Origin of the sequence: Leclercia adecarboxylata, assembly GCF_023639785.1 — a bacterium.
Taxonomy (GTDB): domain Bacteria; phylum Pseudomonadota; class Gammaproteobacteria; order Enterobacterales; family Enterobacteriaceae; genus Enterobacter; species Enterobacter adecarboxylatus_D.
On the sequence record NZ_CP098325.1, the window covers coordinates 3,947,714 to 4,063,056 of the forward strand.

Below are 115,343 nucleotides of genomic sequence, written 5' to 3' on the forward strand. Positions count from 1 at the left end.
GTTATCGACAAAACCGCCCTGCTGGGTTTGCGTCTGGGTTGCCGTGGCGGATGGGCCGTTAAACCCGCCCTGTGCCGCAAAAACCGGCGCGGTGGTGAGCATCATCATGGCAGCAATAGCAGCGAATTTTTTCATCTTATCTCTCCCTTTAATGTCGTTTCGCAGTCCATTAAACAGCGTAAACCTTAACGACTTCTTAAGCGGAAAATTTAAATTTTTTTACTGTACAGCCGGACGTGACAGAGGGTTTACTGGCGGCATCAGGGAGGGAAATATGCGCATTTTACTGGTAGAAGACGACAAGCTGATCGGCGACGGCATCAAGGCCGGGCTGACGAAAATGGGGTTTAGCCTGGACTGGTTCACCGACGGTGACACCGGCCGCGCGGCGCTCTACAGCGCCCCCTATGATGCGGTGGTGCTCGACCTGACGCTGCCAGGCCTTGACGGGCTGCAAATCCTGCGCGAGTGGCGGGACAAGGGGCGCAGCGAGCCGGTGCTGATCCTGACGGCGCGGGATGCTCTCGACCAGCGCGTTGAGGGGTTGCGCCTGGGCGCCGACGATTATCTCTGTAAACCCTTCGCCCTGATCGAGGTGGCCGCCCGCCTCGAAGCGCTGGTGCGCCGCAGCCACGGACAGGCGCACAGCGAACTGCGCCACGGCAGCGTGACGCTCGATCCTTCTCGTCTGGTGGCCGCGCTTAATGGCGATACCCTGGTGCTCAAACCCAAAGAGTTCGCCCTGCTGGAGCTATTAATGCGCAACGCCGGCCGCGTGCTGCCGCGCAAGCTGATTGAAGAGAAGCTCTATACCTGGGACGACGACGTCTCCAGCAACGCCGTGGAAGTCCACGTTCACCATCTGCGCCGCAAGCTCGGCAGCGACTTTATCCGCACCGTGCACGGCATCGGTTATACCCTGGGTGATGCATGAAACTGACCCAACGCCTGAGCCTGAAGCTGCGCCTGACGCTGCTGTTTCTGGTGCTGTCCCTGGCGGCGTGGTTCGCCGCCAGTATTGTCGCCTGGCACCAGACCACCGATAAGCTCGATAAGCTGTTCGACACCCAGCAAATGCTGTTTGCGAAACGGCTGCTGACGATGGATCTCGACGAGATCCACGCCCCGGCGCGCATGCGCGACGTGCCCAAAAAAGCGAAACACGGGCATCTGGATGACGACGCCTTGGCCTTCGCCATCTACACCCCCGACGGCAAAATGGTGCTGAACGACGGCGAGAACGGACGCGACATTCCGTACCACTATCGCCGGGAGGGCTTCGACAACGGGCGGCTGGACGACGATAACGACGAATGGCGATTCTTATGGCTCACCTCACCGGACGGCAAGTACCGGGTGGTGGTCGGTCAGGAGCGGGAGTACCGTCAGGAGATGGCGCTGGACGTGGTGCGCTCGCAGCTCACGCCGTGGCTGGTAGCGCTGCCGGTGATGCTGCTGTTGCTTATCGTGCTGCTGAGCCGTGAACTCTGGCCGCTGAAAAAACTGGCGCAAACCCTGCGCACCCGCTCGCCGGACGCCACCGACCGGCTGGTGACGCGCGGCGTACCGGTTGAAGTTCGCCCGCTGCTTGACGCGTTGAATCATCTCTTCGCCCGCACCCAGGAGATGATGGCTCGCGAGCGCCGTTTTACCTCGGACGCCGCCCACGAGCTGCGCAGCCCCCTCACCGCCCTGAAAGTGCAGACCGAGGTGGCGCAGCTGTCGCTGGACGATCCCGAAGCGCAGGCGAAAGCCCTGACTCAGCTGCATGCCGGTATCGACCGGGCCTCGCGACTGGTTGAGCAGCTCCTGACGCTGTCGCGCCTGGATTCGCTGGAGAACCTCGATGACGTGGAGTCCCTGAATCTGGCCGATCTGCTTCAGTCCGCGATGATGGATAGCTATTATTCCGCCCGGCAGGCCGGGATCGAGCTGCGCCTGAATCTCAACGCCCCACAGGTCACCCGCCCCGGCCAGCAGCTGTTGCTGAGCCTGCTGGTGCGAAACCTGCTGGATAACGCCGTGCGCTACAGCCCGCGCGGCAGCGTGGTGGAGGTGATCCTTGATAGCCGCAGTTTTACCGTGCGTGACAACGGGCCGGGTATTGCCCCCGACGTGCTGACGCGGCTCGGCGAACGCTTCTATCGCCCGCCAGGGCAGGAGCAAACCGGCAGCGGGCTGGGGTTATCCATCGTGAAGCGTATTGCCGCCCTGCACCGGATGACCGTCACGCTCAGGAATGCGCCGGAAGGCGGGTTTGCCGTCACCCTCGGCTGGTAGGGATTATTGCATTTTTAGCAAAAGACTTTGCACATTCTGCTCATTTTACCGCACCGCTGTCGCGCGTAGAATGGCCCTCAGACTCGCTACTCTGAGGACAACTTAATGAGCAATATTCTGATTATCAACGGCGCGAAAAAATTCGCCCACTCCAATGGTCAACTGAATGACACCCTGACCGAGGTCGCGGACGGTTTCCTGCGCGACGCCGGGCATGATGTTAAAGTCGTGCGCACCGACGGCGAGTACGATATCCAGGCTGAAGTGCAGAACTTCCTCTGGGCGGACGTCGTTATCTGGCAGATGCCTGGCTGGTGGATGGGCGCGCCCTGGACCGTGAAAAAGTACATGGACGACGTCTTTACCGAAGGGCACGGCTCACTGTACGCCAGCGATGGCCGCACCCGTTCAGACGCCTCGAAGAAGTACGGTTCCGGCGGCCTGATCCAGGGCAAAAAATATATGCTCTCCCTGACCTGGAACGCCCCGATAGAGGCTTTCACCGAAGAAGACCAGTTCTTTGAAGGCGTGGGCGTAGACGGTGCCTATCTTCCGTTCCATAAAGCGAATCAGTTTCTGGGCATGACCGCGCTGCCAACCTTTATCGTCAATGACGTAATTAAAATGCCTGATGTCCCGCGCTATATCGCAGAATATCGCAAGCATCTGGCTGAGATTTTTGCTTAACTGGTAGCCTGGAATTAGAAGGAGTTAACCATGCTTACCGTTATTGCTGAAATCCGTACCCGTCCTGGACAACATCACCGCCAGGCGGTGCTGGATCAGTTCGCGAAAATTATCCCGACCGTTCTTAAAGAAGCCGGTTGCCACGGCTACGCGCCGATGGTGGACGCCGCCGCAGGCGTCAGCTTCCAGGCGACCGCCCCGGACTCAATCATCATGGTTGAGCAGTGGGAAACCGTGGCGCACCTCGAAGCGCATCTGCAAACCCCGCACATGAAGGCGTGGAGCGAGGCGGTGAAAGGTGACGTTCTGGAAACCCATATTCGTATCCTCGAACCAGCACTTTAAGAATATGCCTACCTGATCCTCTCTTTTTCGGAGAGGATCTGCCTTATGACCCTCCACCTTCCCTGCTATGCTTACTTCGGTACTTATTTTTCACTGGAGAAAAGGAATGGGAATTTTTAACTTTGTTAAAGAGGCAGGTGAAAAGCTGTGGGACAATCTGACCGATCACAAAGGTCAAAGCGATAAAGTCTCAGAGCATCTGAAAAAGCTCAATTTACCGGGCGCCGATAAGGTGCAGGTTAATGTTACCGACGGTAAGGCCGTGGTGACGGGTGACGGACTCACCCAGGAGCAGAAAGAAAAAATCCAGGTCGCGGTGGGGAATATCGCCGGGGTCAGCGAGGTGGAAAACAGCATTACCGCCACTGACACCCAGCATGAAGCCACCTACTACACGGTTAAATCGGGCGATACACTGAGCGCCATCTCCAAAACCGTGTACGGCGATGCGTCAAAGTACAACAAAATCTTTGAAGCCAACCGCCCTATGCTCTCCAGCCCCGATAAAATTTATCCGGGGCAGACGCTGCGTATCCCTGAAGCCTGATAGCGTCGTGATGACGTGATGAAAATAGCCTGTCTGGGCTGGGGCTCGTTGATATGGAAAAGCGGCCCGCTTACCGTCGCCGGGGAGTGGAAAACCGACGGTCCGTCGCTGCCCGTGGAATTTTGTCGGGTCAGCGACGGCGGCGAACTGGCTACCGCCATCTGCATGAACGCTCCTGCCGTTCCGGTGCTGTGGGCGTGGCTGAACGCCGAAACGCTGAACCAGGCCTGCCAGGCGCTGCGCGAACGGGAGGGTATTCCTGATGATCGCTGCGACGGGATCGGCTCATTGACGATCGCCGGGCGTCATACCGGAGTGCTATCCAGATGGGCGGTGGAGAAAGGTATCGACGCCGTGATCTGGACCGGCCTGCCGCCGAGGAGCGCCTCGCTGGAGGGTCGGGTCCCCACGGCGAACGAGGCCATCGCTTATCTGGATAACCTCCGCGGCGATGTGCGGAGCCACGCGCGGGACTATTTTAACCGGGTGCCCGCGCAAATCGACACCCCTTATCGACGGGTCATTACAGAAGTGCTGGGGTGGTGACAAGCCACCCCACTATTTTTACCAGTACAGTTTCCAGCTCTGGGTAAAGCGCACCAGCGCTTCGACGTAGAAGTAATCCCCCCAGCTTGCACACTCATCCACGCCTTTATTGCTGGCGAGGTGATAGACCGAGTGCTTCAGCACGCCGTTGCCCTTCTCCTCTTTCCCCATCAGATAGTGCTTCGTCAGCGACGACATAATGCCTTTCGCCCACGCCAGATAGCGCGTCCGGTCGGGGTCGGTTACCGGCAGGTGCTTCACCAGCTCCAGCAGGCCGCAGACCGCGATTGCCGCCGAAGAGGAATCCCGCAGCGCATCGGTGCCCACCAGCGCCAGATCCCAGTGGCAGACGTAATCTTCCGGCAGACGATTCAGGAAGTAGTTCGCCAGCCGCTTCGACAGGGCAATCATCGTCTCGTCGCCGGTGTAGATGTAGCTCAGCAGAAAGCCGTAAATCCCCCACGCCTGGCCGCGGGACCAGCAGGAGTCATCCGCATAGCCCTGCTGGGTATTGCCGTAGCGCGGCGCGCCGGTGACCACATCCATATAGTAGGTGTGGAAGGTGGAGGCATCGTCACGAATCAGACAGGTCGCGGCCTGCATTACGTGAGCTTTAGCAGCCTCGGCAAAGCGCGGATCCCCGGTCTGCTCCGTCGCCCAGTAGAGCAGCGGCAGGTTCATGTTGCAGTCGATGATCATCCGTCCGGCCTGTTCCGGATCGGACAGATCGCCCCAGGCCTGGATGATCTTTGCCTTCTCGTGGAAGCGCTCCAGCAGGGCTTCTGCCGCCAGCAGTGAGAAGCCGCGCGCTTCGCGGTTACCGGTCAGGCGCCAGTCTGCCATGCAGGAGAGCGTATACAGAAAGCCAAGATCGTGGGTATTGGTGTCGCTGCGCCCGGCGATGCGCAGGCCAAATGAGCGGGTGTGCTTCCGGGCCATCGCGCGGAACCTTTCGTCGCCGCTCATCTCCCACGCCAGCCACAGCTGCCCGGTCCAGAAGCTGGTGGTCCACTCGACGTTATCGGTCAGCGGATAGGATCCCTGCTGGCAGGTTTCTGCCGGGAACTTGTCGCCGAATTCCGTTAAATGACGGCTAATCAGGTCGAGGATGTGGCGGCGCGCCGAGCTTAATTCATCGCTAAAGGCATGTTCATCCACGGGCACAGGAATATCGCCCAGACGCTCCTCAGTGATACGACTTAACATAATTCGGTTCCTTCTTTGACGGCGTAAATTAATGGTGTTCTGCAACGTTCAGCGTTTTTGCCCCGCGCCATTTGCTCTGGCAGGCGGATAACGTGAAGGCGGAAATCAGGGTAAAGGTCAGCGCCGTGGCGCCCATGATGATATAGGTTTGCTCAAAGCCGATGCGGTCATACATATATCCCGCAGGGGAAGAGACCACGACGTTGCCGACGTAAAGCATCGCCTGATAGCCCAACAGATACATGGTGGCATTGACGCGTTTATCGAAATGCTCGGCGATATATTTAAAGACCGACACCAGCAGAAGACAGATTTCCAGGCCGTAGAGCGGCTTGAGGACGGAAATAAGCAGGTGCGAATCGCACATCCCGGAAATAATCAGCCGCGCCCCGACAATCAGGCCGACGATCAATAACCCGCGTTTGGCCCCAATAAAGTTCACGAACAGCGGGATCACCATATACATGACGAATTCCATCCCCGACTGCACGGTACCCAGATAACCAAACACCGCGTTACCCTGATGCACATCATCGAAGAAGGTGACGAAATAGCGCGAGAACTGCTGCTCGGCGATAAACATCATCCACGCCACGCCCGCCACATACAGGCAGAAGGCCCAGAACTTGCGGCTGCGCAGTAAGGCATAGACATCCGCTGGGGCAATTTTCTCTTTGGTCAGTACCTCACCGGCGTGGGCCGAGTTGGTATTCACCTTCAGGCTCAGCAGGACAATCAGCATGATCACCGACGCCACGCTGCCCATAATAAAGTTGTACGCCGGAGAGAGGTTAAACAGCAGGCCGGAAAACGAGGAGGCCACCGCCCAGCCGAGCGAGCCCCACATGCGGATCTGGCCAAATTCCATGCCGTTCAGACGGCTGAAACGGTCGGAATAGGATTCACAGGCCGCGACGCCCGCATACCACGCGAAACTTAAATAGAGCGCGCCGATAATAATCCCCAGCATGGTGTTGGACATTAACAGCGGCTGATAAACGTAAATAAAGAACGGCGCCATCAGGGCGGACATCGCCACCACGAAATAGAGCAGGTATTTGCTCATGCCGATCTTATCCAGAATATAGCCGTAGATCGGTTTCAGAATAACGGAGAAGATGCCGTTCACCGCAAATACCGTACCGATGACCGAGCCGCTGAGATTCGCTTTTTGCCCAAGCCAGATTGCCAGCAGGCCAATACTGGCTGACCAGGTAAAGAAATAGAGAAAAATAAAACTGCTGATTTTGTAATATTCAGTTTTGTTACTCATACCATCCTCGCCGATATTCAGGGTAAGGCGCTTATAAAATGAACGACAGCTTACGTTCGCTTCCGGACGCGCAAATCACGGCCCGGTTATCTTTGATGTCCAGTTGCGGAATGTTTACTTCTGCCCTCTCTTCTCCGGTTGCCAGCACCGCGCTGCACAGCCAGCGCTCTCCGGGCAAAAGTGTGGTGGCGAGCACCGGAATGGCGGCGCATTCGGCAAACATGATGCTGCTGTTCGGCGGCGTCACTACGCTGTCAGGCTGACGGGCGATCACCGGCGAGAGATCGACAATCGCGCTGCTGCCGTTCGCGGCTTTCAGGAAACTGCCGCGGCCGATAAGCCGGGGGGCGGTCTTCATGACCGCAAATCCGCCCTCCACCGTTTGCAGGGTGCGCGCGCTGTTGATGCGGTGCAGGCGCAGGTGCCACTCGCCGAACGGCACCAGCCAGGTCTCGATATGAACGTCGTGCCAGGGCGACCAGCGCGAAAAAATGAAGTTCTCGTCGACGCGAACCTCCTCGCATTCGCGGCGTCCGCGGAAGTAGTTATCGCCATCCGCCAGCAGCAGCATAGAGTCGCAGGCGGCATGCTTGATGCCGAAGCGTCCGCGCTCGATGGTGAAACCAAAGCGGCTGGAGTAGGCAAATTTGGTGTATTTCGCCTCGGTATTGACGTAGTTGTTCAGCTCCAGCTGCCCGGCGGTGAGCATCGTGACGTGATCCGCCTGCATCAGGATCTGCCGGGCATGGGGGATGACGCGTTTTTCGGCAAGCACGGGCAGCGGCTGCTCTTGCGCCTGCCAGAACGGATGGCTCTCCGGCAGCGCCAGAATCAGATAGGTTTTCAGCGCCCAGTAGGGCGAGCCCGGCGCGTTATAGTCCTCGCACATCGCCAGATTCGGGTAGGCAAAGCCGAGCGTCAGGATGCCGTCGCGATCGGTGACAGGCTGCTGCTGCCACCAGCGCAGATGGCGCAGGATGATCCCTTTCACAATGCCCGGTGTGAAGACCTCCAGCCCGGAAAAGGCCACTGCGCTCCAGAAGGCGACCATCGCGAAGCGGTAGGTCAGGCTGCGGCCAAAGGGCACCGACGCGCCGTCGGCAGCGGACATATAGATAAAATCTTCGGCAAACAGGCGCGAGCGCTGGCGCAGCACCTCTGCCCGGGCTTCATCCCCGCTCAGGGTGGCGTAGATCAGGCCGTAAAAGTGAAAGGCCATCGAGATGTAGTAATCTTTTGGCCGGCCGGGACCGTCGGAATACCAGCCATCGCCCAGATAGTAGGCCTCCATCATCGCGAAGCGGCGATCAATGGCCTGCTGGTCGTACGGCAGTCCGGCGCGCTTAAAGCCAAGCTGGACCATAATGGCGAAGTAGTTCCAGTTGCTGTCCGGCATCTGCGCGTCGGTGATCTGGTTCAGCCAGGCGTGCAGGTTCATCACCTCGCGCTCGCTGAACAGATCGGTGAGCTTCTCCTGCAGCAGCGCCAGCCCCAGGCCATAGGCCGCCATCTCCACCAGACGCTGATCGTAGGGCGCGGTTTCGCCCCAGTAGCCTGCGCTTTGTGGGTCGGTGCCCTGCTTAATGGCGGTGATGTACTTGTCGCTGAACGGCGTGCTGTCCCCTGCGGCCATCAGCGGAAACAGCCCCCACAACACCCGGGATAACCCCTCCATACGGGCAACATCCGTAGCGTAGTGGGCACAGGTATCGCCCAGCGAAAAACGTGAACTGCCCGCCGGGAACTGCTTGTCCACAGCCGTTAACAACCTGTTCAGCGACGCCACCAGATCCTGGCGGGATGACAACGGATTTGATTTTTCTTTGTTTACCGCGCACATAGGCTCGTCCTCGTAATCAACTGCGGCAAAGCATAGTTAATCAGCAAGGTGCAGAAATGTTAGCCGGGTCACAGGAGTGAGAGATGAATAAACCCGCAGTTGAGAAAATTTAAAAAGGTGGTTTATAAAGGGGCAGGGTAAGGGAAAAGTTGAGTTTTATTGCACTATGCGCGAGACACCTACGGCGGAACACCTTGAGCTGATTGCCCTGAACGATACCATCGTGTCGTTCAGTCGCCTGTTCGCCAACACCGTGCGCTATCACCACTGGCACCAGTGTCTGGAGATTCTCTATGTTGAAGAGGGCTTTGGCGTGGCGATTGTCGATAACCGCCACTACACCATGCGCCCCGGCAGGCTCTTTTTCTTCCCGCCGTTCACCCTGCATAAGGTGATGGTCGATGCCCAGGCGGAGGCCAGCTACCGCCGGACCATTATTCATCTCGACCAGCACGCAGTGATGAAAGCCCTGCGCGATTTCCCCCACACCCGGCAGCGGCTCGAGACGCTGTCCCGGCGCGGGGGAGAGGCCTGGGTGGCAGACGTGGCGCACTGCCACAGCCATATCGATCATCTGTTCAGCTGCTACCCGCCGCCGTTAAACAGCGAGCGCGTCGCCAGCCTGCTGATTAGCCTGTTCGCCATGCTGCCGCACGACGACGAAGGCCAGCCCGGGAACAGCAACGGCATCGCCAGCCAGGTGATGTTCTGGCTGGATGAGCATTACCAGCAAAAATTCAGCCTGGATGCGCTGGCGAGTGAGCTGGGGAAATCACGCAGCTACGTATCGCGAAAATTCCATGCCGAAACGGGAGAGAAAATTCACGATTACCTGAATACCTTGAGGTTACGCAAAGCCTGCGAGTCTCTGCTGCACTCAGAGGCGAGCGTGCGGGAGATCGCCGCAAAGGTGGGGTTTTCGGACGTGACGTACTTTATCAGCGCATTTAAAAAGGGCATCGGAGAGACGCCCTTACAGTACCGGAAGAATCATGGTGCGGCCTGAGGAATTGCCGGGTGGCGGCGATGCCTTACCCGGCCTACAAACCCCGTAGGCCCGTGCAAGCGAAGCGCCGCCGGGCAAATAGCCCACCGGCATTTTATCAGCCTTCGATATCCGCCAGGTCGCCCTTCTCCTGCAGCCAGTTGCGACGATCTTCCGAACGCTTCTTGGCCAGCAGCATATCCATCATCGCATTGGTCTGCTGCTCATCTTCATCGCTGATGGTGAGCTGGACCAGGCGGCGGGTGTTAGGGTCGAGCGTGGTTTCACGCAGCTGGAGCGGGTTCATCTCGCCCAGCCCTTTAAAGCGCTGCACGTTAGGTTTGCCCTTCTTGCGCTTGAGCTGCTCCAGCACGCCCGCTTTCTCTTCTTCCGTCAGGGCGTAATAGACCTCTTTACCGAGATCGATACGGTACAGCGGCGGCAGCGCCACATACACATGGCCGTTTTTCACCAGGCTGCGGAAGTGCTTTACGAACAGCGCGCACAGCAGAGTGGCAATGTGCAGCCCATCGGAGTCCGCATCCGCAAGGATACAGATCTTGCCGTAACGCAGCTGGCTGAGATCCTCGCTGTCCGGATCGATACCGATCGCCACCGAGATGTCATGCACCTCCTGCGACGCCAGCACCTCATCGGAAGAGACCTCCCAGGTGTTGAGGATCTTACCCTTCAGCGGCATGATCGCCTGATATTCACGATCGCGCGCCTGCTTGGCCGACCCGCCCGCAGAGTCCCCTTCCACCAGGAACAGCTCGGTGCGGTTCAGATCCTGCGCGGTACAGTCCGCCAGCTTGCCCGGCAGCGCAGGGCCGCTGGTGAGCTTTTTACGCACCACTTTCTTCGCGGCACGCAGACGGCGCTGGGCGCTGGAAATCGCCATTTCGGCCAGCATCTCTGCCGCCTGCACGTTCTGGTTTAGCCACAGGCTGAAGGCATCTTTCACCACGCCGGAGACAAACGCCGCGCACTGGCGTGAGGAGAGGCGCTCTTTGGTCTGCCCGGCAAACTGCGGATCCTGCATTTTGACCGACAGTACGTAGGCGCAGCGCTCCCAGATATCTTCCGCCGACAGCTTCACGCCGCGCGGCAGAATGTTGCGGTATTCGCAGAACTCACGCATCGCGTCCAGCAGGCCCTGGCGCAGGCCGTTAACGTGCGTCCCGCCCTGCATGGTGGGGATCAGGTTAACGTAGCTTTCGGTCAGCAGCTCGCCGCCTTCCGGTAGCCACAGCAGCGCCCAGTCCACCGCTTCCGTATCACCGGCAAAATTACCGATAAACGGTTTTTCCGGCAGGGTCGGCAGGCCGTTAACCGCTTCGCCCAGATAATCGTTCAGGCCATCCTGGTAGCACCAGCGCTGCTCGCTGTTGTTGACCTCATCTTTGAAGGTGATTTCAACCCCAGGGCAGAGCACCGCTTTCGCTTTCAGAATGTGCGTTAAGCGTGAGACGGAGAAGCGCGGGCTGTCGAAGAAGCTCTCGTCCGGCCAGAAGTGGACGCTGGTGCCGGTATTGCGTTTGCCGCAGGTTCCGATCACCTTCAAATCCTGCACTTTATCCCCGTTCTCGAAGGCGATGTTGTAGACCTGGCCGTCGCGCTTAACGGTCACTTCAACCCGTTTTGACAGGGCGTTAACCACGGAGATACCTACCCCGTGCAGGCCACCCGAGAACTGGTAATTTTTGTTGGAGAACTTACCGCCCGCATGCAGGCGGCAGAGGATCAGCTCAACGGCCGGAACACCCTCTTCCGGGTGGATATCCACAGGCATGCCGCGACCGTCGTCGATCACTTCCAGCGACTGGTCGGCATGCAGGATAACGTCAACGCGTCTGGCATGGCCCGCCAGCGCTTCGTCAACACTGTTATCAATAACTTCCTGGCCCAGATGGTTTGGGCGCGTGGTATCGGTGTACATCCCCGGACGGCGGCGAACCGGCTCAAGCCCGGTGAGTACCTCAATGGCATCAGCGTTATAGGTTTGCGTCATGATTTAAACTAGCAATTCGCAGCGATTGTCAGAGGCTGTGCAGACCAAGGAAATCGACAATCTGGGTGAAATGATCCTCAAAGCCCGTGAAGGCATGATTACCGCCCTCTTCTACAGTCTGGCGGCAGGAGGCGTAATACGCCACTGCCTGGCGGTAATCCAGCACTTCATCACCCGTCTGTTGCAGCAGCCAGATGAGATCTGGCGCTTCCAGCGGATCAATCTGCATGACTTTGAGGTCGTAAATATGGCGAGACTCTAGCACATATTGCTGCCCGGTGTAGGGGTTCTCGTTGTGGCCAAGATAGCCAACCAGCAGCTCAAATGGCCGCACCGCCGGGTTCACCACCACAGCAGGCACCATAAAGCACTGGGACAGCCAGGTGGCGTAGTAGCCGCCGAGGGAGGAACCCACCACGCCAAAGGGCTCACCACCGTGCGCCATGACGATGGCCTCCAGCATTTCGGCGGCGTCAGCCGGGTACGGCGGCAGTTGCGGAACGATCATCTCGACGTGGGGATGATGCACCTCCAGCCATTGGCGAAACAGCGTCGCTTTTGCCGAGCGCGGGGAGCTGTTAAACCCGTGCAGATACAGGAGCGCAGACATCAGTATCCTTCTGAAGCGGTATCCGGGCGGAACGCTGAGCCTTGCAGGCGGCAGACGTCGGTCGTCAGCGAGCCGTCGGCATGCAGTTCCAGCCAGCGCCAGCCTGGCGCAATGGTATCTAACGTGAAGTTCGCGCAGTGCGGTTTGAACTGCACACAGGTAGAAGGCGTAGCCAGCAGGCGACGACCGTTCCAGTCGAGATCCTGCTCCTGGTGAATATGGCCGCAGAGTAAATGCTTCACCCGTGGGAATTTCTCCAGCACCTGATCCAGCGCGGCAGAGTTGCGCAGGCTGTGCTGATCGAGCCAGCTGCATCCCGCTGGCAGCGGATGATGATGCAGTAAAAGAAGAGTGTGACGCTCCGGCTCGGCTTCAAGTTTCGCTTCAAGCCACTCCAGCTGAAAATCGCTCAGCTCGCCGTGCGGCACGCCGAAGACCTGGCTGTCGAGCAGCAGAATTTGCCAGTGATCACCGGTGTAAACCCGTTTGGCTGGCGAAATACCGGAATCCTGGAGCGCGCTGTACATCGCAGGTTGAAAATCGTGATTTCCGGGTAGCCAGACGCAGGGCGCGTTAAAGCTCGCGATACCTTCAGCAAAATGCTGATAAGCCGCGGCGGTTTGGTCCTGCGCCAAATCGCCCGTTGCGACTATCAGATCGCATTCGCGCTTCTGGGCATGAATGGCTTCCAGAACAGCCTGATAACTCTCCCAGGTATTCACACCCAGCAGGGTTTCATGCTTATTGGCAAACAGGTGAGTATCGGTAATTTGTAATACCCTGACTGGCGCCCCACCAGCAACAGTCAGGTTCAACAGGCTTTCCAAATGGTGTCCTTAGGTAGGTTTCACGACGCTAACAAACCGGAATCGCCATCGCTCCATGTGCTAAACAGTATCTTAGCCAGTCGGCCAGAAACTGATTAATTTGATGCTTTTCGTCACGTTGATGCAACTTTTTATTTGGGTAATCATATCGCGCTTTGAAGCGGAAGATCTGCTGACTTGAACACACTTCAGCGACCATCGCGTCATGGTACAGCCGCACCGTCATCGACGGCAGGCTCCAGTAGCTGATGGAAGGCGCCGTTTGTTCAATTTCCACCAGCGTAGTGTAACGGGTTGATTCCGTAATCGTTAACCGATACTGCGCGTTGCTCACCTGATAGCTCACTGTTTCGCCGGGCGCGTCATTACGCGGCAGCAATCGGCGCAGCTGGGCGAAATTGGTTTCGCACAGGCGCATCATTTCAGGGAAGTCAGGTGTATAACGCTTCATTTTTTCCACTCGTTTCGTAAGTCCTGATAGTGCAGCTGTAGCCATTGCAAAGCGATGACAGAAGCCGCGTTGTCGATTTTCCCCTCTTCTACCCATTGATAAGCCTGCTCCCGGCTTACCACATGAACACGAATATCTTCGTTTTCATCAACCAGACCGTGAATACCTTGCGCGGTCGTGGCGTCCACTTCGCCTACCAGAACCGATAAACGCTCGCTGGTGCCCCCAGGGCTTGCCAGATAATTCGAAATCGGTTTTGTGCGCCCGACAACCAGCCCGGCCTCTTCCATCGCCTCGCGACGCGCTACGTCATCCGGCGTTTCGCCCGCTTCAACCATCCCGGCGACCATTTCCAGCAGCCACGGGCTTTCGCTGGTATCCAGCGCGGCAATGCGAATCTGCTCTATCAGTACCACTTCGTCCCGCACTGGGTCAAAGGGTAGCAAGACTGCAGCATGCCCGCGCTCAAAAATTTCGCGCTTCACCTCACCACTCATTTCGCCGTTAAACAGACGGTGGCGAAAACGGTATAATTCCAGCGAAAAAAATCCGCTGTAGAGCGTTTCTCGTGCAATAATTTCTACATCGTTTTTGGTGAAAGTCACTGGCATCTTTTCTGGTTTACGCATGTTTGCATCCTGTTATAAATGGTGACGTTAACGTGAAATTCAATTTTGCTAAACTGCGGTTTCTACCTCAGTATGGTAAATTGCTGCAAGTTATTGCCGCATGGCACGGAACGCCAACATTTTGCAGTGGCGAAGTCTGCTAGAATCGGTGGATATTTTTTAATGAGATCAGCGCTAACTAAGCTTCACAACAAGGAAAGCAAATGAAGAAATTGCTCCCCATCCTCATCGGCCTGAGCCTGACGGGCTTCAGCGCGTTGAGTCAGGCAGAGGACCTGATGCAGGTTTATAAGCAGGCACGTCTGAGCAACCCGGAACTGCGTAAGTCCGCCGCCGATCGTGATGCTGCCTTTGAAAAGATTAATGAAGCACGCAGCCCATTATTACCACAGTTGGGTTTAGGTGCAGACTATACCTATAACAACGGTTACCGTGATGCTAACGGCATCGATTCCAACGTAACCAGCGGTTCACTCCAGTTAACCCAGACGCTGTTTGATATGTCTAAATGGCGCACCCTGAGCCTGCAGGAAAAATCGGCCGGTATTCAGGATGTCACCTATCAGACTGACCAGCAGACGCTGATCCTTAACACCGCAACCGCCTACTTCAGAGTGCTGAGCGCCATCGACACGCTCTCCTACATTGAAGCGCAGAAACAAGCCATCTACCGTCAGCTCGATCAGACTACCCAGCGTTTCAACGTGGGTCTGGTCGCCATCACCGACGTGCAGAACGCCCGTTCACAGTACGACAGCGTCCTGGCGAACGAAGTGACGGCGCGTAACGATCTGGATAACGCGGTAGAACAACTGCGTCAGGTCACCGGTAACTACTATCCACAGCTGGCCTCGCTGAACGTTGAACGCTTCAAAGCTGAAAAGCCGCAGGCGGTGAATGCCCTGCTGAAAGAAGCTGAAAACCGCAATCTCAGCCTGCTGCAGGCGCGTCTGAGCCAGGATCTGGCCCGCGAGCAGATCCGCCTCGCGCAGGATGGCCATCTGCCAACCCTGAGCCTGAGCGCGTCTACCGGCGTGTCTAATACCAGCTACAGCGGTTCCAGAACCAGCGGCGCCCAGTACAACGACAGCGATGTCGGCCAGAATAAAATCGGCCTGAACTTCTCCCTGCCAATCTATCAGGGCGGCCAGGTCAATTCTCAGGTTAAACAGGCGCAGTACAACTTTGTCGGTGCCAGCGAGCAGCTTGAAAGCGCGCACCGCAGCGTTGTGCAGACCGTGCGTTCCTCCTTCAACAACGTGAACGCCTCTGTCAGCAGCATCAACGCCTACAAACAGGCCGTGGTGTCTGCCCAGAGTTCACTGGATGCGTCAGAAGCCGGTTACGCGGTAGGTACCCGTACCATCGTTGACGTGCTGGATGCGACCACCACGCTGTATAACGCTAAACAACAGCTCTCCAACGCTCGTTACAACTACCTGATTAACCAGCTGAACATTAAGCAAGCGCTGGGTACGTTGAACGAGCAGGATCTGCAGGCGCTGAACGGCGCTCTGGGTAAACCTATCTCCACCACCCCAGAAGTTGTGGCCCCGGAAAACCCACAGCAGGTAGCCTCTGCTGATGGCTTAACCGCAGCCGCTGCAAGCACTAACGCGAACTGATGTTTATACCCGGCCAGGGCTCTCCAGGCCGGGTATCATCGCGCTGTCCGACAAAAAAACGTAAGCCAACGTAAAGATCCCCCAGATTCGCCCCCATCGCTTCATTTTCCACCACTCATCCTCTATTCTGAGCGTTATTTTCTGTGTTTTACCACTGGGTCCTGGAAGACAATCATGAAACGGACAAAATCCATTAATCACGCTACGTTCCGCAAAAGCTGGAACGCGCGTCACCTCACTCCTGTCGCTTTGGCGCTGGGCGCCGTATTTATGCTGGCAGGCTGTGAGAAAACTGACGAAACGGTATCGCTCTATCAGAATGCCGATGACTGTGCTGCAGCCACCGGTAAAAGCGCAGAGTGTACCGCTTCATACAACAATGCCCTGAAAGAAGCGGAGCGCACCGCGCCAAAATACGCCAGCCGTGAAGACTGCGTGGCGGAATTTGGCGAAGGCCAGTGCCAGCAGGCGCCAGCACAGGCGGGCATGGCCCCCGAAAACCAGGCTCAGGCGCAATCCAGCGGTAGCTTCTGGATGCCATTAATGGCCGGTTACATGATGGGCCGTCTGATGAGCGGCGGCGCAGGCTACCAGCAGCAGCCGTTGTTCAGTTCGAAAAACCCGGCCAGCCCGGCTTACGGCCAGTACACCGATGCCAGCGGCAAAGGTTATGGCGCCGCTCAGCCAGGCCGCACCATGACCGTTCCGAAAACCGCCATGGCGCCAAAACCGGCCACCACCAGCACCGTCACCCGCGGCGGCTTTGGTGAGTCTGTTGCTAAACAGAACACTATGCAGCGTAGCGCGACCGGCACCTCAACACGCTCAATGGGCGGCTGACAATGGAACGAGTCAGCATTGTTGAGCGCCCGGACTGGCGCGAAAAAGCCACCGAATACGGTTTCAACTTCCATACCATGTACGGCGAGCCGTACTGGTGTGAAGATGCCTATTACAAGCTGACCCTCGCCCAGGTTGAAAAACTGGAGGAGGTCACGGCAGAACTGCACCAGATGTGCCTGAAGGTGGTGGAGAAGGTGATTGCCAGCGATGAGCTGCTGACCAGATTCCGCATTCCGAAACACACCTGGGGCTTTGTGCGTCAGTCCTGGAAAACAAATCAGCCATCGCTCTATTCCCGCCTCGATCTGGCCTGGGATGGCACCGGCGAGCCGAAGCTGCTTGAGAACAACGCCGATACGCCAACCTCCCTGTATGAGGCGGCCTTCTTCCAGTGGATCTGGCTGGAAGATCAGCAGAACGCGGGCCATCTGCCGGAAGGCAGCGACCAGTTCAACAGCCTGCAGGAAAAGCTGATTGAGCGTTTCGCTGAACTGCGCGAGCAGCACGGCTTCAACCTGCTGCACTTTGCCTGCTGTCGTGACACGGTCGAAGATCGGGGTACGGTACAGTACCTGCAGGATTGCGCCGCCGAGGCGGACGTGGCCAGCGAATTTCTCTACATCGAAGATATCGGGCTGGGTGAAAAAGGCCAGTTCACCGACCTGCAGGATCAGGTGATCAGCAACCTCTTTAAGCTCTATCCGTGGGAATACATGCTGCGCGAAGTGTTCTCGACCAAGCTTGAAGATGCTGGCGTGCGCTGGCTGGAGCCAGCCTGGAAGAGCATCATCTCCAACAAGGCCCTGCTGCCGCTGCTGTGGGAGATGTTCCCGGACCATCCGAACCTGCTGCCAGCCTACTTCGCGGAAGATGATTATCCGCAGATGGCCAAGTACGTTAAAAAGCCGATTTTCTCCCGCGAAGGGGCCAACGTATCGATTATCGAAAACGGTAACACCTTGGAAGCGGTAGAAGGTCCGTATGGCGAAGAAGGGATGATCGTCCAGCAGTTCTGTCAGCTACCTAAGTATGGCGACAGCTACATGCTGATCGGCAGTTGGCTTATCAACGATCAGCCAGCCGGGATTGGCATTCGCGAAGATCGCGCGCTGATCACCCAGGATCTGTCGCGCTTCTATCCGCATATCTTCGTGGAGTAGGCTGTGGTGCCGGGTGGCGGCTTCGCCTTACCCGGCCTACATAACTCCGTAGGCCCGGTAAGCGCAGCGCCACCGGGCGCTTTACCCCACCTGCACCGACAACATACTTAAACTGCCCATCTCGATGCCGTCCACCGGCGTCGTAATCGGTTCCTGACCATCCCACGCGCCTAAGATATAGAGCAGCGGCAGGAAGTGTTCAGCCGTCGGGTTGGAGAGCGAACCGCCGTCGTGCGCCAGGTAGTTCACCAGCGGATGTTTTTCTGCTGGCCCCTGCCAGGTCAGGTTTTCTTTTACGTAATTGTTAAATGCTGTCGCCCATGGATACGGCGTGTTTTCGCCATGCCAGCGGGCAGTGCGCAGGTTATGCACCACGTTACCGCTTGCCACCAGCATGATGCCCTCGTCCCGCAGGGCGGCGAGCTTCTTGCCCATCTCCAGGTGCCAGACCGCCGGTTTAGTGCTGTCGATACTCAGCTGCACCATCGGGATGTCGGCCTCGGGGTACATTTTGATCAGCACGCCCCAGGAGCCATGGTCAAATCCCCACGCCTCTTTATCGAGGGCAACCGGGACAGGTGCCAGCAGTTCTACCAGCCGCTGCGCCAGCGCCGGTGAACCTGGAGCCGGATAGTGCGTGTCGTACAGCGCCTGCGGGAAGCCGCCAAAATCATGAATCGTTTTCGGCGCTTCCATCGCGGTGACGCCAGTGCCACGGGTAAACCAGTGCGCAGAAATCACCACGATAGCTTTCGGCCGCGGCAACCTCTCTCCCAGATGACGCCAGGCGCGGGTGTAGACGTTATCCTCCAGCACGTTCATGGGGCTACCGTGGCCCAAAAACAGCGCTGGCATACGGGAAGAGGTCATGATGATATCCTTACACAAGATGTCGATTTGATAGCTTTACCTTACCTGTTACCAGGATAAGATGAACTCAGATAACCATGATGAAGATCATCAGGAAATTTGAATGTAAGGGATCTGTAAAGGCGACTATACCCGCTCGCTTTACGCGCGTTTAGCCTTTAGTATGAATGAGAATCATTATCATAAGGAGAGGTGAATGTCAGTTCCCCTGATTCTGACTATTCTTGCAGGCGCCGCCACCTTTATCGGTGCCGTGCTCGGCGTGTTGGGCCAGAAGCCTTCAAACCGCGTGCTGGCCTTTTCCCTGGGCTTTGCCGCCGGGATTATGCTGCTCATCTCCCTGATGGAGATGTTACCCGCCGCCCTTGGCACCGAAGGTATGTCGCCTGTGCTCGGTTACGGCATGTTTGTCTTTGGCCTGCTGGGCTATTTTGCGCTGGACAGAATGCTGCCCCATGCGCATCCGCAGGATCTGATGCAACAAGGGAGTCAGCCGCTGCCCCGCAACCTGCGCCGTACCGCGCTGCTGCTGACCCTGGGTATCAGTCTGCATAACTTCCCCGAAGGCGTTGCCACTTACGTGACGGCCAGCAACAATCTGGAGTTAGGTTTTGGCATTGCGCTGGCGGTGGCTTTGCACAATATCCCTGAAGGGCTGGCCGTTGCCGGGCCGGTCTATGCGGCCACGGGATCGAAGCGTAAAGCGGTGTTCTGGGCAGGCATTTCCGGTTTGGCGGAGATCGCGGGCGGCGTGCTGGCGTGGCTTATTCTCGGCAGCCTGATCTCACCGATCGTAATGGCAGCCATTATGGCGGCGGTGGCGGGCATTATGGTGGCGCTGTCAGTGGACGAACTGATGCCGCTCGCCAAAGAGATCGACCCGAATAACAACCCCAGCTACGGCGTGCTGTGCGGGATGTCGGTGATGGGGCTCAGTCTGGTGCTGCTCCAGACGGCAGGAATAGGATAAAAAAAACGCCGGGTTAACCCGGCGTTTTTTATGCTGCGTTCTCAGCTGGCTTTGCGCTCGTGCGCCTGGCGATAGGCCACCAGATCTTCGATAGTCACAACAGCCATGTTGTGTTTAACCGCAAAGTCGATGCACTCCGGCGCGCGGGCCATAGAGCCATCATCATTGGTCAGTTCACACAGGACACCGGCGGGTTTGAAACCTGCCAGCGTCACCAGATCGATAGTCGCTTCGGTGTGACCGCCGCGGGTCAGGACGCCGCCCGGCTGCGCACGCAGCGGGAAGACGTGGCCAGGACGGTTCAGGTCAGAAGGTTTTGCCCCATCGGCAATGGCTGCACGCACGGTGGTAACGCGGTCAGCGGCAGAAACGCCGGTGGTCACGCCACTGGCGGCTTCGATGGTGACGGTAAAACCGGTACCAAAGGCACTGGTGTTGTTCTCTACCATCATAGGCAGTTCCAGCTGTTTACGGCGATCTTCGGTGATGCAGAGGCAAACAATACCGCTGCCGTGACGGATGGTCAGCGCCATCTGTTCAACGGTCATGGTTTCGGCGGCGAAAATCATATCGCCTTCGTTTTCACGATCTTCATCGTCAAGTACCATCACGCCGCGGCCTTCGCGAAGCGCAGCAAGCGCTTGCTCAACACGGTCAGTAGAGGTACCGAAAGAGGAAAGGAGCGTCTGATTCATGGTAAAAAAACCTCATTAAAATTATGGTTACCAGAATCAGGGCAGTCTTAGGAGCGCCGTAGCACGGCAAAAAAATAACGTGAGCGGGCCTCGCCCGGCTGGTTCGTTACTCTCTCCCATCCGGACTTTAACCGTCGGCCCCGGAATTACACCGGATCTGCTGACCTTTGAGTTTGCACCCAAAGCGCTCGCGGGCTTTCAACATGGTGTTGATTTACCGCCGGTGGGGAATTTCGCCCCGCCCTGAGAATAAGCGGGATAACTATAACGCTAATGATTATGTTCGGCAACGCATAAGCTTCACACAATTCTGGTTTAAGGATCCCTGTAACGCGCTACAATGGTTCTAAACACCTTTTCTTCAAGGGAACTATGATGATCGACCCAAAAAAAATTGAACAACTTGCCCGCCAGGTCCATGAATCCATGCCAAAAGGCGTGCGTGAGTTTGGTGATGATGTTGAGAAGAAGATCCGCCAGGTGCTGCAGGCGCAGCTGATGCGTCTGGATCTGGTCAGCCGTGAAGAATTTGACGTGCAGACGCAGGTGCTGCTGCGCACTCGCGAGAAAATTGCCCTGCTGGAGCAGCGCCTGACCGAGCTGGAAAACCGCAGTGTTGTTGATGAAGTGAAACCGGCTCCGGCGATCCCACCGGTAGACGATCAGGCATAATTGCGGCCTGTGATGCCCGGTGGCGCTTCGCTTACCGGGCCTACAAACCGCCACCCGGTAAAAAAAACGGGCCTTTCGGCCCGTTTTTTATTTCTCGCTGTCTTTCTGGATCTTCTTAATGATGTTGGTGGTTGAACACCCGTCCTCAAAGTTGAGCACCATCACTTCTCCGCCGTTAGCCCACACCTCTTCGCTGCCCGCGATCTGTTCAGGCTTGTAGTCACCGCCCTTAACCAGCAGATCCGGCAGGATCCCGGCAATCAGACGCTGCGGGGTGTCCTCTTCGAACGAGACGACCCAGTCCACCGCTTCCAGCGCACCCAGCACGATCATCCGCTGCTCGAGCGGGTTCACCGGACGGGTTTCGCCCTTCAGGCGTTTGGTGGAGGCATCGCTGTTGACCGCCACAATCAGGCGATCGCCCAGCTTGCGCGCGTTAGCCAGATAAGAAACATGGCCCGCGTGCAGGATGTCGAACACGCCGTTAGTCATCACCACTTTTTCACCACGTTTACGCGCGGCGGTAACGGCCACTTTCAGCTCGTCTTCGCTCATCACGCCAAAACCGGTATCGGCACGGCCACGCACGGCGTTTTCCAGCTCGATAGGGGAAACGGTAGAGGTACCCAGTTTGCCCACCACGACGCCTGCGGCAGCGTTAGCAAAGTAGCAGGCCTCTTCCAGGGTGTTACCCGCCGCCAGTGTGGCCGCCAGCACGCCAATCACCGTATCGCCCGCACCGGTAACGTCATACACTTCCTGCGCCTGAGTCGGCATGTGCAGCGGTGCTTTACCCGGCTGCAGCAGGGTCATGCCCTGTTCGGAACGGGTCACCAGCAGGGCGGAGAGGTCAAAATCGGCGATGATCTTCATGCCGCGTTCGACAATTTCATCCTCGGTTTTGCACTTACCCGCCACCGCTTCAAATTCAGAGAGGTTAGGCGTCAGCAGCGTCGCACCGCGATAACGCTCAAAATCGGTCCCTTTCGGGTCGATCAGCACCGGCACACCGGAAGCGCGCGCCAGTTTAATCATCTGCTGAACGCTTGCCAGGGCCCCTTTCGCATAGTCAGAGAGCACCAGCGCGCCGATATTGCCCAGCGCCTGGTTGATGCGCTCGTGCAACGGCTCAGGATCCACGCCTTCAAAGCCCTCTTCAAAGTCGAGGCGGATCAGCTGCTGGTTACGCGACAGCACGCGCAGCTTGGTGATGGTCGGGTGCGTCGGAACAGAAACGAAATCACATTTGACGTTCACATCCGCCAGCGTCTTGCTCAGCGCCCGCGCGGCATCATCGATGCCGGTCAGCCCGACCAGACGGGAATGCGCGCCGAGAGAAGCAATGTTCATCGCCACGTTTGCCGCGCCGCCAGGACGCTCTTCAATGGTATCCACCTTCACCACCGGGACCGGGGCTTCCGGGGAAATGCGGCTGGTTGGCCCATACCAGTAGCGATCCAGCATCACATCGCCAACAACCATTACTCCAGCACGTTCAAACTCTGGCAGTGTTACTTTCATTCCTGACTCCAGAAAGATTCACAATTTGCGCGCGATAATATCACACTTGTTTTGTTACGCACGGTTCCACCAGCCACTTCTGCCAGCAGGCGCGCACCAGCTCTCGCTCGGCGTTGAAGCAGTCGAGCGGCAGATGACCGGGCTGCTCCTGCAGCGCCAGATGGTGCAGCTCATCGCGCAGCGTGGTGTAAGCCCGGGTCAGCGCCAGCGCTTCGTGCTCGTCCATAATGTCGTTTTGCGCCAGCAGTTCCAGAATGCGCACGTTATCCGACCAGCGGGTCAGCTTCGGTTTGGCGTGGGCGTCGCGCAGCACCAAATACTGGGTAATAAACTCAATATCGGTGATGCCACCCTCATCGGCTTTAATGTCAAAGCGATCCCGGTGTTTATTGCCCAGGTGGGCGCGCATTTTCTCGCGCATCTCACGCACCTCGGTCTGCAGCGTCTGGCCCTCGCGCGTGGCGGTAAGCACGTCGCGGCGAATGGCATCAAACTGGGCGTTAAGCTGTGGATCGCCGTACACCACCCGGGCACGCACCAGGGCCTGATGTTCCCAGGTCCAGGCCTCGTTCTTCTGATACTCGGCAAACGATTCGGTAGAGGTGACCAGCATGCCCGCCGCCCCGGAAGGACGCAGGCGGGCATCCACTTCGTACAGAATGCCCGACGAGGTGCGGGTGCTGAACAGGTGCATGATGCGCTGCGCAAGGCGCAGGTAGAACTGACGCCCGTCGATCTCACGCTCGCCGTCGGTCATCACATCCACCGGGCAGTCGTGCAGGAAGATCAGATCCAGATCGGAGCTGTAGCCCAGTTCCCAGCCGCCCAGCTTGCCGTATCCCACCACCGCAAAACCGCGCCCTTCCCGTTCGGCCAGGTGTGTCGGCTGGCCGTAACGCGCCACCATCTGCACCCACGCCTGATGGACCACAGCGTCAATAATGGCCTCTGCCAGCCAGGTTAAGTGATCGCTTACTTTCATTACCGGCAGCGTTCCGGCGATGTCGGCGGCGGCTACGCGCAGCAGCTGAGCCTGCTTAAACTGGCGCAGCGCCTCCAGCTGTTGCTCCTCGTCCTCTTCCGGCACGCGCAGCAGATACTGGCGCAGCTCGTCCCGGTAGGCATCGGTCGCCGTCGGCTGATAGAGGGTGTTGGGATCGAGCAGCTCATCCAGCAGCAGCGGATAACGGGCCAGCTTAGTCGCCACCATCGGCGAGGCGGCGCAGAGCGAAATCAGGTGCTTCAGCGCGCCAGGGAACTCGCTCAGCAGCTCCAGATAGGTTGTACGGGTGATAATCCCGCTAAGCAGCGGAGTCAGGCGCGACAGCGGCACCGGGGCGTCGGCCCGGGAGCAGACGTCGCTAAGCAGGTGCGGCATCAGGTGATCGAGCACCTGCCGCCCGCGCGGGCCAATGGCGCGTTTGTTCAGCTCGAGGCGGAAATCAGCGATCAGCGCCACCACCCGATGGCGATCGTCGTCACTCAGATGCGCCAGCACCGGGGTGGTGTCATCTTCCTGGAGCGCATCCTGCCACAGCTCGCGCCAGTGCTCAGACAGCTCATCCTCCTGCGTTTCGCTTTCATCATCGCCGATCAGGTCGTTAAAAATACGCCGTACCGCGGCCATATGCGCATCCAGCGCGGCGGTGAGCCCCTGCCAGTCATCCATGCGCATCCCCCAGGCGAGGCGGGCGCGATTGAGTTCATCCCCCGGCAAGGTCTGGGTTTGTTCGTCGTTAATGCTCTGCAGCAGGTTCTCCAGCCGACGCAAAAAGAGGTAGGCGTCACGCAGGATTTGCGCGTCGCCTTCCGGCAGCAGGTTAAGCCGGGCGATAGCCTCGAGCGTGGGCAGCAGGGAGCGGGACTGTAGCGACGGCTCGCGCCCGCCGCGGATCAGCTGGAACACCTGGACGATAAACTCGATCTCGCGAATGCCGCCCGCCCCCAGCTTGATGTTGTCTTTCAGGCCGCGGCGCCGCACTTCCCGGGCAATCATCCCTTTCATGTTGCGCAGGGACTGAATAACGCTGAAATCAATGTAGCGACGGAACACGAACGGGCGCAGCATGGCGCGCAGCTCGCTGGCGTAAGCGCCGTCGTTATCCCCCATGATCCGCGCCTTAACCATCGCGTAGCGCTCCCAGTCGCGCCCCTGCTCCTGGTAATAATCTTCCAGCGCGGCAAAGCTCAGCACCAGCGGGCCGCTGTCGCCGAACGGGCGCAGGCGCATATCCACGCGGTAGACAAAGCCATCCTGGGTGGGTTGGTCCAGGGCCTTAATCAGCCGCTGGCCCAGACGGGTAAAGAACTGGGCGTTATCCAGCTCACGGCGTCCGCCGCGGGTGGTGCCCTTCTCCGGCCAGGCGAAGATCAGGTCGATGTCCGACGAAAAGTTGAGTTCGCCGCCGCCGAGCTTGCCCATCCCTAAAATCAGCAGCGGCTGCGGGATGCCTTCGTCGCTGCACGGCGTGCCCCATTCGCGGCAGCAGGCGTCGTACAGCCAGTCGCGCGCGGCGACAATCAGCGTTTCCGCCAGACAGCTTAGCTGCTGCAGGGTACTCTCTTCACTCACCAGCATCAGCGCCTGCGCCCAGGCGATGCGCACCATCACCCGACGGCGGAAATGGCGCAGCACGCGCATCAGCGCGACTTCATCGCTGACCTCCGCCAGCGCGTCGCCCAGCCACCGGGCGTAATGCTGCCACTCATCCGCCCGGGGCGGCGTGGCCTCAAGTTCGGTCAGCCAGTCAGGATGGGCCGTGACGCTCTCCTGCACAAAGTCGCTGAACGCCAGCATCTGCCGGGCCTGCTCGCTTAATGACGAGGCGGGTAATGCTTCCGGCAGACGCTCACATACCGTCTGCCACTGCTGCTGTAAAAGTGAAGAAAGCGGCATCATTGGGGTTCCTTGCCTGCGTTAACGTTTTCCGCTGTGCAGCCAGAATGGCTCCTGCGAAATGGCTTCGTTACGGAAATGCTCAATTTCAATGTGCTGGCGGGTCTTAATGGCATACAGCAGCCCCTGCCAGTTCTCCAGCCAGGCGCGGGCCACCGGGCCGTCATACGCCCCGGACAGAAGCAGCATGCTGTCGACGTTACGCGCCAGACGAATCAGCTGATCGCCATACTGGTCGCCCAACGGATGCGCGAAAATGGTTTTCAGTTCAGCCGCGTGGCGGGAGAGATGAATATCGGCGAAGCGCTTGAAGTTATCGGCAATTTTGGCCTGCGCTTTGGCATCCAGGAAGGTACGCCAGCCGCGGGTCACCAGAAACTCGGTCAGCGCCAGTTTCGCGGTGGCGGTTTGCGGGCTGTATACCGCCGTCTCGGCAGAGACATCCGACGCCATCAGGGTCTCTGTCTGGGTCAGCAGATCGCGTAAGTGAGCACTCGCTTTACGCGGCACAATGCCGCCGAACAGCGTCAGGCTGTGACGCACCAGCGCAATCGCGGCCTGCACCTCCGCTTTGGCCCCCTTCACGCCGCGGATCCACAGCTCTTCGTGGTACTGCCACTGGCTCAGCGCCAGCTCCAGCGAGGCTTCAAACCCCTGCTCGATGGACGATTTTGGCGCGACGCGCATAATCTCAAGCGGTTTCAGGGTGCGCGGCGCATTGCCCTGGGCCAGATGATAGCCACGGGCCGCCTTGCTCAGGCTCCCCTGACGCAGGCCGCTCTGGGTGACCAGTTTGCGCGCCAGCTTCAGCACGTCGTCGGCGTGGCCTTCCAGCAGCTCAAGCTCCAGTTCGCAGATCGGTTCCTGGAACTCGCCCGCTTTCACTTCGCCCCGGTCGAGGGCGATTTCGATACGGCTTTTACCTTCGTTTACCAGCCACTTTTCACGCCAGAAATCGGTGCTGAACAGCGGGCTGGCGCTCTCCTGCAGCCCTTCAGGCAGCTGGCCGTCCGGCCACACTTCCGCCGGGAAGCGCGCCAGATCCAGCGCAGGCTGGTCAATTTCAATGTTGTATTCCGGGCGCTGGTGCAGCCCTCCGACCACGCGACCGGCGATTTTCATGGTCATCTCGTAGCGACCATCTACACCGCGGATACGCAGCCCCATATCATGGCGACGCAGCCACAGGTCCTGGGTTTCGTAATAGATGTTGAGCAGTTGCACCGGCGCGTGATGTTCACCTGTCAGCTGATGCAGATGGTTTTTCAGCGCGTCAACGCTGTCATTTTCAACGATAAACTTTAATTCGATTTCCTGAGCCATGGCCTTGTTCTTTTGATTGCAGCACTGCGGGGTAAATTTAGGCGAACTTAGTCGCCAGTTTTTTGTCAGTAGATAGTATTTTGCGCCAGATTGCCACGCAATGAGCAATTTGACGGGCGTAAAGTTTGTTAATGTGGCAAACAATACACGGAGGATTCCGAATGCTGACGAATCCTTTGCGTGGAGAAGCCGTTACCACTACTATCGTTCCACTTTTTATGAAAATAACGACTGCCTGATGCTTAAATTACGCCTAATCGGACTGACATTACTTGCCTTTAGCGCCGCGACAGCGGTCCACGCTGAAGAGAAACGCTACGTTTCTGACGAACTGAATACCTGGGTACGCAGTGGACCGGGTGACAATTATCGCCTCGTGGGTACGATTAATGCCGGCGAGGAAGTGGTGCTGTTACAGAGCAACGCCGACTCCAGCTATGGCCAGGTGCGCGACAGCAGCGGCCGTACCGCCTGGATCCCGCTGAAAGAGCTTAGCACCAGCCCAAGCCTGCGCACCCGCGTGCCGGATCTGGAAAACCAGGTCAAAACCCTGACTGACAAACTCACCAACATCGACGCCACCTGGAATCAGCGCACGGCTGAGATGCAGCAGAAAGTGGCCCAGAGCGACGGGGTGATCAACGGTCTCAAAGACGAAAACCAGAAGCTGAAAAACGAGCTGATCGTCGCCCAGAAAAAGGTGAGCGCTGCCAATCTGCAGCTGGATGACAAACAGCGCACCATCATCATGCAGTGGTTTATGTATGGCGGCGGCGTGCTCGGTATCGGCCTGCTGCTGGGTCTGGTGTTGCCGCATCTGGTGCCGAGCCGTAAGCGTAAAGACCGCTGGATGAACTAAATCGCTATCTCTGCCACACTTACGTATTATTGCCATTTTGATACGGGAGAGTGTGGCGTGAAGATTTATCTGGTCGGTGGTGCGGTTCGTGATGCGTTGTTAGGTCTGCCGGTCAAAGATAAAGACTGGGTGGTGGTGGGAGCCACGCCTCAGGAGATGCTTGATGCGGGCTACCAGCAGGTAGGCCGCGATTTTCCTGTGTTTCTGCATCCCGAAAGCCGCCAGGAGTATGCTCTGGCGCGTACCGAGCGCAAATCCGGTGTTGGCTATACCGGGTTTATCTGCCATGCCGACCCGGACGTTACCCTCGAAGAAGACCTGCAGCGCCGCGACCTGACCATCAACGCTCTGGCGCAGGATGAACACGGCCATATTGTTGATGCGTATGGCGGTCAGACGGATCTGAAAAACCGCATTCTGCGCCATGTATCCCCCGCTTTTTCTGAAGATCCGCTCCGCGTGCTGCGCGTGGCGCGCTTTGCTGCCCGCTATGCCCATCTGAGCTTTCGCATCGCCGATGAAACTATGGCGCTGATGGCCGCGATGACCGAAGCGGGCGAGCTGGAACACCTTACCCCCGAACGCGTGTGGAAAGAGACCGAAAACGCGCTGACCACGCGCAATCCGCAGGTTTATTTCCAGGTGCTGCGCGACTGCGGCGCGCTGAAGGTGCTGTTCCCGGAGCTGGACGCCCTGTTCGGCGTACCGGCCCCGGCGAAGTGGCACCCGGAGATCGATACCGGTATCCATACCCTGATGACCCTCAGCATGGCGGCGATGCTCAGCCCGGAGGTGGATATCCGCTTTGCCACCCTCTGTCACGACCTCGGCAAGGGATTAACCCCGCCTGAGTTATGGCCACGTCACCACGGCCACGGCCCGGCGGGCGTGCGTCTGGTGGAAAAGGTCTGCCAGCGGATGCGGGTGCCCAACGAGATCCGCGATCTGGCGAAGCTGGTCGCCGAGTTCCATGACCTGATCCACACCTTCCCGATCCTCAAACCGGCCACCATCGTTAAGCTGTTCGACAGCATTGATGCCTGGCGTAAGCCGCAGCGCGTGGAGCAGATCGCCTTAACCAGCGAGGCCGACGTGCGCGGGCGCACCGGGTTTGAAGCCAGCGATTACCCGCAGGGGCGGTTGCTGCGCGAAGCCTGGGAGGTGGCGAAAGCCGTGCCGACAAAAGCGGTGGTCGAGGCCGGATTTAAAGGCCCGGAGATTCGGGAAGAGTTAACAAAACGGCGGATTAAGGCCGTCGCAGACTGGAAGGAAAAGCGCTGCCCCCAGCCCGAAGGCTGAGGGCGGGCAATCAGAAGAAGACCACGTACACCGCGGCCGCCACGATAAAGCGATAGATGGCGAACGGGATAAACGAGATGCGTTTGATTAGCTGCAGGAAGGTTTTAATGGCGATCAGCGCCACGATAAAGGCAGTGATAAAGCCCACCGCAAACATCGGGATGTCGCTGGCGGTCAGGAAGTGGTAGCTCTTGTAGAGATCGAGCGCGGTGGCGCCCATCATCATCGGCACCGCCAGCAGGAAGGAGAACTCAGAGGCCGCATAGCGGCTCACGCCCATCAGCATCCCACCTGAAATCGTCGCCCCGGAACGGGAGAAGCCCGGCCACAGCGCCAGACACTGGAAGCAGCCAATCATAAACGCCTGACGGTAGGTCATGTCATCCAGACCCGGTGCGCGCGGCTCTTTCGGCTTAAACAGCTCGGCGGCAATCAGCAGGAAACCGCCAACCACCAGGGCATACATTACGTTTATCGGGTTAAACAGTGACTTGATGGTATCGTGCAACACCAGCCCCAGCACCACCGCCGGGATCATCCCGAGCAGAATGTGCAGCAGCGTCAGACGCCCTTTACCAGAACCTTCATGCGGCGGATGGCCAAAATGAATGCCAATCAGGCCGAACAGGCGACGCCAGAACATCACCACCACCGCAAGAATGGATCCTAACTGGATCACCACTTCAAAGGTTTTCGCCGTTTCGCCCTCGAACCCCAGCAGGTGGCCGACAATGATCATGTGGCCTGTACTGGAAACCGGCAAAAACTCTGTCAATCCTTCGACCACACCCAGTATTGCTGCCACCAGCAGGGAGTGTATATCGCTCATCAATTAACCCCTAAAAAGACAAAAAAACAGGCTACCCGAAGGGTAACCGTAGAAAGAATCTCTGAAAGACTGATTTAACAGGAATTAGCTGAACTATTATACCGTTAAATATTCCCTTTCAGATTTTGGCTACGCTCAATAATGACGCCGACGTTGGCGGCCCGCGCCACCGCGCCAGGCTTGCTGACTTTGATGCGTACCCAGGGGGAATTAAAGCGACTCAGCAGCAGCTCCGCCACCTCTTCCGCGACGCGCTCCACCAGCGCAAAACGCTGGCCTTCCACGTGGCTGATGATCGCTTCACTCACGTCGGCATAGCTCAGACAGTCGTTCACATCATCGCTTTTTGCGGCGGCGACGTTATCCCAGCCCATTTTGATATCGAACACGAGTTTCTGTTCGATGGTCTGCTCCCAGTCATACACCCCGATAGTGGTGATTACCGAAAGTTGCTCTATAAATACTATATCCATCACGACCTGCCTGGTTTTTGGCTAAACCGGATACCACTCCCGGCGAATTATGCGTATTATCCACAGATGCTAAGTACAAAACGACATTTTCAAAACGGAACAGCGTTATGAGTGCAATCGCGCCTGGAATGATCCTCCTTGCCTACCTTTGCGGCTCAATTTCCAGCGCCATTCTGGTCTGCCGCATCGCCGGGTTACCTGACCCACGCGAGAGCGGCTCCGGGAATCCGGGGGCGACCAATGTACTACGAATTGGCGGCAAAGGAGCAGCCGTAGCGGTTTTGATTTTTGACGTACTGAAAGGAATGCTTCCCGTCTGGGGCGCGTATGCACTGGGCGTCACGCCGTTCTGGCTGGGGCTGATTGCTATTGCCGCCTGCCTGGGCCACATCTGGCCGGTCTTCTTTGGTTTTAAAGGCGGAAAAGGCGTTGCCACTGCATTCGGTGCCATTGCACCTATTGGCTGGGATCTGACCGGCGTGATGGCCGGTACCTGGCTGCTCAGCGTGTTGCTTAGCGGTTACTCTTCTCTTGGCGCCATCGTCAGCGCGCTGATTGCGCCGTTTTATGTCTGGTGGTTTAAGCCGCAGTTTACCTTTCCGGTGTCGATGCTCTCTTGTCTGATCCTGTTGCGTCATCATGACAATATTCAGAGGTTGTGGCGGCGTCAGGAGACGAAGATCTGGAGCAAGTTGAAGCGGAAGAAGAAAGAGCCGCGGTAGGGTTTTTATTTAGTTTTAGTGGAATTATTCCGTTCACTTTATGACCAACAGAATATGACGTTCACCTCAGCGGAATGGATATAAAGCAGAGAAGCCATAGTGAACGGAACCCTTCCATCGTTGCCCCAAAATTCTTCATCCCCGCTGGCAATAGCCCCCCATCCATAAGCGACTCATATGACAGCCTTCATTTCCGCCAGGGCATACTAAAAAAACCCTAACGGCGAGCAGATGGACGAAGCATGTCAGCAACTCAGGCGCATGAAAAAACGGCAAAAGGCTGGCAGGCATCCCTTGCCCTGCACTTTTGCCACACGCCTGAAAAAACCCTTCTCCACTCTGCCCGCCACGTCGGGCCGCTCACCGTGCAACGCCCGTTCTATCCCGAAGGGGAAACCTGCCACCTCTATCTGCTGCATCCCCCCGGCGGGATTGTCGGCGGAGATGAACTGGCGATCAGGATCCATCTTGAGCCCGGAAGCCATGCGCTGATCACCATGCCCGGCGCCAGTAAGTTCTATCGCAGCACGGGCGCTCTGGCGCGGCTGGATCAACACTTCACTCTGGACGAACAGGCGACCCTCGAGTGGCTGCCGCAGGACACCATTTTCTTTCCCGGCAGCAACGCCGCCCTGCGTTCGGTGTTTCATCTGCAGCGCAGCAGCACGCTGCTGGCTTGGGAGCTGTTTTGCCTGGGCCGCCCGGTCATCAACGAAACCTTCAGCCACGGTCGTATTGAAAGCCGCCTTGAAGTCTGGCTTGAGGGCGAGCCGCTGTTAATTGAACGCCAGCATCTGGCCGATGGCGATCTCACCCCGGTGGCGGAACACCCGTGGATCGGCACGCTGCTGTTTTATCCGGCCAGTGACGCGCAGCTGGAAGACGTCCGCGCGCTGCTGGCTCCACTGCAGCGCTTTGCCGGAGCCACACTCACCGACGGCCTGCTGTCGGTGCGCTTTCTTGCCCATGACAACCTGATTTGCCAGCAGGCGATGCGCGAGATCTGGCAGCACCTGCGTCCGCAGCTCACCGCCAGAGCGCCCTGCTCACCCCGCATCTGGCACACCTGAGAGAAGCACGATGGAACTGACCCCCAGAGAAAAAGACAAGCTATTGCTGTTTACCGCCGCACTGGTGGCCGAGCGTCGCCTCGCCCGTGGCGTAAAGCTCAATTACCCGGAATCGGTGGCCCTGATCAGCGCCTTCATTATGGAAGGCGCGCGCGACGGTCAGACGGTTGCGGAACTCATGGAGGCGGGCCGCCATGTCCTGACCCGCGCGCAGGTGATGGAGGGCGTGCCGGAGATGATCCCGGACATTCAGGTGGAGGCCACCTTCCCGGACGGCTCCAAGCTCGTCACCGTCCACAACCCGATCCTCTGAGGGGGCAGCATGATCCCAGGTGAATACCAGATAAAACCCGGCCAGATCGTTATTAATGCGGATCGCAACACCCTGACGGTGATCGTCGAGAACCATGGCGACCGCCCGATCCAGGTGGGATCCCATTACCACTTTTATGAGGTGAACCCGGCGCTGAAGTTCGATCGTGAGGCGACCAGGGGCTACCGGCTGAATATTGCCGCGGGTACTGCCGTGCGCTTTGAACCAGGGCAGAAGCGTGCCGTCACGCTGGTGCAGGTGTCTGGCGCACAGCGTATTGTCGGCTTTCGCGGCGAAGTGATGGGCGAGGTCAACCATGGCTGAAATTTCGCGTCAGGCGTATGCCGACATGTTTGGCCCTACCACCGGGGACAAGGTCCGGCTGGCCGACACCGAACTGTGGATCGAGGTAGAAAACGATCTGACGATCTACGGCGAAGAGGTGAAATTCGGCGGCGGAAAAGTGATCCGCGACGGCATGGGCCAGGGGCAGATGCTGGCGCAGGAGTGCGTGGATCTGGTGCTGACCAACGCGCTGATCGTCGATCACTGGGGGATCGTCAAAGCTGATATCGGCGTGAAAGACGGCAGGATCTTCGCCATTGGCAAAGCGGGCAACCCGGACATTCAGCCCGGCGTGACGATCCCGATTGGCGCGGCCACGGAAGTGATCGCCGCCGAAGGGAAGATCGTCACCGCCGGCGGCGTCGATACCCACATCCACTGGATCTGCCCGCAGCAGGCGGAAGAGGCGCTGGTCTCCGGCGTCACCACCATGATTGGCGGCGGCACCGGTCCTGCGGCAGGCACAAATGCCACCACCTGCACGCCGGGGCCGTGGTATATCGCCCGCATGCTGCAGGCCATCGACACCTTGCCGGTGAATGTCGGCCTGCTGGGTAAAGGCAACGCCTCGAACCCGGATGCCCTGCGCGAACAGGTTGCAGCCGGTGCCATTGGCCTCAAAATCCACGAGGACTGGGGCTCCACGCCTGCCGCCATCGACTGCTCCCTGACGGTGGCGGATGAGATGGATATCCAGGTGGCGCTGCACAGCGACACCCTCAATGAGGGCGGATTTGTGGAAGATACTCTGGCGGCCATCGCCGGGCGCACCATCCACACCTTCCATACCGAAGGGGCAGGCGGTGGCCACGCGCCGGATATTATTACCGCCTGCGCGCATCCCAACATTCTGCCCTCCTCCACCAACCCGACGCTGCCCTACACGGTTAATACCATAGACGAGCATCTGGACATGCTGATGGTCTGCCACCATCTCGACCCGGACATCGCCGAGGATGTGGCCTTTGCCGAATCGCGCATTCGCCGGGAGACCATTGCGGCAGAAGACGTGCTGCACGATATCGGCGCATTCTCGCTCACCTCGTCAGATTCGCAGGCGATGGGCCGCGTGGGGGAAGTGATTATCCGTACCTGGCAGGTGGCGCACCGCATGAAGGTCCAGCGCGGCCCGCTGGCGGAGGAGACGGGTGATAACGATAACCTGCGCGTGAAGCGCTATATCGCCAAGTACACCATCAACCCGGCGCTGACCCACGGCATCGCCCATGAAGTCGGATCGGTTGAGGCCGGAAAGCTGGCGGACCTGGTGGTCTGGTCCCCGGCCTTCTTCGGCGTGAAGCCCGCCACCATCGTCAAAGGCGGGATGATTGCCTGCGCGCCGATGGGCGACATCAACGCCTCGATCCCGACGCCGCAGCCGGTGCACTACCGGCCGATGTTTGGCGCGCTGGGTGCGGCCCGCCACGCCACCCGTCTGACGTTTCTCTCCCGGGCCGCCGCCGATAACGGCATTGCCCAGCAGCTGAACCTGCAGAGCGCCATCGCCGTGGTCAAAGGCTGCCGGACGGTGAAAAAGGCCGACATGATCCACAACGGCCTGCAGCCGAACATTACCGTCGATGCGCAAACCTACGAGGTGCGCATTGACGGGGAACTGATTACCAGCGAACCGGCAGACGTCCTGCCGATGGCGCAACGCTATTTCCTGTTCTGAGGAGCCTCTATGATCGCCTTAACTCAACGCCTTGATCATCCCCATCCCGTGACCGCACAGGTGACGCTGCCCATTGATGTGCGGGTAAAAAGCCGCGCCCGCGTGGTGCTTAACGATGGCCGTGACGCCGGTCTGATGCTGCCGCGCGGCCTGCTGCTGCGGGGCGGCGATCTGCTTGCCAGTGATGATGGTCAGGAAGTGGTGGAAGTCATCGCCGCGCCCGAACCGCTGTCGGTGGTGTATTGCACCGATCCGTTCCTGCTGGCCCGCGCCTGCTATCACCTGGGCAACCGCCACGTCCCGCTGCAGATCATGCCCGGCGAGCTGCGCTACCACCACGATCACGTGCTCGACGAAATGCTGCACCTGTTGGGTCTGGAGGTGGCTTTCGCCACCCTGCCTTTTGAACCGGAAGCGGGCGCCTACGCCAGCGAAGGGCACTCACATTCGCACTCACACGCTCATTCACATTAAGGATTCACCATGCGCACGTTGTTACCCCTGCTTCTGCTGGCCTTCTCCCTGCCCGCCCTGGCCCATCCGGGACACGGCGCCGACAGCTTTCAGGCGGGCTTTTTCCATCCTCTGACCGGGCTCGATCATCTGCTGATGTTGACCGGCGCAGGCGTGCTCGCCGCCCTGAGTGGCCGTAAGCTGCTGATGCCTTTTGCCACCCTCGGCATGATGCTGGCCGGTGCCGTGGCGGGCAGCCTGCTGGGCGGCTTTAGCGGCATGGAGATGCTGATTATCGCCTCGCTGGCGGTGTGTGGCGTCATGATGTTCAAAACCGAAAACCGCCTGCTGCTGGCCGTGCCGGCGCTGGCGATGTTCCACGGCTGGGCGCACGGCGTGGAGATGGCGGGCCACAGCTTCTGGCTTTTCACCAGCGGCTTTATGCTCGCCAGCGCCGCGGTGCTGTGCGCAAGTTTTGCTGCGGGCATGCTGCTGCGCCGCCATGACGGGCTGCGTAAAACCTTCGGCGGCGGGCTTATCGCCTCGGCCCTGCTGGCGCTGATGAGCTGATGACGTCGTCCCGCCAGTGGCTGCGCCTGATGCAGCTCTCCAGCAGCAGCCTGCCGGTGGGCTCTTTTACCTGGTCCCAGGGGCTGGAGTGGGCGGTGGAAGCGGGCTGGATCACGACTGCCGACGCCTTTAAGCGCTGGCAGTGCCAGCAGATGGATCAGGGCTTTTTCTGCGTCGATCTGCCGCTGTTTTACCGCCTGTACCACGCCTGCGAACTGCACGATATAGCAGCCGCCTCGCACTGGACCGCCTGGCTGCTTGCCTGCCGGGAGACCCGGGAGCTGCGCGAGGAAGAACGCAACCGCGGCGCGGCGTTCACCCGGCTGATTAAGCACTGGGAGCCGGAGTGTCCGCCCGAATGGCTGTCGCTCTTTGCCCGCAGCCAGCTGTGCGGAATGGCGTGGCTCGGGGTGCGTTGGGGTATCGGCATGCGCGAGATGGCGCTGAGCCTCGGCTACAGCTGGATCGAAAGCGCGGTGATGGCGGGCGTAAAGCTGGTGCCGTTTGGGCAACAGGCCGCCCAGCAGCTGATTATCGAACTCTGCGACCGCTATGCCGACGGGCTTGAGCAGGCGCTGCTGCGCAGCGATGACGAGCTGGGTGCGGCCACACCGCTTGCGGCCATCGCCTCGGCGCGACACGAAACACAATATTCACGGTTATTCCGTTCCTGAGGAGTCTCTATGTCTGAGTACAAACACCCCCTGCGCGTGGGCGTCGGCGGCCCGGTAGGTTCGGGTAAAACTGCCCTGCTGGAAGCGCTGTGTAAAGCGATGCGCGACACCTATCACCTGGCGGTGGTCACCAATGATATCTACACCAAAGAGGATCAGCGCATCCTCACCGAGGCGGGGGCACTGGAGCCGGAGCGCATCGTGGGAGTAGAGACCGGCGGCTGTCCGCATACCGCGATCCGCGAAGATGCCTCGATGAACCTGGCGGCGGTGGAAGCGTTAAGCGAAAAGTTCGGCAATCTGGATCTGATCTTTGTGGAAAGCGGCGGCGACAACCTGAGCGCCACCTTCAGCCCGGAGCTGGCGGATCTGACGATCTACGTGATCGACGTGGCGGAAGGCGAGAAGATCCCGCGCAAGGGCGGGCCGGGGATCACCAAATCCGATTTCCTGGTGATCAACAAAACGGATCTCGCCCCGTACGTGGGCGCCTCGCTGGAGGTGATGGAGCGCGACACTAACCGCATGCGCGGCGAACGACCATGGACCTTCACCAACCTGAAAGCGGGTGACGGGCTGGCGACCATCATTAGCTTCCTGGAAGAGAAAGGGATGCTGAAGGTGTAAAAAAAAAGCCTGGCATTACGCCAGGCTTTGCACACTTATTTACAGCTGTTGCCCGTGGCGCCTTGCGCGCGCCACACGCCCCACGTGCCGCCTTTACCGGGCTCTTCCTGACCCGGATTCACGTACCACTGGTTAAACCAGATTTTGCCGTTGTGCGACACTTTGGTGCACTTCACCGGATAGGCAATCTTTGGATTGTAAGCCGGGGTGGTGTCTTTAGCCGGGGTTTCATCCTGCGCTGGCGTTTCGTCTTTAGCCGGAGTTTCGTCCTGCGCTGGCGTTTCGTCTTTCGCCGGGGTCTCGTCCTGCGCCGGAACGGCCGGTTTAGTGACCCTGATGGTCATGCTGTCCTGTGCCGTGCGGCCATCTGCACCGGTAGTGGTCAGCGTATAGGTCGCTTCACCTTCACTGTTCGCCGGAATAACCGCATAAGCATGCGCACTGTTGACGCTGTTCACCAGCGTGCCGTTCAGCTTCTCTTCGACAAAGAAGGTGCCTGCGCCTTTGGTTACGCTCCAGTTCCAGGATTTCGCATTCAGACTCTTGCTGCCATCCAGCGGATAGGTACTGATGCCCGTTGCCGACGAGACCATGGTGTAATCTGCCCCCGCTGCTGCCGTTGGGGCTGGCAGCGTTTCACCGCCGTTCTTCAGTGCCATAATTTTAGCCACGGCACGCTCCATATCCGGCTGCGTACCGATAATCGCCGAAGTACCACTCGCGGCAGGCGTACCGGTTTCCTGCAGAATTTGGCGCATCTGTAGAGGCGTCACCGTAATACCGTGGGCTTTAGCAATCCCCGACAGGCTGGCAACCACACCGGCGACAATCGGTGTGGATGACGAGGTCCCACCAAAGGAGTGGGTGTAGTTGGCATTCAGCGTGTTAATAAACGCGCCATAACCCGTCGTGAAGACATCGCTGCAGCCCCATGATGAACTGGTCACACGCTTGCCGTAGGTACTAAAGTTGGCTCTCTGCCCCGTTTTTGCGCAGAACGCCCCGGCGATAATCGCCCCGGAATCACGTACATGGGTGTCGAATTTGCCGTTAAAGCCCGGCGCATCAAGGTTAATGTTTCCGTTACCCGCAGAGGTCACCACAAAAACGCCTTTATCGGTAAGCGCTTTGATGACGTTGAAATAGCCCTGATCGTTTTCAATAGGCACATAGCAGGCCGATTTGCAGGTCCCGGCCACTTCACCGCCATAGGTTTGCATGTTCAGCGAAACAACGTCCCCCGCGTTTAGCTGCGGGATCAAATTATACAGATATGATGACGGCCAACTTGCATAGGCGACCTTGCTTTTCCAGGTGATACCACGCACGCCGGTGCCGATATCCCGCGCGGCCAGGATCCCGACAGAAGCGGTATTATGTTCCCGCTCCTTGCACGTAGTTGCCGTACTGGTCGCACTCCCCTGACTGAACGCAACAGGCGGTAAATTCAGGTGGCTGCCATTCCATGCGCAGTTTTCGGAAGAGACAATGGTAACGCCTTCACCGTCACTGCCTTTGTAGGAATTGACGCTGTCGCGGTTAATTCCGCCCATATAATAGTCCGCCCGCTTTTCAAGAGGCGACTTTAAATAATCCTGCTTATTACGATAATCGGCGATAGCCGCTGCACCCAGGGTACCGTTAATCGCCGATTTTAATTTAGGTTTTGCGGGTAAGTCCCCTTCCGGCGTTTCGTCCAACGAAACAGGAATGGCTTCAGGATAAACGGATTCAATATTGTGATTGTGTTCCAGCTCATTAATAATGCTGTTGATATAGTTTTTATTTTGAATCTGATTACCCGGTAAGGTAATACGTAAGTAACGATCAAAACCATAGCGCTTATTCAGCGCTGTCATTTCGGCAGCGGCCTCGCCAGCGTTTTTATCGACAGGATACATAGCGGCGACAGTGAGTGCAGGGTCGTTCAGTTTCAGTGCCGACTGGTCTGCTAAATCTGCATCGGGTTTCAGCTTAATCACAATCGAGTCGTATGCCACGCCTTCATCGGCGAGCTGTATTTGAGGGGCGGTTTCCGCATGTGCGGCGCAGGTAATGGCTGCGCAAATCAACAGTGATAAAATACTTTTTTTCATTTTAGCCAACGTTCCTTTATGACATATTATAAATAACCTTCCTGATTTTCAGCATGAATGAAAATTACACCTCGGCCAATGAGAGTCTTCTTTCAAAAAAACAAGAACAATCTCGCCACCACAATTCCCCCGCAAACAACGACCCGGAAAAATATGTCAACAAGAAGCGAGGATAAAAATAACCAAATTAAGCGCGTGAAGTTTAAAAAAAGATAAATCAAGTACAGTTTATGCTATTAATGTTTTTATATCACCAGTAGGCCATTATTCTCTTCCTGTAAAATATATTCCTGTTATCACCCTCAACCTCGCATAAACGCGTCAGGAATCCAATGACCATTAATATTGTAATTGCGGATGGACACCCCCTTATTCGTCGGGGCGTGCACGCTATGATCATGAACAGCGACGCGCGCGCTGCTGATGCCATCCTTGATGACGTTTACATTTCGGGTGAAGCGGCCACAACGGGCGAGTTAATCGCCCTGCTTGCCCGGCAGCCAACGGATGTTTTATTCCTGGGATATACCCTTATCCGTTCGCTAAACGATATGGAAGGCCTGGCGCTGGTGAAATGGTTAGTGCATCACTATCCGACGCTTAAAATCGTTATGCTCTCGCCCGATACCAACCCGCTTATCATCCGTCTGTCGCTGGAGGCGGGGGCCAGCGCGTATCTGAGCCAGAATATGAATGAGACGATCCTTCGCCAGGCGCTTCAGTCGGTGATGAGCGGCGAAGTCTTTGTTGAGCGCACGCTGATGAACACGCTTTTCCAGAAAGGCGCAGATAACGACGCCCTTTCACCGCGAGAAACGGAAGTGCTGCGTTTGATCTGCAAGGGGCTTAGCCTGACGGATATCTCACGGCGTCTGCATCTGAGCATCAAAACCGTGAGCGCACATAAAATGCGGGCGATGGAGAAACTGCGGGTGAAAAATGATTGCCAGCTTTACTGCCTGCTGGCGAAAACCCGGATGTTCGATATCGCACTCTGACATCCGGGCAAGGCTTACATCACGCGGCGGGTAACTCCGCCAGCGGCCAGCGCGGGCGCACAGAGACGCTGAGATCTGCCGTGGCGTTCGACTTCAGACGCACCATTCCGGCATAGGCGATCATCGCGCCGTTATCGGTGCAAAATTCCGGGCGGGCATAGAACACTTCACCCCGGCGTTTTTGCATCATCTCGGCGAGCTTCGCGCGCAGGGTACGGTTAGCGCTGACGCCGCCCGCCATCACCAGGCGCTTAAAGCCGGTCTGATCCAGCGCGCGCTTGCACTTGATCATCAGCGTATCCACCACCGCATCTTCAAAAGCACGCGCAATGTCGGCGCGAGTCTGATCGTCGCCTTCATTATTACGGATAGTATTTGCCGCGAAGGTTTTCAGGCCCGAGAAGCTGAAATCCAGCCCTGGCCTGTCGGTCATCGGACGCGGGAAGACAAAGCGCCCTTCCGTGCCCTGCGCCGCCATCTTCGACAGCATCGGACCGCCCGGGTAATCGAGTCCCAGCAGCTTGGCGGTTTTATCAAAGGCTTCACCCGCCGCATCGTCAATGGATTCACCCAGCAACTCATACTGACCGATACCGGTCACGCTAATCAGCTGGGTATGGCCGCCGGAAACCAGCAGCGCGACAAACGGAAATTCAGGGGGATTCTCTTCCAGCATCGGTGCCAGCAGATGCCCTTCCATATGGTGAACCGGGATCGCCGGTACATCCCACGCGAAGGCGAGGGATCGTCCGATGGTGGCCCCCACCAGCAGCGCGCCCACCAGGCCTGGACCGGCCGTGTAGGCCACGGCGTCGATATCTTTCGCCGTAAAGCCTGCCTCTTTCAGCGCCGCCTGGATCAGGGGCACCGTTTTACGCACATGGTCGCGGGAGGCCAGCTCCGGCACCACGCCGCCGTAGTCGGCATGTAATTTTACCTGACTATACAGTTGGTTGGCGACCAGCCCTTTTTCATCATCGTAAATCGCGATGCCGGTTTCATCGCAGGATGTTTCAATACCCAGTACACGCATGACTTGTTTTACCTCACTCAGATACCGCGCAGTGTAGAGCCTGGGCGGGTTGATGTAAAACTTTCCTCACCCCTGGAGTTCTCTTCGTGTATACTCCTCACCCTTATAAAAGTCCCTTTCAAAAACGGCCGCGGTGCTTTACAAAGCAGCAGCAATTGCAGTAAAATTCCGCACCATTTTGAAATAAGCTGGCGTTGATGCCAGCGGCAAACCGAATTTATAAAGGTGAGAGTTACATGCCGGTAATTAAAGTACGTGAAAACGAGCCGTTCGACGTAGCACTGCGTCGCTTCAAGCGTTCATGCGAGAAAGCAGGTGTTCTGGCTGAAGTTCGTCGTCGTGAGTTCTATGAAAAACCAACGACTGAACGTAAGCGCGCTAAAGCTTCTGCTGTGAAACGTCACGCGAAGAAACTGGCTCGCGAAAACGCACGCCGTACTCGTCTGTACTAATCTATTGAGGACGCACGTCCTCAATCGTCAGACAGAGTAGTAGTCGTAAGGCCGTGCTTCCGGAAGGAATGCGCGGCTTGTTTTCGTTTATGAGTTCCTAAAAATTTCTGGGGCCTATGGCTGGACGAATCCCACGCGTATTCATCAACGATCTGCTTGCAAGAACCGACATCGTCGATCTTATCGACGCGCGGGTAAAGCTGAAAAAGCAGGGCAAGAACTATCACGCGTGCTGTCCATTCCATAACGAAAAAACCCCCTCTTTCACCGTTAACGGTGAAAAGCAGTTCTACCACTGCTTCGGCTGTGGCGCGCACGGCAACGCCGTCGACTTTTTGATGAACTACGACAAGCTCGAGTTCGTTGAAACCGTCGAAGAGCTGGCTGCCATGCACAACCTTGAAGTGCCGTATGAAGCAGGCAGTGGGCCAAGTCAGATAGAGCGTCATCAACGTCAAACGCTGTATCAGCTGATGGATGGCCTGAATTCGTTTTACCAACAGTCTCTTAAGCAACCTGCTGCTGAGCCTGCGCGTCAGTATCTGAACAAGCGCGGTCTGAGCGACGATGTCATTGCGCGTTTCGCTATTGGTTACGCCCCTCCCGGCTGGGATAACGTGTTAAAGCGTTTTGGCGGCAATAGCGAAGATCGTAAATCACTCATCGACGCGGGCATGCTGGTCACCAACGACCAGGGACGTAGCTATGACCGCTTCCGCGAACGGGTGATGTTCCCCATTCGTGACAAGCGTGGCCGGGTAATTGGTTTTGGTGGCCGCGTGCTGGGTGATGCCCTGCCGAAATACCTCAACTCCCCGGAAACGGATATTTTCCATAAAGGCCGCCAGCTGTACGGCCTGTATGAAGCCCAGCAGGATAACGCTGAACCGCAGCGGCTGTTGGTTGTCGAAGGCTATATGGATGTGGTGGCGCTGGCGCAGTTCGACATTAACTATGCCGTCGCGTCTTTGGGGACCTCCACCACCGCCGACCATATTCAGCTGCTGTTCCGGGTGACCAACACGGTCGTCTGCTGTTATGACGGCGACCGGGCCGGACGCGAAGCCGCATGGCGGGCGCTGGAAACGGCACTACCCTATATGACCGACGGGCGCCAGTTGCGCTTTATGTTCCTGCCCGACGGCGAAGACCCGGATACGCTGGTGCGTAAAGAGGGCAAAGCGGCATTTGAAGCGCGGATGGAGCAGGCTCAGCCGCTCTCCACGTTTCTGTTTAACAGCCTGATGCCGCAGGTGGATTTGAGCACCCCGGATGGCCGTGCGCAGCTCAGTACGCTGGCGCTGCCGTTGATCACCCAGGTGCCCGGCGAAACGTTACGCATCTATCTGCGCCAGGAGCTGGGTAAGAAGCTCGGCATCCTGGATGACAGCCAGCTTGAACGTTTAATGCCAAAACTGGCTGAAAGCGGAGCGGTTCGCCCTGCGCCTCAGCTAAAACGCACAACCATGCGTATACTGATAGGACTGCTGGTACAAAACCCGGAACTGGCCCCACGCGTGCCGTCTCTTGAGGGTTTGAACCACGAAAAGCTGCCCGGACTTGGCTTATTTGCAGAACTGGTCAACACTTGTTTGTCACAGCCAGGTCTGACCACAGGGCAACTTTTAGAGCACTATCGCGGAACAAAAGCGTCCGCAACCCTTGAAAAACTGTCGATGTGGGACGATATAGCAGATAAAGATATCGCTGAAGAGACCTTCACCGACTCGCTCAACCATATGTTTGATTCGATGCTTGAACTGCGCCAGGATGAGTTGATTGCTCGCGAGCGCACACAGGGTTTAAGCAGCGAAGAACGCCGGGAGCTCTGGATGATTAACCAGGAACTGGCGAAGAAATAGAAAAGAAAGCGAAAGACAAAATCATTCGCGTTGTATTAAGGCAGCAAGTGAGCGAACGCCTGGGAGTGTACATAAGTACATGACCAGGATGAGAGAACGCAGCTAACGCAGAGACAACGTGAAGGATGAAGTATTTAACGGCTTAAGTGCCGAATATCGTTCGGGTAGATCCCGACAGCCGCACTGAGAGGCAGCGGCAAAAATACAAGTACGCCCTCGCTTTAAAGGTTGGCAGCCGTATCGCCGACACCAATCAAACGAATAAGTGTGGATACCGTCTTATGGAGCAAAACCCGCAGTCACAGCTGAAACTTCTTGTCCAACGTGGTAAGGAGCAAGGCTATCTGACCTATGCCGAGGTCAATGACCATCTGCCGGAAGATATCGTCGACTCCGATCAGATCGAAGACATCATCCAAATGATCAACGACATGGGTATTCAGGTGATGGAAGAAGCCCCTGATGCCGATGATCTGTTACTTGCTGAAAACTCAAACAACACCGACGAAGATGCAGAAGAAGCTGCTGCACAGGTTCTGTCGAGCGTTGAGTCTGAAATCGGCCGCACCACCGACCCGGTTCGCATGTACATGCGCGAAATGGGTACCGTTGAACTGTTGACCCGCGAAGGCGAAATTGACATCGCAAAACGCATCGAAGACGGGATCAACCAGGTTCAGTGCTCCGTTGCCGAATACCCGGAAGCGATCACCTATCTGCTCGAGCAGTACGATCGTGTTGAGGCTGAAGAAGCGCGCCTGTCCGATCTGATCACCGGTTTTGTCGATCCGAACGCGGAAGAAGACATGGCTCCAACGGCGACGCACGTCGGTTCTGAACTGTCTCAGGAAGAGATGGATGATGACGAAGACGAAGACGACGAAGATGGCGATGACGACAGCAGCGATGACGACAACAGCATCGACCCTGAACTGGCACGTGAGAAGTTTGCCGAGCTGCGTACCCAGTACGAAGTGACGCGCGACACCATCAAAGCCAAAGGTCGCAGCCATGCCGCCGCTCAGGAAGAGATCCTGAAGCTGTCTGAAGTGTTCAAACAGTTCCGCCTGGTGCCAAAACAGTTCGACTACCTGGTTAACAGCATGCGCGTAATGATGGATCGCGTACGTACCCAGGAACGCATCATCATGAAAGTGTGCGTTGAACAGTGCAAAATGCCGAAGAAGAACTTCATCACCCTGTTCACCGGCAACGAAACCAGCGAAACCTGGTTCAACGCGGCTATCGCGATGAACAAGCCGTGGTCTGAAAAACTGCGCGACGTGGCTGACGACGTACATCGTGGCCTGCAGAAACTGCAGCAGATTGAAGAAGAGACCGGCCTGACCATCGAGCAGGTGAAAGACATCAACCGTCGTATGTCCATCGGTGAAGCGAAAGCCCGCCGTGCGAAGAAAGAGATGGTTGAAGCGAACTTGCGTCTGGTTATCTCCATCGCCAAGAAATACACCAACCGCGGTCTGCAGTTCCTGGATCTGATTCAGGAAGGTAACATCGGTCTGATGAAAGCGGTTGATAAGTTCGAATACCGTCGTGGTTACAAGTTCTCCACCTACGCAACCTGGTGGATCCGTCAGGCGATTACCCGCTCTATCGCGGATCAGGCGCGCACCATCCGTATTCCGGTGCATATGATTGAGACCATCAACAAGCTCAACCGTATTTCCCGCCAGATGCTGCAGGAGATGGGCCGCGAGCCGACGCCGGAAGAGCTGGCCGAGCGCATGCTGATGCCGGAAGACAAGATCCGTAAGGTGCTGAAAATCGCCAAAGAGCCAATCTCCATGGAAACGCCAATCGGCGACGATGAAGATTCGCATCTGGGTGATTTCATCGAGGATACCACCCTCGAGCTGCCGCTGGACTCTGCCACCACCGAGAGCCTGCGTGCCGCCACCCACGACGTTCTGGCTGGCCTGACCGCCCGCGAAGCGAAAGTCCTGCGTATGCGTTTCGGTATCGATATGAACACCGACCACACGCTGGAAGAAGTGGGTAAACAGTTCGACGTTACCCGCGAACGTATCCGTCAGATCGAAGCGAAGGCGCTGCGCAAACTGCGCCACCCAAGCCGCTCTGAAGTGCTGCGTAGCTTCCTGGACGACTAACGGTCCTGATGTTAAAAAAAGCTCCCAATCGGGAGCTTTTTTTTTGTTTATTCCCTCTCCCTGTGGGAGAGGGCCAGGGTGAGGGCATCAGGCCGCAGAGGCCCCTAAAGCCCCCGCACTACCAGCGCCTCGTCCAGCTCCCGGTACGCCTCCACCAGTTTCTCCAGCGTCGCCCGGTTCAGCCCGCTTGGATTGGGCAGCACCCAAACCTGCGTGGCGCCTATCATGATGTTCTGCTTCCCCCACTGCACCCCACGCTGGCTGAATGCCTGCTCGTAGGCCTGCTTGCCGAGGATCGCCAGCGCCGCGGGCTGATAGTCCTCAATCTTCTTGATTAACTCCCGCCCGCCGCTGCGCAGCTCATGCAGGTTGACCTCGCTTGCCTGCACCGTGGGCCGCTCCACCAGCATGGTAATGCCGCAGCGGGTATCCAGCAGCTGCTGCTCCTCTTCCGGCTTGAGTAATTTATCGGTAAACCCGGCCTGGTAAATCACCTTCCAGAAGCGATTACCAGGATGCGCAAAGTGAAAACCGGTATGGGCAGAAGACTTGCCCGGATTGATGCCGCAGAACACAACCCGCAGGCCTGGCGCAAGGATATCGCTGATCATTTTTACTCCCTATGAATGGATCACCCTGAAAGTATAAAAGATTGAAAATGCGTTGTTTATAAAAACAGCAGGCAGGTGCGTATGGCTGGATTGCCGCGAGGAGTTACTTTATAATCCTCCGCCACGGCCCCTTAGCTCAGTGGTTAGAGCAGGCGACTCATAATCGCTTGGTCGCTGGTTCAAGTCCAGCAGGGGCCACCAAATATCAGGACTTAGACAGGAAACTGGCTAAGTCCTTTTTGTTTAGATTCCATTCGTGACATGCTCTGTTCCATCCTGTCATCAGCAAACCAGAAATGTTCGTTTCTCTCGCATCCCCATCTTGTTCACTGGTTTATAAATCGCTTCTCGCACCGCTGCAAAACAGAATAAACATATACAATAATCAAATTTCTTGGGCTTAATTATTACAGAAGCCTATCAAGGTAACTTCTGAGATATAAAAAATTACATTTTGTAAAATCATGTCATCGTATTGTCTGTTTAATTTCTCATCTAAATGGAGTTAACCAGAATGGCTATACCAGCGTACTTATTTTTAAAGGATGATGGCGGTGCGTTAATCAAAGGCTCGTCTGACGTAAGAGATCGCGAAGGTAGTGTAGAGGTAATTGGTTTCAGTCACCGCTTATATACTCCAACCGATAATAATACGGGAAGGATTACAGGCAATCGAATCCATGGTTCTTTTATCATCGAAAAGGAGTTTGATAGCTCATCAACGTACCTGTATAAAGCAGTCGCTACCGGACAAACGTTAAAATCCGCAGAGTTAAAATGGTACAAAATCAACGATGGCGGGCAGGAAGTTGAGTACTTCAATATGCTGCTGGAGAACGTCAGAGTCGTATCCGTCGCACCAATAATGCATGACTGCAAAGATCCCGCCACTCTCCACCAAAACCATCTTGAGCAAGTCGAATTCCGTTATGAAAAAATCACCTGGAAACATTGTGATGGGAATCTAATTTTTTCAGATTCATGGAACGAACGTAAGACGGCATAAGGATATGTAATGGCTATTATTCCAATCATGCCTCCCAGCGGTTTTTCACTGCTGCGTAAAAACATAATGGAAGCTAAAGCACTGGGAATGTGCAAAGGAATGGCAACCCCAACCACGTATTACTGGTTTTATAATAAAGTCAGAAATGGTGGTCCATGGGATTACAAAAAGAAAAACAGGCTATGGGCAGATTTTGGGAATTTTAATTACGGTGCTACGGGTTATGTAAGCGGGATACCACCTGCGATTTTGTTGAGAGGAGCTGGTTTCGCGCAATCAAGGGCAGGTACATCTAATGTAGAAAAATGGGGCCACTGGTGGGAAATACCTCCGTATGGAGACGATCCAGAAGACCAAAAATGGATTAAGCAAGGTATTGATTATGCGATACAGCACGGTTATTAAAGCCCTACACCGTACCCTGACTCTTGTTCTGCTTCTGCTGGTGATCTGTTTTGTGATTTACCAGTACAGCCTCAGCGAGCCTTATAACGATCGCTTGTACGCATCAAAACAGCTGAATGAAAACACCTGGCTGTATATCACACAGTATCAGGGAGGAAACGCGACCGTGTCTGACGTCTTCCGTTACTATTTATCGGGCGAATACTCAGAAGCCCCCCTTAGAGACGTGGGTGACATGAAGCCCTTTTTGACGGCGGATACGGGTACAGCCACCGTTACTAAAATTGGACGGCTGGTAACGGTTCGCGTGAAAGGTAAAATCTATAACTTCACCAATTCGGTGATGTATTCATCAAAAGGTACTGCTGTCTTTCCGGTCATCGAACTGTATGCCAGCGGTACGGACTAACTCAATCCAGGCTGGCGTTTACCGCCAGCCTCCCTCTCTCTACACTCAGTGCGTTCGGTACGGCTCCCTCACATAATCCCGCAAGATATACACCAGATCGTGCAGCAGCCCGGTCAGGTCCTGCGCCACTTCACCCGGCAGCGTATTTCCCAATAGCGCCCGGTTCAGCGACTGGAGATACTCCACTACCAGGTACGTTTCCTGCCAGCAGTGCGGCATGGCGGAATCCGGCAATTCATCAACGGTAAGCTGGGCGATCAGGTGCGGCGGTAAATCTTCATCACACAGTTGCGCCAGTCGAGTGAGCACGTGCGACAGCCGTCCGCATAATGCCAGACGCGCGGCAATTTCTTTAGTTTCAAGCAGAACCGTCACTAGGGCCGCGCAACGATCCGTGACCTCAAACAGGTCAGCAGAGAGAGGCAGGGGCGAGTTGAGCAAGTGGCGGATAACGCTTTCGTCAGATTCGGGGTAAGACAGGGTTGGGATCGTAGCCATAAGGCATCCTCCGTTGAGTTTAATGAGCCACAACCTGAGTTCCTAAGCTCAGGAGAGTGGCAGCGCTGACAGGGTTAGGAACCGGAACTCAACGGCAACCGGCCAGCCTTTCGGCTGCCCTGCCAGCGCCACCGATGATTTTACAGCGGTGTGCGCTGGCCCGATACAGAAACCTGTACCGCAGTTGAGTTGTTCGGGTTCCTACGCCCGGTTGCAGGTTTTACCGCAACGAGGAGACTTTACGCCCTGCTCTCTCCCACACAAAACAAAAAGCGCCACCGCAGGTCATTCTTGCGAGGCGCTTTCCAGAATCCTACCCAAGGGGAAAACTTATCTTGCCAGCGACACCAGCATCTTCAGGCTTGCGGAGTAGTAATCCTCCTGAGCCGTGATCTGCGGCTCGCCCGGCGGGAGTTGTCCCATCGCCAGGTCACGCACCGCCAGCAAGCCGCCGGCCATCATATAAGGCGCCGGATCGCCGGTGGTGACATTCACCCACGCCGGTGTCTGGGTCCGGGCAAAACGTCCCCAGTAAGCGGTATACGGCGCCATCAGCGGGCTGGTGGGCTGATACCATTTGATGTACAGCGGCACGCGGATGGCGTCGTAGCTGAAACGCGCAGGCCACTCTTTGGCCGGGGTTACGCGCCCGTCGGCGTACAGTGAGACCCAGTCCGCCGGGAGCTGGGTGTTACCGAAGCGCATTTTCACCAGCAGCTTCTGTCCGTCGTTAATCAGGTCACGCCACACCGTCAGATGGCTGCGCTTCGCGAAATCCTCCCAGGCCGGGAAGATAAAGTACGACGGGTTCAGATTCACGTGGCTGTTGAGGTTAAAGCCTTTCGCACCGGGCAGCATCACGCGATAACCGGCAAAGCTGATGACGTTGCGGGCCACCAGCTCTTTGGTAATCGCGTCCGACGCGTTCAGATAGCTGCTGTCGTTCCACTGGGTGCCCGCCTTTAACAGCGCCCAGGCGATAAAAGTATCGCCGTCGGTGGCATTGTTTTTATCCATAACCGGATCGGCCGCCACCGGGTTAAAGCGCCAGTAGAACAGCCCCGTCTGCGGGTTTTGCAGGTTCTTTTTCGTCCAGGCCCAGATTTTGTCAAAACCGGCGCGATCGTTGTTGCGCACCGCCATCATCATGGCGAAGCCCTGCCCCTCGGTGTGGCTCACGCTGTTGTTGCCGGTATCAATGATGCGACCGTCCGGCATCAAAAAACGCGCCTTATAACTGTCCCATGCACTTCCAGCGAAAACCTGATGGCTTATTATCAGCCCCAGCGCCAGAACCACGATTTTAGCTCGCTGCCACATGGCCGATCCTTATTGATTGTTTTGGTATCTGAAATGGATAACCGTAGCCGAGGGGGATGCCTCCCGCCACAGTGATACGTGTGATTTTCCGCCCTGCTCGCGCAGCCAGCGGGCATAGAGCCCTTCCAGCACCGCGCTGAAGGCGTGGTTCCAGGCCATCTGCTTTGCCTCTTCAGGCGGCACCGGCAGCGCAGTGTGACAGATGCGCAGCGCCGTGTCGCTGGCGTCAATATCAATATAGCCCCAGTTAAAGGCCGCGAGCCGGGCGTTGATCTGCTCTTCAAGCTCGCCCACCGTGTGCGCCAGCCCCAGCGGGAAGCGCTCGCCCAGCGAGTCGCCCATCTGCACGAGGAAGGCGCGGCTCTGGGCCTCGCCGACATTGGCCACCATCGTCTCAACCATCACGTGGATCAGCCCAAACCAGCCTGACTGTGACTGTTGATGCTGGTAATACTGCAAAAGCTGTTGATCATTCATCACTTATTCCCCAGAAGGTAGCGGAAGTAGATATTGGCGCTACTTTCGTTGTAATCACCGAAGGTGTCATACCCGATCTGCCCGCCGATGGTCATATCTTTGTTCAGCTTGTAGTCCGTTGAGGCACGCAGGTTGTAGCCCAGACCGTTCTCGCTCTTGCCGCTGTAAAACGCCTCTTTGGCAAAACCGCGGGAGACGTAGTCTTCCAGCTGGCGCTGCATCGCCGAATCCGTCGGGAAGTACGGGCTCTCATCCTGAGAGTAGGACTGATAGCCAATCGACGCTCCCAGCCCCAGCTTCCAGTTGTCATATTTCTGGGTGTAATCCACCGGGAAGGAGACGCTGATGTAGTCCTGCGGGCTGAAGTAGCCCCCCTGCCCGTAGCTGAAGTAGCTCAGGTTTTTGTCGAAGTTCATGTAGTTCATGTTGATGCCGGCTTTCAACTCGCGATCGTCAGCGTAGTAAGGGCGGAAATAGACCCCCGCTGAGCCGTTGACACTGGTGTTGCTCGGCACGTTCTCCCCGACGTAGTCATACACGCCAAATCCGGCGTAGAAACCCGCGTCGGTATTGTCATAGCTCAGCTGCGCGCTGCCGCCGTTTTTGGTGACCTGACCCCACTTCTTGCCGCTGTATTTGTCCTCAACGCCAACATAGGAGAGCAGGCTGTCCACCACCGCACGACGCTCGCCGGTGAGGATCAGCTTGAGGTAATCCGTCAGCTGTGGCGACCACTGGATCCCACCGACAACGGTATTCAGATCCTGGCCCAGCGGCGTGGAGCCGACATCAATTTTGTACTGATCCCCGGTGAGGGCCATCGCCACTTCCACACCCTGAGCGCTTTGCGAGCCCTGGGATGGCACCTTGATCTTGTCGATGTTCGGCAGCTCAGGCGGCGTGGTGGTGGAGGCGTTATACAGCTCTTCGGCTACGCCGCCCTGGATCAGCGCCCCGGTACCAAACCGGCGGCTGGATTCATCGGACGAGGTGCCCGCATCAAGGCTGATCGGCGTGACGTTAACGTCCAGACGGGAATCGCCGAACGGCACGGTGGACCACTGCAAGGGTGCCTTGATTTCGGTCAGCTTGCTCAGCCCCTCTTCGCCGTCACGCGCGCGCAGGGCGGTTGAACCCCGGGCCCAGGTGGCGGTTTTATCCACCAGCATCTCCATCATGTTATCCACCTGACGCAGCGTACCGGCCTGGGCAGTTTCTACCGGCAGATCGGTGCGGACGGTGCCCGGCGGCGCGGTCTGTGGATTACGCGCCAGCTGGGCCACCTGCCACGGCATCGCCTGGCCGTAGAGCGACGGAGAATCCGCCACTGCGCCGGTACTGGATGTGCCGACAAACGGGTTGTCGGCCAGCGCCAGGCCACCCAGCATCGGGGCCGTTTCACCGCTGTTATCCTGCAGGCCGAGCAGCTTGCCGCGCGCGGTGCGCAGGTAGCTCATCGCCTGCTGATGGTTGCCTTCAGCCTCGGAGACCCGGGCCAGCAGGAGCAGGCGTTCCGGCGTGCCGTCGTTGGTCAGCCCGACGCTCAGCTGCTTCGCCTTATCGACATTTTTGCTGGCAAGGGCCACGTCGATCGCCCCGGCACGCGCATCCTGCTGCGGGGTGTCGCGGGTCATCAGGTAGTCATAAACCACTCCCGCCTCTTTGTTCATCTTCCCGGACTGATAGAGACGGGCCATGGCAAACATCAGATCGGTGTTCTGCGGATCGCTCTGCATGGCGCGGATCAGCTTGTCGTAGGCCGCGGCGTAGTTGCCCTGGGTGCGCAGACGATCGGCCTCGTTGATCACGTAGCCGTTACGAATGCTCGCCAGCTGGGTCGGGGTACTGCGCGACTGCAGCTCCGGGTTGGCAAGCCAGGCCTGGGCTTCGCCGCCCAGTCCCGCCTGGTTGAGCACCGCCACCTGATCGGCATAATCCCCGGCGTTACCCTGCACGCCACGACGCATGTTGTCGTGGACCACGCTCACGGCGGTAGTGACATCCCCGCTCTGGGCCAGCATCCGCGCCAGCTTGCCGGCATCCGCCGGGCTCTGGGGTGGGCGCGCGGCCAGCGCTTTCAGGGTGTTGGCCGCCGCGGTGCGATCGCCAGACGCCAGATAGCGCTCGGCGACGTTCATCTGCAGGTTGTAATTAACCCGCTGGGACAGTTCGCGCATATCGCTATTCTGGCTGGAGGCCGGAATGCGCGACAGCAGCGTCTGCGACTGCTGCCAGGCGTTGTTTTCGCTGGCGAACAGCGCGGCGGCATAGAGTTCACTGTTGCTGGCGTTCGGGCGGAACGCCGGTGCCATGGCGTTGGCTGCCTCTGCGCTGCGCCCCTGCTTTTGCAGGAGACGGGCTAAATCAAGGCGCAGCCAGGGATCGGACGGATAGCGGGCCGTGCCCTGCTGCAACAGGGCGATGGCGCGCTGGGGATCGCCGCTGGCCGCCGCCTGCTGGGCCTGACGGCGCAGCGGATCGGTTGGGTTGCCGCCGGAGACGCGCGGCTGCAGCCTCGCCTGCAGGCTGGCCGGCAGGGTCTGCAACATCGCCTGGGCTTCGGCGGTTTTGTTCTGCTCGCGCAGGACGTAGTAGAGGTTTTCCCGGGCAGATCCGTTGTTCGGCTGCTCGTTCAGCAGGCCGCGCAGGGTCTGCTCCGCCGAGGTGTAATCTTTGTTATGCCGCTGGACGTCGGCGCGGAACAGCTTCGCGGCTGCCCCCTGCTCGCCGCTGCGCTGGGCCAGCGGCGCGCTGAGGGCCAGCGCCTGGCTGACGTTGCCCTGCTTGTAAGCCGCCTGCGCCTGGGCCAGCTGGCCGTAGAACTCGGCATCCTGCGCCTGCTGCTTGCGCTCCTCTGAGGCTTCGCCACCAAGGCTTGCCGCACGGTTCAGGTACTGCGCCCCTGCGGCGTAGTCCCCCTTACGCAGGGCAACGTAGCCCATCCCGGCCAGGGCGTCGGCATCTTCCGGGTTGGCCTTCAGCACCTGCTCAAACTGGCTGCGGGCGGTGTCGGTATTGCCGCTGTTCAGCGCCACATAGCCTTCGCCTTTAGCCGCCCCGCCGATGCTCTTGCGGTAGTAATCCTGCACCGCGGTATCGGTCGGATGGCGCTGGAGATAGGTCTGGTAATACGCTTCGTCGCCCGCCTGCGGCCCCAGCCACAGCAGGGCCTGACGCAGGGATTTATCCGCGTCCTGACTGCCGCTCGCCAGATCCTGCAGGATGTTCATCCCCTCCCGGCGGGTGCTCTCCTGATAGGTAAGCACCTTGCCCAGCGCAATCTTGACGTTGTTATCCTGCGGGTACTGCACGCGCAGCTGGCGCAGCTCGCTTACCGCCTGCGGATAGAGGGATTTATCCCCCGCCATGGTCAGATAGTATTCCGGGGCCAGGCTCGGCGGCGGCTGGTTGCCGGTAAACAGGCTCTGCCAGGTGCTAAGCGCGGCAGGAATGTTGCCGCTGCGCGCCTGCTGACGGGCCAGCTCCAGCTGCCCGCGCGGCACCTGCTGCATCTGCTTCGCGTTATCCAGCGCCTGCAGATTCGCATCCTGCGGCGAGACCGCCGTTAAGCGCTCGCGCCACTGGGCCGCCCCCTTCACGTCACCGGCCTGCTGTGACCATAAGGCCATCAGGTAGAGCGCCTGGGTGTTGTTGGGATCCACCATCAGCACTTTTTTCAGCGATTCCATCGCCAGGTTATCGTGAGACTTTTCGTGCCAGTAGTTCGCCTGGTCGAACAGCGCCTTCAGCGCCGGGTTATTGGCCGACTGCGCGGCATCCGCCGCCTGGGCGCCCTGAAGGCCTCCGAGCGCCAGCCCGCTGAACAGGCACAGCACAGGCAGATGTCTGGCGGTTTTGTTTTTATTTTCCATAGTGTTACCACCCTTACTCACGATCTGAATCCTGTGGGTTAAGACGTTTATGCGCACGTTTTTTCAGTAACGAGTAGAGGCTCAGGCCAATAATCGTCGCGAACAGCAGGCCAAAGATTGCCAGCATGGCGGAGTGCTGCGTGGCATACCACACCACCATCATGTACCAGGGCATCTGGCCGCTCGGGAACTGCGGGCCGACGCGGAAGCTGCGGACGCCGTTTTCATCGGTGATGATCGCCGTGTCGCCTCTGATCCCGGCGTTGATGCGGGCGGAGTTCAGGTCGTTATGCAGACGGGCAAGCTGATCGTCGTTACTGCCAATGGCCATTACCACCAGCCGCGACGGGTTCCACTGGGAGCGGAAGCTGACAAAGCCGCGCCAGGACTCGTTCGACGAGAAGTAGCGGTCGGCATCGACGGCGGTCGTGTTCCAGTTCCCTTCCAGCAGGTTCTGCACTCTGTCCAGCATCTTCGGCTCGCGCACGCCAAAGGTGTGCTCGTTGCTGATAAACGGCGACTGGGCCAGCAGGGCACGGTTGAAGGCGGTTTGATTCAGCGAGGAGACCGCCAGCACGTCGCTTTGACTCAGGCGCAGCAGGTTTGCCCCACCGGACGGCAGGCCGAACATCACGCGGTTGTTGTTCAGCGCGGTACCGGTGGCGTTACCGGAGCGGGCGGAGAGATCCAGCAGGGTGCCGATCTCGCTTTCGCTCGGGTTTTCCGGCAGAAGTAATACCGTCTGCGAGAAGTCCGCCAGGCGGGTGAACGGGAACGAGGCGCCGACGAAGTAAGAGAGATTCGGCAGCAGCGCGAAGTGGCGCGAATTGCTCAGATCGATGCTGGAATCTTCGTCGATACGGCTCTTGATGTTGTTGTTGAGCAGCACGCTGCACGGCGCGTTCTCTTTGGTCTGGATGTTGAAATAGAGCTGCAGCTGGTTGTCGCCGTAGATCAGATACGGCTCCAGGGGCATAACAAAATTCTCCTGACGCGCATCGCCGCCGAGCTTGTGCCACAGCCCTTCCAGCAGGCCCTGTTTGTTGACCGGCAGATTACGCAGGAAGGTGCCGTTGAAGGTCATCGACAGGTAGGAGCGCTGCTCGTCAATCCAGCTTTCAGACGGGAAGCGATAGGCGATTTTCAGGGGAATGGTATCGCCATCCCACATAAACAGATCCGGCGCGGCGCGGAATGCCAGGGTCAGCGGCTCGTGCCAGATACCGGTCACCGTCAGGCTCTGATCTTTACGCATCAGCTCGCTCAGCAGTACCGGGCGATCGGTGGCAATCCAGCGCGGCGCATCGTAGGGTTTGCTGACCGGGATGTTCTGGGCTTCCACCGGCAGGCTGGTGGTCTGGCCGGTGAACTGGCCCCGGGTCAGACGCCATGCCGCACTCTTGAGCTGTTGCTCGTTATTGCCCACCACCAGCAGCAGCTTGTAGATCGGGTTGGCCGGGTTATCCACCACCTGCAGCATCGCCCCGTTTGAGGCGGGCAGGGTTAAGCCGCCAATCGACTCGCCCGGCTTGCCGAACAGGATGCCGTTTTTCTCCGGCAGCTGGTCATGCAGGGCATCAAACGAAATACCGCGATAGTCCGCTTCGATCCCCAGCCACGAGGCGATCAGCGCCGCCGCCCCCACCTGCTCCGGCAGGGTTTTAGCCGGGAAAGCGAAGGTGAGCGTGGTCGGCGTCATCTGCATTTCGTCGAGGAACGGACGCGGGAAATGACTCAGATCCGCGCCAATGTTCAGCTGCTGCGCCTCCAGATCGAGCCGCGTGTTCGGCATGATAGTGACCTGGTAGCTGTCGGACAAATCCCGCTGGCACAGCAGCGCGTCGCCGTCGTTGATTTTGAAGCTGATGTTATTGCGGGACACCACCATCGCTGCCGGAATGTCCAGCTGATAGCTGGACACGTTGCTGTCGGCGGAGCCCAGCGGCACCGTGCCCAGCGGCTGGCCGTTGAGCATCAGCTGCAGCGTGGTGTTGCGCGCCGCCATCGCCGGAGAGACCTTCAGGTTCAGCTCCAGCTGGGCGTTAGTGATGACCTGGTCCGCCGAGAGGGTAAAGTCGATGCCGCCCTGAAGCTGCCCACCGCTCAACACCACGCCATTCGGCTGCCCCATCTGGGCAATGGTAATGCTGCTGGTGGTGCCAGGGATGATCCCCATCGGTACCGGAGAAGCCGCCGCGGCATCGGGAGCCGGCGTTGCAGGCATCGCGTCAGGCATCGGGCTGGCAGGCTCTGCAGCCGCCTCAGCCGCCGACGGGGTCTGGAACGCGGGCAGCGTATCAGCCGCAGGCAGAGAAGCCGGTGCTGTGTCTGCCGCGGGCTGCGCCGCCTCCGTCTCCGGTGGCGGGAGATCGGCCGGAAGCAGCGATTCCACGGTGGTCGGCTCTTCCGCCGTCACCGGCTGCACCAGTACACCAAATATAAACAGCAACTGCAGGGCTTTGCGGGTCATCCCTTTCATACAGCGGTATCCTCGGTGGCGTTATTCCTGCGCCCTGCATCCTCATGGCGTTGACGACGCTTGTTACGACGGTCTTTCCAGGTGAGCCAGAACAGATCAAATACGCTGCGAATAATGATAAACAACGAGCGGAACGGGTTGTCCTGACGTTTTGGCGGGTTGATCCACGCATCGGCGCGGGCCAGCACCACGCGAACCAGTTCGCGGCGGCGGTCCAGGGGGATCTCGTCAAACATCAGGCGAATGTACTGCTCATCGTGGGCAATCACATTCACCGGGATGCTGATCGCCCCCGACTGCAGCTGCAGCTCAATCTCTTCGATCTCGTCGGTGAGGTGACGATCGTCCACCACCGCGATACGGCAGCCGCCCATGGATAAATCCAGGGTATGGCTGCGCGAGGAGATGCCGCTGGCGTAGTGGATCACCACCGGCACGCTGGCATCGATACGGATGGTTTTACGCGTCTGACGGGTTTCCCGCGCCACGGCGATGGCGGCCAGCAGGAAGATCAGGCTGTAGACACCCCAGCCGACGTTGAGGGCGATAACCATCGGGTCCACGCTGAAGTAGTCATGGGCGACGGCACGCACGATACCGGCGATTACCCCCGCAGCCAGCAGCACCGCAATGATCAGGTGCGGGCGAACAATGCTGAAGTCGAAATAGCCCACATCCAGCAGGGCGCCTTTATCGGTCACGTTGAACTTGCCGCGTTTCGGGAAGATCAAGGTGATCACCGTCGGCAGCACCAGATGGAAGGCCAGCACCAGGTCGTAAATTTCACCCCAGAAGCTGTAGCGGAAGCGCCCGTTGACCCGCGAGTTCACATAGATACAGAGGAACAGGTGCGGCAGCATATAGGCGAAAATCAGGCTCGCCGAGGAGTGAATAATGTTCAGGTTAAACAGCAGGTAAGCCAGCGGCGCGGTGAGGAACGCCACGCGCGGCAACGCAAACTGGAACGACAGCATGGCGTTGAGATAGCACAGACGCTGCTGCCACTTCAGGCCGCGGCCCAGGAGCGGGTTATCGACGCGCAAAATCTGGGTCATGCCGCGGGCCCAGCGGGTACGCTGGATCACGTGCACCACCAGACGTTCCGTCGCCAGCCCTGCCGCCAGCGGGATATCCAGATAGGCCGACTTCCAGCCCAGGCGCTGCATCTTCAGCGCGGTGTGGGCATCTTCGGTCACGGTTTCTACTGCAAAACCGCCAATCTCCTCCAGGGCGCTACGGCGGATCACCGCGCAGGAGCCGCAGAAGAAGGTGGCGTTCCAGTTGTCGTTTCCGCGCTGGATCTGCCCGTAGAACAGCTGGCCTTCGTTAGGAATATCGCGGCCCGCAGACAGGTTACGCTCGAACGGATCCGGCGAGTAGAAGTAGTGCGGAGTCTGCATCAGGGCCAGCTTCGGATCCTGCAGGAAGGCCCCCACCGTCGCCTGGAGGAAGATACGCGTCGCCACGTGGTCGCAGTCAAAGACGCAGATCAGCTCGCCTTTGGTGAGCTTCATGGCGTGGTTGAGGTTGCCCGCTTTGGCGTGAGAGTTATCGTTACGCGTGATATACCCTACCCCGACGTTGGCGGCAAACACCGCAAACTCGCTGCGCTTGCCGTCATCCAGCAGGTAGATCTTCAGTTTATCCGCCGGGTAATCCAGGCACTGCGCGGCCAGCACGGTATCGCGTACCACGTCCAGGCTCTCGTTATACGACGGGATATAGATATCCACCGTCGGCCACTGGGCCATATCATCGGGCAGCGGTACGATTTTGCGCTGTAAGGGAAAGAGGTTTTGCAGATAACTTAAAATAATGGTTATCCAGATATAGAGTTCGGCGAGAAATAACCCGATGCCCAGTATGGCCTCTATTTCGGAATTAAAGTGCAGCGTCTGCGTGGCGCGAAACCAGATATATCGTGTGGACATTAAGACCGCCACAATCATCATGATTACTGACACGCGGTGATGTTTGCTAAAACCAAGCAGCATCAGTGCCCCGATACTGATTAAGCCAAAGATATACTGCTTCTGGCTATCCATCGGGGTAATAATAATGAGCACTGCAATGGGTGCTAATACCAATAGCAGTAAATAAAACAGCGCCTTTTTCATAGGACGTCCTGGAAATTGTCGTCAGAAACTGGAGGTTCTCAGACTGGCGTGCACGGCGCCGTCACCTACCTGAATACCCAAAATACCTGCGATACGCTTACTCACCAGCTCGATATCGAACGCAGCCGCCGAGGTGGCGCTGAAATCCAGTATCGATTGCTGTGAGGCATTGGCCTCAGGCACGCTTTCATCCCGGTTGATCACACCAATCAGGCGATCGCCGAGGCGTTGCTGTAAGAAGGCGGTGACGTCACGGCTGATATGGCGCCGGTTGTCACTCTGGTTCACCAGGAAATAGTATCCGGCCTTGTTATCTGGCGGCTCGCCGCCGGTCAGCCGGTGGTTTTCAATGTGCGGCAGCAGCGACAGCGATGCGGTGTCGGCAAGCAGGGTCACGAGGTGTAAATCGGCCAGCGGGGAGATCGCCTTCAGCGCCGGGTTCGGCCCTGGCGGGAAGTCGGCCAGAATAACCAGCCCCGGGTAGCTCAGCAGAGAACTTAGCCCGCGCGCCAGGAAATTGCTGTCACTGGTGAGGTTGTGTTCAAAGATCAGGCGCTGCTCTTCCGTCACTTCGCCATAGGGCAGGACGAACATATTGTTGCCCGCCGTCAGCACCGACTGGCTCCAGTCTGCCGACTCACTAGACCGGGCAACGTAGCCGCGACCGTCGGACAATGGCACGCCAAAATGCAGACGCAGCGCGTTCTGCACATCGAAGTCAATGGCCAGAACTTTACTCCCGGAACGTGCCAGAGCATAAGCGAGGTTGGCCGTGACCGTGGTTTTCCCTACTCCGCCTTTTGGCGAGCAAATACACACTAACGGCATGAAGCGATTTTCTCCAGGAGCGGTTGTAACGGAAGATCTTTCACCGGATGGCTGGCACGTTCGGACGTTTTGGTCGCGAACAGCTGGTCAAAGCGCACCGGCTCTGCCGGTTTTGGCGCAGGGGCTGCTTCAGCAACGGGCGCCACAGGCGCAGGGGCTGCTTCAGCAACGGGCGCCACAGGCGCAGGCGCTGGCCGAAACTCAGCCTGGGGTGCCAGAGCTGGCGCCTCTTTCACCGGCGGTGGGCTTGTCGGCTCGGGTTTAAGCTGGTCAAAGAACGAAGGCGCGGACGGGCTAAGCGGCGATTGCGCCCCGTTTTCTGCGCTGTTGGCGTTCATACTTTGCATGATCGACGGCGCAGAACCGGCGGACTCGGCCGCAGGCGTTTTCGTCAGGCTGGCAAGAGCTGCATCCAGTTCACCGGGTTTTACCGCCTGCGGAACAGGTACGGCGATGCTGCCGGCCTTCGCAAGCGCGGCGTCATTATCCACACCTGCCAGCTGGTTGATGATCGCCCAGCCGCTGGCGGAAGCCTGCTTGTTTTGCGCAGACAAGTCCTTGAAATTGATGTCGCCGGTGCGCGTTTTATCCTTGAAACGCTGCAAATCATCATAATTTTTCATGGTATTACTCGTGATTCACAAGTCAGTATTTTTGTTTCCTGCATGACTTTGCCAGGGACACAGTGTTGTGGGAATACGAACATGTAAAGGGGATGAGTGATTAACAACCGTCATAAAGAACGTCCCTTTACGCGTGGTCATATTTGTTTAGTTAATCTTCTAATGCATATTACGTAGAGCTAATACTATGTACAAGCTTATCGACAGATCGCGTAATTTCTCCACTATCCGCCAGCAGAACCCGCAACATACAGATAAAATCTTGTCATGAGTTATCTTAACAACAGATTAATCCATCGAAAATATAACATGTGAAGCTTAATATCGACAGGTAACTATAAACATGATTTATGAAAAACAGGATATATCGGCGAGCATTCCCGATTAACCGGCGTTTGCGGGGAGGTGAAAAGAGGAGTAATAAACGGGATAAAAATTAATCCCGGCACAGGGGCCGGGATTGAAGAGGTTACTGCGCAGTCTGGCCATATTTTGGCGAACGCGGGCCATATAACAGCCCCCGAGGCCCCGGGCTAAACAGGCGTGCGCTGGCGACGCCGGCAATGTCATAGGCTTTGTCCATTGCCGAATGCGCAATCTGGGTGATCGCCGCGTTGATCACTAATCCCAGCAGGCCACCGTTGTTATTACTCTGGCCTTCATTACTTGAAGCCGACGCGAAGCCTGTCCACAGCTCTTTTCCGGTGCGTAAATCCACCAAACGCGCCGAGGCAGTGACGCGCGTATCGCTGTTGATCACCTGGTATGAGGTACCGTAATCGGTGATATTGATATACATCACCGCATCCGCGCCAAAGATATCGTGCAGTTTTTTCAGCGGGATAGCGTTGATGTCTTCCGGATTGGTCGCGCCGTTTTGTTTAAACGTCTCTTCCACCACTGCCACCGGGAACACATAGTAACCGGACTCGGCAAGAGGCCAGGTTACGTTGCTCAAAAAGCCATGAGTCGCGTTAACATCTGGCGATTTATTTGTTGGCGGCAGCACCAGAATGCTGCGCGGTTTGCTTTCTTTGAAAGCGGAATAATCCGCCGGTGGCGTCTTGTTGGTTGTGCAACCCGTGACGACCAGCGTCAATGCCAGGGTCAGAAGAGCAGAGATTCCTTTCATTTTATGTTCCGTTATTTTTTCGTGGTGAGGAAATCAATATATGAAGCCGATTCCGGGTACTGTTTTTTCTCGGCATTAAATTCGGCCATCGCCAGCTCTCTGTTCCCGGTATTGCTGTAGAGCATGCCCAACTGGGCATGCACGCCAGGTGGAACAGGTTTGCTGCTGGCCTGCGATGTGGTAATCAGTTTCTGCAGTGAAGCGATCTGATCCTGCGGGCTGGTTTTATTGGTGTAGTAGTCATAAATCGTGTCCTGATAATCACCCCAGGTATATATCTGCTGTGATGATTTCGTTGCACACCCAGCCAGCAGCAGCATCGCTGCGCCGGAAAGCAGGATTTTTATCTTTGCCATCATTAATTCCTTTTAATGTGTATTTGACGGGTTCCAGCTACCGTTTTCAGTACCGGCAACCAGGTTATTAACCGCTTCGCGGATCGCGAGATCCAGAACTTTGCCGTTCAGCGTGGCGTCGTAACTGGCCGTGCCGCCAAAGCCGAGTACTTCACGGTTAGACAGCGTGTATTCACCCGCTCCCTGGGATGAATAAACCACTTCAGAGGTGCTGACGTTGACCACGTTGAGCGCCACTTTGGCATACGCCACCTGCGACTTGCCGCGCCCCAGAATGCCAAACAGCGCCCTGTCGCCGGTCTCTTTGCGACCAAACTCTGTTACGTCACCGGTGATAACGTACGCCGCCCCTTTCAGCTGCTGACGCTTTCCGCTAATGCCGGACTCGTTTTTAATCTCTTCCATGTTGGCGCGATCCAGCACATTGAAGCGGCCAGTTTGCTGCAGATGGGTGATCAAAATGGTTTTTGACTGATTACCCAGACGGTCGACGCCATCCGAAAAGATGCCATTCATATAGCTGGAGCGGTTATCGAACTTCCCGACCGATATCGGGCTGCGCTGCCCCTGCCACGAGGTGTCATAGGTGGCGACTTTCGCCACCTCTACGGAACGGGAGGATTCTGTTGCACAGCCCGCCAGTAATAACGCGCTGAAGCACAGTGAAGTGACTATTCCTTTTGTTATCATGCTATTTAAATTTCCTTATAATAATAAACCAGGCAATTAAAATATAATTACCCTTCCTGACTGACTTTATTTTTGCGTAGCAAACGATAAGAGGCCGGTTTTTCCAACCTACTCACAGTGGATATTTTTCAATTATTTTTAAGGACAGCTAAAAACGGCTATTGCGGTATTTATTATGACAGATAAGAGAGTTAATTACCGGGTGGTAAGGGTTTTTTAAGATTATATTGGGGTTTGAGACTTTTCTTGCTATTCAGCAGGTTAAAGAGACCCTCCAAAAGCCGGGAAGTATCCTGTTTATAATCTGAGGCCAAAGCGCTTTCCGGTTTGCACAACGTCCCTCTTCTTCCCACCGGGCTAACGCCAGCGCGTTAAGGATTTTGAGTTCAAGCCAGGGCTGCTGGTCGGACTGCACCAGGCATAACGCCGCCTTCGTGGCCTTGAGAGCCGCCAGCCTGACCCAACGTCCAAAATGCGGTTTTGCTTCCAACGTTCTATTTTATCCAGTGCTGTTAAGAGCCTGTATATGTATGACCAACTGGTATGCCCGCAGCCCTGGCCTGTACCTGAACGGTAACTGGCTGGGAGAGGCAGGATTCAGCACCGACACGCCGGTCATGGTCAGCGTGGAACAGGGAAGACTGGTGATCGAGCCGGTCGAGGGCTGACGGGTAAAACAAAGATCCCGGCACGGTGGCCGGGATCTTCTACAGTTAATAAAAATCAGGATCTACCAGACCTTCAGCTTTCACGATTTCGAGGAAGCGTTTATAGGCCGTTTCATCCAGTTCAAGAAGATCGTCCAGCAACTTTTCTTTTATCAGTGCCCAATGATGAATGCTTTCTTTGAAATATATGGAATTAAAATTTATTTCAGGGTTGATTATTGTCACCTGAGTAGCCCTATATGACATCAGCCCACCATATCCTTTTGGGAGCCCATAAAAATATGTCTCATCGCCAAACCAGTAAATGCTAAAAACATCAACAACCCTACCTAAGGGATCTCTATGATCTCTTATCTTCATTTTCTTACCTCATCAGTTATTGAAGGACTCGGCTGTAATGGATTCTGCTGTGGGGTAACAATTTTCATATCATATGCTTTACCAGTATTAAAATTGTACTGGTAATGTACTGATATTGAAGAACCATCAGGCAGATAGTGTGTCGCCTCCATTTTCTGGAATCCAGCAGAAGTAGGAAACCTCGGGTCATTATTCATATCCCGCAACTTATTGCCTTGTGAAGGGTTTGATTCGACCTGTTTCCAGAACATTTGCTCATTCAGATCCCTCGGCGCTGTAAATTGCTGGCCCGGCTTCGCCGTCGATATCTTCTCCGCCGCACTAATCAGGATTTTGTTATCAATAACCTTCGCGGCTTTACCTGCCAATGATAATACTTTTTCTGCCGGGATCGACGTCAACAGCGCCAGCGCGTAGTCCTTCGCTTCTTCCGCTGTCAGCAGAGCCATTACCGTATCCGAACCAGGGTTATTACTCAGGATGGCTTTGATAATGTCTGCGCTTTCCGGCAAATCACCATGCACAATATCCTGTAATCCAGCCTGAACCTGCTCCGGCGAAAGGTTGTTGTCCTGGGCATATTTCACCCAGGATGTAGCTGCCTGTCCGGTTTCCGTCATCCCTTTCGGCAGACTCAGCGCATTATTCTCAGCCGCATTCTTCCCGGCCCCCGCGCCCGCTGCCGCACCCGCCGTGCTGTCACCCGCCAGGCCCCCCGCCATCCCCGCTGAAATCGTCGCCAGGGCGCTGACCGTCTGCTTCTGCTCCTCGCTCAGCTTCGACGGGTCTTTTACCTCTGGATACAGCATACCCGCGATGGCCTTCGCTGCAAGCTCACCCGCTGCTCCGCCCGCAGCGCCTGCTGCCGCGCTGTTGCCCTGCAGGGCGGCCACCGCCCCGCCCAGAATGGCGTGGGCAATGGCTTTGCCCGCGACGTCATCCTCACTGAGACCCGATTTATGGCCGATGACGTATGCCAGCTCCGGGGCCGCCGCGCCCGCCAGCGCCCCGGCCATATTCCCGCCCGCAAGACCCTGCAGCGCCGCCGTCGCCGCCTGGATACCCCGCTGGATACTGCCGCCGGTGCCATACTTCTCCGTGGCCGTCTTATATTCGGACGTCTCACGCAGCGCCTTCTGATAGTCAGCTTTATCCTTCTCTGTGGCTCCCGGTCCCGGCTCGTGTCTGCCCTCTTTCGCCAGCTTGTCCCGGGCCGCATTCAGGCCATTTATCTCCCCCCGGGTCCGGGCGATATCGGCCGCCTACGCGCCAATTTCAAGTATCAGCTGTACTGCCTGCAGCCGCTTCTGCTCCTTCTCCTTGTCGAAGATGGGGCTGATGCTGCCGTTGGCATGCTCCGTGTCCCGGCTCAGGTCCGCCACGTCCTGCTGCTGGTTTGCCGTATCGCGGACGGTGATCGTCCCCTCGCTCACCGCCGCCCGGGTGATGCCTTCCGCATGACCGCTGTTACCCAGCCCGGCAATCAGGCCGTTCGCCATGTTCCCGGCAAACTGCTGCCCGATATTGCCCCCGGAGCTGATGCCCGCGCCCTGGTGTTCGGTCTTAAAGTCCGCCCGGTTGTGGATATCGCTGAAGCCCAGCGTGCCGGTATCGAGACGGTTTTTCTCCGCGTCCGCCGTCGAGGCAATCACCCCGCCGTCCAGCTGAGTGTGGTTCCCCACCGTCACGTCAAAGCCGCCCTTCCCGGCGAAAATCCCGCTCTGCTCCTGCACCGAGTCGTAGTCGCTGGCGATTTTGTCCCGGCTGGCATTGATACTGCCGGAGGCCGTGCCTGCACCAAACGTATAGTGCCAGGCTTTTCTTTCTCTGCCACTGCCAGAACATGTGCAACTCGGACTGTATCGTTATCACCACCCAGAACACCCGTGAGCTGTGGGGCTGTGCCGAGGGCTTAAGCGTTGTCGGTGTTAACGTGCCAAAGATGAACCAGTGGCTTAAGGCGTTCCCCGGTGCGCTGAACGACACTGGCGATCAGCCTGCGATCAAGCGCGGGAGCGGGCACTGCGGGTAAGATCTGATAAAACGATCCCGGCGCTATGGCCGGGATCCTTTTTAATTATTAGTATAAATATCCATGAGCTTATTTATTTCCTTTCGTAGCTGCTCATCATAAAATTCATATTCTTCACGATCATCATCAGGGTTATACATATCTGCCACACAAAAAACGCTGGATAATAATTCACTTAGGTTATCTTCATCCTTTCCAAGTAGGTTATTATCACGCTCAGCTTTCCATTTCATCATATAGTTGTCAGCAAAGCTGCCAGCGGATATATCCTTATCAAGAAAACTATCAATGTATTTTTTAAGTGACTGACTCATCTTAACCCACCGTTATTCATGAAGTTTTCATACTGTTTTGTTTGAGGATCAAGTTTCCATTCGCTAACAAATTTACCCGATTTATCAACCACAACAACATTATTAGTTTGTGGATTGAAGAACACTTTTGATTCTGGAACTAATAAATACGTCCCATGTTCATAAGTCGTTTTATCATCTAGGTGTGACTTGATGGCAGTCTGATATTGAGCAATGGTATCGCCATTTTTCTTAGTAGTTATCACACCAAAATCAGAAGCATGTTTAAATTCCTTATCTAACTGTTTAGCGCTGAATGCAACACTCTCAGAGACGATTGCAGTTCCAGCACTTGGCAATTTCTTACCCGGCAACATAATACTTGCCAGCAGACCGCCCGTTGCTTCCAGCGCCGCCTGATTCTTCCCGGCCAGGTCGCTCATGGCCTTGCTGCAGTAGCTGTCGCCCGCAGCACAGGAAGTTAGTGCCATGGCCACATCAGCTGCGTAGTCTGCTGTACCTAGTGCCGTATCACCGGTATCTGCAAGTCCATTGATAATCGCGTTCGCGATGGCAGACGTTGTACCTTCACCCAGCTTTTCCCGAACCTGATTTTTCAGGGATTCGGAAGCCTGTTTTGCCGCTTCACGACCCCTGTCACCGCTGAGCGAGTTATTCTAAGCCTTTAACTTCCGACGAGAATAAATGGATCTGTAAGCTTTCCTACCCAGGTTTTGCATCGACCGCTGCGCAAATTCCAGTGTACAGCTTGGTTTACTTTATATTTTTCATAAATTTCATCTAAATTATCTTCGTCAGAGACTTTAAGTCCCTGTGGAATTTGAACCACGCCTCGATAATCAATTCCAACATAACGCTTTCCTGTTTCAGAGATGAATGCGGTTCTCCTTATTACCTGTTTCCCGCTAGAATTATCCAGCACGTAGACTGCCCAATATTGATTGGCCTGAATATGGATTTCCATAAAATGATGTAAGCCACCATCCATAAAATTATTGCTGACACATATTAGTTCAGCCTCTTTAAAACAATCATCATACTTAATGAATCGTTATAAAAAAATCCGGGATGACGACTAGTAATTTGAGCATGCACAATTGCGGAATCATCTCCAGTATAGGGCTGATAACGTTTTGTACCCACAGGTCCTGGCGTACTGCCGATAATTATAAATTCTAAAGCAGCAATACCAATAAGAAAAATAATATTTCTCATCTTAATTTATCTCATTTCTTTCCTTTATTCATTGTTATATTTTATTGGTTATTTATCGGATTTATATATTTACATCCGCAACCAATTTTCAAACGAAATTAACTTGCCATCTTAATAAATTGGGTGTATTCATTTTTAATGAGCACAAAATCATAATCAGCAATAGGATCACGTGGAGTTATAAACGCCAATATACTCACTTCAAACCCAATGTAATAAATGGCGAAGTTAACCAACAATAGTTCCAGACTATTTTTAAACGTTCGCCCAATTCTTTAATTTCGTCATAAGACCCATTTGACCCAAGCTTTTCAAGAAGTTATAAGTAACTTCTCAATTGCATGTCGATCAGAGTTAAGTAATACGACCTCCAATTCATGCTCCTCATTATTCTTCCAATCAAGCACAGCATCCCTTAAAATTCCAAAGTAAATTTCCAAATCCAATTTTGGTATCTGGGGTAGGGAATCATGTAAAAGCACAATTTTTCGGCATGGGAGCCAACTAAGATCACACAAGCAGTCATATAATGCATCCCAATTGAATCCAAAATATCCTGGAAACCACAACACATAATACAATGACCTCAAAAATTCATCTGTAAGGTCAATATTCGGGTCTATTCGCACTACAAAAACTTCTGCTGTGTCGTATGTTGGAAATTTTTCCGTAAACATGAATGGAAGCATTTGAAACCTCATTTTTTGATTGGGATAAAGGTCTTATAATGGTCTGGTGTATAAAACATTTCACCACCTTTTCCTACAACAATTCGCTGAGGCCCAGGCCCTGCGATACCATTAGTCGGATGCACATATTCAGTGTAATATCCAGCTGGTTTTTGTGGCAAATCACCCGAACGATTTTGAAAAACAGAACCATCGTTTCGGTGTGGGAAAGATCCACCTGATTCTATACGAGCTAAAGTTGGCCCAAGATCTATTTTTCCTTGAAATGTTTTGCCTGTTTTTTGATCAACAATCTTAACCCCGTCAATATACCGAGTTGCTTCCAGGGCCCCTTTACCAATTCCATTACCATTTCTAATCGGGACTGCGCCCATTCCAAGACCAGCAGTTCCGGGGATTGGTTTACCATCTTCGTCAAGCAGCGCTCCTGATTTAGTAATATCGAAGATTTTGGGGAGACGATTGCCGTGCTCCTTCTCTAGCTCCTCGTCATCATGACCTGGACTAAGCGCATTATTCTCAGCCGCATTCTTCCCGGCCCCGGCCCCCGCTGCCGCACCCGCCGTGCTGTTTCCCGCCAGGCCGCCCGCCATCCCCGCTGAAATCGTCGCCAGGGCGCTGACCATCTGCTTCTGCTCCTCGCTCAGCTTGGACGGGTCTTTCACCTCCGGATACAGCATACCCGCGATGGCATTCGCCGCCAGCTCACCCGCTGCTCCGCCCGCAGCGCCTGCTGCCGCGCTGTTGCCCTGCAGGGCGGCCACCGCCCCGCCCAGAATGGCATGGGCAATGGCTTTGCCCGCGACGTCATCCTCACGGAGACCCGATTTATGGCCGATGACATATGCCAGCTCCGGGGCCGCCGCACCTGCCAGCGCCCCGGCCATATTCCCGCCTGCCAGCCCCGACAGTGCCGCCGTCGCCGCCTGGATACCCCGCTGGACTGGGCTGCCGGTGCCGTACTGCGCCATCGCGTTCCCGTAGGCCCGCTCTGCCACGGCTTTATCCGTCACCGGTTTCCCTTCCCGGGTCAGCTGCCGGCGGGCTTCATCCAGCGCCTGCGGGTCTTTGGCCGCGGCCCGTCCGGCCAGCTCCCCCTGCGTCCTGGCAATGTCCATGGCCTGACCGGCAATCTCGCCGATAAGGCCCACCATCTGCAGCCGCTTCTGCTCCTTCTCCTTGTCGAAGATGGGGCTGATGCTGCCGTTCGCATGCTCCGTGTCCCGGCTCAGGGCCGCCACGTCCTGTTGCTGACTCGCCTGGTCGCGGACGGTGAGGGTCCCCTCGCTCACCGCCGCCCGGGTGGTGCCTTCCGCATGGCCGCTGCCGCCGCCCGCCACTATCATCCCGCCCGGCATATTGCCCTTGAACTGGTCGCCGCCGAAGCTGCCGCCGCCGCTCATGCTGATGCCGCTGTGGCTGACCTTATAGTCGGCTTCGTTATGGATATCCCTGAACCCAAGGGTGCCCGTATCCAGACGGTTTTTAGCCGCCTCCGCCGTGGAGGCTATCGCGGCCCCGTCCAGCTGCGTGTGGCGGCCCACCGTGATGTCGAAACCGCCGTCACCGGCATACAGCCCGGTCTGCTCCTGCACCGAGTCAAAGGTGCTGTTCATTCTGTCCTGGCTGGCGCTGATATAGGCCGAGCCGGTCATGCTGCCGAAGTTAAAGCTGCCCCCTGCCGCCACGCTGTTCTGCTTCGATTTATAATCGTTGCTGTCCTGCTGGCTGCGCATCCACAGGTCGCGCCCGATATCCGCCACGATGGCGTTACCGCTCACCTGGGCACCGTCCAGAATGACATCGCGTCCGCTGGTCACCGAGACCGTGCCGCCGCTGTCCAGCGTGGTCTCCGTCCAGGCGGTGCCGTTGCCCTTCTCCCTGCCGTTCGCCGTATTCACGCTGGCGAAGACGCCGATACCGTAGCCGCTGGTCCCGCCGCCGACGCTGACCCCCACGCTACCGCCGCTGCTGCTGTTTTTCCCGGTCGTTTTTTCGGTATTCGCGGCGCCGCCCAGAACAATGTCACTGGCGGCGGCCAGGGCGGTATCCCCTCCGGCCTTCAGCTGGCTGCCGGCAATCAGGATATCGCCGCTGCGCTCACCCTGGCCCTGGCCCGTGGCGGTGAGCGCCAGGTTCCCGCCCGCACTCAGCGTGCTGCCTGCAACGGTATCGCTCTGCGCATGCTGCTCCGATTTCGACTTCTGCGACGACAGGGACAGGCTGACCCCGAACCCGTTGTTCGGGTCCCCGTCAGACTTCGCCAGCGCCACACCCTGGTCAGCCTGCACGCCCGACAATGCCGCCTTCGTGGCCTTCAGGGCCGCCAGCCGGTCGTCGCTTTCCTTTGCCGCATCCCGCGCCGTGGTGACCGCGCTGTTCAGCGCGCTTCCCGCCGTGCCGGACAGGGCCACCGTCAGGCCGCTGCTCTTCTGCTCGTATTTTTCATCGCGGGTGCGTCTGTCGTGGCCCGGCTCAATCACCACGCTGTCGCCCCGAACCGCCATATCCTGCTGCGCGATGATATCCGCCCCGGCAATGCGCGCCTGCCTGCCCGCCGTGATGCTGACGTCCCCGCCCGTCGAGCCGACGGTGCTGAAGCTCCCGCTCTGGGTGGTGCCCTGCTCGCGCAGGTCGTGGGTGGATTTGCTGGTGCCAATGGTGAAACCGATGCCGCCGGTGCCCATCAGGCCGGACTTCTTGGTCTCCTTAAAGCGCCAGGCGGTGTCGGTGTTGGTGGCCGCCACGATGTCGACGTTGTTCCCCGCAGACACCGCGACGTCGCCGTATTCAGCACCAACACACCGGTCATCGTCAGCGTGGAACAGGGAAGACTGGTGATCGAGCCGGTTAAGGGCTGACGGGTAAAAAGACGATCCCGGCGCGGTGGCCGGGAATTAGTTTATTGAGGACCTGAATGTGAGAACTTCTGTTATTTCAAGACATAGTCAAATTTTTCATCCCAGTTAAATCTGAGATCCTGCTGCTTAGTTTTCTCAAAGATTTGAATAATTTTTTCAAAGTCCTCACCAAGGCATTTTCTAGATAATTCAGAGTCTAGCCAAATAATTTTGACTGGCCTTTCAACATCGGTACTCAGACGATCCCATAACGCATCTAGATTTCGACCATAATAAGGCCCAAAAGCCAGTAGTTTAGACATAACAATATGAAAATCTGACATATTTTTTATATTGACCCCATCTAAAATTATTTCACTCATACTCACTTCCACTTACCTATTGAAGTTGCAGTCTCATAATGGTCTGTAGTGATATAAAGCAAACCATCGTCTGAATATAATAACCTTGTCCCCGGTTGGTTACCCCTTGACATGGTATTATTTAGTCCTATATCCGCTTCCCGCCACACTCTTCCTGGTGAAGAAGGTAATATATTCGTTGAGTTTTCAAATATATCCCCACCAATCTGACCGCCTGGGGTTGTATTATTTAATGCTTTCCCTGGCTTCCAGCCATTAACCATAGCTTGCGTTTTATCGACATAATTCTGAGGTAACATCCCAGTATTACGTAAACTTTCCACAACCTCATTTGCCGCTTCAGTTGTTTTCAGGTCCATCTTCAACCCTGCATAACTTGTTGCGTTATGGGCTGCATTATTCGCGGTCTTCGCAGCTGCAGCCTCTGCCGCAGTCTTACCAATACCTACCGCACCGCCAGCACCAACACCACCCGGTACGATAGCTTCTGATACCTGTATCCCGGCGCTGTTCAGACACAGCACAACATTTCCCGCACAGGCCTGTATTGCAGCCTGAGCCGCTGCAGCTATTTCCGGCGTTGCTGCTGCCAGTACTCCACCGCCAAGACCCGCCGGAAGTGCCACCATCAGCGCATCATTTATCGCCAGCCCTTTCTGGCAGGCGGTGCCGCCCGGATTGGTTGAACAGGAGGCTATATTCTTGCCATGCTCCTGCACGAACTTCGCCTGGGTATCTTCATTTCCGCCCAGAAGATTATTCTCAACCGCATTCTTCCCGGCCCCGGCACCCGCTGCCGCACCCGCCGTGCTGTCACCCGCCAGGCCACCCGCCATTCCCGCCGAAATCGTGGCCAGGGCGCTGACCGTCTGCTTCTGCTCTTCACTCAGCTTCGACGGGTCTTTCACCTCCGGATAGAGCACGCCCGCGATGGCCTTCGCCGCCAGCTCACCCGCTGCTCCGCCCGCAGCGCCTGCTGCCGCGCTGTTGCCCTGCAGGGCGGCCACCGCCCCGCCCAGAATGGCGTGGGCAATGGCTTTGCCCGCGACGTCATCCTCACTGAGACCCGATTTATGGCCGATGACGTATGCCAGCTCCGGGGCCGCCGCGCCCGCCAGCGCCCCGGCCATATTCCCGCCTGCCAGCCCCTGCAGCGCCGCCGTCGCCGCCTGGATACCCCGCTGGATACTGCCGCCCGTGCCGTACTGCTCCATGGCCGTTTTGTATTCGGACGTCTCACGCAGCGCCTTCTGATAGTCAGCTTTATCCTTCTCTGTGGCTCCCGGTCCCGGCTCGTGTTTGCCCTCTTTCGCCAGCTTGTCCCGGGCCGCATTCAGGCCATTTATCTCCCCCCGGGTCCGGGCGATATCGGCCGCCTGCGCGCCAATTTCAAGTATCAGCTGTACTGCCTGCAGCCGCTTCTGCTCCTTCTCCTTGTCGAAGATCGGGCTGATGCTGCCGTTGGCGTGCTCTGTGTCCCGGCTCAGGGCCGTCACGTCCTGCTGCTGGCTGGCCTGGTCGCGGACGGTGAGGGTCCCCTCGCTCACCGCCGCCCGGGTGATGCCTTCCGCGTGCCCGCTGCTGCCCAGCCCGGCAATCAGGCCGTTCGCCATGTTCCCGGCAAACTGCTGCCCGATATTGCCCCCGGAGCTGATCCCCGCCCCCTGGTGTTCGGTCTTAAAGTCCGCCCGGTTGTGGATATCGCTGAAGCCCAGCGTGCCGGTATCGAGACGGTTTTTCTCCGCGTCCGCCGTCGAGGCAATCACCCCGCCGTCCAGCTGAGTGTGGTTCCCCACCGTCACGTCAAAGCCGCCTTTACCGGCGAAAATCCCGCTCTGCTCCTGCACCGAGTCGTAGTCGCTGGCGATTTTGTCCCGGCTGGCGCTGATGCTCCCCGAGAAACCGCCTGCCCCGAAGGTGTAGCCCACTCCGCCGCTGACGCTGCTCTGTCTGCTGTTGTAGTGGTCGCTGTCCCGGGTACTGGCGATGGTCAGGTCGCGCCCGATATCCGCCTTCACGGCTTCGCCGCTCACCTGCGCCCCGGCAAGCGTGGTATCGCGCCCGCTGTTAATCGTGAGCTGACTGCCCGCATCCACCGTGGTCTCGTTCTGCCGGACGCCGTTGCCCTTCTCGTGCCCCTTGCTGCTGTTCGCGTTCGCCGAGATGCTGAGCCCCGTCCCGCCGGAGCCCGCCCCCAGCCCGACGCCCACGCTGCCGCCGCTGCTGCTGTTTTTTCCCGTCGTCTGCTGCGTGTCCTGCGAGGCTGACAGGCTGATGTCCCGCGCCGCATCAAGGGTCACGTCCTTACCGGCCTTAATCTTGCTGCCCGCCACCGTGATGTCGCGCCCGGTGGCCTTAATCGTGACGTTGCTGCCCGCGTTCAGGCTGCTGCCTGCTGCCGTCTCACTGGCGGTATGCGATGAGGATTTTGACGACTGCGACCCCAGCGAGGCGTTGATGCCAACCGTGTTGGTGTTACCGCTGTCAGAGGCACCCTTCGCCTGGCCCAGCGCCACTGCCTGGTCGGACTGCACCAGTGACAATGCCGCCTTCGTGGCCTTCAGGGCCGCCAGCCGGTCGTCGCTTTCCTTTGCCGCATCCCGCGCCGTGGTGACCGCGCTGTTCAGCGCGCTTCCCGCCGTGCCGGACAGGGCCACCGTCAGGCCGCTGCTCTTCTGCTCGTATTTTTCATCGCGGGTGCGTCTGTCGTGGCCCGGCTCAATCACCACGCTGTCGCCCCGAACCGCCATATCCTGCTGCGCGATGATATCCGCCCCGGCAATGCGCGCCTGCCTGCCCGCCGTGATGCTGACGTCCCCGCCCGTCGAGCCGACGGTGCTGAAGCTCCCGCTCTGGGTGGTGCCCTGCTCGCGCAGGTCGTGGGTGGATTTGCTGGTGCCAATGGTGAAACCGATGCCGCCGGTGCCCATCAGGCCGGACTTCTTGGTCTCCTTAAAGCGCCAGGCGGTGTCGGTGTTGGTGGCCGCCACGATGTCGACGTTGTTTCCCGCAGACAGCGCGACGTCGCCGTCGCCTGCCACCGCCGAGCCTTTTATCAGCAAATTGTTGCCCGCCTGCACCGTCACATTATCGCCGCTCAGCAGGGAACCTTTCTCCCGCGTCGCGCTGTCTTCCTGGATGGTGTGGGTGGTCTTTTTGCTCAGGAATCCGCTGCTGGTTTTGGTTTTTTCCCGGTAGCGGTAGTCGCTCTCGGTGGCCGTGGTCAGGTTGACATCCCGGCCCGCCGCCACGGCGATATCGCCCTGCGCCGTCACCTCTGCCGCCTGCGCGTTCATGTCGCGCCCGGCGATAATGAACGTATTGCCGCCGCTTGCGATCTCCGTGCCCTGCTGACGCACGGACTCATCGATAGCGGTTTTCTTTTTCGCTTTGCTGCGAACGCTTTCGGTGCTGGCCTCTGCCAGCAGGTTCACATCGCGACCGGCCTGGATCCCGACATCCCCTTCAGCGGCGATCCCTGCGGCGCGCGCGTTGAGATCGTTGCCGGCCAGCAGGGTAAGATCGCCCCCTGCCGTCAGCGTGCTGCGCTGTTGGGTAACGGAAGCCGTCTCCGTTGTCGCGTTTTTGCGCTCGTAACGGCTCTCGCTAATCTCATTGGCGGCGATATTGATATCGTTGCCCGCCGCCAGGCCGAGGCTGCCACCTGCCGCCACATTGGCACCGGTGATGTTGATATCCTGCCCGGCACGCATCGTCAGCCTGTCCACTGCGGCAATGGAAGAGGTGACGCCGACATCCGTACCGCTTAAGCGCACGCGTCCCGCGTCCACACTCCACGTCTGCGTTTCGGTAATGTTGTTAATGCTGCCCGTGACGCTCTCCAGCCCTACCGTTTTACCGCTGATGGTGGAGCCGATGTTGTTGATATCACCCAGCGCGCTCAGATTGAGTCCGCCGCCCGCGCTGATGAGCCCGGCGTTAAGGTTATGGATGCTGTTGCTGCTGTCGATGGACAGCCCCGTCTGCGCCAGCAGCGAACTTCCGCTATTGGTGATGCTGCCGCCTGCCAGCTGTACGTTACGCCCGCTAATCACGCTGCCGTTCTGCACCGTGACGTCCTTCGGGGACAGATACACCTTCGGTATCATCACGGTCTGGCCGTTAACGGTGGCGGCCTCCCACCACAGAAGACTGTGGTCGAGGGTGGCTATCTGGTCTGCCGTCAGCGCCACCCCGAACGTCAGCCCCAGCGAGGATTGTGCTTCGGCGGCTTTGTCCATCAGATAGCGCATCTGGTCAAGATCGGAGCCTAATCCGTTGATATAGCGGGTTCCGGTCTGGTTCAGTACGTAGTTACTGACGTACCGCGTATCAAAGGCGGCATCGCCCAGGAAGCGATAATTTTTCTCCGGATCCAGCCCCAGGCGGTCGAGCATGTACGCGGAACCCAGGAACTGATTGCTGTCGGTATACTGGCTGCCCGTTTCACGCGGCGCGGCGCCCGGACTCATACCAAGTAGCTTCCACAGGTCACCAAACAGGGAGGGGTCGAGCTGTCCCAGCCCGTCGAGTTTCGGATTGACGGTGATGAGATACGGACTGTCAGGATCGGTAGAGGTGACAAAGTAACCATTGTTGCCGGAAGGCAGGGGATAGTTGCCGTCGATGCCGCCAGGTGCCAGTCCAGTGCCGCCGCCGATAGTCTGGCTGGAAGTACTGTCTTTCCAGTCCGGAACGGTAATGGCCTGGGTTCCGGCGTCTGCAAGCGCCTGCTGGTTTGCGCCGCCGTCGAGGCTTTGCACAGAAGGCGTGTTGAGGTTCGGCTTTGTGATGATGTTGCTGATTTTTCCCGCGTTGGCGGTACTGTTGGTGTTGCTGATGTCGTTACTGAAGTTCGCTGAAACGTTACCGCCTGCCTGAATTACCGAGCGGTAAATTTCGCCGAGTTCTCTACTTGAGTCATGTCCTTTAAGCGTAAAAGCAATAGACGTGTCCTCAGGCATGGCATCCCGATAGTTGTTTCCATCTGTCGGATAACGTTCACCCGGCTCGACTGCATATCCATATCGACGTGAATCATACTGATAGACAAACCAGTCAGTGACCGTACCGGACTGCCAGCTCTGGTTGTTGAGCGTATTTCCTGTCAGGCTGACATCGCCATTTGCCAGAATATTGCTGGCAAAATTCTCCAGTGAACCGGCATTAATAGTCAGATTTTTGCCGGAGGCAATCCTTGATGCGCCGCCATTGCTGGTAACGTCAGTTCGCGTCTGGCTATTGATAAATTTCTGCTCTGCCGAATCGGCATACATCACGTAATAGAATTGATTCCAGTGGATAAAGCTACAGGACCCAAGACGATTACATGGACCAATTTGTCTTTCTTTCACCCGGCTGGTCATGCCGTAAGTACCGTCAGCAAGCTGACTGATATCAACTCTAATCGTCTCGTCACCCATGCCCGGAATACTTTGCGCACCGTCGATCTGAGTTGTTTTCGTCGTCAACCCATCCCGCGTATTCAGCAAATGCCCGGTCTTAATGGTGATATCACCGTTCGCGGTTTCGATATTCCCCGATACGTTAACGATCTCTGTATTCGCCGCCTTGCTGGCATCCTTCTGCATCACCAGATCTTCGCCCGCCAGCATATCGCCCCGCAGGTTCTCGATACGACTGGCAAACAGCGACAGGTTATTTCCGGCGTAGAGCAGCGCGGTGTTGATCACCGACCCGGCGGCGGTAAGCACCATATTCCCGGCGGTGCCGGTAAAGCCGTCGAGCGTGATATCGCCCCGGCTGGAGAAGCTGACATCGCCGCCTGCCTGCAGCGAGCCGCTGCTGTTCATGGCGATCTGACTGCCGGAGAGCGAAGTTGTGCCTCGCCCTGCCGTGATTTGACCGTTATTGGTCACCTTGCCAGCGGCGTTCAGCGTAATGCCGTTGCCCTGCAGGGTGCTCTGGTTGCTGATGTCGCCCTGGCTGGTAATGGTCAGCTGGTCGTTTGCTGCCACCACCCCCAGCGCTGTCCAGCTGTTCACCAGCTTAAGCGTCAGGTTGCCGAGCGCCACAATCTGGCCCACGCCGCTGAGGGAGGCCGCTTCGGCAAGCAGGTCGCCGCCGCTGAACAGGTCCCCGCTATCGTTGCTGATACTGTCACTGTTCAGCGTCAGGCTGCTGTTGCCAAGGAGGGTGCCGCTGTTGGTCAGCGTCTGCGCGTTCACCGTCAGCTGTGTCGCCTGCAAGGTGCCGCCGTTGGTCAGGCTGTTGCCGCTATAGGTGGCGCGTTGCGTCGCCATCATCGTGCCGCTGTTAGCGAGTTTCGCCACATTCATCAGCAGGTTCGTCGCCTGCAGCCAGCCCGCGCCGTTGTAATCCGCCGTGGAGAGCATCAGGTCGCTACCGGAGAGGATGTTGCCGTTATTCCGGATCTGTGTGATACCGCTAAGCGTGGTGTTTCCGTTCCCCTGGATCGTACCGGTATTGCTTATCACCGGGGCGGTCACGCTGAGTGCGTTCTGGCTGAGAAGGATGCCGTTGGTCTGGTTCGTCAGCGCATCCAGCAGCGTCAGCGTCAGGCCGCTATCGCCCTGTAAGCGTCCATCGTTGATCAGCGTCCGGGCCTCAAGCTGCGTATTATCCCCCTGCATCTGGCCGCTGTTGCGGATGTCGCCCGCCCGGACGGCCAGCCCCGCTCCGCTCAGCATTTTCCCTGCCTGCATCAGGTCGCCTTTCAGGTGCAGGTTAAGTCCGCTGACGCCGCCGATCTCCCCGCTGTTGCTGAGCGAGTCTCCGTCGATAGTGAGGTTTTTTGCGCTCACCAGCCCCTGGCTATCGAGGGCTTTTGCGGTAATTTGGGCACTGTTCAGGGCGGTAATTTTGCTGCCGGTGACGGCGGCCATGTCGCCGCTTAAGGTCAGCGCCAGATCCAGCGCACTCTGAATGGCGCCGCTGTTGGTAAGATGGGTGCCTGCCAGGGCGATATTCTGCCCCTGCAACCGGCCGCTATTGGTGATGTCCCGGGCATTAACCCCCAGGGCCTGCTGGCTCAGCAGGTCGCCCCGGTTGTTCAGGTCAGAGGTCTCCAGCCCCAGGCCGTTCAGGCCGATAACCGTTCCGGCATTATCGATGTTGTCGCGGGCGTTCAGGCTGAGGGTATTCCCCTGCAGCGTGGCCGTGTTGGTGAGCTGCACGCCTGTCAGGAGCATGTCGCCCGTGGCGAGCAGATTCCCGTTGTTGGTCAGCTGCGGGATGCGGAACGTCAGGTTGCCCTGGCTCATCAGGTCGCCGTTGTTCAGCAGGGCGCCGGTTAAGCGGGTATCAAACTGGCCTGCCGCAAGCACGGAGCCATCATGCTGCCAGTCGCCGGCATCAACGCTGAGATTATGCCCCTGGGTGATGCCTGCGGTGGCGAGCTGCCCGGCTGCGATCGCCAGTGAGCCTGCGGTCAGCCAGCGTCCCGCCGCGCCCTGGGAAAGCGTATTTCCGGAAAGGGTCAGCGCATCGGTGCCCTGTAACAGCCCTTCCCCGCCGAGGACGGTGGCCGCAACGTCCAGCGCACCGTCACTGGCGATCAGGCCGTGGTTAGTGACAGTCGGGACGCTCAGGGCCAGATTCGCGGCGCTGTAAAGGGTGCCGCTGTGCCGGTTATCCAGCGCCCCGGTATTCAGCAGCAGTGACGCATCGCCCTGCAATAGTCCGGCGTTGGTAAGCGTCTGTGACTGGGTATTAAGCACTGAGGCGATGGCGACGCCGCTGTTTTCCAGCGTCGGCGCAGAAAGAGTCAGGGTGTTCGCGCTGCTTTTGCCGCTGTGGGATAACGTCTCGCTGGCATTGACGGTCAGGCCCTCTCTGGCGGCCTGCGTCCCCTTCAGATCCGCCTGTCTGGCGGTGATGCTCAGATTACGGCCCTGAATTTGCGAGGCCCCGGTAGTGGTAATCTGCTGTCCCGCCACGCTGAGATCGCCGGTGGCGTTTATCGCCCCGTTAAGCGTCTGGCTGGCGGCATCGAGAGAGAGCGTATTCCCCGCCACCAGCTCGCCGTTATGCGTCAGGGTGCTGGCATTGAGCGACAGGTTTTGCCCCGTGGTCATGCGTCCATTGAGGGTAGCGCTGTCGCGGGCATTCAGGCTGATATGCCGGGCGGCATCCGTTTCGCTGCGGGCGTCCTGGCTGAGGTGTTGCGCCGTGAGGGAGACGTCCCGCCCGGCGGTCAGTTTTGCCTTACCGTGCGACAGCGTACCCTTCGCGTTGAGTACGAGGTCACGGTCGCTGTTCAGCGAGCCATCCTTCAGCGCCAGCTCGCTCTGGCTGTCGAGGGTGATGTCGCCCCCGGCTTTATGATCGCCGGTCAGGGCCATACTCTCGCCCTTCGCGGTAATGGCACCGCTGGCCAGGCTGTTATGCAGCGACAACTTTCCGCTGGCATCCAGCGAAATATCCCCCTCGCGGGCATTCAGATTGCCGAGGTTAACGCCCACCCCTTTTTCGCTGGAGACCAGGCGAATACGGTTGGCGTACATCCCGCCCAGCGCCCCGGTGTCCACCGCCACTTTCGGCGCGGGGCCTTCGCCCGGCATGGCGCTGATGCTGCCGTCGGCCGCGACCCGGTTGGCTCCGGCTACCACCGTCAGGGATTTGGCGTGCAGCTGGGCGTTGATGTCGGTCGCGCGGGAGATGATCGACACCGCGTCGCTCTGACTTCCGTCCAGGCCCTGGCCTTCAATGAGAATGCTGCCCTTGCTGACCTCCAGCGCCTGCAGTTTGCCGCTGGCGTCGAGCACCGGTTTGCCGGTGGTCAGCGTTGCATTAGGGGTATTGATAAATCCGCAGCCGTTACAGGTGATGCCGTAGGGGTTGGCGACCATCAGGTTGGCGGCTTTGCCCGCCACTTCGGTGTAACCCTGCAGCTGCGACCGGTTAGTGCCGGTGACTTCGTTGATAATGCCTGTCGCTTCCCTGCCCGCCGTCAGGTTGGGGTTGCCCTGAATCAGCCCGCCAAGCTGGGTCTGATTCATCTTGCCGGTGGCGTTGTTGAGGATCAGCCCCTCTTTGCCGACGTTGTAATCCTGATATTTGTTGTGCGATATACCTGCGGCATTCGGGGTGGCGATATTGACCACCGGCACGCCGTTAGCGGCTTGATCCTGCCGGGTATTGCCGGTTGGCGTCAGCGTGGCCGCCACGGCAGGCAGCATCGGCTGCGTGGCGAGCAGCACGCTCAGTAAGGTGCTCAGCACACGCTGAGAAAGATTAACCTGTTCCTTGTCCATCATCCCTGTCCCTTAAAACGCCACCGACACGCGGTAGTAAATATTCAGATGATCCGGTCCCAGCCAGTCCGGATACGCAAGCGGTGTGCCCGCAGTGAGCTGGCTCGAGAAGAGGCGGTTCACGCTGTTTAACCCTACCGCCGCGCCCCACAGGGTGCCGGAGGCGTAGCGGTCGAAACCGTCTTTTTTCAGCCAGCCGCCGTCCAGCGCCGCCAGGGCGCCGATCTGCCCGATCCAGGGCAGAGTGATGAGCGAGTAGTTGAGTTCGTTACGCCAGTAGCCGCCGTTATCGCCGGAAAGATACTGCTCCTTAAAGCCGCGCACCGAGGTCTCGCCCCCCAGGGTTAAGCGCTCGCTGCCGTAGAGCCGGTCGGGCGACCACTGAAAATAGACGCTGGAGAGCCACCACAGCCGGTCGGCCAGCGGCTGCTGATAGCTGGCGTTCAGGCTCCATTTGCGAAACTCCGCTTTTGGCACATCGCCATGCTTGCCGTTGTCATCCTCAGCCCCCAGCCACGGCACGCCCTGGGTGAAGGTCGGGTTAAGGGTCGCCACACCGCCAGCGAGTTTTTGCGTGTGGTTGATGCCCAGCGCAAAGCTCGTGAGCTTGCGGCTGCTGGTGGCCAGCAGGACATCGTCGAGGTAGTTATGGTTGATACGGTGGGTCAGGCCCACCGCGGCGCTGGTCTTGATATCGCCGTTGCGAAACAGCACCCAGGAGCCGTTCAGCCGGTGGGTTTCGTTATCGCCGGTCGAGCGCCAGCGATAGCCATTGTTGTCGATGGTGCTGAGGTAGTTGCTCCAGCTGTAGCTGTAATCGAGCAGGCCATAGCCGTAAGGCACGCTGACGCCTGCGGCAAAATTCTGCGCATCCTTGCTGCTGGAAAAATCGCTGCTGCGCCCGCCGCTGATAAACCATTTATCGGCGATCCCCAGCAGGTTGTTGCCGATAAGGGCGCCGCTGAGCTGGCCGGTGCCGGTACTCTTTTGCCCGCTGTTATCGAAGCTTACCGAACCATTAAGCGGGAACTCCGGGGCAGCGGTGAGGTTAACAATGGAGTATCCCTGGCGGTTGCCGGGGAGGATCTCTATCTGAACCGGCGTCTGACGCACCCGGTTCAGCTGCTCCATCCCCTGTTCGATATCGCGCAGGTTGAGGATCTTACCCACCCGGCCCGGGAAGGTCATATCCAGGGTGCGTTCCGGCACGCCTTCCAGGCGGATCTGCTCGAGCTTGCCTTCCAGCACCGTGATATGCAGCGAGCCTCGGCTCAGATCCTGCTCGGTAAGGAAGGCGCGGCTGGTGATATAGCCCCGGCTGATATACCAGTCGGAGACCGCGTGCGTCAGGGCGCTGAGGTCGGCCATATTCAGGCACTGGTTGCGCCACGGCGCGGTGAGTCGGCCTTCGGCAACGTCCGGCATCGCACTGGCACCTTCCAGCACAATCTGGTTGATGACAAAACAGGGGCCGTCAGCGGTGGCTGGCGGTTTGGGGGATGAAGACGCCTCGGGTAAGACCGTGCTGCGCTCCAGCTCGTCGCGCTGGCGCTGGTTTTGATCCAGCAACTGCTGCTGTTGCTGTTGAACGGCACTGCGGTCCGCGGGCGACAGAAATGCCGCATGGGCGCTGCCGAGCGGCCATAAAATGAGCGTGGCAAAAAGCCCTGTTAATCTGGTCATCCTTACCTTCAAAGCATCCATGCCTTTTGTCCGTTTTCAGACTGGCGTACAAAAAAGGTGCAAAATATGTCAAAAAGTAACCGGTGTAAATGCAGACAAAACGTCAGGAGGGGATTTCCAGACTTTTGATGCGCTTTTAGGAATTTATTCAGGTAACGAATGCGAAATGCGCCCGCGCAAAATTAACGCACGTCGTCGTCGCGCCATTCATCAGACATGTGTATTATTCCCTGTTGTTTTCCTGACAACTATCCTTAACTCAAATACTTAAGCGCCAAAGCGAAAAGCATCATGAGCACACCGATCAAACGGCTGGAAATCATTAAAAACGCCATTGAGCTTGAAGATGACGACATCATCGAAAGCCAGCTGGCACGGTTAAAAAGCGAAGCCTTTGACGATGAGCTTCGGGCGATCGTCGTGGCCCTTGAACAGAAAAATTACACTGGGGCGTTAACCGCTATCGCCAGCTGGTTACAGAGCCAGCGCGCCGTCGCCCCGTGGCGCGACCCGCAGCTTGCCGCCAGCAAGCTGGAGCTGAAAGCCCTGGAGGAGCGCCTGCGCGATTTAATCGACAGGCGTAACGCCCGCGTCCAGCAGCTGGATGAATTTAACGATCTCTACCTTACCCGCCTCGGCCCGCTGATGAGCCAGATCCTCGCCCTGCGTAAAACGCTGGCGGAGCTTAATCTGCGCCGCCAGCAGGCGGAAACGCGCCGTCGGGAAGCGGACTATCGCCGCTGCCAGCAGTACGTTGCCCAGGCGGTGGAGGTGCTGACCACCCTGACCCAACACTGGCGAGCGCTGCCCGCCGATTCAGTGCAGGCCGCCGCCGCGCGCAAGCATCTGCAGCAGCAAAGCAACCTGATTGCCAACCTGCTGGCCGAAGCCCAGGAGCTGGAAACCGGCTTAACCCGTGAGGAGGAGCCCGCCCGCCAGGCGCGGGATGAAGCTAACGACGAATATGAGAAGTACCGCGAGCAGCAGCACGAGGCGGAAATCCGCCTGCGCAAGGGCCAGAATCTCTCCGAAGAAGATCAGAACGAGTTAAAACGGCTCTGGCGCCAGGCGAGCAAGCTCTGCCATCCGGACCTGGTGGCAGACGAACTGAAAGAAGAGGCGAACGCCATGATGGTGCAGCTGAACCAGGCGAAGCAGCGTGGCGACGTAAAAGCGATCCGCTCCCTGGTGGCCCGTCTGCATCAGGGGCTGGAGCCGATGATGGCCAGCGACAGGCTGAACGATCTGACGCGTATCCGCAAAAAGATGGCCCAGGTGCGCGAGCAAATCGACACCTTGTTGAGCGAGCTGGCGGAGCTGGAAAAAGAGGAGTCCTGGCTGCTGGTCTCCTCCCTGAGCAATATGGAAGCCTATTTTGCCCAGCAGGAGAAAGCCCTGCACGAGGTGCGCGCCTCGCTGGAACATCAGGTCAACGAAGCGCAGCTCGACGACGTGGCCTGACTATCTGGCGTGCCAGTAAGCGCTGGCGCGCACCAGCTTCTGATCGATGGCGTCGGTTTCAAACAGGCGACTCAGGTTTTTCACCACCTTCCCTTCCCCGGTCAGCCAGATGAAGTAATCCTCCGCCGGTACGCTGAGGGCGGCCAGATGGTCCGCCACCGCCTGCTCGTTGTGCCCCACCACCCAGGTGATGTTGAACTCGCTCAGGTGCGCCAGATAGTCCTGACAGGCGGCATCGCCGACGGTGACCACGGCGTGCACTTCCGGGCGCACCGGCAGGGCGCGCAGCGCCTCCAGACGGCGGCGCAGGGCGGGCATGCCTGACTCATCGCAAACATAGAGCTGCCAGGCGTAATCTTCCGGCACCACCAGCGAACCGCGCGGGCCCCCGATGGAGAGTTTGTCCCCCGGCTTTGCCTCCACCGCCCACTGGCTTGCCACCCCGCCGTCGTGGATAAAGAAGTCGAGAGCAAGTTCATGGCGAGCTGCGTCATACAGCGGGGTGTAATCCCGCGCCTGCGGGCGCACGCCGCCGCCCCAGTTAACGCCTTCGTCCGTCACTTCCGGCGGCACAAAGGTTGTGCCCGGTTCCGGGAAAAAGACTTTGGAATGGTCGTCGAAGCCGCGGGAGCTGAAGCCCTCCAGCGCCTCGCCGCCCAGGACGATGCGCTGAAAACCGGCGCTGACGCGCTCAACGCGAAGCACGTTCAGCTCGCGAAAACGCAGGTCGTTGCGGACACGTTGGGGATAGCGGGTAGTGGTCATAATGTGCCTTCGTGATGTAAAACGATATATCGAAATAAAAGTGAAATGATAATGATTGCTAACAACGAGGATTGCAAGATTTTTTTTGATATACCCATAGCTCGCGAAAGCAAAGTTGAAAGAGCAGATTAAAAAATATAAATATCAATTAATTAAATTAAATAACGCATGCGACGTTGCTTGTTTGTGATTTTTAGATATAAATTAGATATATCAAAAGTACGGAGAAAGACGATGCGACACTCACACGGCCACGACAATCACGAGCATCACCACCGCGGACGCGGCGGCGAACACCATCACGGCGGCGGCCGCCGCCAGCGCTTCTTTGGTCACGGCGAATTACGTCTGGTGATCCTGGATATCCTGACCCGCAACGCCAGCCACGGCTACGAGCTGATTAAGGCGATTGAGACCCTGACCCAGGGCAACTACACCCCAAGCCCGGGCGTGATCTATCCGACGCTGGATTTTCTGCAGGATCAGCAGTTCATCACCCTCACCGAGGAGGAGAACGGGCGTAAAAAGATTGAGATTACCCTTGCCGGGCAGCAGTGGCTGGATGAAAACATTGAACATCTGGAGCACATTCAGGAGCGCGTGAAAGCGCGCTGCGTGGGCTTCCAGCTGCGCAAAAACCCGCAGATGAAGCGGGCGCTGGATAACTTTAAAGCGGTGCTGGATCTGAAGGTTAATCAGGAAGAGACCAGCGACGCGCAGATCAAACAGATTATCGGCGTGATCGACCGCGCGGCGCTGGAGATCTCCCAGCTCGATTAAGCGGTCGCTTCTCCACGAACGCGGAACACTTTCACCAGCTCCTTCAGGTTCATCGCCTGATCGTTAAGGGAGGATGCCGCCGCCACGGACTCCTCCACCAGCGCGGAGTTCTGCTGGGTGGTAGCATCAATCAGGCCAATGGCGCTGTTGATCTGCGAGATGCCTTCCGTCTGTTCATGGCTTGCCTGACGAATTTCGCGCAGGATGACGTCCATCTCCTGCACGTTCCCCACCATGCCATTAATCAGCCCGCTGGCTTTTTCCACCAGCGCCATCCCGTCCTGCGTCTGGCTGGTTGAGCTTTCAATCAGCTGGCGAATTTCGCTGGCCGAGGTGGCGCTCTTCTGCGCCAGCTGGCGAACCTCACCGGCCACCACCGCAAAGCCGCGCCCGTGCTCACCCGCCCGCGCCGCCTCTACCGCCGCGTTCAGCGCCAGAATGTTGGTCTGGAAGGCAATAGCGTCAATCAGGTTGATGATGTCGGACATCCGGTTGGAGGTCTCGTTGATGAGGCGCATTTTGCTGGTGACCTGCTGCATCATCTCGCCGTTGTTTTTCACCACCCGGGCCGCATCGGCAGAGAGGGTTGTCGCTTCACCGGTATGTGACGCGGTGTTTTTCACGGTCGCCGTGATCTGCTCCATCGATGCCGCTGTTTGTTCAACGGAGCTGGCCTGCTCTTCGGTACGCGCAGCCAGATCCTGGTTACCCGCCACAATCTGCGCCGCGGCGCTGGAGATACTCTCCGAGCCGGTCTGCACCTGCTGAACAATCTCCAGCAGACGGACTTTCATCTCCATCAGCGCCGTCAGCAGCTGGCCGGTTTCGTCTTTACCGTGAGAGGTCATGCTCCGGGTCAGATCGCCCTCGGCGATGGCCTGGGCAAAATCCACCGCCTCGCCCAGCGGACGGGTAATGGAGCGCACGATAAACCATCCCATCAGGCTACCCACCGCCACGCTGAACAGGGTGATGAGGATCAGCAGCAGGCGGTTGCTTTTGAAATCGCCGTCCACCTCCCTACCTGCGCGCTGCATCTCGGTGTCCTGAATCGCAATCAGCTCCTGCACCTTCGCCTTGTAGGCCTGTTGCAGGGTGAGGGTGTTGGTCATCATCTCCTGAATCGCCCCGGCCCGATCGTTGCTCTGCACCGCCTGCAGGATGCGGTAGCGGGAGTCGAGGTACTGCTGGCGGACCCCGCGGATATCGCTCAGCACCTGCTGGGATTTATCATCCTGCAGGGCCGTGTTCAGGGCGTCCAGAATCAGGGTGATACGCTCGCTGATCTCCTTCAGATGCTGCTCGGATTGCGCGGTGTATTTACCCTGGTCGTCCAGCAGCATCAGCTGTTGGGTGCTAATAAATTCCTGGAAGTTTTCGATTAACTGGTTGGCTTTTACCGTGGTGGGATAATCGCTGATGATGATGGATTGCATCCCGTTATTTGCCCGGTTAAGGCTCAACAGAGATAAACTCGCACTTATCCCCATCAGGACAATAAAGAATCCAAACGCCAGAAATAATTTCGTGCCGATTTTTACGTCATGTAAGAACATATTTACTCCATCGATGTGATTATTTCTCAGACGATCAGCGTTATCGGTAACTTTCATCGCTAACTTTATGACTTTGATCGCTTTTTTATTTCATAACCACAACAATAGATAGGCGCAGGCTATTAATTTTGGCTCATCGATCGTTACTCAACCCTGGAAACAGGTTTTCTGGGCAGAGCAGCGGAGAAAACAGACGCAGGCAGGAAGAATATACCGAGGCTTTTTTTTTAGTTATTTAATATTCAATTAACAACTAATGATAAAAAGAATTACAACTCATAAATAATAAAGCCGTTTGCTCCTGGCAGAGCAAACGGCTTTTTTGGAACCTTACTGACTCAGTGCAGGACGGTGACGGCATCTTCCAGACGTTTAGCCCGGTGTTTCACCATCGCCGACACCTGCGCGCTGGTTTCGACCAGCGCCGCGTTTTTCTGGGTAATCGAATCCAGTTCAGCGACCGCGCGGGTCAGCTCCGACAGCCCTGACGCCTGCTCGGAGGTGGACTGGCTGATCTCGGCGATAAGCCGGGTGACGTTCTGCACTTTCTCCACGATATCGTCCATCGTGCGTCCGGCGGCATGCACCTGTTCTGAGCCCGACAGCACTTTGCTGGCGCTGGCGTCAATTAGCTTGCGGATATCGTTGGCGGCGTTGGCGCTGCGGCTGGCCAGATGACGTACTTCTCCGGCCACCACCGCGAAGCCTTTGCCCTGCTCCCCTGCCCTGGCCGCTTCTACTGCCGCATTCAGCGCCAGAATATTGGTCTGGAAGGCGATGTCGTTGATCAGTTTGGTGATGGAGCCGATACGCTGGGTGCTGTCGGCAATCTCGTCCATAGTTTTAACCACGGTTTGCATCGCGTGTCCGCCTTCGGTAGCGGCGTCGCTGGCGGCAATAGAGAGCTTATCGGCATCGACGGCGGTGCGGGTGTTGCTCTGCACCGTCATCGCCAGCTGGTTCATGGTCTCGACGGTCTGCTTCACGTTGGAGACGGTCTGGTGCGTGCGATCGTTCAGGTCGTCGTTGCCCCGCGCCAGCTGGTCGCTGCCGTCGCGCACGTTAACCACCTGGCTTGAAACGTCGTTGATCAGCCAGCGGCACATCAGGCCGAGCTGCCCCACTGCCCGCAGGGTCAGCCCCAGCTCGTCGCTGCGGTTAAGATGCTCCACGCTGTTACGCTCGCCCGTCGCCACTTTCAGGGCCTGACGCGCCACGTTTTCAACCGGGCGCACGATCTGCTGCTCAAACAGCAGGGTACCCAGCAGCATCACCAGCGCGCTGGCGCCCAGTGCCGCCCAGCCTGCCCCGGTGGCGAAGAGGGTCGCCGCCAGCATGGCAAACAGCGCCGTCATCACGCTGCGCACCCGCCAGCGCAGCGGCATTGCGGGGAGTTTCCCGGTCCAGCCTCTGGCAACCACCAGCCCTTTATGCACCCGCTTTTTGCTGCGCCCTTCGTTCAGGGCTTTATACAGCGGCTCCACGGCGGCAATCTCTTCCGGCGTGGCCTTCACGCGGATGGACATGTACCCGGTGGTCTGGCCGTTACGCACCATCGGCACCGCATTGGCGCGCACCCAGTAGTGATCGCCATTTTTGCGGCGGTTTTTTACGATCCCGCTCCACGGCTCACCCTGTTGCAGGGTGTACCACATATCGGCAAAGGCCGCTTTTGGCATGTCCGGATGACGAACGAGGTTGTGCGGCTGCCCGACCAGTTCGGCCAGCGTGTAGCCACTCACCTGAACAAAGGTGTCATTGGCCTGAGTAATGTAGCTGTGCAGATCGGTGGTGGACATCAGAGTGGTGTCATCTTGCAGCGGGTATTCACACTGCGTGACAAACGGTTGAGGCGACATAGGCATCCCTTGCAGGTTACTTGAATGTTATTTTTGTGGCGTAAATATTTTACGGCGGTAACGAACATATCTTTAGATGTTAAACATGCCTGAGATCGCAAAACGCGACTAAACCGCATTTTTTGTGTGTTTTTTAATTTATTGATATCTAATGATTTCGTTTCGCAACTACCTCTAAAGGAGAATCTCCTTCTGCCCCCAATACAGGCTATATCCGCCCTGAAACAGGGCAAATGCACTGCCGGTGGGCATCCCCGTCTTTGAAAACGCCACACCGCAGCGGCCATTCTGTCGTTTTGCATGATTAAATTTTGTGTAACATTATTTTAACCTGGCGTTTATCCCGATTTTTGTTAAGTCCACGGATGTGGCGCAAAGCCTGCAATACTTAATCCAGTATCATGTGATACGCCATTCCCGGGAGCACATCTTGAACAGGTTACCCTCCAGCGCATCGGCTCTTGCCTGTACCGCGCACGCCCTGAATCTCATTGAGAAGCGAACGCTTGATCATGAGGAGATGAAACAACTTAACCGCGAGGTGATCGATTACTTCAAAGAACATGTCAATCCCGGGTTTTTGGAATACAGAAAATCTGTAACAGCAGGCGGGGATTACGGAGCCGTAGAGTGGCAAGCAGGAAGTCTGAATACGCTTGTCGACACCCAGGGACAGGAGTTTATAGATTGCCTGGGTGGATTTGGTATTTTCAACGTGGGGCACCGTAATCCAGTAGTGGTTTCCGCCGTACAAAATCAGCTTGCAAAACAACCCCTTCATAGCCAGGAACTGCTTGACCCTTTACGGGCGATGCTGGCAAAAACGCTGGCGGCACTGACGCCGGGGAAACTGAAATACAGCTTCTTCTGTAACAGCGGCACGGAATCGGTGGAAGCGGCGCTTAAACTCGCCAAAGCCTACCAGTCGCCGCGCGGCAAATTTACCTTTATCGCCACCAGCGGTGCCTTCCACGGCAAGTCGCTCGGGGCGCTCTCTGCCACGGCGAAATCCACCTTCCGTAAACCCTTTATGCCGCTACTGCCTGGCTTCCGCCATGTGCCGTTCGGCGATATCAGCGCCATGCGCACCATGCTCAGCGAATGCCGTAAAACCGGTGATGACGTGGCGGCGGTGATCCTCGAGCCTATCCAGGGCGAAGGCGGCGTGATCCTGCCTCCGCAGGGCTATCTGCCGGCGGTGCGTAAGCTCTGCGATGAGTTTGGCGCGCTGTTGATCCTTGACGAAGTGCAGACGGGCATGGGCCGCACCGGCAAGATGTTCGCCTGCGAGCATGAGAACGTGCAGCCGGACATCCTCTGTCTGGCGAAAGCGCTGGGCGGCGGCGTGATGCCGATTGGTGCCACGGTCGCTACCGAAGAGGTTTTCTCGGTGCTGTTCGACAATCCTTTCCTGCATACCACCACCTTTGGCGGCAACCCGCTGGCCTGTGCCGCGGCGCTGGCAACCATCAACGTGCTGCTGGAGCAGAACCTGCCCGCCCAGGCGGAGCAGAAAGGCGACATGCTGCTGGACGGCTTCCTGCAGCTGGGGCGTGAGTACCCGGACCTGGTGCAGGATGCGCGCGGCAAAGGCATGCTGATGGCGATTGAGTTTGTCGATAACGAAACCGGCTACAGCTTCGCGAGCGAGATGTTCCGCCAGCGGGTGCTGGTGGCAGGCACGCTGAACAACTCGAAAACGATTCGCATCGAACCGCCGCTGACGCTGACCATTGAGCAGTGTGAGCTGGTGCTGAAAGCGGCCCGCAAGGCGCTGGCAGCGCTGCGGGTGAGCGTGACCGAAGCGTAAAAAAACGCCGGGCGGCGCTGCGCCTGCCCGGCCTACAAGATCCAATGCCGTTGCAGGCCCGCGCCAGCGGGCGTTTTTACCGGTGAAACTCCGCCACGGTCATCGTGAAACGCAACACACTCTCCCCATCGTTCACATAGCTGTGCGCCGCTTCTGTTTTCGCCACCGCCGAGGTGCCGGCGACCACCTGATTAACGCTCTCTTCCACCTTCAGCGTCAATACTCCCGCCTCCACGTGGAGCAGTTCAAATGTCCCTGCCGGATGGCCCGGCGAGCTGAAAATCTCTCCCGGATACATCTTCCAGCGCCAGAGTTCAATCATGTCCGGACCGGTGGTGCCCGCCAGTAGCCGGGCGCTGCCGCCTTTCTCACCCCGCCAGAGCACCGGGATCGCCGCTTCCTCGATAATATGCACCTGCGGCTCGCTGGCGACGTTGACGATGTCCGCCACCGAGATACCCAGTGCCGCCGCCAGTTTGCAAAGGATCGCAATGCTGGGGTTGGCCGCCCCTTTCTCGATCTCCACCAGCATCCCTTTGCTGACGCTGGCCCGGCGCGACAGCTCATCCAGCGACAGCTTTTTATCTTTGCGCCAGTTGCGAATCCGGTTTGCCACCGCCAGGCTTACCTGGGCGACATCGGCACCCGTCTCAGTCATTATATTGACTTTATCAGTCATTGGTCATTACCATGGTATAAAACAGTCAATACAGGATTATTTATGTCCCTTCTTACGCCGTCAATAGATCCGCGTCTTGCCGGGATCGCGCCGGGGTTCCGCGCGCTGAGCATCGTGGTTGAAGCAGCGCCGATTACCTCTCCGGAGGTTGCGCCTGCGGTCTTAGTCCAGGCCTGCAAGCAGTTATTAAGTGATGACGTGGACTGGGCTGATGCTCATCTCGCCGCCTGGGATGAGGTGTTCAAGGCCTTTGGCGCTAAACCAAAACGCACGCCCTGCTCCGCCAGCGCCCTGCGCAAGCGGGCACTGAAAGACGGCACGCTGCCATCGCTCGATCCGGTGGTGGATATCTACAATGCGGTCAGTATCCGCTACGCCATTCCGGTGGGCGGGGAAAATCTCGCCGCTTATACCGGGGCTCCACGCCTGACGTTGGCCGACGGCAGCGAAACCTTTGACACCCTGAAAGAGGGGCAGCCTGTGGTAGAGCATCCCGAGGCGGGAGAGGTGGTGTGGCGCGATGACCTGGGCGTGACCTGCCGCCGCTGGAACTGGCGACAAGGGGTGCGCACCCGCCTGGACAGTGACGCGCAAACTATGTGGTTTATTCTCGAAAGCCTGCCCGCGATGCCGTTAACGGCGCTGGAGGCGGCGGGTGATGAGCTGGTCGGGCATCTGCAGAGGCTGATGCCGGGTGCGACAGCGCAGGTGCAACTGCTTGAGCTGACCTGAAAAACGCCGGGCGGCGCTGCGCTTGCCCGGCCTACAACGGCCGCAACGATTTGAGGTTTTGTAGGCCCGGTAAGCAACGCGCCACCGGGCGATTTTTATTCCGGCATCAGCCCGACAAAACAGCGCTTTTTACGCGGCTCCGACATCAAATCCTCAAGCTGCTCCACGCACGCCAGATAGTGCGGGGTCTGCTTATGCGCCGCCACCGCCTCTTCATCCTTATAGGCTTCGTAGATAAAGAACCGGGTTTTCACCCGCGGATCCTGGAGCACGTCGAACCGCAAATTACCTGGCTCCTGGATGGCCCCTTCGTGGTTGGCGCGAAACACGTCCAGAAACTCGTCCACCTTGTCCGGCTTAATGTTGATCTCCACTAACGTCACGTTCATTGCACTTCTCCTTGTTTTTCTTCCTGCCAGAACTGATACGCCTCGCGGGCGCTCATCTTCTGGTGTACCACTTTCTTCACTGCCTTCAGCATTGCCAGCGGCGCGCTGGACTGGAAGATATTGCGTCCCATATCCACACCCGACGCGCCCTGATCGATGGCGCGGAAGCACATCTCCAGCGCCTCGTGTTCCGGCAACTTTTTCCCCCCGGCGATCACAATCGGCACCGGGCAGCTGGCGGTCACTTTTTCGAATCCCTCTTCCACAAAATAGGTTTTGACGAACTGCGCCCCCATCTCGGCGGCAATGCGGCTGGCAAGGGCAAAATAGCGGGCATCCCGCGCCATCTCTTTCCCTACCCCGGTCACCGCCAGAGTTGGCATGCCGTAGCGATTGCCTGCATCCACCAGCTTGATGATGTTGTTGATCGACTGATGCTCATACTCGCTGCCGATATAGACCTGCGCCGCCACCGCGCAGACGTTGAGGCGCAGGGCATCCTCCATCGCCACCGCCACGCACTCGTTGGAGAGCTCGCCGAGCATCGAGTTGCCCCCGGAGGCGCGCAGCACCACGGGTTTATTGGCGGCGGGCGGCACGGTGCTTCTGAGGATGCCGCGGGTGCACATCAGCACGTCGGTCTCCCCGAACAGCGGCGCGATGGAGAGATCGATGCGCTCAAGCCCGGTGGTCGGCCCCTGAAAATAGCCGTGATCGAAGGCCAGCATCACCGTGCGGTTGCTGTTGGGGTTGAAGATACGCGCCATGCGGGACTGCATCCCCCAGTCCAGCGCCCCGCACCCTTTCAGGGTGAAAGGCACGTTCTGCTGCGGCCGGTCGATGCCAAAGTTCTTACCCTCTTTGATGTCGTCTAAATCAGCCATGTTCTCTCCCGTCAGAAGTCGTAGTTGTTGATGTTCTCTTTGGTGAACACCACCCGCTCCGGCAGCAGCACAATGCCGTTGCCTTTCGCTTCATACTGATAGCCCTGCACGCTGTTCGGCTCGACCTTCAGGGCGCCGATATCTTTCACTTCTACGCTGTCGCCCACGTTAAGATCGCCTTTTTTCAATAAACGATCGGCGACATTGACCGCAATTTTGCCCTGTTGTACGACGTCCCACAGGCCGAAGGCTTTCACCGTGCCGCGCTCCACGTACGGGCGCATCACGTTGGGCGTGCTGAAGCCGACAATCGCCACCCCTTCACGCTTCAGGTTTTCTGCCGCCTGGGCGGCCGCTGGCAGGGCGTTGGCATCCGGGGCGATGATCGCATCCAGATCCGGGTAGGCTTTTAAGATCCCTTCGGCGGTCTGCAGGGATTTGGTGGCATCGTTATAGCCAAACTGGGTGGTGACGATCTGCCACTGGGGATGATCTTTGGCGATTTTGGCTTTCGCCTCTTTCACCCACTGGTTCTGATCGGTCACGGTGGGGCTGGAGTAGAAGAACGCCACTTTGGCATCCGGTTTAGTCACCTGCTTCGAGGCCATCTCCACCAGCAGGCCCCCGAGCTGTTCCGGCGTGCCCTGGTTGATGTAGATGCTGCGGCACTCCGGTTTGGTGTCGGAGTCCCAGGTCAGCACTTTTACCCCGCGCTGCATGGCGCGCTTCAGCGCCGGGCAGAGCCCATCCGGCGATACCGCCGAGACGATAATGGCGTTGTAGCCCTGGTTGACGAAGTTATTGATCAGTTGCACCTGTCCGGAGACGCTCGGCTCGGTCGGGCCGTCGTAGGTGACGTCCGTACCCAATGCTTTACCCGCCTCTTTCGCGCCGTTGCCGCCGCTGGTAAAGAAGCCGACGCCCACCAGTTTCGGGATAAACGCGATGCGATCCGCCGCCTGGGCCGATGCCACGCTTAACGCCACTGCCAGCACCATCAGTTTTATTTTCATCTTACGCTCCGGGTAGTTTTGTGAAGAGAGATCGCACCCACTCACGGTGCAGACTCAGTGAACGTCCCATCACCACCACAACCAACAGCGCCCCTGACAGCGCGCTCGACACCTGGTTGGGGATGCCGACCATCTGTAGCCCCTGTTGCAGATACCCCACCAGCAATGCCGCCAGCGCAGTACCCAGTACCGAACCTGAACCGCCATAAATATTCGCCCCGCCCAGCACCGCAGCGGTAAGCGCGGGCATCAGCAGGTCGCGCCCTAAATCGGAGCGCGCCGAGCCGAAATAGGAGACCATCACCAGGGCGGCAATCGCCGACGCGACCCCCACCAGGCCATACAGCGCGTAGGGCATGCCGTTAACCGACAGCGCCGCATAGCGCGCCGCGCGCGGGTTCTGCCCAATCAGAAACAGGTGGCGGCCAAAGCGCCCGCGGTGGGTGATAAGCCAGAAGAAGAAGGTGATTGCCGCGAATAGCACCAGCGGGATCGGCAGCCCCAGCACGGTGAGGTTGGCAAATGCCGTGAAGCTATCCGGGAAGCCGCCAATGCCTTCGTACCCGGTCGCCCCGGCCATGCCCGAGAGCAGGAGCGCTCCGCCGCCGTAGAGGTAGAGCGTGCCGAGGGTGATCACCAGTGGGCTGATGCCGGTGTAGTGGATGAGCGCTGCGTTAAACAGCCCGCACAGCAGCCCGAGCAGCAGGGTCAGCGGGATCGCCGCCGCCATCGGCACGCCCGACTGCATCATCACCCCCAGCGCAATGGCGCACAGGCCGATGGTGGAGCCAAGCGAGATGTCGATCCCGCCGCTGATGATCACCAGCGTCAGCGGCAGCGCCACAATGCCGATGCAGATAAAGTCGCTGGTGCTGAACAGCAGCATGTTGATGTCGAGCATCCGCGGATTGAGGGTGCCAAACAGCAGGATCTCCAGCACCAGTAACAGCAGCAGCGCCCACTCCCAGTTAAGCTTCATTTACGCCACCTCTTTTTTGCGTTTGGGAAACGGGGTGACGTGCTTTCCCCCTTTGTTGCCCGGCTGAAAACGGCTGTACTTCAGCGCCCGCTGATGACGCGCCAGCGCCTGGCGCAGCCGTCCGTCGAGCACCAGCACCCCCAGCAGCACCAGGCCAGCGATAAAGTCGTTCCACCAGGCCGGCAGGCGGAACAGCACCAGCACGGTGTCGATCTGCGTCAGGAAGAAGGCCCCCAGCAGGGCGCCGATTAAGGTGCCGGTGCCGCCCAGCAGGGAGATGCCTCCCAGCACGCAGGCGGCGATGGCTTTCATCTCCAGCCCGCTGCCGGTCTGGTTCGGCACGAAGCCGATCTGCGCGGCAAAGACGATCCCCGCGCAGGCCGCCAGCACGCCGTTAAGGGTGAAGGCCGCCATCCGGGTGCGGTTGACCGCCACGCCAAGCTGACGGGCGGCGGCGAGGTTATCCCCGACGGCGTAAAAATCCCGGCCAAAGGCGGTGCGCGACAGCGTCCAGGCCCCCACGGCGGCGAAGGCCAGCACCACCATCCCCAGCGGCGATATCCCGAGCGCCACCGGCTCCGACAGCGATTTCAGGCTCACCGGCAAGCCTTCGATCCACTTCCCGTCCGTCCAGAGCAGCATCGCTCCGCGATAAAGTCCCAGCGTACCGAGGGTGGCGACAATCGCCGGAATGCGCAGCCCCACCACCAGCAGACCGTTAAAGACCCCGGCCAGCGCGCCGATACCCAGCGCGAACAGGATCGCCACCGGCAGGCCGTAGCCGCTGTTCAGCGCTACCCCCACGGCGATGGCGCACAGCCCGACGGTAGAACCGACAGAGACATCAATGTTGCGGGTCAGCATCACCAGCCCGGCCCCGAGGGCCAGCAGGATCAGAATTTGCGAGCTGGCGAAGATCATCCCCAGGGTCTGCAAACTGAGATAGGCCGGGTTGAGCGCCACCAGCACCACAAACAGGGCGAGGATCGCCAGCAGCGCGCTGAGCTCGCGGTTTTTCAGCAGCGTTTTCATGCCTGCCCTCCAAAGGCCAGGGCCATCATACGATCGAGGCTGACGGCGTGGCGCGGCAGTTCCCCGCTGAGCACCCCCTGATGCATCACCAGCACCCGATCCGCGAGACCCGGGAACTCATCCATGTCGCTGGAGATCATCAGCACCGCCACGTTTTGCGCCGCCACGCTTTTGATGAGCTGATAGATATCGGCCCGGGCGGAGACGTCCACCCCGCGGGTCGGTTCATCGACGATCAGCAGCAGCGGATTGGCTTCCAGACAGCGCGCCAGCAGCACCTTCTGCTGATTGCCCCCCGACAGGGTACGCACGGTCTGATCGGGGCTATTGAGTTTGATCCCCAGCGCCCGGTGATAGCGCTCCACTACCGCCGCCTCGCGTTTGCGCTGCTGCCAGAGTGACGGCTCGTTAAGGGCCACCGTGTTCCAGCGGACCGGGGCATCAAGGAACAGCCCCGAGACCTGCCTGTCCTCCGGCAGATAGACCAGCCCCTTCTCCAGCCGGGCGCTGACCGGATCGCGGTCGATCTGCTGGCTCTCAAGCCAGATCTTTCCGCCACGGGGCGGGCGCAGGCCATACAGCGTTTCGGCAAACTCGGTGCGCCCGGATCCCACTAATCCGGCCAGGCCGACGATCTCTCCGGCGTAGATCTCAAGGCTGAGATCGATGAACCCCTCCCCGGTGAGCGCCTCCACCCGCAGCACCGGGAAGTCCTGGGCCTGAGTACGGCGATTGCCCGGCAGCGCCAGCCACAGCTTTTGCGTGTCGCTTAAGCCCCTGTCACGGCTGACCGGGGTCATGGCGGCGATCAGCGCGTTGTCGTCATAGTCTGCGGTTTCGCCGCTGAGCACGATGGCCCCGTCGCGCATCACCGAGACGTGGCTGGCGAGCTGGCGGATCTCGGGCAGCTTGTGGGAGATAAAGACGATCCCGACGCCCGTCGCCTGGAGCGCGCGGATCTGGCGGAACAGGCGCTCCGTCTCCCCCGGCGTCAGCGAGGCGGTAGGTTCATCGAGGATCAAAATTCGCGCCTCGCGCATCAGCCCGCGCAGGATCTCCACCATCTGCTGATCCGCCACCTCCAGCGTGCTGGCGGCAGCATCCAGGTTGAGCTGGCACTTAAGCTGCTCCAGTTTCCCGGCCAGGCGTTGGGCGGTGGCCTGCCCGCGAGGCAGGCGAAAGAGAATGTTCTCGCGCACGCTGAGGTTGGGAAACAGCATCGGCTCCTGGGGCACCAGGTAGATCCCAAGCGCATGCGCCTGGCCCGGTTTGAGACGAGCAAAAGGGCGGCCCGCAATAGAAAGTTCACCCCTGTCGGGCGTTTCGACCCCGGCGACAATCTTCATCAGGGTGGATTTTCCGGCGCCGTTGCCGCCCATCAGGGCATGCACCTGGCCCGCAAGCAGAGTGAAATCAATGTCTTTCAATACTGGAACGCCGGAGAACTGCTTCTGGATCCCGCGCGCCTCGATAAGTGCTGTCATTATCGCTCCGCTATTGAACAAATGATTTTTGAAATTAATAATGTTCAAAAGCGTAGACGGTGAACTATATTTACAACCGTGCAGGGATCACAGTTTTATCGATAGGATCCCGATAAAGCTGAAACATTCCGGAATATCCATTTTGCCGTGTGGCTCACAGATTCAACCTGCGGCAAAGCGAACATATGATCTAAATTTTGATAAGAGTTCAAATATGGGCGAGAAACGCGTTGCCGAAGAGGGACGATTTGCCGGACTGGCGCTGTCGGAAGAAGAACTGGTGGCGCGCGTGGCGTGGTGCTACTACCACGATGGCCTGACGCAGAATGATATCGGCGAGCGGCTGGGTCTGCCGCGGCTCAAGATTTCGCGTCTGCTGGAGAAGGGCCGGCAGTCCGGGGTGATCCGGGTGCAGATCAACTCCCGCTATGAAGGATGCCTGGCGCTGGAGACCGAGCTTCAGCAGCGCTTTGGCCTGAAGCTGGTGCGCGTGCTGCCTGCGCTGAATACCCCGGCGATGAGCGTGCGCCTGGGGATTGGCGCCGCGCAATCATTAATGGGCGTACTGGAACCCGGCCAGCTGCTGGCGGTGGGATTTGGTGAAACCACCATGAGCTGTATTCAGCACTTAAGCGGCTTTATCAGCTCCCAGCAGGTGCGGCTGGTGACCCTTTCCGGCGGCGTCGGGCCCTATATGACCGGCATTGGCCAGCTGGATGCCGCCTGCAGCGTCAGCATGATCCCCGCCCCGCTGCGGGTGTCGTCCGCTGAAGTGGCCGGGATCCTGAAACGGGAAACCAGCGTGCGGGATGTGATCCTTGCCGCCACCGCCGCCGATGCAGCCGTGGTCGGGATTGGCGCGGTGAACCAGCGCCGGGATGCCACTATTTTGCGCTCCGGTTATATCAGCGAAGGGGAACAGCTGATGTTCGCCCGCAGAGGGGCGGTGGGCGATATTCTGGGCTATTTCCTCAATGCCGGGGGCGAGCCGGTACCCGAGCTTGAGATCCACCGTGAATTACTGGGCGTGACCCTCGATGAACTGGCGCAGTTGCCCACCATCGTTGGCGTCGCCGGAGGAGAAGAGAAAGCCGATGCGATTTATGCCGCACTGAAGGGTCGCCGTATCAATGGCCTGGTGACGGAAGAGACGACAGCCCGCGCGGTGCTGGCCCTGGCAGGTTAAGGCCCGGCCCTGCGCTAACATTGAGGCAAGCTCATGAGTTACCTTTTAGCGTTAGATGCAGGGACAGGCAGCGTTCGCGCCGTTATTTTCGATTTGCAGGGCAACCAGATTGCCGTCGGCCAGGCCGAGTGGAAGCACCTGAGCGTGGAGAACGTCCCCGGCTCGATGGAGTTCGACCTCGACACCAACTGGCGGCTGGCCTGCCAGTGCATCCATCAGGCGCTGGAGCGGGCGCATCTTAGCGCGGCGGATATCCAGTCTGTCGCCTGCTGCTCGATGCGCGAGGGGATTGTCCTGTACGACCGCAACGGCGAGGCCATCTGGGCCTGCGCCAACGTCGATGCCCGCGCCAGCCGCGAAGTGGCCGAGCTCAAAGAGATCCACGATTACCGTTTTGAATCCGAAGTCTATGACGTCTCCGGCCAGACCCTGGCCCTGAGCGCCATGCCGCGCCTGCTGTGGCTGGCGCACCATCGCCCGGACATCTATCGCAGAGCCGCAACCATCACCATGATCAGCGACTGGCTGGCGGCAAAGCTCTCCGGCGAGCTGGCCGTTGATCCGTCCAACGCGGGTACCACCGGCATGCTGGATCTCTTCTCCCGCGACTGGCGTCCGGCGCTGCTGGATATGGCCGGACTGCGGGCCGATATTCTCTCTCCGGTGAAAGAGACCGGCACCCTGCTGGGCACCATTACCCGGGAAGCGGCGCAGCAGTCAGGCCTGCGGGAAGGAACCCCGGTGGTGATGGGCGGCGGCGATGTGCAGCTGGGCTGTCTGGGGCTGGGGGTGGTGCGCGCCGGGCAGACCGCGGTGCTGGGCGGCACCTTCTGGCAGCAGGTGGTCAACCTGCCGCAGGTGCGTACCGATCCGCAGATGAACATCCGCGTGAACCCGCACGTGATCCCGGGCATGGCGCAGGCGGAGTCCATCAGCTTCTTTACCGGGCTGACGATGCGCTGGTTCCGCGACGCCTTCTGCGCCGAAGAGAAGCTGATTGCCGGGCGGATGGGCATGGATACCTACGCCCTGATGGAGGAGATGGCCAGCCGGGTACCGGCAGGCTCTCACGGGGTGATGCCGATCTTCTCCGACGCCATGCATTTTAAGCAGTGGTATCACGCCGCGCCGTCGTTTATTAACCTCTCCATCGACCCGGAAAAATGCAACAAGGCCACCCTGTTCCGCGCCCTGGAAGAGAACGCGGCCATCGTCTCCGCCTGCAACCTGGCGCAGATCTCGCAGTTCTCCGGCGTGGTCTTTGACAGCCTGGTGTTTGCTGGCGGCGGCGCCAAAGGGGCGCTGTGGAGCCAGATCTTAAGCGACGTCACCGGCCTGCCGGTGCGGGTGCCAGAGGTAAAAGAGGCCACCGCGCTCGGCTGCGCCATCGCCGCCGGAACCGGCGCCGGGCTGTATGCGGATATGGCCGCCACGGGGGAGAAACTGGTGAAGTGGAGCCGGGAATTCACCCCGAATCCGGCGCACCGGGAACTCTACGACGGCATGATGCAGAAGTGGCAGGCGGTGTACGCTGACCAGCTCGGGCTGGTGGACAGCGGGCTGACGACCTCCATGTGGCAGGCTCCGGGGCTGGTGCGGACATCCCCCTCATCCCGGCCCTCTCCCTAAGGGAGAGGGAGATTAAGTCCCCTCTCCCTGTGGGAGAGGGTTAGGGTGAGGGCATCAGGCCGCACCAATATTTGAATCCCATCACAATCACCGCATTCCCCTTTTCCCTTTTACTCCGCGCTGGCTAAATTACTAACTCATCCGACCACATAACAATAATTTTACACTGGAAGAGTCTATGAGCCGCTACCCGTCGTTATTCGCCCCCCTCGATCTGGGGTTCACCACCCTTAAAAACCGCGTGTTAATGGGCTCGATGCATACCGGGCTGGAGGAGCGGCCGGATGGCGCAGAGCGGCTGGCGGCGTTCTATGCCGAGCGCGCCCGTCACGGGGTGGCGCTGATCGTTACCGGCGGCGTGGCCCCTGCCCCATCCGGGGTTGGGATGGAGGGCGGCGCGGTACTGAACGATGCGGCACAGCTGCCCCATCACCGGATCGTTACCGATGCCGTCCACCAGGCGGGGGGCAAAATCGCCCTGCAAATTCTGCATACCGGGCGCTACAGCTATCAGCCGAACCCGGTGGCCCCGTCGGCAATCCAGGCCCCCATCAACCGCTTTAAGCCCCACGCCCTGACCCACGATGAGATCCTGACCCTGATCGACGACTTTGCCCGCTGCGCGGCCCTGGCGCGGGAAGCGGGCTACGACGGCGTGGAGGTGATGGGCTCCGAAGGCTATCTGATTAACGAATTCCTTGCCGCCCGCACCAACCAGCGCGACGACGAATGGGGCGGCGACTACCCCCGCCGGATGCGCTTTGCCGTGGAAGTGGTGCGTGCCGTGCGTGAACGTGCCGGGAGCGACTTTATTATTATCTTCCGCCTGTCGATGCTCGACCTGGTGGAGGGCGGCGGCACCTTCGACGAAACCGTCCAGCTGGCGCAGGCCATTGAGGCGGCAGGGGCGACCATCATTAATACCGGGATCGGCTGGCACGAGGCGCGGATCCCGACCATTGCCACGCCGGTACCGCGCGCGGCATTCAGCTGGGTAACCCGCAGGTTAAAGGGCCACGTCACTATTCCGCTGATCACCACCAACCGCATTAACGATCCTCAGGTGGCGGACTCTCTGCTGGCTAACGGTGATGCCGATATGGTGTCGATGGCGCGGCCGTTCCTTGCCGATGCCGAGCTGCTGTCGAAAGCCCAGAGCGGCCGGGCGGATGAGATCAACACCTGTATCGGCTGCAACCAGGCCTGTCTGGATCAGATCTTCGTCGGCAAAGTGACCTCCTGTCTGGTCAACCCTCGCGCCTGCCATGAAACCCGTATGCCGATCGTGCCGGCCGTGAATAAAAAGCGGCTGGCGGTGGTGGGCGCAGGCCCGGCGGGGCTGGCGTTTGCGGTAAATGCCGCCGCACGCGGGCATAATGTGACGCTGTTTGACGCTCTCCAGGAGATTGGCGGGCAGTTTAATATCGCCAAACAGATCCCCGGCAAAGAGGAGTTCTACGAGACGCTGCGCTACTACCGGCGGATGATCGACATTACCGGCGTGGATCTGCGGCTCAACCAGTGGGTGAGCGCGGAAGATCTGCTCGAATTCGACGAAACGATCCTTGCCAGCGGGATCGCCCCGCGAACGCCGGAGATCGAAGGCGTCTCACACCCGAAGGTGCTGAGCTATCTCGACGTGCTGCGCGACAAGGCGCCGGTTGGGGATCGCGTGGCGATTATCGGCTGCGGCGGGATCGGCTTTGATACCGCGATGTACCTGAGCCAGACGGGTGAGGCCACCAGCCTGAATATCGCCGAATTCTGTGCTGAGTGGGGCATCGACACCAGCCTGAATCAGGTGGGCGGTTTGCGCCCGGAAGGGCCGCAGCTGCCGAAAAGCCCGCGCCAGATCGTGATGCTGCAGCGCAAGGCCAGCAAGCCGGGCGAAGGGCTGGGTAAAACCACCGGCTGGATCCACCGCGCTACCCTCCTCGCCCGCGGCGTGAAGATGATCCCGGCGGTGAGTTACCAGAAGATCGACGACGACGGATTGCATGTGCTGATCGGCGGCGAACCGCAGCTGTTGCGCGTGGATAATGTGATTTTGTGCGCTGGTCAGGAGCCAAAGCGCGATCTGGCGGAGCCGCTGCGCGAGGCGGGTCAAACGGTGCATCTGATTGGCGGGTGCGACGTGGCGATGGAGCTGGATGCGCGGCGGGCGATTGCCCAGGGGACAAAATTAGCTCTGGAGATCTAGAGCATTGCCCGGTGACGAGGTAAAAGCAAAACGGCAACCTAGTTGCCGTTTTTAGTGTTTGCACCCTCTCCCTGTGGGAGAGGGCTGGGGTGAGGGCATCAGACCGCACACAACAATCTTAGCGACGGCGACCCAGCTTGACCGCCTTCAGCACCACGAACTTGTTGTTCGTTGCAACGGTAGTGCAGTTGCCGAAGATCTTCTTCAGCTTGTGGAAGTAGTCGAGATGACGGTTAGCCACGATGTACAGCTCGCCGTTAATTTTCAGGCAGCGGCGCGCGTGGTGGAACATCTCCCAGGCAACGTTATCCGTCAGGGCGTGTTTCTGATGGAACGGCGGGTTACACAGCACCGCGTTGAAGCGGAATGGCTCCACGCCCGACAGCGCGTTGTTGATCATAAACTCGCAGCGATCCAGCGCTTCCGGCATGTTGGTCTCTACGTTGAGACGGCTGGAGGCCACCGCCATCGGCGACTCATCGCTGAAGACCACGCTGGCTTGCGGATTCTTCGCCAGCAGCGTCAGGCCAATCACCCCGTTACCGCAGCCGAGATCGACGATCTCCCCTTCCAGATTTTCCGGCAGATGCTCAATAAAGAAGCGCGCGCCGATATCCAGCCCGGTACGGGAGAAGACGTTGGCGTGGTTATGGATAGTCCAGTCGGTCCCTTCCAGCTTCCAGCTCAGGGTTTCTGGCGCATCGGCCAGGTCTGGTGCCGTGAAGGTACAGTTGATGAGGCGCGCTTTCTTCCAGGCCAGCGTGGTGGTGGTAGTCCCCAGCACTTTCTCGAACAGTTCCAGGGTAGAGGTATGGATATCACGGGCTTTGGCGCCGGCGATAATGCGCGTCTCTGGCGTGACGACCTTACGTAATGCACGCAGCTGCTGCTCCAGCAGTGCCATTGTTTTCGGCACTTTGATTAGCACCACGCCCGGCGCCTGCGGGTAATCCGCGGTGCTGTCGAGGAATTTCACGCTGCCTTCGTCAAGCTCGTTGTGACGCAGGTTTTCCCGCGTCGCCAGCTCGCTCAGGTAGGAATCACCGATGCTGTAAGGCGTGTGTTCGGCCAGCGCGCAAGCCAGGGCGCCGAAAGCATCATTCAGGATCAGAACCGGGCCGCTGATTTCGGTGTCATCCAACTGCTGCAGCAGATATTCATCCGCCGCTTCCCACGCCTGAAGCGGGTTAACGTCGTCCGTTTCCGGGAAACGTTTTAAGTCGAGTGAACGGAAACCGTTGTCTAAGTGGCTCATCGGCCCTCCTGAGTGGTAAAATTTCGGCGTTATCCCTGAAAAGGGTGCGTGAGTATACCCGTTTTATTGTCGATTTGGGGCGTTGATGAACCAACTAACTTATCTCCAGGGCTATCCGGAGCATTTACTGACTCAGGTTCGCAGCCTGATTGCCGAGCAGACGCTCGGCGCGGTGCTGGAAAAACGCTATCCCGGCACGCACGATTTCGCCACCGATAAAGCCCTCTGGCAGTATACGCAGGATCTGAAAAACCGATATCTGAAGAGCGCCCCGCCCATCAATAAGGTGATGTACGACAACAAGATCCACGTGCTGAAGAACGCGCTGGGGCTGCACACTGCCATCTCGCGCGTGCAGGGCGGCAAGCTCAAGGCCAAGGCCGAGATCCGCGTGGCGACCGTGTTTCGCAACGCGCCGGAAGCCTTCCTGCGTATGATCGTGGTGCACGAGCTGGCGCATCTGAAAGAGAAAGAGCACGACAAAGCGTTCTATTCCCTGTGCTGCCATATGGAGCCGCAGTACCACCAGCTGGAGTTTGATACCCGGCTGTGGCTGACGCATTTATCGTTAAAGAGTAATGAGAATTAGCGCACTCGATTTGTCATCATGACATGCTACAGTGGCATCAGGTTCCCTTAACGGAGTTCGTGAACGTTTATGATACGTTTCGCAGTCATTGGGACGAACTGGATCACCCGTCAGTTCGTCGATGCCGCACATGAGACCGGCAAATATAAACTTACCGCAGTCTATTCCCGCAGCCTTGAACAGGCACAGACGTTTGCGAACGACTACCTCGTCGAACATCTGTTTACCTCGCTGGAGGAGATGGCCCAGAGCGATGCCATTGACGCGGTTTATATTGCCAGCCCCAACTCCCTGCACTTCCCGCAAACAAAGCTGTTCCTCAGCCATAAAAAGCATGTGATCTGCGAGAAGCCGCTGGCCTCGAATATCGACGAGGTCGAAGCCGCCATTCAGCTTGCCCGGGATAACCAGGTGGTGCTGTTCGAAGCGTTCAAAACCGCAAGCCTGCCGAATTTCCTGCTGCTGCAACAGTCGCTGTCGAAAGTGGGCCCCATCCGTAAAGCCTTTATCAACTACTGCCAGTACTCGTCACGCTACCAGCGCTACCTGGACGGCGAGAACCCGAACACCTTTAATCCGCAGTTCTCCAACGGCTCGATTATGGATATCGGTTTCTACTGCCTGGCCTCGGCGGTGGCGCTGTGGGGCGAGCCGCACCGGGTGCAGGCGACCGCCAGCCTGCTGGAAAGCGGCGTGGATGCTCACGGCCTTGTGGTGCTGGATTACGGCGATTTCAGCGTGACGCTGCAGCACTCCAAAGTGAGCGACTCGGTACTGCCAAGCGAAATCCAGGGCGAAAACGGCGCGCTGGTGATCGAGAAGATTTCTGAGTGCCAGAAGCTAAGCTACGTGCCACGCGGCGGCAAACCTCAGGAGCTGACGCAGCCTCAGCATATCAACACTATGCTGTATGAGGCAGAGGTATTCGCGCGTCTGGTCGAAACCCAGGAAGTTAACCATCCGGGCCTTGCGGTGAGCCGTACCACGGCGAAGCTGCAAACCGAGATCCGTCGCCAGACGGGGGTGGTTTTCCCGGCGGACGGCCTTAACGCAGAAGTTACCGCGTAAAGCTGTGTAATGAATTCGCGCAGGTCATTGACGAAATCAATGACCTGACATATTTTGTTACCTGCAAAGGGGAGTAACTTCCTGGTCGGTGGATCGTCATTACGATGCGTGCAATACCGCATCCGGTCGCCGGGCAACGAAAAAGGAATACGATGAGCGTATTCCTTTCTTGTTGTAAGTGAGACCTTGCCGGAAGGCGAGGTCTGTGCACAAAAAAAGCAACGACTATCGTCTTCTGACGTTAGTCGTTTTTTTTTGTGGAAGGAAAATTGTATGAATACTGTCGGTACTCCGCTGTTGTGGGGGGGATTCGCCATTGTCGTGGTCATCATGCTGGCGATCGATCTCTTTTTGCAGGGTCGACGCGGTGCACATGGTATGACCATGAAGCAGGCGGCCGCCTGGTCGCTGGTGTGGGTCACGCTCTCCCTGATCTTCTGTGCCGCCTTCTGGTGGTATCTCTCTGTTACGCAAGGCCGCGCGGTGGCCGATCCCCAGGCGCTGGCGTTCCTGACGGGCTATCTGATTGAAAAAGCCCTGGCGGTGGATAACGTCTTCGTCTGGCTGATGCTGTTCAGCTATTTTGCGGTGCCTGCGGCGCTGCAGCGTCGGGTCCTGGTCTATGGCGTCCTGGGCGCGATCGTGCTGCGTACCATCATGATCTTCGCCGGTAGCTGGCTGATTACCCAGTTCGAATGGCTGCTCTACGTCTTCGGCGCCTTCCTGCTCTTTACCGGCGTGAAGATGGCGCTGGCGAAAGAAGATGAAACCGGCATTGGCGAGAAGCCGCTTGTGCGCTGGCTGCGCGGCCATCTGCGTATGACCGACACCATTGAAAACGAGCACTTCTTTGTGCGTAAGAACGGCCTGCTGTTCGCCACGCCGCTGCTGCTGGTGCTGATTATGGTTGAGCTGAGCGACGTAATTTTCGCGGTGGACAGTATTCCGGCGATTTTCGCGGTAACCACTGACCCGTTCATCGTGCTGACCTCAAACCTGTTTGCGATCCTTGGCCTGCGTGCCATGTACTTCCTGCTGGCGGGCGTGGCGGAGCGCTTCTCCATGCTGAAGTACGGCCTGTCGGTGATTCTGGTGTTTATCGGTATCAAGATGATGATTGTCGATTTCTATCACATCCCAATCGCCATCTCGCTGGGCGTGGTGTTTGGCATCCTGGTGTTGACCTTGATCATCAATGCCTGGGTAAATCACCGCAACGATAAGAAACAGCAGATCGGGTAAGGTCAGCGCGGCCTGATCCCCTCACCCCTCCCTCTCCCACAGGGAGAGGGCGCAAACATTAAAAACGGCAACGCAGTTGCCGTTTTGCATTTACCTTCGCCACCCGGCAATACCCTTCGCAGAGCGGTTTAAGCGAACCACTCAGCAAAAATGTAAACGCACAGTTAAAAAACATGACGCAGTACGTAAATTACAGCATTTTGCTCTTCCCAGACTCCGCGCATTCAATATACTCATCCTGACAAACACACACCTCTAACCGGAATATAAGTGCCTCAGAGCATCTCCGGGACGGAACGCAATTTCACTGAAGGAATTTTTATGACCACGCAATCTCCTGGTCTGCTCGCGCGCCTGGCGCAGGGCAGTCTTGTTAAACAAATACTGGTAGGTCTGGTGCTGGGTATTTTACTGGCGCTGGTTTCAAAACCTGCCGCCATCGCCACCGGCCTGCTCGGCACCCTGTTCGTTGGCGCGTTAAAAGCCGTGGCACCAGTTCTGGTGCTGATGCTGGTAATGGCCTCTATTGCTAACCACCAGAAAGGACAAAAAACCAACATTCGTCCGATTCTGTTCCTGTATCTGCTGGGTACGTTCTCTGCCGCGCTGACGGCGGTCGTTTTCAGCTTCCTGTTCCCGTCCACGCTGCATCTCACTTCCGCTGCGGGTGATATCACTCCGCCATCCGGCATCGTGGAAGTGCTTCGCGGCCTGCTGTTGAGCATGGTCTCTAACCCGATTGACGCGCTGCTGAACGCCAACTACATCGGCATTCTGGTGTGGGCCGTCGGGCTGGGATTTGCCCTGCGCCACGGTAACGACACCACTAAAAACCTGGTCAATGACATCTCTAACGCCGTGACCTTTATGGTGAAAGTGGTGATCCGCTTTGCGCCGATCGGTATCTTCGGTCTGGTCTCTTCCACCCTGGCGACGACCGGGTTCGAAACCCTGTGGAGCTATGCCCAGCTGCTGGTCGTGCTGGTAGGCTGCATGCTGCTGGTGGCGCTGGTGATTAACCCGCTGCTGGTGTTCTGGCAGATCCGCCGTAACCCGTATCCGCTGGTGCTGACCTGCCTGCGCGAGAGCGGCGTCTACGCCTTCTTCACCCGCAGCTCCGCGGCGAACATTCCGGTTAACATGGCGCTGGCCGAAAAGCTGAACCTGGATCGTGATACCTATTCCGTCTCCATCCCGCTGGGTGCGACGGTGAACATGGCGGGTGCGGCGATCACCATCACCGTGCTGACGCTGGCTGCCGTACATACTCTGGGTGTGCCGGTCGATCTGCTCACCGCGCTGCTGCTGAGCGTTGTGGCGTCGCTGTGCGCCTGCGGTGCATCGGGTGTGGCGGGCGGTTCTCTGCTGCTGATCCCGCTGGCCTGTAATATGTTCGGTATTCCGAATGAAGTGGCGATGCAGGTTGTGGCGGTAGGCTTCATCATTGGCGTGCTGCAGGACTCCTGCGAAACCGCGCTGAACTCCTCCACCGACGTGCTGTTTACCGCTGCGGCCTGCCAGGCTGAAGACGCGCGTCTGGCTAAGAACGCTTTGCGTAGTTAATAAAAAAGCCCGGTGGCGGCTACGCCTTACCGGGCCTACTTTTGGTTCGTAGGTCGGGTAAGCGTTAGCGCCACCCGACACCACACTTACAGCGTCACACCACTCTTAAAGATCGCCAGCTCGCGGAAGTCGTTTTTCTCGTTGCAGGCCTGCTTGCCGTTGGCGATATCCACAATCACATCCACGAATTCCGTTAGCAGCTGCGGCATCGCTTTGCCGTGGATCAGCTGACCGGCATCGAAATCAATCCAGTGCTTTTTCTTCGCCGCCAGCTCGCTGTTGGTGGCGATTTTCACCGTTGGCACGAAACCGCCGTACGGCGTACCGCGTCCGGTACTGAACAACACCATATGGCAGCCCGCACCCGCCAGCGCGCTGGTGGCGACGGCGTCGTTGCCCGGGGCGCTTAACAGGTTCAGGCCCGGCGTGCTCAACCGCTCACCGTAGCGCAGAACGTCCACCACCTGGCTGGCACCCGCTTTCTGGGTACAACCGAGGGATTTCTCCTCCAGCGTGGTGATCCCGCCCGCCTTGTTGCCCGGGGATGGGTTCTCGTAGATCGGCTGGTTGTGGGCGATAAAGTACTGCTTGAAGTCGTTCACCATGGTGACGGTTTTTTCAAAGGTCGCTTCATCGCGGCAGTGGCTCATCAGAATGCGCTCGGCACCGAACATCTCCGGCACTTCGGTCAGCACGGTGGTACCGCCGTTGCTGATGACGTAATCGGAGAACTGACCCAGCATCGGGTTAGCGGTGATGCCGGACAGGCCATCAGAGCCGCCGCACTCCAGACCAAATTTCAGCTCGCTCAGCTTGCCCGCTTCGCGCTGGTCGTGGCGCATCGCCTCATACAGCTGATGCAGGTGTTCCAGACCGGCTTCCACTTCGTCGTCCTGATGCTGGCAAACCATAAAGTGAACGCGGGAAGGATCGAAATCACCCAGCGTTTCACGGAAAGCATCCACCTGGTTGTTCTCACAGCCAAGGCCAATCACCAGCACCGCCCCGGCGTTCGGGTGGCGCACCATGTTTTGCAGCATGGTACGGGTGTTGATGTGGTCGTCACCCAGCTGGGAACAGCCGTAGGTGTGGCTGAACAGAAACACCCCGTCGGTCCCTTCTGCCTGGTTGGTCTCTTTCAGGAAACGGCTCTGGATCTGACGGGCGATACCGTTGACGCAGCCGACGGTGGGCAGGATCCACAGTTCGTTGCGGATGCCTACCTCACCGCTGGCGCGGCGGTAGATCTGGACGTCACGATCTGCCGCCTGGCTGCTCTCAGCCTGCAACTCAGGTTGATAGCTGTACTCATCCAGATCGCTCAGATTGGTGCGGGTATTGTGGGAGTGAATGAATTCACCCGCCGCGATATCCGCCAGCGCATGGCCGATAGGCAGACCGTATTTGACCACGTTCTCCCCTTTGGCAATGGGCTGCAGGGCAAATTTATGCCCGCGCGCCAGGTCCTGGCGCAGCGTGACGGTCTGGTTATCAAACGTTACGTCCAGCCCTTCGCTCAGGTCGGCCAGCGCGACCGCAACGTTATCCAGCGAATGGATTTTGATGTATTGCATATCAACCTCAGACGGCCTTAGTTCAGTTCAATAGCGAAGTAGTCGCGTGCGTTGTTAAAGCAGATGTTTCTCACCATTTCACCCAGCAGCTGAATATCGGCCGGCGCTTCGCCCGCGGTGACCCAGCGGCCAATCATCTGGCACAGAATGCGGCGGAAGTATTCATGGCGAGTGTAGGAAAGGAAGCTGCGGCTGTCGGTCAGCATCCCGACAAAGCGGCTCAGCAGACCGAGCTGCGCCAGCTGCGTCATCTGACGCTCCATGCCGTCTTTCTGATCGTTGAACCACCAGCCGGAACCGAACTGCATCTTGCCCGGCATCCCTTCCCCCTGGAAGTTGCCGATCATGGTGCCCAGCACTTCGTTATCACGCGGGTTCAGGCAGTAGAGAATGGTTTTTGGCAGCAGATTCTCTTCGTTCTGTTTGCTCAGCAGTTTAGAGAGCTCTTCGGCCAGCGGACGGTCGTTGATGGAGTCGAAACCGACGTCGGCACCCAGCAGCTTAAACTGACGCAGGTTGTTGTTGCGCAGCGCGCCGATGTGGTACTGCTGCACCCAGCCGCGACGGGCATATTCTGCCGCCAGCCAGACCAGTACCGCGGTTTTAAACTGCGCCACTTCGTGCTCGCTCAGGCTTTCTCCCGCCAGACGACGCGCCAGAATGCTGTCCAGTTCGCCTTCGTTGGCGTCAGCAAACAGCACCACGTCCAGCGCATGGTCAGAGACCTTACAGCCGTGAGCCGCAAAGTGGTCCAGACGTTTGGTCAGCGCAGTCTGCAGATCGCTGAAGCGGCGGATCTCGGTGTCGGAGACGTCGGCCAGTTTCGCCATGTAGTCGGCAAAGGTCGCCTGCTCAATGTTGAAGGCTTTATCCGGGCGCCAGCTTGGCAGGACTTTGACGTCAAAAGAGGTGTCTTTGGCGACAACAGCGTGATGCTCCAGGGAGTCAATCGGATCGTCAGTGGTGCCGACCATCTTCACGTTCATCTGCTTCATGATGCCGCGGGCAGAGAATTCGTCCTGGGCCAGCAGCGCATTGCATTCGTTCCAGATCTCATCCGCAGTGGACGGAGAGAGCAGCTTGCCGGTAATGCCAAACGGACGGCGCAGCTCGAGGTGGGTCCAGTGGTACAGCGGGTTACCGATGGTGTGCGGCACGGTCGCTGCCCAGGCGTCGAATTTTTCACGGTCAGAAGCGTCGCCGGTACACAGGCGTTCCGCTACGCCATTGGTGCGCATGGCGCGCCACTTGTAGTGATCACCTTTCAGCCAGATGTCATACAGGTTTTTGAAACGGTAATTTTCGGCAACCTGCTGCGGCGGAAGGTGGCAGTGGTAGTCGAAAATCGGCTGGTCTTTCGCGTAATCATGGTACAGGCGGCGGGCAAATTCAGTATCTAACAGAAAATCTTCAGTCATAAACGGCGTCATGTCGTCATCCTCTTAACGGGCACGTCAGAAAGCAATGTTCAGATGCTGCAAAGTTATCACACCAATTCCCAGAGGCCGATGATTTTTTCGTGAGTTAGATCAATAAACGTCGACAAATAATCTACATCTAAAGTGTTAAACACCGCTTAACACCGCGCCAGCTCTGGCCTGAAAGAGCCAGAATATTGCCCTTACAATTATTGACACTTTTGTGATGTCACTCACCTTTTAAAGTTGTATGACAAGTTATCGTTCTGCCGTCGCAAATTATAAGCCGACGGAATGCATTACCGGTGCCACAGGCGTCGGACTCAGCGGTAAGGATACCGAATTATGCACGTTACTTATGGCAAGGTTCGGGCCGTACCGGGAGTATTTCCGGTTACGCCCTCCCGTTAAAAACATCTCACGCCCCGCGTAGAGATGCCCGTACTCCGGTGCGGCAATAACATAACGATGAGGTTTTACATGCGTAAAATTAAAGGGTTACGTTGGTACATGATCGCACTGGTGACGCTCGGCACCGTGCTGGGTTACCTGACGCGTAACACCATAGCGGCGGCTGCGCCAACGCTGATGGAAGAGCTGCATATCTCCACGCAACAATACTCTTATATCATCGCGGCCTATTCCGCGGCTTATACCATCATGCAGCCAGTAGCGGGCTACGTGCTGGATATCCTGGGCACCAAAGTCGGCTACGCGGTATTCGCCGTCACATGGGCGATCTTCTGCGGCGCAACCGCGCTGGCAGGCAGCTGGGGTGGCCTGGCGCTGGCACGTGGCGCGGTCGGTGCAGCTGAAGCTGCGATGATCCCGGCGGGTCTGAAAGCGGCCTCCGAGTGGTTCCCGGCGAAAGAGCGCTCCATTGCGGTAGGCTACTTCAACGTGGGTTCCTCTATTGGCGCGATGATTGCTCCGCCGCTGGTGGTGTGGGCTATCGTGATGCACAGCTGGCAGCTGGCGTTTATTCTCTCCGGCGTGCTGAGCTTCGCCTGGGCGATGTCCTGGCTCATCTTCTACAAACACCCGCGCGATCAGAAGAAGCTGTCTGACGAAGAACGCGATTACATCATCAACGGCCAGGAATCCCAGCATCAGACCAATAACGGCAAGAAAATGTCTGTTCTGCAGATCCTGGGTACTCGCCAGTTCTGGGGTATCGCTCTGCCGCGTTTCCTGGCAGAGCCAGCGTGGGGGACGTTCAACGCCTGGATCCCGCTGTTCATGTTTAAAGTGTACGGCTTTAACCTGAAAGAGATCGCCATGTTCGCCTGGATGCCAATGCTGTTTGCTGACCTGGGCTGTATCGTCGGCGGCTACCTGCCACCGCTGTTCCAGCGCTGGTTTGGCGTGAACCTGATTGTCTCCCGTAAAATGGTGGTCACCATGGGCGCCCTGCTGATGATTGGCCCTGGGATGATCGGCCTGTTCACCAGCCCGTATATCGCCATTGCCCTGCTGTGTGTCGGTGGTTTTGCTCACCAGTCTCTGTCCGGTGCGCTGATTACCCTCTCCTCTGACGTCTTCGGTCGTAACGAAGTGGCAACGGCCAACGGCCTGACCGGGATGGCTGCCTGGACCGCCAGCACCCTGTTTGCGCTGGTCGTCGGTGCGCTGGCTGACACCATCGGCTTTAGCCCGCTGTTCGCGGTACTGGCTGTCTTCGACCTGCTGGGGGCGGTGCTTATCTGGACGGTGCTGAAAAGCAAATCCGCCGAAGAGCTACAGAAAGAGTCACTCGGAAGGCCAGCGACTCAAAGCTAGATTTATTGCCGGGTGGCGCTGCGCTTACCCGGCCTACATAGCCCCTTGGCCGGGCAATCAAAAAGCCGCTCCCGAGCGGCTTTTTTGCGCGCGAAATCTGGAGACAAAAGGGTAAAAGTGGTATAACAAATAATTCGCCGTACCCTGCCTGGAGCGCATATGGAAATCAACGAACCCCGTCGTCTTTATCAGCAACTTGCTGCTGAGCTGAAAACTCGCATTGAGCAAGGCGTTTATCTGGTGGGAGACAAATTACCTGCCGAGCGCTTTATTGCGGATGAAAAAAGCGTAAGCCGCACCGTGGTTCGTGAGGCCATTATCATGCTGGAAGTGGAAGGCTATGTTGAAGTGCGTAAAGGGTCCGGCATTCATGTGATCTCCAGCCAGGCAAAACACTCCCCTGCCCCGGATGAAAATCTGGAATTTGCTAACTACGGTCCGTTTGAGCTGCTCCAGGCTCGTCAACTTATCGAGAGCAACATCGCCGAGTTCGCGGCGACTCAGGTGACCAAGCAGGACATCATGAAGTTGATGGAGATCCAGGATAACGCGCGCAAAGAAAAATGCTTCCGCGATTCCGAATGGGACCTGCAGTTCCACGTTCAGGTAGCGCTTGCGACGCAGAATACGGCCCTGGCAGCAATCGTTGAAAAAATGTGGACTCAGCGCGTTCATAACCCGTACTGGAAAAAACTGCACGATCACATTGATTCCCGTACCGTGGATAACTGGTGCGACGATCATGACCAAATCCTTAAGGCACTGATTCGTAAAGACCCGCATGCGGCAAAACTGGCGATGTGGCAGCATCTCGAAAACACCAAACAGATGCTGTTCAATGAAACCAGTGACGACTTCGAATTTAACGCCGACCGCTATCTTTTTGCGGAGAATCCCGTCGTTCACCTCGATAGCGCCGTCAGTCACGCAAAATAGTTGCCCTCTTCCTCCGGCAGGCGCTTCGCTGCGCCTTCCGCAGCCGGTGGTAAGCAAACATATAGAGTGTCAGCCTTTGTAAATAGCCTCGCGTCCTCTCCCCGGGTTAAGACAAAATCTATCGTCGGCATACGCAAATACTGTGACGGATCCCGTTGGCGTTTGTTACAATTAGATGCAATTTGCCGTTTAGCTTATTAGTTAGTGCTTACTTAGCCACTTAACAGGGAACAGTTCTGGCCACACACTGTGTCCGCGAGCGACCATAATGAAATTATAAAAAAATGTCGCCGTGCTGTTTGACCCGGTTGACAGGTGCGTCGTTAACCGATTTTCAGGAACACTGAATGGAACTTTTGACCCAACTACTTAATGCCTTATGGGCTCAGGATTTCGAAACGCTGGCCAATCCATCCATGATTGGCATGCTCTATTTTGTCCTGTTTATGATTCTGTTTCTTGAAAACGGTCTGCTCCCGGCCGCTTTCCTGCCTGGCGATAGTCTGCTGGTGCTGGTGGGTGTGCTGTGTGCAAAAGGGGCAATGCAATTTCCGCAAACCGTGCTGCTGCTGACTATTGCGGCCAGCCTCGGCTGCTGGTTGAGCTATATTCAGGGGCGATGGCTAGGCAATACGCGCATCGTGCAGAACTGGCTGTCGCATTTACCGGCGCATTATCACCAGCGGGCGCATCACCTGTTCCACAAACACGGGCTCTCTGCGCTGCTGGTCGGCCGCTTTATCGCCTTTGTCCGCACCCTTCTGCCAACAATTGCCGGTCTTTCCGGCCTTAGCAGCGCGCGCTTCCAGTTCTTTAACTGGATGAGCGGCCTGCTGTGGGTACTGATCCTCACCACGCTTGGGTATTTGCTCGGCAAGACGCCGGTGTTCCTGAAGTATGAAGATCAATTGATGTCCTGCCTGATGCTGCTGCCGGTTGTGCTGCTGGTGTTCGGGCTGATTGGTTCACTGGTTGTTCTCTGGAAGAAAAAACATGGAAGTCAGGGCTAACGTAATGGCCAATTCGAACGCATCACTGCGTCGTCTCTCATATGCCATGATCGCGCTGGTCATGTTCAGCGCGCTGCTGCTGGCCTGGTCAGCGCTGCAAAAGCAGGAATCGACGCTGGCGATCCGTGCCGTTAATCAGGGCGTCAGCATGCCGGATGGGTTCTCCATCTGGCATCATCTGGATGCCAACGGTATTCAGTTTAAAAGTATTACTCCGCAGAAAGACGTGCTGCTGATCACCTTCGACTCCAGCGTTGAGAGCGCTGCAGCCAAGAAGGTGCTCGACCGCAGCCTGCCGCATGGCTATATCATTGCCCAACAGGATGATGAAAATAAGACGGCTGTCTGGCTGACGCGTCTGCGTGATACCTCGCGCCTGTTAGGCTAAATTTCCACTATTCTGAATCTTTTCACTCACTTTGGTGATATCACCGTTTACTTACTATGCTTAAGTACGCGGAGCACCTCTCACTCGTACTCCGCACGACCCTGGAAATCGACATTCCCGCAGGTTATGTCGAAAACAATGGAAGGTTTCAACAATGAAATACCGCATCGCCCTGGGCCTCGCCCTTTTTTCTTTGAGCACAGCATCGTTCGCTTCATCTCTTTGTCAGGAGAAGGAACAGGATATCCAACGCGAGATCAGTTACGCTGAAAAGCATAACAATCAGAGCAGAATCAACGGATTGAAAAAAGCTCTGAGCGAAGTTAAAGCTAACTGCTCCGACAGCAAACTGCGCGCCGATCATCAGCGCAAGATTGCCGAGCAGAAAGAGGAGATTGCTGAACGCCGCCAGGATCTGGCGGAAGCAAAAGAGAAGGGCGATGCAGATAAAGTTGCCAAACGTGAGCATAAACTGCAAGAGGCGCAGAACGAACTGAAAGCGCTGGAGTCTCGCGATTACTGATTTAATGGACATCGTAACAGGAGAGA

The 115,343-nt window shown here is 57.8% G+C and carries 101 protein-coding genes, 1 tRNA gene, 3 pseudogenes and 1 riboswitch (1 of these 106 cut by a window edge); of the genes and pseudogenes, 49 read left to right on the forward strand and 56 right to left on the reverse strand.

Annotated elements, in window-relative coordinates:
• On the reverse strand, positions 1-135 hold the start of the coding sequence (locus tag NB069_RS18595; protein ID WP_250585963.1) for a YgiW/YdeI family stress tolerance OB fold protein. 267 nt of this gene lie to the left of the window's left edge; only the first 135 of its 402 coding nucleotides appear in the window; the start codon lies at positions 133-135; its stop codon lies off the left edge, out of view.
• Positions 136-274: 139 nt separating this feature from the next.
• On the opposite strand from NB069_RS18595, the gene qseB reads away from it, so the two are divergent.
• The 6 genes from qseB to NB069_RS18625 all read left to right on the forward strand — a co-directional run bounded on the left by qseB (position 275) and on the right by NB069_RS18625 (position 4,405).
• Positions 275-934 (forward strand): quorum sensing response regulator transcription factor QseB, encoded by a 660-nt coding sequence (gene qseB, locus NB069_RS18600; protein ID WP_250585965.1) that lies wholly within the window; start codon positions 275-277, stop codon positions 932-934.
• Positions 931-2,280 carry a quorum sensing histidine kinase QseC gene (gene qseC, locus NB069_RS18605; RefSeq protein WP_250585967.1) on the forward strand — a complete coding sequence of 450 codons (1,350 nt, stop codon included), beginning with the start codon at positions 931-933 and terminating at the stop codon, positions 2,278-2,280. The genes qseB and qseC overlap by 4 nt, the downstream gene beginning before the upstream one ends.
• A gap of 105 nt (positions 2,281-2,385) precedes the next feature.
• On the forward strand, positions 2,386-2,967 hold the full coding sequence (locus NB069_RS18610) for an NAD(P)H-dependent oxidoreductase (protein ID WP_250585969.1): 582 nt from the start codon (positions 2,386-2,388) through the stop codon (positions 2,965-2,967).
• 30 nt (positions 2,968-2,997) lie between these two features.
• Complete coding sequence (locus NB069_RS18615) at positions 2,998-3,312, forward strand: putative quinol monooxygenase (RefSeq protein WP_250585971.1); 315 nt, start codon at positions 2,998-3,000, stop codon at positions 3,310-3,312.
• Positions 3,313-3,418: 106 nt separating this feature from the next.
• Entirely contained in the window at positions 3,419-3,859 is a 441-nt protein-coding gene (lysM, locus tag NB069_RS18620) for a peptidoglycan-binding protein LysM (protein ID WP_250585973.1), read from the forward strand.
• Between the two features lie 18 nt (positions 3,860-3,877).
• Positions 3,878-4,405, forward strand: coding sequence for a hypothetical protein (locus NB069_RS18625; protein ID WP_250585975.1), 528 nt, complete (start codon positions 3,878-3,880; stop codon positions 4,403-4,405).
• A gap of 18 nt (positions 4,406-4,423) precedes the next feature.
• Here the strand turns inward: NB069_RS18625 and NB069_RS18630 are convergent, their stop codons facing one another.
• The 3 genes from NB069_RS18630 to NB069_RS18640 are packed head-to-tail and all read right to left on the reverse strand — an operon-like array spanning position 4,424 to position 8,724.
• Positions 4,424-5,611, reverse strand: coding sequence for a glycoside hydrolase family 88 protein (locus NB069_RS18630; RefSeq protein WP_250585977.1), 1,188 nt, complete (start codon positions 5,609-5,611; stop codon positions 4,424-4,426).
• Positions 5,612-5,639: 28 nt separating this feature from the next.
• Positions 5,640-6,884 (reverse strand): oligosaccharide MFS transporter, encoded by a 1,245-nt coding sequence (locus tag NB069_RS18635; protein ID WP_250585979.1) that lies wholly within the window; start codon positions 6,882-6,884, stop codon positions 5,640-5,642.
• A gap of 31 nt (positions 6,885-6,915) precedes the next feature.
• Positions 6,916-8,724 (reverse strand): DUF2264 domain-containing protein, encoded by a 1,809-nt coding sequence (locus NB069_RS18640; protein WP_250585981.1) that lies wholly within the window; start codon positions 8,722-8,724, stop codon positions 6,916-6,918.
• A 166-nt stretch (positions 8,725-8,890) separates the two neighbouring features.
• Between NB069_RS18640 and NB069_RS18645 the strand changes: the two genes are divergently transcribed.
• Positions 8,891-9,730 carry an AraC family transcriptional regulator gene (locus NB069_RS18645; protein WP_250585983.1) on the forward strand — a complete coding sequence of 280 codons (840 nt, stop codon included), beginning with the start codon at positions 8,891-8,893 and terminating at the stop codon, positions 9,728-9,730.
• Between the two features lie 97 nt (positions 9,731-9,827).
• Here NB069_RS18645 and parE read toward each other — a convergent pair whose 3' ends face one another.
• Genes parE through nudF form a run of 5 tightly spaced genes read right to left on the reverse strand, consistent with a single transcriptional unit; the run spans position 9,828 to position 14,237 of the window.
• On the reverse strand, positions 9,828-11,720 hold the full coding sequence (gene parE, locus NB069_RS18650; protein ID WP_250585985.1) for a DNA topoisomerase IV subunit B: 1,893 nt from the start codon (positions 11,718-11,720) through the stop codon (positions 9,828-9,830).
• A gap of 28 nt (positions 11,721-11,748) precedes the next feature.
• A complete protein-coding gene (yqiA, locus tag NB069_RS18655; protein ID WP_250585987.1) occupies positions 11,749-12,330 on the reverse strand; it encodes an esterase YqiA in 582 nt (193 codons plus the stop codon).
• Positions 12,330-13,157: a 3',5'-cyclic-AMP phosphodiesterase gene (gene cpdA, locus NB069_RS18660; protein WP_250585989.1), complete on the reverse strand. Its 828-nt coding sequence runs from the start codon at positions 13,155-13,157 to the stop codon at positions 12,330-12,332. Before cpdA ends, yqiA begins: the two co-directional genes overlap by 1 nt.
• Before the next feature lie 28 nt (positions 13,158-13,185).
• On the reverse strand, positions 13,186-13,608 hold the full coding sequence (locus NB069_RS18665) for a DUF1249 family protein (protein ID WP_003862516.1): 423 nt from the start codon (positions 13,606-13,608) through the stop codon (positions 13,186-13,188).
• On the reverse strand, positions 13,605-14,237 hold the full coding sequence (nudF, locus tag NB069_RS18670; RefSeq protein ID WP_250585991.1) for an ADP-ribose diphosphatase: 633 nt from the start codon (positions 14,235-14,237) through the stop codon (positions 13,605-13,607). The genes NB069_RS18665 and nudF overlap by 4 nt, the downstream gene beginning before the upstream one ends.
• A gap of 203 nt (positions 14,238-14,440) precedes the next feature.
• Here nudF and tolC point away from each other — a divergent pair, with 203 nt between their 5' ends.
• From tolC to NB069_RS18685, 3 genes are all read left to right on the forward strand, one after another.
• Positions 14,441-15,862 carry an outer membrane channel protein TolC gene (tolC, locus tag NB069_RS18675; protein ID WP_250585993.1) on the forward strand — a complete coding sequence of 474 codons (1,422 nt, stop codon included), beginning with the start codon at positions 14,441-14,443 and terminating at the stop codon, positions 15,860-15,862.
• 174 nt (positions 15,863-16,036) lie between these two features.
• Positions 16,037-16,702, forward strand: coding sequence for a DUF1190 family protein (locus NB069_RS18680; protein WP_250585995.1), 666 nt, complete (start codon positions 16,037-16,039; stop codon positions 16,700-16,702).
• A gap of 2 nt (positions 16,703-16,704) precedes the next feature.
• Positions 16,705-17,865: a glutathionylspermidine synthase family protein gene (locus tag NB069_RS18685; RefSeq protein ID WP_250585998.1), complete on the forward strand. Its 1,161-nt coding sequence runs from the start codon at positions 16,705-16,707 to the stop codon at positions 17,863-17,865.
• Positions 17,866-17,946: 81 nt separating this feature from the next.
• Here NB069_RS18685 and ygiD read toward each other — a convergent pair whose 3' ends face one another.
• Positions 17,947-18,735 carry a 4,5-DOPA dioxygenase extradiol gene (ygiD, locus tag NB069_RS18690; RefSeq protein WP_250586000.1) on the reverse strand — a complete coding sequence of 263 codons (789 nt, stop codon included), beginning with the start codon at positions 18,733-18,735 and terminating at the stop codon, positions 17,947-17,949.
• 196 nt (positions 18,736-18,931) lie between these two features.
• On the opposite strand from ygiD, the gene zupT reads away from it, so the two are divergent.
• Positions 18,932-19,705, forward strand: a complete 774-nt coding sequence (gene zupT, locus NB069_RS18695) for a zinc transporter ZupT (RefSeq protein ID WP_250586002.1) — start codon at positions 18,932-18,934, stop codon at positions 19,703-19,705.
• Positions 19,706-19,746: 41 nt separating this feature from the next.
• Here zupT and ribB read toward each other — a convergent pair whose 3' ends face one another.
• Entirely contained in the window at positions 19,747-20,400 is a 654-nt protein-coding gene (ribB, locus tag NB069_RS18700; RefSeq protein ID WP_103176994.1) for a 3,4-dihydroxy-2-butanone-4-phosphate synthase, read from the reverse strand.
• Positions 20,401-20,504: 104 nt separating this feature from the next.
• Positions 20,505-20,655: riboswitch (FMN riboswitch) on the reverse strand.
• 120 nt (positions 20,656-20,775) lie between these two features.
• On the opposite strand from ribB, the gene ubiK reads away from it, so the two are divergent.
• The gene (ubiK, locus tag NB069_RS18705) at positions 20,776-21,072 is read left to right on the forward strand and encodes a ubiquinone biosynthesis accessory factor UbiK (RefSeq protein ID WP_039031762.1); all 297 of its coding nucleotides are present in this window, start codon (positions 20,776-20,778) and stop codon (positions 21,070-21,072) included.
• An 87-nt stretch (positions 21,073-21,159) separates the two neighbouring features.
• On the opposite strand, the gene hldE is transcribed toward ubiK, so the two are convergent.
• From hldE to NB069_RS18720, 3 genes are read right to left on the reverse strand one after another with little or no spacing between them, the layout of a single operon-like run.
• On the reverse strand, positions 21,160-22,593 hold the full coding sequence (hldE, locus tag NB069_RS18710) for a bifunctional D-glycero-beta-D-manno-heptose-7-phosphate kinase/D-glycero-beta-D-manno-heptose 1-phosphate adenylyltransferase HldE (protein ID WP_250586004.1): 1,434 nt from the start codon (positions 22,591-22,593) through the stop codon (positions 21,160-21,162).
• 40 nt (positions 22,594-22,633) lie between these two features.
• Positions 22,634-25,492, reverse strand: coding sequence for a bifunctional [glutamate--ammonia ligase]-adenylyl-L-tyrosine phosphorylase/[glutamate--ammonia-ligase] adenylyltransferase (glnE, locus tag NB069_RS18715; protein WP_250586006.1), 2,859 nt, complete (start codon positions 25,490-25,492; stop codon positions 22,634-22,636).
• Between the two features lie 18 nt (positions 25,493-25,510).
• Entirely contained in the window at positions 25,511-26,812 is a 1,302-nt protein-coding gene (locus NB069_RS18720) for an inorganic triphosphatase (RefSeq protein ID WP_250586008.1), read from the reverse strand.
• Positions 26,813-27,050: 238 nt separating this feature from the next.
• Between NB069_RS18720 and NB069_RS18725 the strand changes: the two genes are divergently transcribed.
• Together NB069_RS18725 and NB069_RS18730 are read left to right on the forward strand one after the other, a co-directional pair.
• Complete coding sequence (locus NB069_RS18725; protein WP_250586010.1) at positions 27,051-27,671, forward strand: TIGR04211 family SH3 domain-containing protein; 621 nt, start codon at positions 27,051-27,053, stop codon at positions 27,669-27,671.
• 57 nt (positions 27,672-27,728) lie between these two features.
• A complete protein-coding gene (locus NB069_RS18730; RefSeq protein WP_250586013.1) occupies positions 27,729-28,970 on the forward strand; it encodes a multifunctional CCA addition/repair protein in 1,242 nt (413 codons plus the stop codon).
• A gap of 10 nt (positions 28,971-28,980) precedes the next feature.
• Here the strand turns inward: NB069_RS18730 and bacA are convergent, their stop codons facing one another.
• Positions 28,981-29,799, reverse strand: a complete 819-nt coding sequence (gene bacA / locus NB069_RS18735; RefSeq protein WP_250586015.1) for an undecaprenyl-diphosphate phosphatase — start codon at positions 29,797-29,799, stop codon at positions 28,981-28,983.
• A gap of 104 nt (positions 29,800-29,903) precedes the next feature.
• Positions 29,904-30,272: a bifunctional dihydroneopterin aldolase/7,8-dihydroneopterin epimerase gene (gene folB, locus NB069_RS18740; RefSeq protein ID WP_250586017.1), complete on the reverse strand. Its 369-nt coding sequence runs from the start codon at positions 30,270-30,272 to the stop codon at positions 29,904-29,906.
• Positions 30,273-30,379: 107 nt separating this feature from the next.
• Here folB and plsY point away from each other — a divergent pair, with 107 nt between their 5' ends.
• The 9 genes from plsY (at position 30,380) to ureG (ending at position 36,721) form a co-directional block, all read left to right on the forward strand.
• On the forward strand, positions 30,380-30,994 hold the full coding sequence (gene plsY / locus NB069_RS18745) for a glycerol-3-phosphate 1-O-acyltransferase PlsY (protein ID WP_250586019.1): 615 nt from the start codon (positions 30,380-30,382) through the stop codon (positions 30,992-30,994).
• 242 nt (positions 30,995-31,236) lie between these two features.
• Positions 31,237-32,064, forward strand: coding sequence for an urease accessory protein UreD (locus NB069_RS18750; RefSeq protein WP_250586021.1), 828 nt, complete (start codon positions 31,237-31,239; stop codon positions 32,062-32,064).
• 10 nt (positions 32,065-32,074) lie between these two features.
• Positions 32,075-32,377, forward strand: coding sequence for an urease subunit gamma (locus NB069_RS18755; RefSeq protein WP_039031754.1), 303 nt, complete (start codon positions 32,075-32,077; stop codon positions 32,375-32,377).
• Positions 32,378-32,386: 9 nt separating this feature from the next.
• Positions 32,387-32,701, forward strand: a complete 315-nt coding sequence (locus tag NB069_RS18760) for an urease subunit beta (protein ID WP_250586023.1) — start codon at positions 32,387-32,389, stop codon at positions 32,699-32,701.
• Complete coding sequence (ureC, locus tag NB069_RS18765) at positions 32,694-34,397, forward strand: urease subunit alpha (protein WP_250586025.1); 1,704 nt, start codon at positions 32,694-32,696, stop codon at positions 34,395-34,397. The genes NB069_RS18760 and ureC overlap by 8 nt, the downstream gene beginning before the upstream one ends.
• A gap of 9 nt (positions 34,398-34,406) precedes the next feature.
• Positions 34,407-34,871: an urease accessory protein UreE gene (gene ureE / locus NB069_RS18770; RefSeq protein WP_250586027.1), complete on the forward strand. Its 465-nt coding sequence runs from the start codon at positions 34,407-34,409 to the stop codon at positions 34,869-34,871.
• A 9-nt stretch (positions 34,872-34,880) separates the two neighbouring features.
• Positions 34,881-35,420 carry a HupE/UreJ family protein gene (locus NB069_RS18775; RefSeq protein WP_250586029.1) on the forward strand — a complete coding sequence of 180 codons (540 nt, stop codon included), beginning with the start codon at positions 34,881-34,883 and terminating at the stop codon, positions 35,418-35,420.
• Positions 35,420-36,094 carry an urease accessory protein UreF gene (locus NB069_RS18780; protein ID WP_250586031.1) on the forward strand — a complete coding sequence of 225 codons (675 nt, stop codon included), beginning with the start codon at positions 35,420-35,422 and terminating at the stop codon, positions 36,092-36,094. Before NB069_RS18775 ends, NB069_RS18780 begins: the two co-directional genes overlap by 1 nt.
• A 9-nt stretch (positions 36,095-36,103) precedes the next feature.
• The gene (gene ureG, locus NB069_RS18785) at positions 36,104-36,721 is read left to right on the forward strand and encodes an urease accessory protein UreG (RefSeq protein ID WP_250586033.1); all 618 of its coding nucleotides are present in this window, start codon (positions 36,104-36,106) and stop codon (positions 36,719-36,721) included.
• A gap of 35 nt (positions 36,722-36,756) precedes the next feature.
• Here the strand turns inward: ureG and NB069_RS18790 are convergent, their stop codons facing one another.
• Positions 36,757-38,817, reverse strand: coding sequence for a S8 family serine peptidase (locus tag NB069_RS18790; protein ID WP_250586035.1), 2,061 nt, complete (start codon positions 38,815-38,817; stop codon positions 36,757-36,759).
• A gap of 332 nt (positions 38,818-39,149) precedes the next feature.
• Between NB069_RS18790 and NB069_RS18795 the strand changes: the two genes are divergently transcribed.
• Positions 39,150-39,815, forward strand: coding sequence for a response regulator transcription factor (locus tag NB069_RS18795; RefSeq protein ID WP_250586037.1), 666 nt, complete (start codon positions 39,150-39,152; stop codon positions 39,813-39,815).
• 19 nt (positions 39,816-39,834) lie between these two features.
• Here the strand turns inward: NB069_RS18795 and tsaD are convergent, their stop codons facing one another.
• On the reverse strand, positions 39,835-40,848 hold the full coding sequence (gene tsaD, locus NB069_RS18800) for a tRNA (adenosine(37)-N6)-threonylcarbamoyltransferase complex transferase subunit TsaD (protein ID WP_250586039.1): 1,014 nt from the start codon (positions 40,846-40,848) through the stop codon (positions 39,835-39,837).
• Between the two features lie 236 nt (positions 40,849-41,084).
• On the opposite strand from tsaD, the gene rpsU reads away from it, so the two are divergent.
• The 3 genes from rpsU (at position 41,085) to rpoD (ending at position 45,291) form a co-directional block, all read left to right on the forward strand.
• Positions 41,085-41,300 carry a 30S ribosomal protein S21 gene (gene rpsU, locus NB069_RS18805; RefSeq protein ID WP_001144069.1) on the forward strand — a complete coding sequence of 72 codons (216 nt, stop codon included), beginning with the start codon at positions 41,085-41,087 and terminating at the stop codon, positions 41,298-41,300.
• 116 nt (positions 41,301-41,416) lie between these two features.
• Positions 41,417-43,162, forward strand: a complete 1,746-nt coding sequence (gene dnaG, locus NB069_RS18810; protein WP_250586041.1) for a DNA primase — start codon at positions 41,417-41,419, stop codon at positions 43,160-43,162.
• Between the two features lie 281 nt (positions 43,163-43,443).
• Positions 43,444-45,291, forward strand: a complete 1,848-nt coding sequence (rpoD, locus tag NB069_RS18815) for an RNA polymerase sigma factor RpoD (RefSeq protein ID WP_250586043.1) — start codon at positions 43,444-43,446, stop codon at positions 45,289-45,291.
• 104 nt (positions 45,292-45,395) lie between these two features.
• Here the strand turns inward: rpoD and mug are convergent, their stop codons facing one another.
• Complete coding sequence (gene mug, locus NB069_RS18820) at positions 45,396-45,902, reverse strand: G/U mismatch-specific DNA glycosylase (protein ID WP_250586045.1); 507 nt, start codon at positions 45,900-45,902, stop codon at positions 45,396-45,398.
• A 125-nt stretch (positions 45,903-46,027) separates the two neighbouring features.
• On the opposite strand from mug, the gene NB069_RS18825 reads away from it, so the two are divergent.
• From NB069_RS18825 to NB069_RS18840, 4 genes are all read left to right on the forward strand, one after another.
• A tRNA-Ile gene (locus NB069_RS18825) sits at positions 46,028-46,103 on the forward strand.
• 313 nt (positions 46,104-46,416) lie between these two features.
• A complete protein-coding gene (locus NB069_RS18830; RefSeq protein ID WP_250586047.1) occupies positions 46,417-46,908 on the forward strand; it encodes an Hcp family type VI secretion system effector in 492 nt (163 codons plus the stop codon).
• 9 nt (positions 46,909-46,917) lie between these two features.
• Entirely contained in the window at positions 46,918-47,313 is a 396-nt protein-coding gene (locus tag NB069_RS18835; RefSeq protein WP_250586049.1) for a polymorphic toxin type 44 domain-containing protein, read from the forward strand.
• Positions 47,291-47,722 carry a hypothetical protein gene (locus NB069_RS18840; protein ID WP_250586051.1) on the forward strand — a complete coding sequence of 144 codons (432 nt, stop codon included), beginning with the start codon at positions 47,291-47,293 and terminating at the stop codon, positions 47,720-47,722. The genes NB069_RS18835 and NB069_RS18840 overlap by 23 nt, the downstream gene beginning before the upstream one ends.
• Positions 47,723-47,767: 45 nt before the next feature.
• Here the strand turns inward: NB069_RS18840 and NB069_RS18845 are convergent, their stop codons facing one another.
• The 11 genes from NB069_RS18845 to NB069_RS18895 all read right to left on the reverse strand — a co-directional run bounded on the left by NB069_RS18845 (position 47,768) and on the right by NB069_RS18895 (position 62,114).
• Complete coding sequence (locus NB069_RS18845; protein ID WP_250586053.1) at positions 47,768-48,220, reverse strand: hypothetical protein; 453 nt, start codon at positions 48,218-48,220, stop codon at positions 47,768-47,770.
• A 330-nt stretch (positions 48,221-48,550) separates the two neighbouring features.
• Positions 48,551-49,540: a glycosyl hydrolase family 8 gene (locus NB069_RS18850; protein ID WP_250586055.1), complete on the reverse strand. Its 990-nt coding sequence runs from the start codon at positions 49,538-49,540 to the stop codon at positions 48,551-48,553.
• 9 nt (positions 49,541-49,549) lie between these two features.
• Complete coding sequence (gene bcsD / locus NB069_RS18855) at positions 49,550-50,017, reverse strand: cellulose biosynthesis protein BcsD (protein ID WP_250586057.1); 468 nt, start codon at positions 50,015-50,017, stop codon at positions 49,550-49,552.
• Entirely contained in the window at positions 50,017-53,889 is a 3,873-nt protein-coding gene (locus tag NB069_RS18860) for a cellulose biosynthesis protein BcsC (RefSeq protein WP_250586059.1), read from the reverse strand. Before NB069_RS18860 ends, bcsD begins: the two co-directional genes overlap by 1 nt.
• Positions 53,890-53,902: 13 nt before the next feature.
• Positions 53,903-56,368 (reverse strand): cellulose biosynthesis cyclic di-GMP-binding regulatory protein BcsB, encoded by a 2,466-nt coding sequence (bcsB, locus tag NB069_RS18865; RefSeq protein ID WP_250586061.1) that lies wholly within the window; start codon positions 56,366-56,368, stop codon positions 53,903-53,905.
• Entirely contained in the window at positions 56,365-58,485 is a 2,121-nt protein-coding gene (bcsA, locus tag NB069_RS18870; RefSeq protein ID WP_052246239.1) for a UDP-forming cellulose synthase catalytic subunit, read from the reverse strand. The genes bcsB and bcsA overlap by 4 nt, the downstream gene beginning before the upstream one ends.
• Positions 58,486-58,506: 21 nt before the next feature.
• Entirely contained in the window at positions 58,507-59,313 is an 807-nt protein-coding gene (gene bcsQ / locus NB069_RS18875) for a cellulose biosynthesis protein BcsQ (protein WP_250586063.1), read from the reverse strand.
• Entirely contained in the window at positions 59,304-59,936 is a 633-nt protein-coding gene (gene bcsO / locus NB069_RS18880) for a cellulose biosynthesis protein BcsO (RefSeq protein WP_250586065.1), read from the reverse strand. Before bcsO ends, bcsQ begins: the two co-directional genes overlap by 10 nt.
• A 469-nt stretch (positions 59,937-60,405) precedes the next feature.
• On the reverse strand, positions 60,406-61,068 hold the full coding sequence (locus NB069_RS18885; protein ID WP_250586067.1) for a DUF799 domain-containing protein: 663 nt from the start codon (positions 61,066-61,068) through the stop codon (positions 60,406-60,408).
• 11 nt (positions 61,069-61,079) lie between these two features.
• Positions 61,080-61,424, reverse strand: a complete 345-nt coding sequence (locus NB069_RS18890; RefSeq protein WP_250586069.1) for a DUF4810 domain-containing protein — start codon at positions 61,422-61,424, stop codon at positions 61,080-61,082.
• A 12-nt stretch (positions 61,425-61,436) separates the two neighbouring features.
• Entirely contained in the window at positions 61,437-62,114 is a 678-nt protein-coding gene (locus tag NB069_RS18895) for a CsgG/HfaB family protein (protein ID WP_250586071.1), read from the reverse strand.
• A gap of 530 nt (positions 62,115-62,644) precedes the next feature.
• Here NB069_RS18895 and NB069_RS18900 point away from each other — a divergent pair.
• Positions 62,645-62,782 carry a SymE family type I addiction module toxin gene (locus NB069_RS18900; RefSeq protein WP_250586073.1) on the forward strand — a complete coding sequence of 46 codons (138 nt, stop codon included), beginning with the start codon at positions 62,645-62,647 and terminating at the stop codon, positions 62,780-62,782.
• 45 nt (positions 62,783-62,827) lie between these two features.
• Here the strand turns inward: NB069_RS18900 and NB069_RS18905 are convergent, their stop codons facing one another.
• The gene (locus NB069_RS18905; RefSeq protein ID WP_250586075.1) at positions 62,828-63,142 is read right to left on the reverse strand and encodes a hypothetical protein; all 315 of its coding nucleotides are present in this window, start codon (positions 63,140-63,142) and stop codon (positions 62,828-62,830) included.
• Positions 63,143-63,774: 632 nt separating this feature from the next.
• Positions 63,775-64,950, reverse strand: a pseudogene (locus NB069_RS18910) (VENN motif pre-toxin domain-containing protein); the annotation flags it as partial.
• Between the two features lie 35 nt (positions 64,951-64,985).
• Here NB069_RS18910 and NB069_RS18915 point away from each other — a divergent pair.
• The gene (locus tag NB069_RS18915; RefSeq protein WP_250589565.1) at positions 64,986-65,174 is read left to right on the forward strand and encodes a hypothetical protein; all 189 of its coding nucleotides are present in this window, start codon (positions 64,986-64,988) and stop codon (positions 65,172-65,174) included.
• A 41-nt stretch (positions 65,175-65,215) separates the two neighbouring features.
• Here the strand turns inward: NB069_RS18915 and NB069_RS18920 are convergent, their stop codons facing one another.
• The 11 genes and pseudogenes from NB069_RS18920 to NB069_RS18965 form a co-directional block, all read right to left on the reverse strand.
• A complete protein-coding gene (locus NB069_RS18920; RefSeq protein WP_250586077.1) occupies positions 65,216-65,488 on the reverse strand; it encodes a colicin immunity domain-containing protein in 273 nt (90 codons plus the stop codon).
• A complete protein-coding gene (locus NB069_RS18925) occupies positions 65,485-65,958 on the reverse strand; it encodes a colicin D domain-containing protein (RefSeq protein ID WP_250586078.1) in 474 nt (157 codons plus the stop codon). The genes NB069_RS18920 and NB069_RS18925 overlap by 4 nt, the downstream gene beginning before the upstream one ends.
• A 194-nt stretch (positions 65,959-66,152) precedes the next feature.
• Positions 66,153-66,476: a hypothetical protein gene (locus NB069_RS18930; protein ID WP_250586080.1), complete on the reverse strand. Its 324-nt coding sequence runs from the start codon at positions 66,474-66,476 to the stop codon at positions 66,153-66,155.
• Positions 66,477-66,496: 20 nt separating this feature from the next.
• Positions 66,497-66,703: a hypothetical protein gene (locus NB069_RS18935; protein WP_250586082.1), complete on the reverse strand. Its 207-nt coding sequence runs from the start codon at positions 66,701-66,703 to the stop codon at positions 66,497-66,499.
• Between the two features lie 311 nt (positions 66,704-67,014).
• Positions 67,015-67,404 (reverse strand): barstar family protein, encoded by a 390-nt coding sequence (locus NB069_RS18940; protein WP_350223398.1) that lies wholly within the window; start codon positions 67,402-67,404, stop codon positions 67,015-67,017.
• The gene (locus tag NB069_RS18945; protein ID WP_250589544.1) at positions 67,401-67,766 is read right to left on the reverse strand and encodes a ribonuclease domain-containing protein; all 366 of its coding nucleotides are present in this window, start codon (positions 67,764-67,766) and stop codon (positions 67,401-67,403) included. The genes NB069_RS18940 and NB069_RS18945 overlap by 4 nt, the downstream gene beginning before the upstream one ends.
• A 129-nt stretch (positions 67,767-67,895) precedes the next feature.
• Positions 67,896-68,357: pseudogene (locus NB069_RS22640) on the reverse strand (VENN motif pre-toxin domain-containing protein); the annotation flags it as partial.
• Between the two features lie 98 nt (positions 68,358-68,455).
• Positions 68,456-70,175, reverse strand: a pseudogene (locus NB069_RS18950) (hemagglutinin repeat-containing protein); the annotation flags it as partial.
• Positions 70,176-70,324: 149 nt separating this feature from the next.
• Positions 70,325-70,615: a barstar family protein gene (locus tag NB069_RS18955; RefSeq protein WP_250586084.1), complete on the reverse strand. Its 291-nt coding sequence runs from the start codon at positions 70,613-70,615 to the stop codon at positions 70,325-70,327.
• Between the two features lie 2 nt (positions 70,616-70,617).
• Entirely contained in the window at positions 70,618-79,851 is a 9,234-nt protein-coding gene (locus NB069_RS18960; protein ID WP_284677030.1) for a hemagglutinin repeat-containing protein, read from the reverse strand.
• Between the two features lie 12 nt (positions 79,852-79,863).
• Positions 79,864-81,534 (reverse strand): ShlB/FhaC/HecB family hemolysin secretion/activation protein, encoded by a 1,671-nt coding sequence (locus tag NB069_RS18965; RefSeq protein ID WP_250586088.1) that lies wholly within the window; start codon positions 81,532-81,534, stop codon positions 79,864-79,866.
• 291 nt (positions 81,535-81,825) lie between these two features.
• On the opposite strand from NB069_RS18965, the gene NB069_RS18970 reads away from it, so the two are divergent.
• Positions 81,826-82,995: a DNA repair protein gene (locus tag NB069_RS18970; protein WP_250586090.1), complete on the forward strand. Its 1,170-nt coding sequence runs from the start codon at positions 81,826-81,828 to the stop codon at positions 82,993-82,995.
• Here NB069_RS18970 and NB069_RS18975 read toward each other — a convergent pair whose 3' ends face one another.
• Positions 82,996-83,760, reverse strand: a complete 765-nt coding sequence (locus tag NB069_RS18975) for a siderophore-interacting protein (protein ID WP_284677021.1) — start codon at positions 83,758-83,760, stop codon at positions 82,996-82,998.
• 234 nt (positions 83,761-83,994) lie between these two features.
• On the opposite strand from NB069_RS18975, the gene NB069_RS18980 reads away from it, so the two are divergent.
• Positions 83,995-84,540 carry a PadR family transcriptional regulator gene (locus tag NB069_RS18980; protein ID WP_250586092.1) on the forward strand — a complete coding sequence of 182 codons (546 nt, stop codon included), beginning with the start codon at positions 83,995-83,997 and terminating at the stop codon, positions 84,538-84,540.
• On the opposite strand, the gene NB069_RS18985 is transcribed toward NB069_RS18980, so the two are convergent.
• Complete coding sequence (locus NB069_RS18985; RefSeq protein WP_250586094.1) at positions 84,537-86,096, reverse strand: methyl-accepting chemotaxis protein; 1,560 nt, start codon at positions 86,094-86,096, stop codon at positions 84,537-84,539. The genes NB069_RS18980 and NB069_RS18985 overlap by 4 nt on opposite strands.
• Positions 86,097-86,434: 338 nt before the next feature.
• Entirely contained in the window at positions 86,435-87,955 is a 1,521-nt protein-coding gene (locus NB069_RS18990) for a methyl-accepting chemotaxis protein (protein WP_250586096.1), read from the reverse strand.
• A 430-nt stretch (positions 87,956-88,385) separates the two neighbouring features.
• Between NB069_RS18990 and ygjG the strand changes: the two genes are divergently transcribed.
• Positions 88,386-89,765 (forward strand): putrescine aminotransferase, encoded by a 1,380-nt coding sequence (gene ygjG / locus NB069_RS18995; protein WP_250586097.1) that lies wholly within the window; start codon positions 88,386-88,388, stop codon positions 89,763-89,765.
• 76 nt (positions 89,766-89,841) lie between these two features.
• Here ygjG and NB069_RS19000 read toward each other — a convergent pair whose 3' ends face one another.
• Complete coding sequence (locus NB069_RS19000) at positions 89,842-90,444, reverse strand: helix-turn-helix domain-containing protein (protein ID WP_250586099.1); 603 nt, start codon at positions 90,442-90,444, stop codon at positions 89,842-89,844.
• A 42-nt stretch (positions 90,445-90,486) separates the two neighbouring features.
• Here NB069_RS19000 and NB069_RS19005 point away from each other — a divergent pair, with 42 nt between their 5' ends.
• Positions 90,487-91,176, forward strand: coding sequence for a B3/B4 domain-containing protein (locus tag NB069_RS19005; protein ID WP_250586101.1), 690 nt, complete (start codon positions 90,487-90,489; stop codon positions 91,174-91,176).
• A 95-nt stretch (positions 91,177-91,271) separates the two neighbouring features.
• On the opposite strand, the gene lsrG is transcribed toward NB069_RS19005, so the two are convergent.
• From lsrG to lsrA, 6 genes are read right to left on the reverse strand one after another with little or no spacing between them, the layout of a single operon-like run.
• Positions 91,272-91,565, reverse strand: a complete 294-nt coding sequence (gene lsrG / locus NB069_RS19010) for a (4S)-4-hydroxy-5-phosphonooxypentane-2,3-dione isomerase (RefSeq protein WP_250586103.1) — start codon at positions 91,563-91,565, stop codon at positions 91,272-91,274.
• The gene (gene lsrF, locus NB069_RS19015; protein ID WP_250586105.1) at positions 91,562-92,449 is read right to left on the reverse strand and encodes a 3-hydroxy-5-phosphonooxypentane-2,4-dione thiolase; all 888 of its coding nucleotides are present in this window, start codon (positions 92,447-92,449) and stop codon (positions 91,562-91,564) included. Before lsrF ends, lsrG begins: the two co-directional genes overlap by 4 nt.
• A gap of 11 nt (positions 92,450-92,460) precedes the next feature.
• The gene (lsrB, locus tag NB069_RS19020; protein WP_250586107.1) at positions 92,461-93,462 is read right to left on the reverse strand and encodes an autoinducer 2 ABC transporter substrate-binding protein LsrB; all 1,002 of its coding nucleotides are present in this window, start codon (positions 93,460-93,462) and stop codon (positions 92,461-92,463) included.
• A 1-nt stretch (position 93,463) separates the two neighbouring features.
• Positions 93,464-94,441 carry an autoinducer 2 ABC transporter permease LsrD gene (gene lsrD / locus NB069_RS19025; protein ID WP_250586109.1) on the reverse strand — a complete coding sequence of 326 codons (978 nt, stop codon included), beginning with the start codon at positions 94,439-94,441 and terminating at the stop codon, positions 93,464-93,466.
• Positions 94,442-95,473, reverse strand: a complete 1,032-nt coding sequence (lsrC, locus tag NB069_RS19030; protein WP_250586111.1) for an autoinducer 2 ABC transporter permease LsrC — start codon at positions 95,471-95,473, stop codon at positions 94,442-94,444.
• On the reverse strand, positions 95,470-96,957 hold the full coding sequence (gene lsrA / locus NB069_RS19035) for an autoinducer 2 ABC transporter ATP-binding protein LsrA (RefSeq protein ID WP_250586113.1): 1,488 nt from the start codon (positions 96,955-96,957) through the stop codon (positions 95,470-95,472). The genes lsrC and lsrA overlap by 4 nt, the downstream gene beginning before the upstream one ends.
• Positions 96,958-97,171: 214 nt before the next feature.
• Here lsrA and lsrR point away from each other — a divergent pair, with 214 nt between their 5' ends.
• From lsrR to NB069_RS19050, 3 genes are all read left to right on the forward strand, one after another.
• Entirely contained in the window at positions 97,172-98,143 is a 972-nt protein-coding gene (gene lsrR / locus NB069_RS19040; RefSeq protein ID WP_250586115.1) for a transcriptional regulator LsrR, read from the forward strand.
• 33 nt (positions 98,144-98,176) lie between these two features.
• Positions 98,177-99,772, forward strand: a complete 1,596-nt coding sequence (lsrK, locus tag NB069_RS19045; protein ID WP_250586117.1) for an autoinducer-2 kinase — start codon at positions 98,177-98,179, stop codon at positions 99,770-99,772.
• A 178-nt stretch (positions 99,773-99,950) separates the two neighbouring features.
• Positions 99,951-101,972 (forward strand): NADPH-dependent 2,4-dienoyl-CoA reductase, encoded by a 2,022-nt coding sequence (locus tag NB069_RS19050; protein ID WP_250586119.1) that lies wholly within the window; start codon positions 99,951-99,953, stop codon positions 101,970-101,972.
• 118 nt (positions 101,973-102,090) lie between these two features.
• On the opposite strand, the gene rlmG is transcribed toward NB069_RS19050, so the two are convergent.
• Complete coding sequence (rlmG, locus tag NB069_RS19055) at positions 102,091-103,227, reverse strand: 23S rRNA (guanine(1835)-N(2))-methyltransferase RlmG (protein WP_250586121.1); 1,137 nt, start codon at positions 103,225-103,227, stop codon at positions 102,091-102,093.
• Positions 103,228-103,312: 85 nt separating this feature from the next.
• Here rlmG and NB069_RS19060 point away from each other — a divergent pair, with 85 nt between their 5' ends.
• The 4 genes from NB069_RS19060 to sstT all read left to right on the forward strand — a co-directional run bounded on the left by NB069_RS19060 (position 103,313) and on the right by sstT (position 107,689).
• A complete protein-coding gene (locus NB069_RS19060; RefSeq protein WP_250586123.1) occupies positions 103,313-103,816 on the forward strand; it encodes a YgjP-like metallopeptidase domain-containing protein in 504 nt (167 codons plus the stop codon).
• Between the two features lie 69 nt (positions 103,817-103,885).
• On the forward strand, positions 103,886-104,884 hold the full coding sequence (locus tag NB069_RS19065; RefSeq protein ID WP_250586125.1) for a Gfo/Idh/MocA family protein: 999 nt from the start codon (positions 103,886-103,888) through the stop codon (positions 104,882-104,884).
• 273 nt (positions 104,885-105,157) lie between these two features.
• On the forward strand, positions 105,158-106,126 hold the full coding sequence (locus tag NB069_RS19070; protein ID WP_250586127.1) for a TerC family protein: 969 nt from the start codon (positions 105,158-105,160) through the stop codon (positions 106,124-106,126).
• 321 nt (positions 106,127-106,447) lie between these two features.
• Positions 106,448-107,689, forward strand: coding sequence for a serine/threonine transporter SstT (gene sstT, locus NB069_RS19075; protein ID WP_250586129.1), 1,242 nt, complete (start codon positions 106,448-106,450; stop codon positions 107,687-107,689).
• An 86-nt stretch (positions 107,690-107,775) separates the two neighbouring features.
• Here the strand turns inward: sstT and NB069_RS19080 are convergent, their stop codons facing one another.
• Complete coding sequence (locus NB069_RS19080) at positions 107,776-109,263, reverse strand: UxaA family hydrolase (protein WP_250586131.1); 1,488 nt, start codon at positions 109,261-109,263, stop codon at positions 107,776-107,778.
• A 17-nt stretch (positions 109,264-109,280) separates the two neighbouring features.
• The gene (uxaC, locus tag NB069_RS19085; RefSeq protein WP_250586133.1) at positions 109,281-110,693 is read right to left on the reverse strand and encodes a glucuronate isomerase; all 1,413 of its coding nucleotides are present in this window, start codon (positions 110,691-110,693) and stop codon (positions 109,281-109,283) included.
• Between the two features lie 468 nt (positions 110,694-111,161).
• Between uxaC and NB069_RS19090 the strand changes: the two genes are divergently transcribed.
• The 5 genes from NB069_RS19090 (at position 111,162) to NB069_RS19110 (ending at position 115,317) form a co-directional block, all read left to right on the forward strand.
• Complete coding sequence (locus NB069_RS19090) at positions 111,162-112,460, forward strand: MFS transporter (RefSeq protein ID WP_250586135.1); 1,299 nt, start codon at positions 111,162-111,164, stop codon at positions 112,458-112,460.
• 159 nt (positions 112,461-112,619) lie between these two features.
• A complete protein-coding gene (gene exuR / locus NB069_RS19095; protein WP_138370285.1) occupies positions 112,620-113,396 on the forward strand; it encodes a transcriptional regulator ExuR in 777 nt (258 codons plus the stop codon).
• A gap of 347 nt (positions 113,397-113,743) precedes the next feature.
• Entirely contained in the window at positions 113,744-114,406 is a 663-nt protein-coding gene (gene yqjA, locus NB069_RS19100; RefSeq protein WP_039031697.1) for a DedA family general envelope maintenance protein YqjA, read from the forward strand.
• A gap of 4 nt (positions 114,407-114,410) precedes the next feature.
• Positions 114,411-114,794, forward strand: a complete 384-nt coding sequence (mzrA, locus tag NB069_RS19105; RefSeq protein WP_250586137.1) for an EnvZ/OmpR regulon moderator MzrA — start codon at positions 114,411-114,413, stop codon at positions 114,792-114,794.
• 154 nt (positions 114,795-114,948) lie between these two features.
• On the forward strand, positions 114,949-115,317 hold the full coding sequence (locus tag NB069_RS19110; RefSeq protein ID WP_250586139.1) for a DUF1090 domain-containing protein: 369 nt from the start codon (positions 114,949-114,951) through the stop codon (positions 115,315-115,317).
• Positions 115,318-115,343 lie beyond the last annotated feature (26 nt).

Coding starts and splice junctions, on each gene's coding strand:
- bcsD (WP_250586057.1), bottom strand. CDS start 50,017: ATGAATGATCAACAGCTTTTGCAGTATTACCAGCATCAACAGTCACAG.
- NB069_RS18955 (WP_250586084.1), bottom strand. CDS start 70,615: ATGAGTGAAATAATTTTAGATGGGGTCAATATAAAAAATATGTCAGAT.
- NB069_RS19005 (WP_250586101.1), top strand. CDS start 90,487: ATGTCCCTTCTTACGCCGTCAATAGATCCGCGTCTTGCCGGGATCGCG.
- bcsB (WP_250586061.1), bottom strand. CDS start 56,368: ATGAAAGGGATGACCCGCAAAGCCCTGCAGTTGCTGTTTATATTTGGT.
- NB069_RS18895 (WP_250586071.1), bottom strand. CDS start 62,114: ATGATAACAAAAGGAATAGTCACTTCACTGTGCTTCAGCGCGTTATTA.
- bacA (WP_250586015.1), bottom strand. CDS start 29,799: ATGAGCGATATACACTCCCTGCTGGTGGCAGCAATACTGGGTGTGGTC.
- lsrB (WP_250586107.1), bottom strand. CDS start 93,462: ATGAAAATAAAACTGATGGTGCTGGCAGTGGCGTTAAGCGTGGCATCG.
- mug (WP_250586045.1), bottom strand. CDS start 45,902: ATGATCAGCGATATCCTTGCGCCAGGCCTGCGGGTTGTGTTCTGCGGC.
- NB069_RS18610 (WP_250585969.1), top strand. CDS start 2,386: ATGAGCAATATTCTGATTATCAACGGCGCGAAAAAATTCGCCCACTCC.
- NB069_RS18680 (WP_250585995.1), top strand. CDS start 16,037: ATGAAACGGACAAAATCCATTAATCACGCTACGTTCCGCAAAAGCTGG.
- ureG (WP_250586033.1), top strand. CDS start 36,104: ATGTCTGAGTACAAACACCCCCTGCGCGTGGGCGTCGGCGGCCCGGTA.
- ygiD (WP_250586000.1), bottom strand. CDS start 18,735: ATGACCTCTTCCCGTATGCCAGCGCTGTTTTTGGGCCACGGTAGCCCC.
- bcsQ (WP_250586063.1), bottom strand. CDS start 59,313: ATGCCGTTAGTGTGTATTTGCTCGCCAAAAGGCGGAGTAGGGAAAACC.
- NB069_RS18900 (WP_250586073.1), top strand. CDS start 62,645: ATGACCAACTGGTATGCCCGCAGCCCTGGCCTGTACCTGAACGGTAAC.
- NB069_RS18830 (WP_250586047.1), top strand. CDS start 46,417: ATGGCTATACCAGCGTACTTATTTTTAAAGGATGATGGCGGTGCGTTA.
- bcsO (WP_250586065.1), bottom strand. CDS start 59,936: ATGAAAAATTATGATGATTTGCAGCGTTTCAAGGATAAAACGCGCACC.
- NB069_RS19070 (WP_250586127.1), top strand. CDS start 105,158: ATGAATACTGTCGGTACTCCGCTGTTGTGGGGGGGATTCGCCATTGTC.
- NB069_RS18885 (WP_250586067.1), bottom strand. CDS start 61,068: ATGAAAGGAATCTCTGCTCTTCTGACCCTGGCATTGACGCTGGTCGTC.
- NB069_RS18935 (WP_250586082.1), bottom strand. CDS start 66,703: ATGAGAAATATTATTTTTCTTATTGGTATTGCTGCTTTAGAATTTATA.
- ubiK (WP_039031762.1), top strand. CDS start 20,776: ATGATCGACCCAAAAAAAATTGAACAACTTGCCCGCCAGGTCCATGAA.
- rpsU (WP_001144069.1), top strand. CDS start 41,085: ATGCCGGTAATTAAAGTACGTGAAAACGAGCCGTTCGACGTAGCACTG.
- lsrK (WP_250586117.1), top strand. CDS start 98,177: ATGAGTTACCTTTTAGCGTTAGATGCAGGGACAGGCAGCGTTCGCGCC.
- nudF (WP_250585991.1), bottom strand. CDS start 14,237: ATGCGTAAACCAGAAAAGATGCCAGTGACTTTCACCAAAAACGATGTA.
- NB069_RS18760 (WP_250586023.1), top strand. CDS start 32,387: ATGATCCCAGGTGAATACCAGATAAAACCCGGCCAGATCGTTATTAAT.
- NB069_RS19065 (WP_250586125.1), top strand. CDS start 103,886: ATGATACGTTTCGCAGTCATTGGGACGAACTGGATCACCCGTCAGTTC.
- ribB (WP_103176994.1), bottom strand. CDS start 20,400: ATGAATCAGACGCTCCTTTCCTCTTTCGGTACCTCTACTGACCGTGTT.
- NB069_RS18685 (WP_250585998.1), top strand. CDS start 16,705: ATGGAACGAGTCAGCATTGTTGAGCGCCCGGACTGGCGCGAAAAAGCC.
- NB069_RS18915 (WP_250589565.1), top strand. CDS start 64,986: ATGTGCAACTCGGACTGTATCGTTATCACCACCCAGAACACCCGTGAG.
- NB069_RS18860 (WP_250586059.1), bottom strand. CDS start 53,889: ATGGAAAATAAAAACAAAACCGCCAGACATCTGCCTGTGCTGTGCCTG.
- NB069_RS18965 (WP_250586088.1), bottom strand. CDS start 81,534: ATGACCAGATTAACAGGGCTTTTTGCCACGCTCATTTTATGGCCGCTC.
- sstT (WP_250586129.1), top strand. CDS start 106,448: ATGACCACGCAATCTCCTGGTCTGCTCGCGCGCCTGGCGCAGGGCAGT.
- hldE (WP_250586004.1), bottom strand. CDS start 22,593: ATGAAAGTAACACTGCCAGAGTTTGAACGTGCTGGAGTAATGGTTGTT.
- parE (WP_250585985.1), bottom strand. CDS start 11,720: ATGACGCAAACCTATAACGCTGATGCCATTGAGGTACTCACCGGGCTT.
- NB069_RS18975 (WP_284677021.1), bottom strand. CDS start 83,760: ATGACCACTACCCGCTATCCCCAACGTGTCCGCAACGACCTGCGTTTT.
- NB069_RS18790 (WP_250586035.1), bottom strand. CDS start 38,817: ATGAAAAAAAGTATTTTATCACTGTTGATTTGCGCAGCCATTACCTGC.
- rpoD (WP_250586043.1), top strand. CDS start 43,444: ATGGAGCAAAACCCGCAGTCACAGCTGAAACTTCTTGTCCAACGTGGT.
- ureE (WP_250586027.1), top strand. CDS start 34,407: ATGATCGCCTTAACTCAACGCCTTGATCATCCCCATCCCGTGACCGCA.
- yqjA (WP_039031697.1), top strand. CDS start 113,744: ATGGAACTTTTGACCCAACTACTTAATGCCTTATGGGCTCAGGATTTC.
- exuR (WP_138370285.1), top strand. CDS start 112,620: ATGGAAATCAACGAACCCCGTCGTCTTTATCAGCAACTTGCTGCTGAG.
- NB069_RS18890 (WP_250586069.1), bottom strand. CDS start 61,424: ATGGCAAAGATAAAAATCCTGCTTTCCGGCGCAGCGATGCTGCTGCTG.
- NB069_RS18775 (WP_250586029.1), top strand. CDS start 34,881: ATGCGCACGTTGTTACCCCTGCTTCTGCTGGCCTTCTCCCTGCCCGCC.
- lsrD (WP_250586109.1), bottom strand. CDS start 94,441: ATGAAGCTTAACTGGGAGTGGGCGCTGCTGCTGTTACTGGTGCTGGAG.
- NB069_RS19060 (WP_250586123.1), top strand. CDS start 103,313: ATGAACCAACTAACTTATCTCCAGGGCTATCCGGAGCATTTACTGACT.
- NB069_RS18635 (WP_250585979.1), bottom strand. CDS start 6,884: ATGAGTAACAAAACTGAATATTACAAAATCAGCAGTTTTATTTTTCTC.
- lysM (WP_250585973.1), top strand. CDS start 3,419: ATGGGAATTTTTAACTTTGTTAAAGAGGCAGGTGAAAAGCTGTGGGAC.
- NB069_RS18645 (WP_250585983.1), top strand. CDS start 8,891: ATGCGCGAGACACCTACGGCGGAACACCTTGAGCTGATTGCCCTGAAC.
- NB069_RS18835 (WP_250586049.1), top strand. CDS start 46,918: ATGGCTATTATTCCAATCATGCCTCCCAGCGGTTTTTCACTGCTGCGT.
- plsY (WP_250586019.1), top strand. CDS start 30,380: ATGAGTGCAATCGCGCCTGGAATGATCCTCCTTGCCTACCTTTGCGGC.
- NB069_RS18905 (WP_250586075.1), bottom strand. CDS start 63,142: ATGAAGATAAGAGATCATAGAGATCCCTTAGGTAGGGTTGTTGATGTT.
- NB069_RS18985 (WP_250586094.1), bottom strand. CDS start 86,096: ATGTTCTTACATGACGTAAAAATCGGCACGAAATTATTTCTGGCGTTT.
- NB069_RS18780 (WP_250586031.1), top strand. CDS start 35,420: ATGACGTCGTCCCGCCAGTGGCTGCGCCTGATGCAGCTCTCCAGCAGC.
- NB069_RS19000 (WP_250586099.1), bottom strand. CDS start 90,444: ATGACTGATAAAGTCAATATAATGACTGAGACGGGTGCCGATGTCGCC.
- lsrA (WP_250586113.1), bottom strand. CDS start 96,957: ATGACAGCACTTATCGAGGCGCGCGGGATCCAGAAGCAGTTCTCCGGC.
- NB069_RS18920 (WP_250586077.1), bottom strand. CDS start 65,488: ATGAGTCAGTCACTTAAAAAATACATTGATAGTTTTCTTGATAAGGAT.
- uxaC (WP_250586133.1), bottom strand. CDS start 110,693: ATGACGCCGTTTATGACTGAAGATTTTCTGTTAGATACTGAATTTGCC.
- NB069_RS18930 (WP_250586080.1), bottom strand. CDS start 66,476: ATGGATGGTGGCTTACATCATTTTATGGAAATCCATATTCAGGCCAAT.
- lsrF (WP_250586105.1), bottom strand. CDS start 92,449: ATGGCTGATTTAGACGACATCAAAGAGGGTAAGAACTTTGGCATCGAC.
- NB069_RS18980 (WP_250586092.1), top strand. CDS start 83,995: ATGCGACACTCACACGGCCACGACAATCACGAGCATCACCACCGCGGA.
- NB069_RS18940 (WP_350223398.1), bottom strand. CDS start 67,404: ATGAGGTTTCAAATGCTTCCATTCATGTTTACGGAAAAATTTCCAACA.
- NB069_RS18925 (WP_250586078.1), bottom strand. CDS start 65,958: ATGGCACTAACTTCCTGTGCTGCGGGCGACAGCTACTGCAGCAAGGCC.
- ureC (WP_250586025.1), top strand. CDS start 32,694: ATGGCTGAAATTTCGCGTCAGGCGTATGCCGACATGTTTGGCCCTACC.
- NB069_RS18720 (WP_250586008.1), bottom strand. CDS start 26,812: ATGGCTCAGGAAATCGAATTAAAGTTTATCGTTGAAAATGACAGCGTT.
- NB069_RS19050 (WP_250586119.1), top strand. CDS start 99,951: ATGAGCCGCTACCCGTCGTTATTCGCCCCCCTCGATCTGGGGTTCACC.
- lsrC (WP_250586111.1), bottom strand. CDS start 95,473: ATGAAAACGCTGCTGAAAAACCGCGAGCTCAGCGCGCTGCTGGCGATC.
- NB069_RS18960 (WP_284677030.1), bottom strand. CDS start 79,851: ATGGACAAGGAACAGGTTAATCTTTCTCAGCGTGTGCTGAGCACCTTA.
- lsrG (WP_250586103.1), bottom strand. CDS start 91,565: ATGAACGTGACGTTAGTGGAGATCAACATTAAGCCGGACAAGGTGGAC.
- NB069_RS18845 (WP_250586053.1), bottom strand. CDS start 48,220: ATGGCTACGATCCCAACCCTGTCTTACCCCGAATCTGACGAAAGCGTT.
- tsaD (WP_250586039.1), bottom strand. CDS start 40,848: ATGCGTGTACTGGGTATTGAAACATCCTGCGATGAAACCGGCATCGCG.
- lsrR (WP_250586115.1), top strand. CDS start 97,172: ATGGGCGAGAAACGCGTTGCCGAAGAGGGACGATTTGCCGGACTGGCG.
- NB069_RS18630 (WP_250585977.1), bottom strand. CDS start 5,611: ATGTTAAGTCGTATCACTGAGGAGCGTCTGGGCGATATTCCTGTGCCC.
- NB069_RS18755 (WP_039031754.1), top strand. CDS start 32,075: ATGGAACTGACCCCCAGAGAAAAAGACAAGCTATTGCTGTTTACCGCC.
- NB069_RS18970 (WP_250586090.1), top strand. CDS start 81,826: ATGAGCACACCGATCAAACGGCTGGAAATCATTAAAAACGCCATTGAG.
- yqiA (WP_250585987.1), bottom strand. CDS start 12,330: ATGTCTGCGCTCCTGTATCTGCACGGGTTTAACAGCTCCCCGCGCTCG.
- folB (WP_250586017.1), bottom strand. CDS start 30,272: ATGGATATAGTATTTATAGAGCAACTTTCGGTAATCACCACTATCGGG.
- zupT (WP_250586002.1), top strand. CDS start 18,932: ATGTCAGTTCCCCTGATTCTGACTATTCTTGCAGGCGCCGCCACCTTT.
- NB069_RS19080 (WP_250586131.1), bottom strand. CDS start 109,263: ATGCAATACATCAAAATCCATTCGCTGGATAACGTTGCGGTCGCGCTG.
- NB069_RS18840 (WP_250586051.1), top strand. CDS start 47,291: ATGCGATACAGCACGGTTATTAAAGCCCTACACCGTACCCTGACTCTT.
- qseC (WP_250585967.1), top strand. CDS start 931: ATGAAACTGACCCAACGCCTGAGCCTGAAGCTGCGCCTGACGCTGCTG.
- rlmG (WP_250586121.1), bottom strand. CDS start 103,227: ATGAGCCACTTAGACAACGGTTTCCGTTCACTCGACTTAAAACGTTTC.
- NB069_RS18795 (WP_250586037.1), top strand. CDS start 39,150: ATGACCATTAATATTGTAATTGCGGATGGACACCCCCTTATTCGTCGG.
- NB069_RS18665 (WP_003862516.1), bottom strand. CDS start 13,608: ATGAAGCGTTATACACCTGACTTCCCTGAAATGATGCGCCTGTGCGAA.
- bcsA (WP_052246239.1), bottom strand. CDS start 58,485: ATGAAAAAGGCGCTGTTTTATTTACTGCTATTGGTATTAGCACCCATT.
- NB069_RS18850 (WP_250586055.1), bottom strand. CDS start 49,540: ATGTGGCAGCGAGCTAAAATCGTGGTTCTGGCGCTGGGGCTGATAATA.
- NB069_RS18725 (WP_250586010.1), top strand. CDS start 27,051: ATGCTTAAATTACGCCTAATCGGACTGACATTACTTGCCTTTAGCGCC.
- NB069_RS18990 (WP_250586096.1), bottom strand. CDS start 87,955: ATGTCGCCTCAACCGTTTGTCACGCAGTGTGAATACCCGCTGCAAGAT.
- NB069_RS18640 (WP_250585981.1), bottom strand. CDS start 8,724: ATGTGCGCGGTAAACAAAGAAAAATCAAATCCGTTGTCATCCCGCCAG.
- NB069_RS18625 (WP_250585975.1), top strand. CDS start 3,878: ATGAAAATAGCCTGTCTGGGCTGGGGCTCGTTGATATGGAAAAGCGGC.
- NB069_RS18945 (WP_250589544.1), bottom strand. CDS start 67,766: ATGGGCGCAGTCCCGATTAGAAATGGTAATGGAATTGGTAAAGGGGCC.
- dnaG (WP_250586041.1), top strand. CDS start 41,417: ATGGCTGGACGAATCCCACGCGTATTCATCAACGATCTGCTTGCAAGA.
- NB069_RS19090 (WP_250586135.1), top strand. CDS start 111,162: ATGCGTAAAATTAAAGGGTTACGTTGGTACATGATCGCACTGGTGACG.
- NB069_RS18750 (WP_250586021.1), top strand. CDS start 31,237: ATGTCAGCAACTCAGGCGCATGAAAAAACGGCAAAAGGCTGGCAGGCA.
- mzrA (WP_250586137.1), top strand. CDS start 114,411: ATGGCCAATTCGAACGCATCACTGCGTCGTCTCTCATATGCCATGATC.
- NB069_RS19110 (WP_250586139.1), top strand. CDS start 114,949: ATGAAATACCGCATCGCCCTGGGCCTCGCCCTTTTTTCTTTGAGCACA.
- qseB (WP_250585965.1), top strand. CDS start 275: ATGCGCATTTTACTGGTAGAAGACGACAAGCTGATCGGCGACGGCATC.
- tolC (WP_250585993.1), top strand. CDS start 14,441: ATGAAGAAATTGCTCCCCATCCTCATCGGCCTGAGCCTGACGGGCTTC.
- NB069_RS18615 (WP_250585971.1), top strand. CDS start 2,998: ATGCTTACCGTTATTGCTGAAATCCGTACCCGTCCTGGACAACATCAC.
- glnE (WP_250586006.1), bottom strand. CDS start 25,492: ATGATGCCGCTTTCTTCACTTTTACAGCAGCAGTGGCAGACGGTATGT.